Genomic DNA, 105,793 nt, shown 5'->3' with positions numbered 1-105,793 from the left:
GTGGAGTTGACTGGTACTAATACGCCGATCACTCACACAACCTTTTATCGGGTTGGTGTGTGCGGAAGTAACATTAACGGGTTTTTGATGAGACCACGCTGTGTGGTGTTCGCGTTCGCTGTGCGGTTCTTGGACCATTACCACACACGGGTAAGTGTGTGGGTGGTTTGTTGGTTTTGCGGTGGTGATAGTGGTGGGGAAACGCCCGGTTAACCGTTCCGATCCCGGTAGCTAAGCCCATGTCATGCTGATGGTACTGCAACTTGGTGGTTGTGGGAGAGTAAGTGACTGCCGCAATTCTTTTTGGTGGGGGCACTCCTTATGGGGGGTGCCCCCACTTTTTGCATTCACGACTGTCTCTGCCCCTATCGTCATGTCGTCAGCGACAGTGTCATGAAGACACTGTGCGAATCCGCACGGTAGCTCCCGAAGGGCTCGGTCTCGACGAATCCGGCCTTGCGGTACAGGGCCCGGGCCGGCGCGAAGAACTCCATGCTCCCCGTCTCGAGGGACACCCGTTCGACCCCGCGTGAGCGCGCGTCACCGAGCGCATGCTCGAGCAGACGGGACGCGACCCCTTTCCCGCGATGCACCGGAGAGGTCCGCATGCTCTTGATCTCCTCATGCCCGGGCTCAAGCTCGGCGAGGGCGATCGTGCCGACGAGGAAGGGCTCATCGTGTGCCGCCCACAGTCGCACACCGGGGCTCTGCAGTCCACTCGCGTCGAGGGCATGCCGTGATTCCTCCGGCGCCGTCGGGGACATATCGGCGAGGTGCTGCTGGAGGAAATCGAGGAGGGCCGGATCGGAGAAGTCGGCCGGAGCGATCGTGATCATGGCTTCATTCAACGGTGCCGCTGTCCCGCGGTCAATCCGCGCAGAACTCCATCCAGGCCGCACCCTTCCTCTGTGCCCGGGTCAGGGTGGGGTTTTCCCGCCCTCGGTCGGTGTGGATTCCGGATGGAGCGGACCGCCTCGGCGCGCATAGCCTGAAGCCATGCGCAACGACACAGCACCCACTCAGGTCCAGCCGGATGCCGACGATGCGGCGGCACGGCCGTCACGGGCACGGTCGATCCTCCGCAGCGCACTCTGGGCAGCCCACTGGGTGCTGCGCATCTGGCTCGCCGGGTACCTGCTCATCTACGGATGGTCGAAGGTTTACCTCGTCCAGATGGGCTATGCGGACTTCTCCGATGCTCTCGTCCAATACGGTGAGATGAGCCCGATGGGCGTGCTCTGGCGATTCATGGCGTTCTCTCCCACGGTCCAGGTGCTCGCCGGCCTTGCCGAGGTGCTCGCGGCGGTCCTCCTCCTCTTCCGGCGCACCGTGTGGCTCGGCGCGCTCCTCGCCGCTGTCGACATGTCCGTCGTCTTCCTGCTCAACCTCACCTTCGACGTCCCGGTCAAGCAGCTGTCGGGCCTCATGGCCGTGGCCGGGATCGTGCTGCTGGCTCCGAACCTCATCCGCCTCGGCCGCTTCCTGCTCGGGCTGCCCACCGGCCGGCCCGTCCACGGTCGCATCTCGTCCCACCGGATCGTCGTCGCCGTCACGAAATGGACGTCACCCGCTCTCGCGCTGCTCCTCATCATCGGGTCGGGAGTGGCCTTCGGGCTCCGCGCGAACTGGGGTCAGCCCGACCCCGTGCCCGCAGTCGCCGGGGTCTACCGGGCGACGGACAGCGGCAGCCGCACCCTTGAGGGTGCCGAAATCAGCCAGGTCGCTTTCGGGCAGAATGCGTTCGACGGCCGAGCGCGTCTGAGCATCCGCTACGCCGACGGGAGCTTCCAGGACGGCAGGTACACGGTGAGCGCCGCCGACCCCGGGGCCGACGACAGCGGGCGGCTCGACGTCACCCTCTTCCCGAAGCTCGACGGTGATCAGGGACTCGTCCGCGATCCGGTGCTCGAGACCTCACTCGACTACGCGATCGACTCCTCGGGGCAGGTGCGGCTGACCGGCGACGGACTCGACGTCACCCTCGTCAGCGACCCCGAACGGCGCTACCTCTTCGACCGCGAGTTCAGCTGGGAGCCGAGCGAGCCGATCAACCGGTGATTGACCGGCTCCGCGATGCTGTGCGCGCACGACAGGAGCGACTGAGGCGCCGCACCACCCGGTGCGGCGCCTCAGTGTCGGCAGTGGACGATGCTCAGCGGCCGAAGAGCCGCGAGAACAGTCCCTTCTTCTTCCCCTTGGGCTCGTCCGTCGTGGACTCGTCAGCGGCCCGCTCAGCGGCGTGCTCGTCCCGCTGAGCGGCGGGAGTCTCGGTCGGTGCCTCTGCCTCGGTGCGATCAGCCGGCGGCGCGGTCTCGGCTGCGGGAGCTGCCGTCTCGGTGGAGGTCTCGCCGGCGGACGGCTGCCGCGGCTCCGCGGGCTCGGTGCGACGGCCGGCGGCATCCTCGCCGTCGCCCTGCGTCGTGGACTCCGACGGAGCGCCGGCCCCCGTCGTCTCCGAGGTTCGCTCGTCCGCCGCGGTCCCTGCCGACGCCGCTGCCGCGGTCCCTGCCGAAGCGGCTGCCGCAGGGGAGCGGTCCGCGCCCGCGGCAGCTGCACGGTCCGGGGACTCAGCTGCAGGGGACCCAGCCGCAGGGGTGCCGGCGGCGGTCGACGGTTCCTGCGGCGCCGCCTCGGTGACGGTGATGCCGGTGATCCGGGAGAACTGGTCGGCCGCCTCGCCCTCGAGCGGGGCATGGACTTCGCAGTTGGAGATGCGGCTCTGCTCATCGAAGCTGAGATCGGCGCTGCCGTCGGCGAAGAGCATGCGGACACCGCCGTCGGGCAGCTCGGCGGTCGGAATCCCGCGCCGGTCGGCGTACGCCGCGAGCGCGGCCCGATGATCGTCGACCGTCGTCTGCGTCAGCCCCTGCATGAGCGCCCTCACGGACGCCTTGACGGTGGGTGCGGGCAGGGCGAGGGCGGGGGAGTCGACGAGCACCCACACGGTCGTGCCGGCACCGGCGGCGGCCGGATAGTGCGCCCACTTGCCCGTCGCCTCCTTCGCCGCGAGCGTGAGCCGCAGGGCGAGCTCGTCGTCGAGGTCGATCTCCGGCGTGACGAGATCGCTGATGCCCTCCGCGGCACCGAACTTCCGCACCTCGTGGGCGAGGCCGACGACCGCCTCGGGGAACCCGTTGATGTTCTCCCAGCCCCACAGCCACGTGCCCTGCGAACTCGATTCGGAGCCGACGAGGTGGGGGCGGGTGCGCAGCGGCTCCCCGCCCTCGACGTCGAAGGTCAGAGTGGGGTCTGCGGAGAAGTCCACCTCCCAGGCGGCGCCGGCGATGACGCTGCCGAAGTGCGTCTGCATCTCCGTGGAGAGGAAGACGGCGCGATTGACGAGATCCTGCAGTGTTGTGCTCATGATTTCCAGCCTACGGGGACGTGTCGAAGATGCGAGGAGGCACGCGGAACCGGCGTCCGTGTCAGTGCCGCGTGGTCCACTGGATTCGAGAACAGTACCATGGCACGCTCTTGCGAAGGAGGACGATCGATGTAGGATGGTTCGTTGCGCTCTTCCAACTCATGACGCCGTCATGTCGGCTTCTCACATCCAGGACGGACACTGTGGCACTTCTGCGCCTCACCCTGAAATACGCGAAATCCTATTGGCTCTTCATCGTCTTCGTCGTCATCCTCCAGCTGGCCTCGACGATCGCCGCTCTCTACCTGCCCAGCCTCAACGCCCGGATCATCGACGAAGGCGTCGCCGCCGGCAACACCGACTTCATCTGGTCGACGGGCATGACGATGCTCATCGTCTGCTTCGTCCAGGTCATCACCGCGGTCACCGCGATCTTCTTCGGTGCCCGCACCGCGATGGGCGTGGGCCGCGACATCCGCCGCGCGATCTACAGCCATGTCGACAGCCTCTCGACCCTCGAGGTGGGGAAGTTCGGCAGCGCGACCCTCATCACCCGCAACACCAATGACGTGCAGCAGGTGCAGATGCTCGTGCTCATGACGCTCAACTTCATGGTCTCGACACCGATCATGTGCATCGGCGGCATCATCATGGCCCTGCGCGAGGATGCGGGACTGTCCTGGCTCGTCTGGGTCTCCGTGCCGACGCTCTTCATCGTCGTCGGCATCCTCGTCGTCCTCCTCATGCCGCTCTTCCGCCGCATGCAGGATCAGGTCGACGACATCAACGGCGTCCTCCGTGAGCAGATCACCGGCATCCGCGTCATCCGCGCCTTCGTCCGCGAGCCCTTCGAAGCCGACCGGTACGCCGACGCGAACCGCGCCCTGACCGAGACCTCCGTCAAGGTCGGCAACCTCTTCGTCCTCATGTTCCCCGCGATCATGATGATCCTCCACATCGCCACCGCCGCCGTGCTCTGGTTCGGCGGCCACCGCGTCGATGCGGGTCAGATGGAGGTCGGCTCGCTCACCGCGTTCCTCCAGTACCTCCTCCAGATCCTCGTCGCCGTGATGATGGGCGTGTTCATGATGATGATGATCCCGCGCGCCGTCGTCTGCGCCGAGCGCATCTGCGAAGTCCTCGAGACCACCTCGTCGATGGTCGTCCCCGACGGCGTCGACGAACTCCCGCGCCGAGGCGAGCTGGAGTTCCGGAATGTCACCTTCGGCTATCCCGGAGCCGAGGTCCCCGTCCTCGAGGACCTCTCGTTCACGGCACGACCGGGCACGACGACGGCGATCATCGGATCGACGGGTTCCGGCAAGTCGACGATCGTGGGACTCATCCCGCGCCTCATCGACCCGCAGTCGGGTCAGGTGCTCATCGACGGAACACCGGTCAGCGCCTTCAACCGTCACCAGCTCGCCGAGGTCGTCGGCCTCGTGCCGCAGAAGCCCTACCTGTTCTCCGGCACGATCGCCTCGAACCTGCGCTTCGGCAGCGAGCACGCCGACGACGCGCAGCTGTGGGAGGCGCTGGAGACCGCGCAGGCCGCGGACTTCGTCGCCGAGAAGCCGGGCGGGCTCGACGAGAGCGTCTCCCAGGGCGGCACGAACTTCTCCGGCGGCCAGCGGCAGCGCCTCTGCATCGCCCGCGCGCTTGCCGCGAAACCGCTCGTCTACGTCTTCGACGATTCGTTCTCCGCGCTCGACGTCGCCACCGACGCCCGACTGCGCGAGGCCCTGGCCGAGACGACGGGGGAGGCGACGGTCATCGTCGTCGCCCAGCGCGTGTCGACGATCCGCGAGGCCGATCAGATCCTCGTCCTCGACGACGGGAAGATCGTCGGCCGCGGCACCCACGACGAACTGCTCGAGACGAACCCGACCTATCAGGAGATCGTCGAATCCCAGCTGACCGCGGAAGGAGTGAACTGACATGGCGAAGAAGGATCCCGTCGACACGACGACCGCAGAGACGTCCGGCACGACCGCTGCCACCGCCGAGGCCGAACTCGCCGAGGACTTCATCCCCTCCGAAGCCGACGGAGACATGTTCGGCGGCACCCCGCCGCGGAAGGCCAAGCACTTCTGGCCCTCGGTCAAGCGCCTCTTCGGACTCATGGCCGACGAGAAGGCGGGACTCGTCAAGGTCGTCCTCCTCGTCATCGGCTCGGTCGTCCTCACCGTCATCGCCCCGAAGGTGCTCGGCAAGGCGATGGACGTCGTCTACTCCGGAGTCATCGGCTCCCAGCTGCCGGCGGGCGCGAACATCGAGGACATCATCGCCGGCGCCCGTGCCGAAGGCCGCGACGACTACGCCGACATGCTCGCGACTGCCGGAGTCGTCCCCGGTCAGGGCATCGACTTCACGGCACTCGGGCAGATCATCATCGTCGTCCTCCTCATGTACCTCGTCGCCTCGATGCTCATGTGGGCGCAGGGCTACATCCTCAACGCCCTCGTCATGCGCGTCGTCTACCGCCTCCGTGAGGACATCGAGCGCAAGATCAACCGGCTCCCGCTGCGGTACTTCGACACGCGGCAGCGCGGGGATGTCATGTCGCGGGTGACGAACGACGTCGACAACATCCAGCAGGCCCTCCAGCAGGCGTTCTCCCAACTCGTCCAATCGGCGCTGACGATCGTCGGCATCGGCGTGATGATGTTCATCGTCTCGTGGCAGCTCGCGCTGCTCGCCCTCATCGCCCTGCCGCTGTCGGCGATAATCGCCGGCGTCATCGGCTCCCAGGCGCAGAAGAAGTTCAAGGCGCAGTGGAAGTACACCGGTGAGGTCAACGGCCACGTCGAGGAGTCGTTCTCGGGGCTCGACGTCGTGCGGGCCTTCGGCCGCGACAAGGTCATGCTCGACGAGTTCGACCGCCGCAACGAAGAGCTCTACGCCGCATCGTCGGGGGCCCAGTTCGTCTCCGGGATGATCATGCCCTCGATGCAGTTCGTGTCGTACCTCAGCTACGTCCTCATCGCCGTCGCCGGCGGCCTGCGGGTCGCCTCGGGGCAGATGACGCTCGGCGATGCGACCGCGTTCATCCAGTACTCGCGGGAGTTCTCGCAGCCGATCTCGGAGATGGCCGGAGTGGCGAACATGCTCCAGTCCGGTGTCGCCTCGGCCGAGCGCACGTTCGAGCTCCTCGACGCCGACGAGGAGGAGCCCGACGAGGCGACGGCCGCGCTGCCTCCGCGGACTCCCGGGCGGGTCGACTTCTCGCATGTCAGCTTCCGCTACACCGAGGACACCCCGCTCATCGAGGACGTCTCCTTCACGGCTGATCCCGGCCACACGGTCGCGATCGTCGGTCCCACGGGCGCCGGCAAGACGACGCTGGTCAACCTCGTCATGCGCTTCTACGAGCTCACCGGCGGGACGATCTACCTCGACGGGGTCGACATCCGCGATCTCACCCGTGCCGACCTCCGGTCGCACGTGGGCATGGTGCTCCAGGATGCGTGGCTGTTCGAGGGCTCGATCCGCGACAACATCCGGTACGGACGACTCGACGCCACCGACGAGGAGGTCATCGACGCCGCGAAGGCGACGATGGTCGACCGCTTCGTCCGGCAGCTGCCCGACGGCTACGACACCGTCATCGACGCCGACGGTGGCAGCGTCTCTGCCGGTGAGCGCCAGCTCATCACGATCGCCCGGGCGTTCCTCGCCGATCCCTCGCTGCTCATCCTCGACGAGGCGACCTCGTCGGTGGACACCCGCACCGAGCTGCTCGTGCAGCAGGCGATGGCGGCCCTGCGCACCGACCGGACGTCGTTCGTCATCGCGCACCGACTCTCGACGATCCGCGATGCCGACACCATCCTCGTCATGGAGAACGGTGCGATCGTCGAGCACGGCAACCACGAGGAGCTCCTCGCCGCCGAGGGCGCGTACTACCGCCTCTACATGTCGCAGTTCCGAGGTGAGGACGCCGAGGAGCACTTCACCGCTGAGGTCCTCGCCGAGGCGGAGACCGAACCCGGGCTCGCCGCCGATGCCGCGGCGCTGGCCGAGGACGCCGGCGACGCCGCAGTGGCCGAGGAGGCTTCCACGGGGTCGACGGAGCCTGCCGCTGGGGCGACGGAGCCTGCCGCTGGTCCGCGGGAATCAGGCGAGGTCAGGGACGAGTCCGGCGTGCGGAACGACGCGTCGACCGACCCGGGCGGGCGCTCGGAGGCTCAGCCGCCGCTCGGCGGGAGGGGAACGGACTGACCGAACCGAGGCAGGACAGGCCGTCCTCCGCAGAAGGCCCCCGAGGGACACTCGGGGGCCTTCGCCGTCCCCGACCAGCGGAGCGGCCGGCCTCGTCCCGTGGGTGCGCACACCCACTCTGCGGCGCGCATGTCAACAGGTTCCGGTGGTAACGATTTTCAGGCTCCGACGGCAGGGTCTGCCGAATCGTGATGTCGGCATGGCGGCCTGTGCGAAGTCCTCGGATCGGTCGACACCGCCTGCCTGACGGCCTGCGGATCGAGCGGAGAATCCGGTGCCACCTGGGCCACCGGGTTGCCGGCGTGAGAGCAGCGTCCGGCCCCGCGACAGACCCCGCCGTGCGCGCCGATCATCCGAACAGTGACGGAACGATAACAGGACGCCGTGACCTGCATCACAGAATCGTCATGAACTCAATGTTCATAAGTCCCCGGACGGGGCGCACAGACGTAGTGTCCTCGACAAGCAGCCACGAGCACCGTGGCAGCTCCAGGCCCCGCTGGAAGGACGATCATGAAACGCCTCATCCTCGCGACGACGGTGGCACTCGCCGTCGCCACCATGGGCTCCCTGCCGGCCGCCGCCTCCGTGGCAGCGGACGGAGCAGCGGGGCAGACAACCCTCATGGCCATGCCGGATCCCGACGGCACCGCCGACGGCGGAACCCCGCCCGGCGACACCACGGACACGGGCACCGACACCGGCACGGACACCGGCACGGACACCGGCGCCGATGACTCCACGTCGCAGGGAACCGACGACAGCTCCGGCGGTGACATGAGCACTGCCGACACCTCGGGCAGCGACGACTCCACCGGCAGCGATGACTCGTCCGGCGCGACGGACGAAGCCGCGACCGATGGCTCCACCGATCCCTCGACTCCCGCCGAAGCGGACGTCGAAGGCACCCCCACCGAGACCCCGACCGAATCCCCCACAGATGAGCCGATCGACGCCACCATGTACCTCGAGTCCGATGAGGTCACGGTGTCGGACCTCAGCGACCCCGACAAAGGCATTCGATTCTTCGTCGACGGTGTCCTCGCAGGAGATGACATCGGATGGGGCGACGGCGACGGCACCCATGCAACCGTGGACTCCGACGGTTCATTCACCGGTGTGTACTACACCGAGGGCGCCTACGAGCCCGGCGACACCGTCACGGTGACCGTCAGCGTTCAGCGGGGCGACCAGAACGAGACGTATTCGGCCAGCGCCACCGTCGTCGGTGACGAGACCGAGCCGCCGCCATCGGGCACGACTCTCGACATCACCCCGGGTTCGCAGCAGGTCTCCGACTTCCTCACCAGCGGTGTGACCGTGATGATGTCCGGCTGCCGGATGGATTCCGACGTCAACATCATGATCACCACCGCCTATGACCCGGATACCGTGGTCTTCGAAGCGAGCCAGGAAGCCGGTGAGGACACCGCCGCCGTGGTGACCTGGGTGCCCGAGGTCGGCGATACCGACCCGGTCGCATTCATCGGGCGATACCTCGTCACGGCCGATTGCGGTGACATGTTCCAGGAGGGCACGTTCACCGTCACCGCGGACGGCGATGAGACTCTTGAGCCCACCCTCTCGGTCTGGCCTGAGACGATCTCCGGCGCCGACTTCGTCAACCGCGACAAGGGCGTGACGATGGCGGTCGTCGATTGCCTGGTCGCCGATGAGGTCCGCTTCCAGGTCTGGAACAGCAGCGACGTCCTCCTCTACGACCGGACGGCCCCGGCCGACGGCGGAGATGTCGCCGCGGTGCAGACCTACGGTCTGGAGAACGATCCCGCGGCGTACGTCGGCAAGTACACCGTCCAAGCCACCTGCGGCGACTACGTCATGAACAGCGGGTTCACGGTCACCGGCTCCGGTGGCGGTGGCGGCGGCGGCAACGGCGGGGGCGGTTCCGGCGGCGGCAACAACGGGTCGATGCCCCGCACCGGTGCAGAACTCACCGGCCTCGGCGCCGGCGCCATCCTCATCCTCGCAGGAGCGGGAGCGGTCCTCTTCGCCCGCCGCCGCGGACAGATGAAAGGATGACAGAACTCCCGTCAGGTCGGTGATTCGTCCCGGCCGGACGGCGAAACGAGATCGGTCCCGGTCCCCGAGGTTGAGTCGGGGAACCGGGACCGATTCGCGTGTTTGGTCTCAGCGGGACGCGAGCAGAGTGCGCACGGCGGACGAGAAGAACCCCTGCCCGTCGACGCCGGTGCCCGCGGGGCCGTAGCCGGCCTCGACGGCATGCTCGGGGTGGGGCATGAGTCCGACGACGTTGCCCGCCTCGTTCGTGATGCCGGCGATGTCACGCAGCGAGCCGTTGGGGTTGAGGCCCTGGTAGCGGAAGACGACGCGACCGGTCGCCTCGAGCTCGTCGAGCACCTCGTCGGTGGCGACGTAGCCGCCCTCGCCGTTCTTCAGCGGGATCGTGATCGTCTGTCCCTGCTCGTAGTCGCCGGTCCACGCGGTGTCCGCGTTCTCGACGAGGAGATCCTGGTCGCGGCAGACGAAGTGCTGCTCCTCGTTGCGGATGAGCGCCCCGGGCAGAAGATGGGACTCGCAGAGGACCTGGAAGCCGTTGCAGATGCCGAGCACCGGCATGCCGGCGTTCGCGGCCGCGACGACGGCGTCCATGATCGGGGCGAAGCGGGCGATCGCTCCGGCCCGCAGGTAGTCCCCGTAGGAGAACCCGCCGGGCAGGATGACCGCATCGACGCCGGAGAGCGTCGAGTCGGCGTGCCAGAGATTGACCGCCGAGGCGCCCGCGAGGGTGACCGCGCGCGCCGCGTCCCGGTCGTCGAGGGTGCCGGGGAACGTGACGACGCCGATCCTCGGACCGGACGCCGAGGCGGTTGCCGAGTCGGTCGCGGCGGTGGCCGTCATCAGGCGTCCTCGGCGACGCGGACGGCGACGACGTTCTCGATGACGGGGTTCGACAGGAGAGTCTCGGCGGCTTCGCGCGCCTGGGCGAGCACCTCGTCGGTGGCTTCTCCCTCGACCTCGAGTTCGAAGCGCTTGCCCTGCCTGACCTCACCGAAACCGGGGAACCCCAGTCGAGCGAGACCACCGGAGATCGCCTTGCCCTGCGGGTCGAGGATCTCGGGCTTGGGCATCACTTCAACGACGACACGTGCCATGCGTGTTTGACTCCTTCACAACGGGGCGCGGGAGCTCCTCCCGCGCTCGGGAAGAGTCTATCAAGCGCGCAGAGGAGCCCGGCCCGGCGGCTCAGGAGTCGAAGCCCATGCCGACGGCGTCGAGGACCTTGAGCAGCGGGCCGCGCCTGCCCTGGTTCTCATCGGCCTTGATGAGAGCGTTCGTCGTCATCCTGATGCCGAGCCACGCCACCGGTTCGGGCGGGAACGGCAGCGGCCGCCTGCGCACCATCTCCAGCTGCGTCAGCTCGGTCTCCTCACCGGAGAGCAGGTCGAGCATGACGGTGCCGGCGAACCGGGAGGCGCCGACGCCGAGGCCGGTGAACCCGGCCGCCATCGCGACCTTCCGGTCGTAGGCGGTGACGAAGAACGCGAAGAACCGGGAGCACGTGTCGATGGCCCCACCCCACTTGTGGGTGAACCTCACGTCCGCGAGCTGCGGGAACGTCTCGAAGAAGTGCTGGGCGAGGGTTTCGAAGGTCTCCCGGTTCTGGTCGTACTTCCACGACACCTGCCGCCCGTAGTGGTAGACGGCGTCCCAGCCGCCGAAGAGGATGCGGTTGTCGGCCGTGAGCCGGTAGTAGTGGAAGCGGTTCGCGCAGTCGCCGATGCCCTGCCGGCCCTCCCAGCCGATCGCCGCCATCTGGTCGTCGCTGAGCGGTTCCGTCATCAGCGCATAGTCGTAGACGGGCACGGTGTGGAGGCTCGCCCGCTTGAGGAGGGAGGGGAAGACGTTCGTCGCCAGTGCCACTCGCTGCGCCGTGATCGTCGCCGTTCCGGCCGCCGTGGCGGCACCGGAGACCGGTTCGGTGGTCACCGCGACCGTCTGCTTCCGGTCGCTGACGTCGGTGACCTTCGTGCCCTCGTAGACCTCGACACCGAGGTCCCGGATGACGCGCAGCAGCTCCCAGCACAGCTTCGCCGGGTTGAGCATCGCGACCTCCCGCGAGTCCCACAGCGCGCCCTTGTACGTCGGGGACTTCACGATCGTCGCGAGCTCCTCCTGGGTGAGGAAGACGAACCCGGCATCGGGGTCGTGGGCCTCCCGCAGACCGGGGACCTGGTAGTCCTCGGTCGCGACGTCGAGTTCGCCGGTGCGTTCGAACTCGCAGTCCATGCCGTAGCGGACGACGGCGGCCTCGATCGCGTCGAGGTTCTCCCGGCCGAGGGCTGCCAGGCGCTCGTTCTCCGCCGGCAGGTGCGACTCGCCGTTGTCGTAGCCGTGGGTGAGGCTGGCTGCGCAGAACCCGCCGTTGCGGCCCGAGGCCGCCCAGCCGACGGTGTTCGCCTCGAGGAGGACGACGTGCCGGTCGGGGTCGCGCTCCTTCGCCTGGAGGGCCGTCCACAGCCCGGTGAACCCGCCGCCGACGACGACGAGATCGGCCTCGAGGTCGGCCGCCAGCGGCGGCAGCGGCTGCGGCCGGGCGTCGGTGTCGAGCCAGAACGGTACGGTGGAGGCGTCGGCCAATGCGGCTTTGACGTCCATGTCACTTCGCTTTCTGCCTTGCGGCATCGCTTCTGCCTGCCGGCGGTCGGTCCGCCGAACGGCACTGGTGGTGCTGGTACTGGTGGTGCTGGAACTCATGGTCGCTGGTGGGGATTCGCACCGCCTCGGCGCTCATCCTGCCATGGTCTTGATGATCTCCGTCGAACTGCCGCCGGACCGGCGCAGCGCGAGCGCGCAGATCGCCAGGGCGATGAGCGTGAGGACGAACATCAGCGTCGAGATCGCCGCCACCTCGGGGCGCAGGGCCACCTTGACGGCGGAGAAGATGTAGACCGGCCACGGCGTCGAGCCCGGCAGCTGCACGAAGCTCGAGAGGATCGTGTTGTCGAGGCTGAGCGTGAACGCCATGAGGGCGCCGGCGAAGATGCCGGGGGCCGCGATCGGCAGGGTGACCGAGCGGAACGTCGCCCACGAGGTCGCCCCGAGATCCGCCGAGGCCTCCTCGAGCTGCCGGTTCATCCCCGCCAACCGCGCCCGCACGATGAACGTGACGACGGCCATCGAGAACATCGCATGGGAGATGATGAGGCGGACCATGCCGGAGTTGAACGGGGTGAGGCCCCAGTCGACGCCGAGGGTGACGAACCACGGCAGGAATGCGATGCCGTCGACGATCTCCGGGGTGAAGAGCGTGATGCCGAGGACGACGGTGAGGCCGACGGCCCACCACACGCCGCTCTTCGCCCGGGCCAGGGCGACCCCGCCGAGGGTGCCGAAGAACGTCGCGACGAGCGACGAGCCGACGGCCGCCTGGAGGCTCGTGATCACCGAGTTGACGATCGTGTCGTTGCTCAGGCCCGAGGTGTAGGCGCGGAAGCCGAACTCGTCGAAGTTCGCGAGCACCGTGCCGTTGTTGAACGAGTACGCGACGATGACGATGATCGGCAGGAAGAGGTAGATGAAGACGAGGACGCCCCAGATCGTGAGCAGCCGGTCGGTGAGCGGTCGATGTGCTGTGAACGCCATGGTCATGCCTTCCCGTTGGTCAGCGGAACGCTGTTCGTGCGCGCCGCGATGAGCTGCCCGACCTTGAGGATCGCGAAGCCGACGCCGACGACGATGAGCGTGGAGATGATGAGGATGACCGCCATGGCCGCCCCGAGCGCCCAGTCCTGAGCGGCGTTGAACTGCTCGGCGATGAGCTGCCCGACCATCGATCCGCTCGCCCCGCCGAGGACCGTCGCAGTGACGTAGTCGCCGTTGAGCGGGATGAAGACGAGCAGGCAGCCGGAGATCACGCCCGGCATCGCCATCGGCAGGGTGACCCGGAGGAACGTCTTCACCTTGCCCGCGCCGAGGTCGTAGCTGGCTTCCCGCAGCTTCTGGCCCGACCGGTCGATCGCGACGAAGAGGGGCAGGATCATCAGCGGCAGGTAGTTGTAGACGACGCCGATCTGCACCGCGGCATGGGTGTAGAGGATGTCGAGCCGATCCTCGGTGAGGCCGAGGCTCATCAGTCCCTCGGAGACGAACCCGTTGGGGGAGAGGATGATCTGCCAGCCCAGGGTGCGCACGAGGAAGTTCGTCCAGAACGGGACCATGACGAGGGCGAGAGCGAGCCCGCGGTGGGCCGGGGCGATCTTCACCGCGATCCAGTAGGCGAAGGGCAGGGCGATGATGAGGCAGAGGAACGTCCCGAGCAGGGAGATCCGCAGGGTGGCGAGGAACGTCGAGATGAACGCCGGGGTGAGCGCCTCGGGGAAGCGATCGAAGCTGAGCTCATCGAGCGCGACCGCGGTGTAGATGTCGGGTTTGTACCCGAAGCTGAAGAAGATCACCATCGCCACCGGGATGACGAAGAAGAAGACGACGTAGGCCCAGGTCGGGAACGACAGGGCCGCCGCCCCGAAGATTCTGTTGCGCAGCGGGATCATGCTCCCGACCTCCTCTTGGCCTCGGTGAGTGTGTCGACGAGCAGCTGGATCTTGTCGTTGAAGACCCCGGCCTCGAGCCGGTCGAGGACCTCCTGCGGCGGGAAGATCATGTCGAGGCCTTCGACACCGGCTTCCTTCGCCTTCTCCTCGGAGCCCTGCACGCCGATCGGGTAGCCGATGTACTCGATCTGCTCGAGCGAATTGGCGGGATCGATCATGAAGTTGATGAACGCATGTGCGGCGTCGGGATGCGGTGCCCCCGTCGCGATCGCCCACGTGTCCATCCAGAGGTTCGCCGAGGGAGTCGGGAAGACGAACTTCCAGTTCTCGGGATCCTCGACCTCGCCGAAGCCCTGCCGGGCGTCGCCGTTGTAGGAGTGCATGAGCGTGAAGCTGCCCTGGATGATGCCCGTCGAGGCGCTGCCGAAGTACGCCCGCACATGCGGGGCGACCTGGTCGACGATGATCGCGCGCGCCTCGGCGATCTCCTGTTCGTTCGTCGTGTTGATGCTGTAGCCCAGGCTCGTCAGACCGATCGAGGAGACCTCGAGCGCATCGTCGAGGAGCGAGGTCTTGCCCGAGGCCTCGTTCTGAGCGGCGTCGATGAAGTCCTGCCACGACGTCATCTCCCGGGTGATGACGTCGGTGCGGTACGCGTACCCGGTCGTGCCCCACGCCTTGCAGATCGTGAACTCGTTGTTCGGGTCGACGTCCTGGTGGATGAAGTTCGGGTCCATCGTCTGGAAGTTCGGGATGAGGGAGAGGTCGAGCGGTTGGAGGAGGTCGTGGCTGGTGAACCGGGAGAGCTGCGAACCGGTGGGGACGACGACGTCGTAGCCGGAGGTCCCGCGGCTTGAGGAGAGCTTCGCGATGAGCTCCTCGTTCGACCCGTACGAGTCGACCTGGAGGAGGACGTCGAAGTCGTCGCGGAATCTCGAGAGCAGGTCGGGGGAGTCGTAGTCGCCCCACGTGTAGAGGTTGAGCTTGTCCTCGAGCTCGCCGTCGGTGGCCGGGGAGGCGGCCATGCCCGTGGAGCTGCCGCAGGCGGAGAGCGCCCCGAGGCCGATGACGCCGATGCCCGCGAGCGCTGCCCGGCGGGTGATGCGTCGGGCGGCGGCCGGTGGGGCGAGGACGGAGACGGGCTGCTGCTCACTCATCGGCGAACACCGCCACGGCATCCTCGTCCCACGACAGGGCCACCTCGTCGCCGTGGTCGAAGATCGTCGCCCCCGACGCCGGCACCCGGGCGAGGAGTTCGTCGTTCGACCCGGCCTTGACCATGTACTGGACGACATCGCCGAGGTAGGACGTCGAGATGACGGTCGCGACGGCCGTGTTCGGCCGGGTCCCCGCGCTCGGGTCGACCGCGGAGACGCGCAGCCGCTCGGGCCGGATCGCCGCGCGCACGGTCATCCCCGTCGTCAGGGGAGCCGTCGTCTCAGCGGTCGCGGTGCCCGCCGTCGCGGGCCGCTGGGCCAGCGCCGAGGTGCGCAGGACCGCGTTCTCACTGCGCAGATCCGCATGACCGGGCCCCACCTCGGCGACGGTGACGGGAACGAAGTTCTGCTTGCCGATGAACCCGGCGACGAAGCCGTTGTTCGGGGCCGCGTAGATCTCCTCCCCGGAGCCCACCTGCTGGACGACGCCGTCGTACATGACGACGATCCGGTCGCTCATCGCCAGCGCTTCCTCCTGGTCGTGGGTGACGAAGACGAAGGTCGTGCCGAGTCCCGCGTGGAGGCGCTTGAGCTCGAGCTGCATCTCCTCGCGCAGCTTCCGGTCGAGGGCGGACATCGGCTCGTCGAGGAGGAGCACCTTGGGCCGGTTGACGAGCGCCCGGGCCAGGGCGATGCGCTGCTGCTGGCCGCCGGAGAGCTGTTCGGGCTTGCGCCCGGCGAACTCCTCCATGCGCACCAGCGAGAGGACCTCGCGGACCCGGTCGGCGATCTCGGCCTTCGGGGTCTTCGACTGCTTGAGCCCGTAGGCGATGTTGTCGGCGATGTTCATGTGCGGGAAGAGCAGGTACGACTGGAACACCGTGTTGACCGGCCGCTTGTGGGGCGGACGGCCGACGAGGTCGGTGCCGCCGAGGAGGATCTGGCCAGCAGTCGGGTACTCGAAGCCGGCGATCATCCGCAGCAGCGTCGTCTTCCCGCAGCCCGAGGGCCCAAGGAGGGAGAGGAACTCGCCTTCGCGGACCGTGAGATCGAGCTTCTCGATCGCGGTCACGCCGCCGAAGTCCTTCTTCACTCCGCGGATCTCGAGATCCCCGGATCGTTCTTCTGTGGTCATGGCTGCCTTTCGCAGAGGGTTTCGCAGAGGGTTTCGCAGAGGGTGCTGGGTCACGCCCGGTGGACGATCCGGCCGCCGGAGACGGTCAGCCGGTTGGTGATGGTGTGGAGGTCGGCGGGGTCGAGGGCGAACGGGTCCGCGCTCGCGAGCGCGAGATTCGCGGGCTCGCCGAGGCGGATGCGGCCGTTGTGCTCGGCGCGCAGCAGGTGCGCGGAGCCTGCGGTGTAGGCCCGCAGGGCGGTGAGCACGTCGATGGCCTGGTCGGGTCCGAGCGGTGCGGGGTCGGCCTCCTCCGGGTGGGAGCGGTTGACGGCGACGTGGACGGCCTGCCACGGATCCGGGGTGGAGACCGGCCAGTCTGATCCCATCGCGAGGTGGGTGCCCGCCTCGGCGAAGGACCGGAACGGGTACTGCCACGCCGCCCGCTCCTCACCGAGGCACGGGATGTTGAGGTCGATCATCTGCTGATCCCGGCACGCCCACAGGGCCTGGAGGTTCGCGGTGATCCCGAGCTCGGCGAAGCGCGGCACGTCGGCGGGGTCGACGACCTGGACGTGGGCGATGTGGTGCCGGGCGTCGGGTCGGAGCCCGGCGTCCGAGTCGGCGACGGCGGCGAACGCGTCGAGGGCCGCGGTCACCGCGGCGTCGCCGATCGCATGGCAGTGGATGTCGAATCCGGCGGCGTCGAGGGCGGCGAACGCCGCGTGGAGGTGGTCACGGGTGAAGTACGACGTCCCGAAGCCGCCGCACGCGCACGTGTACTCCGCGCTCATCGCCGCGGTCCGGGATTCGACGATGCCGTCGAGCATGAACTTCACCGAATGCGTCCGGAACGCCCCGGCGGTGCGCTTGCGCTCGACGAACTTCGCGACCTGGGCGTCGACGTCGGTGACGTCGCGGGGCCACCACAGGCTGCCGACGACCTCGGCGTCGAGTTCGCCGGCGTCGACGGCGCGCACGTACGTGTCGAAGGCGTCGCGGTGCCCCGAGTAGTCGCCGATGATCGCGTCCATCCAGCCGGTGATGCCGAGCGCGAGCAGCTCCGCCTGCCCGGCGAGCAGCCCCGCGCGCATCTCGGCGTCGGAGGGGACGGGCAGGTGGGCGCCGACGATGTCCATCGCCGATTCGTGGAGGCAGCCGGTGGGTGTGCCGTCTTCGTCCTTCTCGATGACCCCGCCGGCCGGGGTCGGCGTGTCCGCGTCGAGTCCGGCGAGCGCCATCGCCGCCGAGTTCACCCACGCCGAGTGGTGGTCGGCGCTGACGAGCATGATCGGACGGAAGGGGCTGAGCTCGTCGAGGAGGTCCGCGCGGGGCGCCCCGCCGGGGAAGTCGGCCATCGACCAGCCGCCGCCGGTGAGCCAGCCCTCCGTCGTCTCCAGGTGTGCGGCGATCCGCGCCCGCACCGCGTCGACGCCGACGGCGTCGCTGAGATCGCACGTCAGCGATTCGAGGCCGCCGCCGGACGTGTGGACGTGGGCGTCGACGAACCCGGGGGTGAGCAGGCCTCCGGCCCCGTCGATCGTCTCCGCCGTGGGACTGTCGGCCGGTCCGGTGCCGATCTCGCTGATCGTTCCGCTGCGGATGCTCACCCGATTCCCGGGCACGATGTCGTGCCCGTCGAAGATCGTGACATCGAGGATGTCAACGTCCATGTGTCCTCCCGACTGCTCTGTCGCTGTGATCCGCGCACGCCCATGGCGGCGCGAGGTGGTGGGGTATGAGGGGGTGCTGGTGATCCGGGCGGGCAGGATCGGCTGCCGGGGCCCGGGTGTCCATCACGTCGTGAAGATCGTGTCCTGCCACGCGTGATGCGGGTCCTCATGCTGGTCGATGAAGACGTGTTTGATCTGCGTGTACTCGTCGAACGAGTACTGGCTCATGTCCTTGCCGAACCCCGAGGCCTTGTACCCGCCGTGGGGCATGTCGGAGACGATGGGGATGTGCTCGTTGATCCACACGCAGCCGGCCTCGATGTCCGCGGCCGCCCGCAGGGTGCGGTTCGTCGACCGCGTCCACGCGCTCGCCGCGAGCCCGTACGGGGTGTCGTTGGCCAGCGCGATCGCCTCGTCGTCGGTGTCGAAGGGGACCGCGACGAGCACGGGTCCGAAGATCTCGTCACGCCACACCTCGGCGTCGGTGTCGATGCCGGTGATGAGCGTCGGAGCGTAGTACGCGGTCGTCTCCGGGGTGCCCGGCAGTTCCTCGCCGAGGTGGTTCGTCGTCGGGATCTCTCCGCCGGTGCGGATCGTCGCCCCGGTGTCTCCGGCGCGGGCGACCATGGCAGCGACCCGGTCGCGGTGGGTAAGTGAGATGAGCGAGCCCATGTCCGTGGCCGGAACGGCGGGATCGCCGAGGCGGACGCCGTCCATGAGCTCGGCGACCCGGTCGGTGAACGCCTCGAAGTGCTCGGCGGCGACGATCGCCCGGGTCGCGGCGGTGCAGTCCTGCCCGGAGTTGATGAGCGAGCCGGCGACGGCGCCGCGGGCGGCGGCTTCGATGTCGGCATCGGCGAAGACGACGAGCGGGGCCTTGCCGCCGAGCTCGAGGTGGACGCGGCTGCCCTTGGCGGCGGCGAGCTCCATGATCCGCCTGCCGACCGGTGTGGACCCGGTGAAGGAGGTCATGACGACGTCGGGGTGGGTGACGAGGGTTTCGCCGGCCTCCTTGCCGTCGCCGGCGATGACGTTGATGACCCCGGGCGGGAAGCCCGCTGCGGTGGCCGCCTCGGCGAGGATGAGCGAGGTGCCCGGCGTCATCTCCGAGGTCTTGAGCACGATCGTGTTGCCCGCCGCCACGGCGGGCAGGATCTTCCATGCCGCCATCTGCAGCGGGTAGTTCCACGGGGCGATCGAGCCGATGACGCCGAGAGGTTCGCGGCGGATCATCGACGTCGACTGCTCCCAGTACGTGCCCGCTGACAGCCCGGTCAGCGCCCGGGCGGCCCCGGCGAAGAAGCGGGCGTTGTCGATCGAGCCGGGGACGTCGAATTCGGTGGCGAGTCGGATCGACTTGCCGGTCTGCTGCGATTCGAGCGCGGCGAGCTCGTCGCTGCGCTTCTCGAGTTCGTCGGCGAGGCGCAGCAGGAGGTCGGCGCGCTCGCCGGGGGTCAGTGCCTTGAAGCCGGGATAGGCGGCCTTCGCCGCGGCGACGGCGTCGCGGACATCGGCGGCGTCGGCGAGTGCGTACTCGCCGGTCGCCTCACCGGTGGCGGGGTTGGTGAGGGTGAACGGAGCTCCGCGTCCCTCGTGGTGTTCGCCGTTCCAGTAGTGCATGCATATCGATTCCCGCCTTGTGCGTGTCGACCCGGTGCCGACGGAACGTGTGGCACGGATCACTGTTGCCGATCACTGTAACGGATTTCGATGGTGAGGTCTACTAGATCCGTTGTTCGAGACAAGGGGCCCGCTGTGAACAGTGACGGTCCGCGTGGAACACCTGCGAAACCAGTGGCATCGTGGGATGCGGCGCAGCTCCGGCGCCGCGCGGGCCGACGGGGCCGCTCTCAACAGACTTCAGGACGCAGAGTGTCGACAACGGCGTGCGCTGTCGACACTCTGCGTCCTGAAGTCGGGCTCAGGCGGGGAAGGTCTCGCCGGTGAGCGTCTCGAAGGCCTCGATGTAGCGTGCGCGGGTCTTCTCGACGACCTCGGCGGGCAGGGCCGGCGGCGGAGTGTCCGACGCCCTGTCCCAGCCGGACTCCGTCGTCAGCCAGTCGCGGACGAACTGCTTGTCGAAGCTCGCCTGCGCGGTGCCCGGGGCGTAGCTGTCGGCGCCCCAGAAGCGCGAGGAGTCGGGGGTGAGCACTTCGTCGGCGAGGACGATCGTGCCGTCGGACAGGGTTCCGAACTCGAACTTCGTGTCGGCGAGGACGATGCCCCGCTCCCGGGCGATGATCTCGGCGCGCCGGTAGATCTCCAGGGTGAGGTCGCGGATCGCGCTCGCCTGCTCCTCGCCGATGGTCTCGGCGACCTGGTCGAAGGAGACGTTCTCGTCGTGGTCGCCGAGCGCGGCCTTCGTCGCCGGGGTGAAGATCGCCGGTTCGAGCCGGTCGGCCTCGTCGAGGCCGGCGGGCAGGGCGACCCCGCACACGGCGCCGGTCGCCCGGTAGTCGGTGAGTCCGGAGCCGGTGAGGTACCCGCGGGCGACGGCCTCGACGGGGATCATCGCGAGGTTCCTCACGATGAGTCCGCGTCCGCGCACCGCGTCGGGGACGTCGGAGCTGATGACGTGGTTGCCGATGACATCGGCGAGCTGGTCGAACCACCACAGGCTCAGGCCCGTGAGCACGCGGCCCTTGTCGGGGATCTCGGAATCGAGCACCCAGTCGTAGGCCGAGATCCGGTCGGAGGCGACCATGAGGAGACGGTCGGCCGAGGCGATGTCCGCAGCGTCCTCGGGGATGTAGAGGTCGCGGACCTTGCCGGAGTACGCGTGCCTCCACCCGGGCAGCGTCGGGGCGTCCGCGTCGAGGCCCGCGGCAGGGGCGTTGCTCGCGGCAGGAGCCGCACTCCCGTAGACGGGAGCGAGCGCGATCCGCCCCCGGGCAGCCGCCTCGGCGATGTCATGGCGGTGCTGTTCGCCGTCCCACGAGATCTCCTCGACCGCGGCATACGCGCGGGCCCGCGCCTCGTCGAGGTCGGTCCCGAGCGCGACGACGGAGAGCACCCGCCCGCCGGCGGTGACGATGTCCCCGGTCTCGGCGACGTCCTCGGTGATGATCGTGTCCTCCGGCGCGTACCCGGCGCCGGGCCCCGTCGCGAGCGCCGTGCCGGCGTGGAGGACGTCGATGCCCTCGCGCGCATCGGCGGCGTCGAGACCGCGGATGATGTCGCCGGTCGTCGGCCGGTCGGGGTAGTTCTCTGCGGCCATGACGACGGTCACGGAGGTGCGCGGATCCCAGTCGAGCTCCCCGACCTCGTCGAGGCGGCCCTCGGCGGCAGCGAGCAGCGTCTGCCCGAGCGGGGTCCTCAGGCGGGCGAGGACGGACTGCGTCTCGGGGTCGCCGAAGCGGACGTTGAATTCGACGACGCGCAGGCCCTTCGAGGTCAGCGCGAGACCGCAGTAGAGGAGGCCGGAGAACGGGGTGCCGCGGCGGGCCATCTCGTCGACGACGGGCTGGGCGACGGTGGTGACGATGTCGTCGACCATGCCCGCGGGCGCCCACGGCAGCGGCGAGTACGCCCCCATCCCGCCGGTGTTCGGTCCGGTGTCACCGTCGCCGATGCGCTTGAAGTCCTGCGCCGGGGCCAGGGGCACCGTCCGAGTGCCGTCGCAGAGGACGAAGAGGGAGACCTCGGGACCGTCGAGGTAGTCCTCGATGACGACGCGGTCGGAGACCTCGAGGCACGAGCGGGCATGGGCGAGTGCGGCCTCCCGGTCGTCGGTGACAACGACGCCCTTGCCCGCGGCGAGCCCGTCGGCCTTGACGACGTAGGGGGCGCCGAAGTCGTCGAGGGCCGCGGCCGCCTCGTCGAGGGTGTAGGCGACGACGGTCCGGGCCGTCGGCACGCCCGCGGCCTCCATGATCTCCTTCGCGAACGCCTTCGATCCCTCGAGGTGCGCGGCGGCCGCGCTCGGACCGAACACTGGGAACGAGGCCTCCCGCAGGGCATCGGCGACACCGGCGACGAGCGGGGCCTCGGGTCCGACGACGACGAGATCGACGTCGAGGCGCTCGGCCAGCGCGGTCACCTCGGCGGCATCGGAGGCGTCGACGTCCGCGGTGTGCGCGATGGCCGCGATCCCCGGATTTCCGGGGGCGGCGATGACGGCGTCGACCTGGGGGTCGCGGCTGAGAGCAAGGACGAGGGCGTGTTCGCGGGAGCCCGACCCGATGACGAGAACCTTCACACGACCAGCCTATAAGGTCGTACGCTTGAGTGCGTGAGTCTCTCCACCTTCACGCCCGCCGAGGCGGCCTGCCTCGCCGTCGTCGAACGCAGCGGATTCGTCGAGTCGCGCCACAGCGGATCCGCCGTCGTCGTCGGCCCCGACGGCACCGAACTCCTCCGCCTGGGCGCCCCGGGAGCCCCCGTGTTCACGCGCTCGAGCCTCAAGCCTCTCCAGGCGCGCGCCGCGCTCTCCCTCGGCGCGCAGCTGGCCGGTCCGGCTGCCGCGCTCGCGACCGCCTCCCACCGCTCCGAGGCCGGACACGTCGCCGTCGTCGAAGCGATGCTCGCCTCCGCGGACCTCGGTGCCGCCGACCTCCGGTGCCCGTCCGTCCATCCCGCCGACGGGGCCTACCGCCGCAGCCTCGCCGCGGCCGGCGACCCCCGCTCACCGGTCCACTTCAACTGCTCGGGCAAGCATGCCGCGTTCCTGCTCGCCGCCCGCGCCCAGAACGCCGACACCGCGACCTACCTCGACCCCTCCCATCCCGTGCAGCAGCGCGTCGCCGAGGTGGTCGCCGACTTCGCCGGTGAGACCCCGGCCGCGGTCGGCGTCGACGGGTGCGGGGCGCCCGTGTTCGCGCTCAGCCTGACCGGCCTCGCCCGCGCCGTCGGCCGGGTCGTCGGCCCCGGCGCCGACGCGGACTCCCGGACGATCACCGACGCGGTCTTCGCCGACCCGTGGGCGATCGAGGGGCACGGGCGACCGAACACGACGGTCATCGACCGCCTCGGCGTCTTCGCCAAGGGCGGCGCCGAAGGGGTCATCGTCATGGCCACCCGCGACGGCCACGCCGTGGCGCTCAAATGCCTCGACGGGTCCTCCCGGGCCACGGGCCTCGTCGCCCTCACCCTGCTCGATCGGGTCGGGGCGCTGTCCGACATCCCCGCGGCCGATCTCGCCGAGGTGGCGGCGGCGATCACCGACCCCGTCACCGGCGGCACGGATTCCGAGGGGCGGACAGCCGTGGTCGGCACCGTGCGGGTGAGCGAAGATGCAGCTGAAGGAGCGAGGTTCTGACGATGGCGATTCGACGACGAATAGACCCTGAGCAGGGACGACGCGCACTCGAGATGTGGGTGGCCCACAGCGATGCCGACGGCGCGCCGGCGGACCGGACGACGGTGGCGACCGCGGTGCGCTTCACCCTCGAGGAGCTCGCCTCCCGCGCCGAGGGCAATAGCGTCGAAGTTCGCGTGCCCCCCTTCGGGGTCACCCAGTGCATTCCCGGCCCCCGGCACACCCGCGGCACCCCGCCCAATGTCGTCGAGACCTCCGCCGAGGTGTGGCTCGGCCTCGTCACCGGACGGGTCGGCTTCGCCGAGGCGCTCGCCGCCGGCACGGTCGATGCCTCGGGCACGCGCGCGGACCTCAGCGACCACGTGCCGCTGTTCACGACCGCGGACCTGGAGGGACCCCGATGAGTGCGCAGATCACCCAGACGACCTCGTTCATCGGCGGCCGGCATGTGCCCTCGCTGACGACGTACGCGAACATCGATCCGGCAACCGGCGACCACCTCGGCGATGTCTCCCGGGGTGGGGCCGAGGAGATCGATCGGGCGGTGACGGCTGCGGCGAAGGCCCAGCGGGAGTGGCGGCGCTCGAGTCCCGAGCAGCGTTCCCGCCTCCTCGTCGCCACCGCTGCGGCGATCGGCGCCCACCGCGACGAGCTCGCCCGGATCGAATCCGAGGACACGGGCAAACCGCTCTCCCAGGCCTACGCGGACGTCGACGTCTGCGCCCGCTACTTCGAGTTCTACGGGCACACGATCGAGGCCTACCACGGGCAGGCGATCCCGCTCAGCGACGACATGCACGCGTACACCCGCCGTGAGCCCTACGGGGTGACCGGGCACATCGTCGCGTGGAACTACCCGCTCCAGCTCATCGGCCGGGCCGCGGCGACGAGCCTCGCCACCGGCAACTGCGCGGTGGCGAAACCCGCCGATGAGACACCGCGGTCGACCGTGCGGCTGGCCGAGCTCATCCACTCCGTCGGCTTCCCCGCCGGGGCCTTCAACGTCGTCACCGGCCTCGGCGCCGAGGCGGGTGCTGCGCTTGCGCAGCATCCCGGCATCGCCCACCTCGGGTTCGTCGGGTCGACGCAGGTCGGCTCGCAGATCGCCCATGCCGCCGCGGACCGGGTCGTGCCCACCGTCCTCGAGCTCGGCGGCAAGTCCGCGAACCTCGTCTTCGCCGACGCCGACGTCGACCAGGCGATCCCCTCCCTCGTGCGCTCGATCATCCAGAACGCCGGACAGACGTGCTCGGCCGGATCCCGCCTCCTCGTCCACCAGGACATCCACGCCGAGGTCATCGAGAAGACGGCGGCGGCGATGGCCGAGGTGACGATCGGCCACGGCCTCGACGACCCGATGCTCGGCCCGCTCATCTCGACCCGGCAGCAGGAGCGCGTCGAGGGCTTCCTCTCCGACATCGGGGCCGCTCGCATCGTCACCGGCGGCTCCCGCCCGACCGGGCTCGCCGCCGACCTCGAGGGCGGCGCGTTCATCGCCCCGACGATCGTCGACAACGTCGCCCCGGGGTCGACGATCGCCCAGCAGGAGGTGTTCGGCCCCGTCGTCGTCGCGATGACCTTCGCCGACGACGATGAGGCCGTGGCGCTGGCCAACGGGACCGACTACGGGCTCGTCTCCGCGCTGTGGACGCAGAGCCTGTCCCGGGCGCATCGGCTCGCCGCCGAGGTGGAGGCCGGGCAGGTCTTCGTCAACACGTACGGGGCCGGTGGGGGAGTCGAACTGCCCTTCGGCGGGTTCAAGAAGTCCGGATACGGTCGCGAGAAGTCGATGGAGGCCCTCGACGAGTACACGCAGACGAAGACCGTCGTCATCAAGCTCTGAATGGCTCTGTTCCCTCAAGCTCTGCCCATCCAGGCCGTGCGCATCCAGGCCGTGCGCTCCACTCAGCGACGCGGTCGCAGATGACGCCGGGAGTCCTCGCGCTCGTCCTCGGCGCCGCAGTCGCGCACGCGCTGTGGAACCTCGCGGCGAAGACGGTGGCCGGCCGCGGCTACGCGTTCGTCCTCGCCTACCACGGTCTCAGTGCGCTTCTCCTCGCCCCGGTCGCGATCTGGCTCGTCGCCTCCGGGCAGCAGACGATCGACGGGAGTCTGCTCGCCGCGGCCCTGCTCAGCGCACTCCTCCACATCGGGTACTCGGTATCCCTGCAGGCAGGCTACGATCATGCGCCGCTCGGCGTCGTCTACCCGAGCGCCCGCGGCATCGGGCCGGTGCTGACGATCATCGTCGCCGTCACCGTCCTCGGGGAGCGGCTGAGCGCCGTCGAGATCATCGGGGCGCTCATCGTGCTCGCCGGCATCGCCGTCGTCACCGTGCGCCCGCGGGGCCGGAACCACTCGTCCGGCCCTGCTCATCTGCCGGGTCGGGATCACGCGTCCGGCGGGGTGGCGCGCGGCCTCGCGTGGGGCGGCCTCATCGGGACGTTCATCGCCGGGTACACGCTGTGGGACGACTTCGCCGTCAACCATGTGACGACCTCGCCGCTGCTCTACTTCGCCGTCTCCGAGGCCGTCGTCGCTTGTCTCATGGGCGCCGGTCTCGTCACGCTGCCCGGCGGCCGGGCCCGGCGCGCCGACCTCCGCGCCGTCGTCGGTGAGCACCGGTGGGCGCTCGTCACCGTCGCGGTGCTCTCACCCCTGGCCTATCTCCTCGTCCTCTACGCGATGCAGTCCGCGCCCGTCGCGCTCGTCGCGCCCGTGCGGGAGACCTCGATCATCATCGGCACGCTGCTCGCCTGGTGGCTCTTCGGGGAGCGGAACATCGCCGCGAAGCTCACCGGCGCCGTCATCGTCGTCGGCGGCATCGGACTCATCGCCCTCGGCTGAGCACAGCATCGCCCTCGGCTGAGCACAGGCGAGGGCGCAGGCCCGAACCCGGGCCTCAGCCCTGGGCGGCCTTCGCGTGCTTGTCCGCCTTCGCCCGCCGTCCCACCCGGACGACCCGGGTCGGGCAGAGCGAATGGGCGAGCACGCCCTGCGAGGTCGACCCGAGGAGGGTCGCGACGAAGCCGCCGCGCCCCCGGGAGCCGATGATCATCTGGTCGGCGGTCTGCGACGCGGACACGAGCACCTCGGTGGCCGGGGCGTCGAAGACCGACCAGCGGATGTCGAGGTCGGGGAACTCGTCGCGCAGGGTCGCCACGGCGAGTTCGTCGGCCGCGGCCGCCTCGTCGTAGAGCTTCGTCAGGTGCTCTTCGCTCGGCAGCCATTCGGGGGAGAGGATGTGCGCGGCGGTGACGCCGACGATGTGGAGCGGCTTGCCGTAGAGCTGCGCCTGCACCGCGGCCTCCCGCAGCACCGGGCTGTCGGTGTCGAACGGGTCGACGCCGGCGACGATCTGACCGGTGAAGTCGGGGCGCTCCTTGGAGTCCTGCGAGGCATCGACCCGGGGACCGTCCTGCGAGGTGCGCACGGGCTGGTCGATCGGCTGGTGCTCATCGGCGGCGGGACGGTCGGGCCACGTGCTCGGGATGACGACGGTGGGGCTGTGGGCGTGGGCGGGCATCGCGAGCGCGACCGAGCCGAGCAGCCGACCGGAGAACCCGCCGTGTCCGCGGGCGCCGACGACGGCGAGATCGGCCGTCGACGAGCTGTCGATGAGGACTCCCGAGGCGTCACCGACGGCGACGATCGTCGTCACGGGCACACCCGCCTGCCGGGCCACCTCGGCAGCGGACTCGCAGAGCTGCCTGGTCGAGTCCTTGACGGAGTTGTCGAAGTCGGCCGGGTAGACGATGTCAGCGCGGCTCATGTTCATGCCGGGCACGGTGTAGGCGGCGACGAGGCGCAGCTGCGCGCCGGTGAGCTTGGCATGGTCGATCGCCCAGTCGAGGGCGCAGCGGCTGTTGGCGGAACCGTCGATTCCGACGATGATCGTGTGTGACATGTCCACCCCTGTGTGTGAGAGCCCATCCGTGTCCTCCTGCCAGTCTATGGGAAGAGGCGGTCGCTGTGGGATTGTCTGGGAGCGGGCCGGCGGGGCCTCGTCTAGACTGGAGTCGATCGAAACCGCCGGTTCCCCCGGCGCCACTGACCTTGCCCCAAGGAGATCATGAAGGACCAGATCGACGTCTCGGTGCGTCGCAGCCCCAAGTTCGCGGCATTCATGGCCGTCGGTGCGATCGCCGGCGTCCTCCTCGCGGGACTGCTCACCCTGGTCATCGACCCCAGCGAGGTCCCCGCCGAGTACACAGTGGCCAAGGGCGCGGGTCTGCTCCTCGTCGTCCTCGGCGTCGGCGGTCTCTTCGTCGGCGGCCTCGTCGCCCTCATCCTCGACTGGAGAGGGCGCAAGCGGGCCCGCGAGTACCGGGTCGAGGCGCAGATCGACCTCGTCGACGACCCCAAGGTCATCGCCCAGCGGCGGATCGCTGAGATGCGGGGTGAGGAGATCCCCGCCGAAACGGCCGCTGAGACCCCCGCCGAACCGTCATCCGCGACCTCCACCGAACCTCCTGCCGACGACCGGCGCACCACCGGTGACCAGGGCGGCTCCACTCGCCCGACGACCGGGGCCTGAGGCGGCGGTCAGCCCCTCCGCGCGCGTGTGAGACAATTCTTTCCGTGGCAAGAGGAGACGGGCAGCTGACCCACGAAATCGACCCCCTGGACCGCGGACCGCAGGATGCCTGTGGGGTATTCGGAGTCTGGGCTCCGGGCGAGGAGATCGCCAAACTCACCTACTTCGGGCTCTACGCCCTCCAGCACCGCGGGCAGGAGTCCGCGGGCATCGCCGCGAGCAACGGCAGCCAGATCCTCGTCTACCGGGACATGGGGCTCGTCTCGCAGGTGTTCCACGAACGCGACCTCGAACTCCTCCAGGGCCACATCGCCGTCGGCCACACCCGCTACTCGACGACGGGATCGCCGTCGTTCGAGAACGCGCAGCCGACGCTCGGCCCCACCCCGTTCGGCACCGTCGCGCTCGCCCACAACGGCAACCTGACGAACTTCGACGAACTCGAGCAGCTCGCCGACTCCCGCCGCGACCACGCGAACAAGGTCGTCGCCGAAGCGACGAAGAAGCGCAGCCGCACCCGCGCCTTCCGCGACTCCTCGAACGACACCTCACTCGTCACAGAGCTCTTCGCGACCGAGCAGGGCGAGGACCTCACCGACGCCGCGCTCAAGCTGCTCTGCGAAGTCGACGGGGCGTTCTCGCTCGTCTTCATGGATGAGAATACGCTCTACGCCGCCCGCGACCCGCAGGGTGTCCGCCCCCTGTCGCTGGGCCGACTGTCCAACGGCTGGGTCGTCGCCTCGGAGACCGCGGCCCTCGACATCGTCGGCGCCTCGCATGTGCGCGACGTCGAGCCCGGCGAGCTCATCGCCATCGACGAGGACGGGCTGCGCTCGTTCCGCTTCGCCGAGGCGAAGCCGGCCCGCTGCGTCTTCGAATACGTCTACCTCGCCCGGCCCGACAGCGTCCTCGACGGGCAGATCGTCCACGGCGCCCGGACGGAGATGGGGCGCAAGCTCGCCCAGGAGTTCCCCGTCGACGCCGACCTCGTCATCGCCACCCCGGAATCGGGCACGCCCGCGGCCGTCGGCTACGCCGAGGAATCGGGCATCCCGTTCGGCCAGGGCCTGATGAAGAACGCGTACGTCGGTCGGACGTTCATCCAGCCCTCGCAGACGCTGCGGGAGCTCGGCATCCGCCTCAAACTCAACCCGATCCGCGAGAACATCGAGGGCAAGCGCCTCGTCGTCGTCGACGACTCGATCGTGCGCGGCAACACGCAGCGCGCGCTCGTGCGGATGCTCCGGGAGGCCGGTGCCAAGGAGATCCACATCCGCATCTCCTCCCCGCCCGTGAAATGGCCGTGCTACTACGGCATCGACTTCGCCACCCGGGCCGAACTCATCGCCAACGGCCTGAGCACCGAGGAGATCTGCACCTCGCTCGGCGCGGACTCGCTCGGCTACATCTCGCTCGACGGGATGATCGAGGCGACGAAGCAGGAGCGCAGCCAGCTGTGCACCGCGTGCTTCTCCGGCGAGTACCCGATTCCCGTCAACACCACCCCCGCCGACAAAGGATGCTGAGTTGAGCCCAGACGAGACCGACACCGCGAAGACGACGACCTATGCCGCCGCCGGCGTCGATGTCGAGGCCGGCGACAGGGCCGTCGAGCTCATGAAGTCAGCGGTCGCCGCGACCCACAACGCCAACGTCATCGGCGGGGTCGGCGGCTTCGCGGGACTCTTCGACGTCTCCGTGCTCAAGGACTACGAGCGTCCGCTGCTCGCCTCGTCGACCGACGGCGTGGGCACGAAGGTCGCGATCGCCCAGGCGCTCGACAAGCACGACACGATCGGCTTCGACCTCGTCGGCATGGTCGTCGACGACATCATCGTGTGCGGGGCGAAGCCGCTCTTCATGACCGACTACATCGCATGCGGCAAGGTCGTGGCCGAGCGCATCGCCGACATCGTCCGCGGCATCGCCGAGGCGTGCGCGCAGGCCGATGTCGCCCTCGTCGGCGGTGAGACCGCCGAGCACCCGGGCCTCCTCGGCGTCGACGAATACGATGTCGCTGGTGCCGCCACGGGCGTCGTCGACGCCGACAAGCTGCTCGGACCCGACAAGGTCGAGGCCGGTGACGTCCTCATCGCACTGCCGTCCTCCGGCATCCACTCCAACGGGTACTCCCTCGTCAGGCACATCATCGCCGAGGCGGGCTGGGACCTGGACCGGGAGGTCCCGGAGTTCTCGCGCAGCCTCGGCGAGGAGCTCCTCGTTCCCACGCACGTCTACACGGGCGAACTCAACGCCCTCTTCACGGCGCTGCCGGGTGCCGTCCACGCCGTCTCCCACGTCACCGGCGGAGGCCTGTCGGCGAACATCGCCCGGGTGCTGCCGCCCGGTCTCGTCGCGACGATGTCGCGGGACTCGTGGGAGATCCCTGCGGTCTTCACCGTCCTCGGCGACCTCGGCGGGGTGCCGCGCGCGGACCGCGAGCGGACGTGGAACCTCGGCGTCGGCATGGTGCTCGTCACCGCTGCTGATCGCGTCGACGAGGTGCTCGCGGCGAGCCCGGGATCGTGGATCCTCGGTGAGGTGCGCTCCGACGACGGTTCGCTGTCCGGGGAGCTCGACTACGTCCAGGGCGCCAAGGGCGTCGACGGCGGAGCCGCGATCCTCCGCTGAGACAGCAGAGTCCAGACAGATGAGGAGGGGCGGAGACTTCACGTCTCCGCCCCTCCTCATGCGTCGTGGGTCAGCTCAGGAGCGGCGCTCCGTGTACTCGTCGTCGCCGTCTTCGTCGTCGACGTTGTACTTGTCCGCGTACTCCGAGTAATCGGGTTCGTCGTCATAGGCGTCGGTTGAGGAGGACTCATGGGAGTCCGTGCCAAGTTCCTGTTGGAGACGATTGAGATCAGTGTCGGGGCTGTAGTACTTGAGCTTCCGAGCTACCTTGATCTGCTTTGCCTTTGCGCGGCCGCGACCCACTGGCGTGACCCCCTCCGTCGTCATGTGGGGCAGCTCGCCCCAGACTAGATCTCTGCTATGCGCTTAAATCCTACCTGTTCGCGGTGGGAAGTTCCATTTCGGGAAGCGACCTTGGATAGGCTGAACCCATGTCCTACAGTCGCGAATATCTCGTCTCCCTGCGGATCTTCGAACCCACGGTGGTTCATTCCGAATTGCAAGACAGGCAGGTCGAGGACAACCGTGCGCGCATCGAAGCGCAGGTAGCGGCGGACGCGGATCAGCGCCTGATCTCGCTTCCCCCGAACCCGGTGGCCGAGTCGTTCCGCAACACCCCGATCTTCCTCCCGGCGTCTCAGACCCCGGACGGCGTGGACCGCTTCAGCCCCACTCAGGAGGACATCCGCGGCTGGGAGGCGCTCGAGTCGCTGACCGAGCACACGTCGAAGGCGACGCTCGACATCATCGCGCCGAAGTCCGCCCGGCGGCGGGCGGCCGGGCACCGCGCCGAGTGGCTCCAGGACACGAAGGACACCCGCATCTTCACCCGGGTCTCGGCCTGGGATGTGCCCCCGGCATGGTGGCTCTTCTTCTCCCTCGGGGAGGACCAGGTCATCACCGAGGACACCGAGGCCGGAATGCGGGTGCTCATCCGCACCGACATCCTCGCCGCCTCGGCGCGCATGGAGTGGGCCGCGGAGACCATCGCGGAGAAGTCGAAGGTCGTCGACATGGTCGAGCAGACCGGGGTGCTCGCGCAGTGGATCGACAGCTTCGACATGAACTCGATCCTCGAACTCGACCTCGGCGGGATGAGCGAGGTGCTGTGGCCGAACGAGGGTCCGGAGCTCGTCGACTCGTGGGTGACGGCGCTGAGCAACGACGACATCGAGTCCGCGACCGCCGCGTTCCAGAAGTACGCCGCGGCGTGGGAGCAGCTCAACCTCTACGCGCGCGGTTCGTGAGCGGTGGCCCGCAGCGCCCGGAGGGGTGCTGAGAATGCGGGACTCCGGCCACAGGTGCACCGCTTGCTGAGCGTCGGTGCTGGTGCGAAACGCTACGATTGTCTCCGAGATCGCCGAGGTGTCCGCCCCGGCATCGTCTGAGCAGACCGTCCGCGCACCCAGAGTGCCGGACCGGGCGACCGACCGCGGCACGAGAGGATGAGCCCCGCAGCACATGGACGAGAAGAAGCGCCGACTCCTCACGAACACCCCGCCAGGCAACGCGAATGAACCGGGCAGCGCACCCGAGCCCGCTGACGCATCAGAGCCCGCTGACGCACCTGGGCCCGCGACCGCCTCGGCGAGGGCACCGCTGTCGCGGATCGGGACGGGCTGGCGGATCGCGGTGACCGCGGTCGCCCTCGTCATCCTCACGGCGGGGCAGTTCCTCAACACGAACGACTTCTTCCCGCTCGGCTCCCTCACCCAGTACGCGACGGCGAAGGACCTCAACGGCGAGGTCAACTCGACGTGCATCGCGGCGCGGTTCCCCGGCGAGGACGAACCGACGCGGCTCGCGTTCAACACGGCCACCGTCGGCATCGAGCGCGGTGACGTCGAATCCCAGCTGCAGCGGGTCATCGACAACCCCGAGCTGCTCCAGACGCTCGCCGACTCCTACATCCGGCTCCATCCCGGTCAGCCCGAGCCCGAGGAGATGATCCTCTGCCGTGACACGACGCAGCTCGACAACGGCCGCAGCGTCGGCGACCCTGTGACCCGGACCCTCGCGACGTGGGAGGTGCAGTGACCATGGCCTCCTCGACCACGACTCCGCCGACCGCCGGGACTCTGTCGCCGACCCTGCCCGACCACCGCAATCCCTTCCTCCGCTGGTTCATGCCGCAGGTGCCGCTGGCGCGGGTCGCGGTGTTCCGCTTCATCATCTACGTCTTCATCATCATCGACGTCCTCACGATCTCCGGTGACGTCATCCCGCACGGGTGGACGCCCGAGCTCTACCAGCCGCTGTGGCTGGCTCGGGTGCTCGGCATCCCACCGGTGAGCGTCCTCGGCGCGCAGATCCTGCTCGCCCTCATCATCACCTTCTGCGTGCTCGCCGCGATCGGGATCCTCCAGCGCACGAGCGGGATCATCGTCGCGATCACCTTCGGGGCGTGGATGTTCTACACGCAGGGCTACGGGTACGTCGCCCACGACCACATGGCGCTCGTCATCGCCGCCGTCGTCCTCCCCACGGTCGGCGTCGCCCGCTTCCGGGAGGTGGGGACCACCTCGGCGAAGGCGGGCTGGGCGCTGCGCGTCGTCCAGATCTCCGTCGTCCTCACGTACTTCTACTCGGTGCTGATGAAGTGGATCGCCTCCGGCGACATCACGGACTGGGCCAACGGCGCGGTGATCATCTGGGCGCTGATGCGCCGCGGGGCGGAATGGTCGAAGCCGTTCCTCGAGATGCCCGGCCTCCTCATCGCCGCCCAGTGGGCAACGCTCGTCTTCGAGTTCCTCTCGCCGATCGCGCTGTTCGTCAAGGGCAAGGCGATCTACTTCATCGTCGCCTTCTTCTGCCTCTTCCACCTCATGACGTACTTCGCGCTCGGGATCCACTTCCTCCCGACCGTCATCTGCTGGGCGGCGTTCCTGCCGTTGGAGAAGCTCGTCCCTCGTCGCTTCGCGTCAGCGCCTCGAGCACGCGCCTGACCGCGACGCGTTCGGCCGTGTCCGGGCGCATGACGGCGACGACCCAGCGCATCGTCGTCACTCCCGACAGCGGGACGAGGGTGAGCCCGGCGTCCCGCGGTGTCGTGAATCGGGGGAGGAGGGCGAGCTGATCGCTCGAGGCGACGATCGCCTCGATGAGCCGGTTGTCGCGGATGCGCTGGACGACGTCGAGGTCGCGACCGGTGACGTGGGCGAGGGAGAGCAGCACCGAGTTGAACGGGTATCCGTGCGGCACCCCGACCCACGGACAGTCGACGACATCGTCGGGGGTGAGCTCGGCTCTCGCGGCGAGCGGGTGGGCCGTGGCCATCGCGACGTCGATCGGTTCCCGCGCCAGCGGCACGACGGTGAGTCCGTCCGTGCCTGCCGGTCGGTCGGAGACGAGGCTGTGGGCGATGACGATGTCGACATCGCTGGTCAGGGCCGCGAACTCGTGTTCGGCGAGGTCGACGTCGGAGGTTCGCAGCCGCAGTCCCGGATGCGTCCGGTGCAGTTCGCGCAGGGCGTCGGGCAGGAGGTAGGTGAGTGCGCTCGGGAGCCCGGCGAGGGTGATCTTCCCGATGGGCTCGCCGAGGTGGCCCTCCCAGTCCGCCTGCACGCGCGCGAGCGTGCGGGCGAGGTCCCGGCCGCCCGCGGCGAGCAGCCGCCCCGCCGGGGTGAGGGCGAGTCCGCGTCCGGCAGGTTCGACGAGGGCGCGCCCGAGTTCCCGGGTCGCCTGCCGCAGCTGCTGGGAGACCGCCGAGGGGGTGCGGTGCGTGACGCGCGCGACCTCGGTGACGCTGCCGCGCTCATCGAGGAGGCGGAGGAGCTCGAGGTGCCGCGGATCGATGACCATGAAGCAATGCTACAAGGACACTTCAGATCTTTGCGATTGTGCTAATGAGTGGGCCGCTCAAGAATGGAGTCATGACTGCCAGACACTGCCTCCTCGCCGCCTCGGTGGCCGTGATGTGGGGACTCAACTTCCTCGCGATCGACCTCTCCCTCGACCAGTTCCCGCCGTTCTTCCTCGTCGCGCTGCGCTTCTCCCTCCTCGCGATCCCCGCACTCCTCTTCGTCCCCATGCCGCGGGTGCGGTTCCGGTGGATCCTCGGCTACGGGCTCGGCTTCGGCATCCTCCAGTTCGCGTTTCTCTACTGGGCGATGGCCGCCGGCATGCCCGCCGGACTCGCCTCCCTCGTCCTTCAGGCCTCGGGGCCGTTCACCGTCCTCCTCGGGATGACGGTGCTGCGGGAGCGGGTGCGCGCCTCGCAGATGGCGTTCCTCCTGCTCGCCATGGCCGGGCTCGGTGTCGTCGGGTGGCAGCGGCTCGACTCGAGCGCGAGCTTCCTGCCGTTCCTCCTCACGCTCGCCGGCGCCTTCGGCTGGGCGATCGGCAACATCTGCAACCGGCAGGCGCATTCGGTCGAACCCGTGAAGTTCACGATGTGGATGTCGGTCGTCCCGCCCGTGCCCATGCTCCTCCTCGCCCTGCTCGTCGAAGGCCCCGACCGGATCGGGACATCCCTGACGACGCTGGCGACGCCGACCGGTCTGCTCGGCATCGCCGGGCTCGTCTACACCGTCGTCATCGCCACGGTCATCGGGTCGGGCGTGTGGTCGTGGCTGCTCTCGCGCAACCCCGCCGGCGTCGTCGCCCCGTTCTCGATGCTCGTGCCCATCGTCGGCATGAGCGCGGCATGGTTCGCCTTCGGGGAGACCGTGACCATCGGCGAGCTCTGCGGGGCAGCACTCGTCATCATCGGCGTCCTCGGTGCCGGTCTGCGGGCAGGTGCCGGACTGCGCGCAGGCGTCGGGCCGCGCGCGGCTGCAGGGGCGATCGCCGAGGCGGTGCCCGATCCCGTGCCCATCGTGCCGGAGGCTGCCGATGCCGAGGCTGGGGTCGGGTCGGAGAGCGAGTCGGACGAGGACGTCCCCGCAGGGACGTCTGGCACCCGGTGAGCCTGCCGAGGCGCGATTCGATCACGGTTCTTCTCGCTCCGGTCGTGCGCAGGTCCAGGCCGTCTAGGGTGAGACCATGCCTGACGACCACCACGCTCCGGGTGCCCAATCGCCCGCCTCGTTCCACCTCGGTGGGCCGCTGACGGTCGATGACCTGCTCGCGTCCCCGCGGGGACGGTCACTCGTGCTCAATCTCGTCACCAGTGGCGAGAGCCCGGACTCGGACCAGACGGTTCCGTTCGCTGTTGTCAGCGAAGCGATGCACCGTGCCGTCTGCGTGCTCGACAGGCAGCGAGGGATCGACTCGGCCGTCTACGGCGGCGATGACGGTGAGACCCATCTTCGCAACGTGCAGCCGACCGAGGTCGCGCAAGCACTGCGAAGCCTCGATCCGGTCCCACCGACTCAGACCGACCTCGAACACGCAATGGTCGCGGTCATCGCTGGAGCGATGTACTGGCAGCCGCCGCATTCCGATGCGGTCCTTGCCGAGGATCCGGAGATGGTCGATGCTCTGGGTCCGTGGGCCGAAGCCGTTGTCGACAGCGGACTCCTCGAGACATGGTCGCGTGGTCCCCATGTCGACGACCAGTGGGAGCTGACGTGGGACGACCCGCCCAACCGTGACGCGACGAGGCGGGTGCTCGGTGCGGATCCGACCGATCTCCTCAGTCCTCTCGGCGGTGTGGAGCCGTCGCTGCCGACCGATGAGGCGGCGACGAGTCTGGCTCAGTGGCGTGCAGAAGTGATGGCCGAAGAGGAGTCGTCTCGCCGCGCCTACCGTCTCAGCCCCTTCGACGTCGGCGCGGGGGAGTGGTGGTCGACCCCTGCGGTTGAGCTCTGGTCGACGACCGGGACGTGGCCGAGCGGAGAGCCCATCGGTCTTGGCCTGGTCGAGGACGATTTCGGACTCGAACGAGCGAGAGCGCGACGGGTGCGTCTGCGGGACACCTCCCGCGTGTTCACCGTCAGCGGTCCGGAGCAGTGGGCTGCGCTCTGCCGGAGGTTTCCGCTCGATCTCACCGCGCAGCGGCGAGAGGTGTGGTTCGAAGCCACCGGACGCAAGGGTCGCTGGGTCATCCCCGACTGGTCACGTGTGGCTGAGCAGTTCGACGGCGTCCATGTCAGCCTGGCCGGGTACGTGCGCACCGCCGGTGTCGTCATCGATGTGAGCGACGACAGCATCGTGGATGGACGAGGTGATGCGCCCTTCCGCGGCAACACCGACTGCAACACGGCGAGTCTCATGGCCGGATGGAACCCCGACACGACGTACTGGCTCACCGACGCGATCAGCGGCATCACCGAGGTCGTCGATTGGTCGTTCGACGACGATGCGTACGCGTGGGTGGCTCACCCCGGCCTCACCGTCCGTAGGTGAGCCGGCGGAGCACCACCTCGGCGGGGCCTTTGGCGTTCTTCCTCTCCAACCACGTCGCGAGGCCGAGCGAGACGAGCCAGACGCCGATGGCGAGGAGGAACGCCGGGGTCGTGTTCCACGTTCCGCCGAGGCCGAAGCCCCATGCGGTGAGCAGTGGGGCGAAGATCACCGACTGGAGGAGGTAGAAGCTCAGCGAGCGTTTGCCGAGGTAGGCCACAGGCAGCAGAAGCCTCGGCGGACGGTTCTGGACGCGCAGCCCGATGAGGCCGAACAGAGCCGCGTACCCGATGCCGGCGCAGGCGCCGGTGAGGGAGCTGAGCCCGCTGAAGAGCTGGACGAACGCCGCGTCCTCCGGCACCCAGCCGAGGTATGCAAGAGCCCGGGGCAGCGCCCCGAGGACACCGACGGGAACGCCGATCGCGGCGACGAGGCCGAGACGGGGACGGCGGGCCGCCTCGGCGTTGGGTGCCGTTCCCGACTCCGCCGGTCGCGGTTCGATCCACCAGTGCCGGGCGGCGAGTCCGCCGAGGATGATGGTGATCGGCACGGTGAGCGCGAGCATGCTGAGCACGGTCGCCATCACCCAGACGAGGAGGCGGATGCCGGCGGCCAGCAGGTAGTTCGGTTCGTCCGCACCCTGGGTGAGCAGGCTGCCGAGGATCGTGTTCGCGGCGACGACGTCCTCCCCGTCGGACCCGGCGGCCACCTCGGTGTCGGTCCCGCCGCCCAAGGCCAGCGCCAGTGCGACGAACCCGATCTGGACGAGGACGAAGAGGACGAGGACGCCGGTGAGCACCCACGCGGTGATGGTGAGGATGCGGTCGCGCGCGTTGACGATGAGGTAGCCGAGGGCGAGCCCGCACAGGCCGTACGCGCCGAGGATGTCGCCGCCGAAGAGGAGCGCGGCGTGGACGAAGCCGAAGATGACGAGCCAGAGGTGGCGGCGCAGGAGCATCCGCGTGATCGACTGGGGGCTGTCGCCGGCGGCGGTGCGGTTGCGGGCGAACTGGACGATGCCGTAGCCGAAGAGGAACGCGAACATCGGGTAGATGCTGCCGTCGACGAAGAGGATCGTGAGCACGGACAGCACGACGTCGAGGGCGGAGTCGCTCGGCGGATGGCCGGTCAGGGAGTCGGCGCTCGACGTGCCCCACAGGTAGGCCGAGACGTTGGCGATCCCGATGAGGCAGAGCATGAAGCCGCGGGCGAGGTCGGGAGCGAACGCGCGCCGAGGCGGTCCCGCGGTGGGTGGGGGAGCGGATTGGGGGTGCGGCTGAGGGTGTGGCTGGGGGTGAGGCTGGGGCGGATGGCTCATGCGGTGCCTAACGTGCGGGGAGGGGCAGAGTCAGAGTCGCTGGAGCGGTTACCGGCTCACGGTCTCCGGGGCGAGGCTCGGGGTCTCGTCGATGCCGAAGCGGTGCTTGAGCGCGCGCTGGGCGGCGAACCAGCCGTTCATGCCGTGGACGCCGGGGGCCGGTGGGGTCGCCGCGGAGCAGAGGTAGGCGCCGGGCACCCCGAGGCTGTAGTTGTCCCAGTTCGTCCGCGGGCGGGCGAGCATGCGGTAGAAGGTGATGATGCCGGTGGCGATGTCCCCGCCCTGGTAGTTCTGGTTGTGTCCGGCCATCTCCGAGGCGGGCACCGACCGGTAGTCGACGATCGTGTCGCGGAATCCGGGGGCGAAGCGCTCGAGCTGCCTGATGATGTAGTCGGCGGGGTCGATCGGGCAGTCGAAGGGGACGTGGCAGTACGTCCACAGCGGCCGCAGACCGTTCACCTCGCGGGAGGGGTCGAAGACCGTCGGGTCGGAGACGAGGCAGACGGGGTGGTCGGGCATGCGCCCGGCGACGACGTCGCCCTCGGCCTCGGCCATCTGCGCCCGTGTGCCGCCGAGGTGGACGGTGCCGGCGCGGGCGACGTTCGGGTCGGCCCAGGGGACGGGACCATTGAGCACGAAGTCGACCTTCGCCGCGGCGTTGCCGTGTTTGAAGGCCCGCAGGGCGCGGTCGACGTGGGCGGGCAGGAGGCCGGAGAAGATCTGGGCGGCATTCAGCGCCGAGGTGTCGAGGATGTAGGCGCGGGCCGCGGGCATATCGGAGACGTGGCTGATCCGGGCGTCGGCGGTGACCCTGCCGCCGTGGGCTTCGAGGTCGGCGACGAGTTCATCGGTGATCGCCTGCGACCCGCCGATCGGGGACGGCCAGCCGCCGGCGTGGGCGATCGTCGCGAGCATCGTCGCCGTGGCCGCGGTGCCCATGCCCGGCAGGGGGCCGATCGCGTGGGAGCCGACACCGGTGAAGAGCGCCTGCGTGGTCTCGTGGGAGAGCGGGATGTTCCACGCGGGGCTCGCCTGCGAGAGCAGACGCATCCCGAACTTCACGATGTTCGCGATCCCGTCGACGTCGCGCAGGGTCGGGGGGATCGAGCGCTTGTCGCCGAGGGAGAGCCAGATCGTGTCGTCGACGCGGTCGAGGAGGGGACGGAAGAACCGATCCCATTCCGGGCCGGCCTCGCCGAGGTGGTCGACCGTCGTCGCAAGATCGTGGAAGGCCAGCGCGGCGGGCTGACCGTCGAGCGGTTGGGCGTAGGAGATCTCCGGGGTGGTGAACTCCAGGCCGCGGGCGCGCAGGTCGAAGTCGACGAAGAAGGGGCTGGCGATCGCGAGCGGGTGGACGGCCGAGCAGATGTCGTTCGTGATGCCCGGGGCGAGCCCGAGGTCGAGGGTGCGCGCTCCGCCGCCGATCGTCGGCTGGGCTTCGAAGACCTCGACGGACAGCCCTGCCCTGGCCATCGTCACGGCGGCGGCCAAACCGTTGGGACCCGATCCGACGACAGCGACATCCAGCTCAGTGCTCATGGGTTCAGTCTCTCATGCGCCAGAACGTCGCTTGTGCCTCAGAACTCGCCGAGGCCGTTCTGGAGGAGGTCGCGCAATGCGGAGCGGGCGAGGCCGAGCTCTTCGAAGCCGTCGTACTCGACATCACCGATGGCGACCGCATCCGGTGTCGTCACCCAGTCGCAGAGGACGGTGCTCGACCCGAGTCGATCGGTGCCGAAGAGGAGGAGACTCGCGACGATCGGGGTCTCACCGGCGGGCAGGGCCCGCGTCGCGAGCGTGGCGATCCGCGGATCGAGCGGACGCGTCGGTGAGTCGTCGGGGACGAGGGAGCTCAGTTCGGGCAGCGTCTCCCGCGTCAGCCGCGCGGGGTCGTCGTCATCGTCGAAACTGTCGAGGAGGCCCGCCTCGACTTCGAACACCATCCGCGCCAGGGCACCCGCGAGCACGTTCTCATCGAGCAGCGGCGTGCGCCGGGTGTATCGCTGGATTCCGCCATCCGAGCCGGTGGTGAGGATGAGCGACCAGACGGCGCTGACGTCGACGTCATCCGGCAGAGGCAGGAACACCCAGCCGGCGAAGAGCTCACCGAACGTCGTCACGCCCGGGAGGGAGTCGTCGGGGGCATCCGGGGTCGTCACAGACGGGCCGGCGCTGCCCTCGTCTTCGTCCGATTCCTCGTCATCGTCGTCGAAGGGACTGAACGAGAGCGTCTCGGCGAACCGCGCCTGAGCCACACGGAGCAGCCCCTCGACGAGCTCGCTGCTGACATCCTCGGTGAGGAGTTCGACGTTGCCGGATTCGAACGGGTCGTCATCGCAGATGAGGGCGACGTAGCGGCCGGTGGCCTCATGCCCGGGCGGCAGCGGGAAGACCGTGAGCTGGGACAGTGCCGCCGAGGCCTCTTCGACGAGGACATCGCCGCTGAGCTGGGACAACGTCCTGTCCTGCGCTTCTCCATCCTCCGCGCTGTCATCATCGATCGGCACCTCGTCATCGACCCACGCGTTCGCGGCTTCGGTTTCGACGAGGAAGCCCGAGATCTGCGAGAGGATCGTCGCGTACGACGCCCCGTCGGAGGTGCGCTCGATCCACCCGGTCTCCCCGTCCGCGTTCTCCGTTTCGAAGTACCCCCACACGGTGGTGGGGAAGAACCGCGGCGGGACGGTCTCGATGATCTCGGGGCAGAACAGCCCGAACGGAATGCGTCCGGACTCGGCAGGGGAATCGTTCATCGGTCAATAGTGCCACGTGGTGCCCGGCATCACCGGACGTTAGGCTGGCCGTCATGAACGCGTTCTTCGTCTCGTCCACCCCGATCCCCTCAGCGCTGCGCGGGTTCGCCCGGGCCCACAGCGATCTCGTCGCGCTCACCGAGGATCCCCTGTTCGTGAGTTCGACAGCGCAGTCCCCGACGCGGACCGTCGGCCTCGTCTCCGGCGGCGGCTCCGGTCACGAACCGATGCACGTCGGCTTCGTCGGCCCGGGCATGCTCGACGCCGCCGTCCCCGGTGAGGTCTTCGCCTCACCGCACAACGCGCAGATCTTCGCGGCGTCGCAGGCGGTGGCCGGCCCCGACGGCGTCCTCCACATCGTCAAGAACTACACGGGCGACGTCATCAACTTCGGCATCGCCGCCGAACGTCTCCGCGCCGCCGGCATCCCCGTGGCGACCGTGCTCGTCGACGACGACATCGCCACCGACAGCGACGACACCGAGACCGGCCGCCGCGGCACCGGGGCGACCGTCATCGTCGAGAAGATCCTCGGCGCTGCCGCCGACGCCGGGTGGGGTCTCGACGAGCTTGCCGACCTCGGCGCCGAGGTGGTCGCCCGGTCCCGGAGCCTCGCCGTGGCCGCTCGCGCCCAGACCGATGCCCACACCGGTCGGCCCGCGTTCGACCTTCCCGAGGGCACCCTCGAATACGGCGTCGGCATCCACGGTGAGCGCGCAGCGACCTCGATTCCGCACGACGGCTTCGAGGCTCTCATCGACCGGATGTGCCGTGAGCTCCTCGCCGCGGTTCCCGGCACCCCGGCCGACGACGAGCTCCTCGTCCTCGTCAACGGACTCGGCGCGACGACCCAGATCGAACTCTTCAATGTCCACGACGCCCTCGGTGCCGCCCTCGAGACCGCAGGCGAGTCGATCGCCGCGTCCCTTGTCGGCAGCTATGTCACCGCGCTCGACATGACCGGGTTCTCCCTCACCGTCACCCGCCTGCAGCCGTCCTGGCTCGACTGGTGGAACGCCGCCTCCCGCACCGCGGCGTTCCCCACCCGCGGCGGTGAGTCCGCGCACGCCGAGGCGGTGCCGACGGCAGCGGCGACGCGGAGTGCGCAGGAGCCGACGTCGACCGCCGACTCTCTGCGGCAGCGGACGGCAGCCGGTGGGGACACGGATCTCGAGACCGCGGTGCTCCGCCGGTTCGCCGAACTCGTCGAGGAGCAGCACGCCCATCTGACGGAACTCGATCAGGTGGGCGGTGACGGGGACTTCGGGGACAACCTCCGCGGTGGACTGCGCCACGCCACTCGACTCGTCGACTCCTCCGAGGCCGCGGGATTCGCCGCAGCCGAAGCGGCGTTCCTCGGCGGCGTCGGCGGCACGAGCGGACCGCTCCTCGGCCTGCTCTTCCACGAGCTCAGCGCCGGTTACGCCGAACTCGACGCCGACACCCACCGCGAGACCGCGTCTGACCTCTGGAAGCGGGCGACGGCGGCCGGATGCGCGGCGATCCAGCGCGTCGGCGGCGCTGAGACCGGGGATCGGACCGTCGTCGACGTCCTCCATCCCACCGCCTCGGCGTTCGGGAAGGGATTCGCCTCAGCGGCGCAGACCGCCGCCGAGGCGGCACAGGCGACGGCCGACATGCAGGCGAGGCGGGGTCGGGCGAGCTACGTCGACGGCCGCGGAGCCGGCACACCCGACGCCGGAGCCGTGGGCATCTCGCTCCTCTTCTCCGCTGCCGCCGAAGTCTACGAGAAGTAGCCCTAGCCGGTACGAGAAGCAGCCTGGCCCGGCAGCGCGGTCACCGGTACGCCTCGTCGAAGAACGCGCGTTCGAGCCCGACGGCCCGCTGCCACAGATCGGCCAGGCGCTGCCGGGCGGCAGCCGATGCCGCATCGTCCCCGCGCGGGTACACCCGTTCGAGTTCGTCGACGAGGAACTGCACCCAGCCGGTGAAGGCCTCCCCGCGGTGGAGGTCGATCCACCCGGTGTGGAGGTCGCGGCTCGGCATGGCCCGATCCTGCTCGCCCCACTCGAGGTAGAGCCATTCGGCGATGACGAGGACGACGAGGACGTCGGGGTACGACGCCGCGGCGACCGCCTCGCGCATGACGTCGCGGAACCCCGCGGTCACCTCGGTGAGCTGGGGATCGGTGTAGTCCGCGGGCTCCACCCCCACCTCGGCGAAGGCGCGGAGGAAGTACGAATCCTCATCGGCGGCGAGGAACCCGAGCTGCTGGGCGAACCGGAGCTTCGCGGTGATGGTGTCGGCGTGGGCGACGCTGGCGCCGAGCATCGAGAGGAAGTCATCGAAGAACTGGTAGTCCTGGACGAGGTACTTCGCCATCACCGCGTCGTCGACGGTGCCCGCGAAGAGCTCGGAGACGAACCGGTGATGGGTCGCCGCGGTCCACTCCGCCTCGGCGCTCGCCCGCAGCTCGGGCACGGCTCCGCCGGTCGCGACTGTGATCATGATGAGCCTCCATCTTCCTCCGCCGGTGTCACCCGGATCAGGTTCTAAGGGTCTGCGTGCGCACTCTCAGCGCCGGTCGCGGCGCTCCCCTGTGGTGGTTCGAGACTATCAGCCGACCGGTGCCGCCACAGCTGCGTCATGATGGGCGGCCTCGAGCTTCGCGCCGAGCACCTCGGCCAGCCGGACGGCGGCAGGCTGACGGCCGGCCGCACGCTCGCCGGCCTCGACCTCGGCGTTGTAGTTCGTGTTCGTGTTGATGTCGTAGACGACCTGGCGACCGTCGGCGGTGTCGATGAATTCGACCCCGGCGAAGTCGATGCCGAGTTCGGTGAGCAGCGCTTCGAGCCGACCGATGAGCGGGGTGTCCGCGGTGATCTCGTCGCGCCGGGTGAACTGACTGTCGCCGAGGCTGCCGGCCGTCCCGGGAACGGCGCAGGCATCGGCGGGGCAGAGTTCGAAGGAGCCGGCGGAGACGTCGACGGCGACGGCGTAGTGGAAGCGGCCGCCGATGAACTCGGCGCGCGTGATGAACGGCGCGGCCGGCTGCAGGTACTCCTGGACGAGGGTGATGCCGTCGATCGGCTCGGTGGACCCGTCGGGGGCGAAGTCGGCCACGGCGGCCTCGAGCTCGGCGTGCGAGTCGAAGCGGCGCACGCCCAGTCCCTTGCCGCCCTGGTTGTGCTTCGTGATGAACGGGGGCGCGAACCCGGCAGCCACCTCGGCGATCGCCGCTGATCCGATGTTCGCCGAGGTGGCCGGCACCTCGATCCCGTGCGCGGCGAGCACGCGGTGCTGGCGGATCTTGCTGACCTCGAGCTCGAGGACCTGCGAGCCGTTGACGACGGTGCGGCCTGCGGCCTCGAGCCACGCGAGGACCGCGCGTCCGTACTCCTTGACGTGGGGGTCCGTGCGGGTGTGCGACGATGCCGAGAGTCGGGACCAGAAGACGCCCTCGGGCGGGGCGGCGGCGAGGTCGATCGCGGCACCGGGCAGCAGCCACTCGACGAGCTCGACGCCGAGGTCGGCGAAGGCGTCAGCGAACGGCGGGATCCACTCGGGATTGTCGTGGATGACGTAGACCGCGGGACCGTCCGCGACCGGCAGGGTGTGCGTGCTCATCGAAGTCCTCTCATGCGCCGTGGCTCTGGCAGGTGCGCTGTTATTGCTCAACAATTCTATCGAGTCGGTGATTCCCTGGGTCGTGTCCGCCCTGCGGCGTAGACTCAGGACCATGGCTATCGCAAAGCAGCCCGTGGTCGTTCTCGATGCTCCGGATGCTGGTGAGCTCGCCCAGTTCTACGGCGAACTCCTCGACTGGCAGGTCCGCGTCGACGACGACGGCACATGGGCCGAGATCACGTCCGATTCCTGGCCGCCCATCTGCTTCCAGCAGGTCGAGGACTACCACGCCCCGAGCTGGCCGAGCCAGGAGCACCCGCAGCAGATGCACATCGACGTCATGGTCGATGACCTCGATGCCGCCGAGGCGGAGGTCATCGGGCTCGGCGCCGGGAAGGCCGCCGTCCAGCCGGGGGAGACATTCCGCGTCTTCCTCGACCCGGCCGGTCACCCGTTCTGTCTCTGCGTCAACTGAGACTCAGCGCGACAGCACGTCGTCGACGGCGTCGATGACGGCATCGGGACGCTCATGGGTGACGAGATGCCCGGCGTCCTCGAGGACGACGAGCCTGCCCTGCGGCATCGTGTCGACGTTCGTCGCCGCCGCCGCGTTCTGGCGCGAGCGCATCCGCCGCTCGAGCAGTCCCCGCTGCCGACCGCCCTGGAGGACGACGCCGGGCACGTCCGGTCCGCCGTCGCGTTCGAGCATCCGCATGAGCGCGATCGACGAGGTGACATGCCGTTCCTCGCGCAGCGCCATGCGCATCGCCCGCTGGGTGAGCGAGTCGCGCCAGAACAGGGCGAGATCCGCCTCGGTGATCAGCGGTGATGCCCCGTCGGGCAGGAGCGTTCGGGTGAAGCGATCGCCCTGGCCGGCCCGGATGAGCAGCGACCCGAGCCGCATCGAACCGGCGTTGAGGGCCGCGACCGCAGGGGAGAGGATCGCCGAGGCGGTCGCATCGACGAGCACCATCCCGGCGACCCGCTCGGGGTTGAGGTGCGCGAAGAGTCTGACGATCGGTCCGCCCCAGCTGTGGCCGACGAGGACGACCGGCGTGTTCCCGGCGACCTGGTCGACCACCTCGGCGAGGTCGTCGACGATCCGCTCGAGACTGCGCGGACTCCGGTCGTCAGCGCTGCCGCCGATGTTCGCGCGGTCGTAGGACACGGTCCGGGTGCGGGTGGCGACCTCCCGTTGGATGTGCGTCCAGGCAGCCGCCGAGGCACCCATGCCCGCTTCGAAGACGATGCACGGACCAGGCGCCTCACCTGCGGTGACGGTGCGGATGCGGCGGCCGTCGGCGAGCGTGACGATCTCCTCGGTGAGGCCGTCACCGGGATCGAGGTGCGGCGGGCGAGACGAGCCTGAAGTGTCAGATGAATCTGACTTGTCAGACGAGTCAGGGCGGGGCGGAACGGTCATCGCTGCTTCCTTGCCGGAGGTCCGTGTGCTCCCAGGCTAGCCCCTCACCCGCGCTGACGACGGCGGGCGCACCTACGATGGATGCCATGGAGATCATCGCGTCGTTCGCCGACATCGTCCCTGTTCCCTGGGCCAACGGCGCGGGCGAGACGACCGAGCTCGTCTCCCTCGACGCCTCCACGGCGCTCACCCCCGACCGGCGTTCGTGGCGGCTGAGCATCGCCCGCCTCGAGCGGACCGGTCCGTTCTCCTCCCTGCCCGGACTCGACCGGACGTTCCTTCCCACCGACGCCGAGGTGGTCCTCGACATCGCCGGCACCGCGCACCGGGCCGGCCCCGGATCACCGCTGCGCTTCTCCGGGTCCGATGCCGTCGCGCTCACCGACCTCGCGGCCCCGACCTTCGCCGTCAACCTCATGGTCGTCACCGACGAGGCGACGCTGCCGCCGCTGACGATGATGCTCGAGCCCACGACGATCCTCGACCCCACCGGGACGGCAGAGCCCGGCGAGTCCGCTCGGCCGCGGTTCGCACTCGCCCTCACCGACGGCCCGCACTGGCGCCGCTTCGATCTCCTCCGCCTCGGCGACGACGATGCCATGGGGCCGGGGGACCGCCTCGGCGGGATCGGATTCGCCTGACGGGTGACAAGGTTCCTGGACAAACCATGTCAGTCGCCTGTTCCGCCCGTCACACGACCGCGCATCGGTCCAGGTCATGGGGGACGGGCCAGGCGTCGGCGTCCAGACGGCTCTCAGTTTCGGGGGACCCCGGTCAGCGTCTCCGGACCTCGGCGGAGAATACTGGGGAGAGTCACACAGTCTTGGAGGTACGTTGGCGCCGCAGAACAGAGATCCGCATGACCCGAACGATCCCGCAACGGGATCGACTCCGCAGGAGAGCCGGCCGTCCCAGGCCCTGCCGATGGTCACGGAGGAGATGACGGCTGCCCATCAGCCTGTCCTGCCGCCCAACCCGATTCGTCGCGACGGTCCCGTCACCGAGAGCCGGCCGGCGCACACCGAGCCTGTTCACGCCCAGCAGACGGCCGCGCAGCCGACATCAGTCGCGCCCGCGGTCGCCGCGGAGACGACGACGCTCGACACCACCGACGGTGACGAGAGCACGGACGAGAAGAAGGAGAAGGGCGGCAACGGGATCTCCGCGACCCAGCTGCTCGCCGGCGCCGGTGCGGCCGCGACGTCGTCGATCGTCGGCGGCCAGCTCGGTGTGGCCGGAACCGTCATCGGGGCGGGCATCGCGAGCATCGTCACCGCGCTCGCTGTGAGCATCTACAGCAAGAGCATCGAGAAGGGCAAGGAAGCCGTCAAGGAGGTCGGGTCGAAGCTCGCCCCTGCCGTAAAGAAGGGCGCGACCCTCCCGCTCGTCGGCCCCGGTGCCGGCGCCCCCGGCAGCACGAACCCTGACGCCCCCGGCAGCGACCAGACTGCCGTGTACGGCACGGTTCCCGGCAGCACATCCTCAGGCAGCACAGCACCCGGCAGTGCAGATCCGGACGCCACGGCGGTCTACGGTGCCGTCGACGGCGATCCGTCGCGCACCGATTCGGCGTTCGGCAACCTCGACGAGACGGAGGCGAACGCCGAGGCGGCCGCGGGCACAGATGCCGACGACGAGCCGAAGTCGTGGCTGCAGAAGCTCAAGCGCAAGCGCGTCCTCTACCCGGTGGCCATCGGCGTCGCCGCGTTCGGCATCGGCCTCGGCGGCGTCGTCATCGCCGAGAACCTCACGCAGGCCGACATCTCGCCGGGCACCTCGCAGATCTCGCGATCGGTGACCGGCGACTCCGGCAGCGGCGACGAGTCCGGATCGTCATCGAGCGACGGCGGCAGCGACGGCGGTTCGAACTCCGGGAGCTCGAGCGGGGAGAGCGGCAGAAACACCAGCAGCGACAGCAGCTCCTCGACGTCGGGGGAGAGCGATCAGAGCTCGACGTCCTCGTCGAACAGCGATCAGACCGGCACGGATCAGGGCACGAACTCGAGCAGCGACACGAGCGGCACGTCCTCGGACACCTCCGGGTCGAGCAGCTCGAGCTCGGACTCCTCGTCGACCTCGGACGGCTCGGGCAGCAGCACGAGCAGCGACTCGGGAACCTCCGGTTCGGGCAGCAGCGGCAGCGGCTCGGATTCCGGTGGCAGCGGCTCGAGCAGCGGATCCGGCTCGGGCGGCAACGGCTCGAGCGGATCGGGTGGTTCCGGCAGCGGCGGCTCCGGATCCGGCTCAGGCAGCAGCGGCTCCGGCGGCAGTGCCGCCGGCTCCCAGGGCTGACCCGCACCACACCCGGGACCCGCCTCGGGGCGTGATCCGCCCCGGGGCGTTGCTGTTCCCCCACGCCCCCATTAGCCTTGGACGCGTGAGCACACCAGAAGCATCCAGGACCGGGCTGTCGGCACGCCGATAGTCCGGAGATCCTCATCCCGGCACCGGCAGTGCCAGACGGTTCATCCCTGACGCTGCTGTGTCCGAAAGGCTGCTTCATGCCTGTGCTGCTCTATCTCCTTGCCCTCGCCGTGTTCGCGCAGGGCACCTCCGAATTCGTCCTCGTCGGTCTGCTCACCGACATCTCCCGTGATCTCGACGTCTCCCTCGCCGAGGCGGGGCTGCTGACCACCGCATTCGCCGTGGGCATGGTCGTCGGCGCCCCGGTGATGGCGGCGGCGAGCCGTCGGTTCTCGCCGCGGTTCGCGCTGACGGGTTTCCTCGTCGTCTTCGTCCTCGCTCATGTCGGCGGTGCGCTCACCGACTCGTTCCCCGTCCTCGTCGCCACCCGCAGTCTCGCCGCTGTCGCCAATGCGGGGTTCGTGGCGGTCACGCTCGCTCTCATCCCCCGACTCGTCGCCCCCGGGCGACAGGGTCGGGCGATCGGGGTCGTCCTCGCCGGGACGACGCTCGCGCTCATCGCCGGGGTGCCGGCGGGGGCGTTCCTCGCCGCCGGCTTCGGCTGGCGGTCGGCGCTGTGGGTGATCGCCGCCCTCTGCGTGCCCGCGCTCCTCGGCGTTCTCGCGGCCGCCCCGGGAGGGACCGCGCACGCGGCCGACCGGATTCCGCTGCGCGCCGAGCTCTTGTCGCTGCGCTCCCCGGACCTCCTCGTCGTCATCGCTGTCGCGGTGCTCGTCAACGCCGCGACGTTCGGGGCGTTCACGTATCTCGCGGCGGTCACCGAGGTCGCGCACGGTCTCACCGGTGCCGCCGTGCCCGTGCTCCTCGCGGTGTTCGGCACCGGCGCCTTTTGCGGGGTCAGCGTCGCCGGTCGGTTCGCCGATGCACGGTGGAGGCGGCTCCTCGGGGTGCTCGGGCCCGTCCTCGTGCTCACCTGGATCGGGCTCGCCCTCACGGTCACGGGGGCGGGGACGGACGGCCGCCTCGGCGCGGTCATGCTCTGGGTGCTCACCCCGCTGATCGGATTCCTCTCGTTCGCGATCGGCAGCACTCTCATTGCGCGCATCGTCGCCACTGCCGCCGGTGCCCCGACACTCGGCGGGTCGTTCGCGACGGTCGCGCTCAACCTCGGTGCGGCGGTCGGACCGGTCCTCGCCGGGCTCGCCCTGCAGCGGTTCGGTCTCATCGGGCCGTTCGGTGTCAGCGCCGTCTGCGCAGGTCTCGGCATGGTCGTCATCCTCCGGCGGCTGTCCCTTGTGCGGGAGTGAGGCGGGCGCATACTGGACACATGCCGGAACTGCCCGAGGTCTCAGCGCTCGTCGACTTCCTCACCCCGCGTCTCGTCGGTGAGTTCATCGCGCAGGTCGACATCGCCGAGCTCTCGCTGCTGCACACCGCCGACCCGCCGCTCGACGCCGTCATCGGGCTCGAGATCACCGGGGTGAGGCGCGTCGGCAAAGCGCTCGTCATCGACTTCGACGGGCTGTCCCTGGTGTGCCGATTCGCCCGCGCCGGCTGGCTGGTCTGGCACGATGCCGCGCCGTCGACGCCGGTGCGGATGGGGAAGGGGCCGCTGGGGATGCGGGTCACGTTCGCTTCTGGTTCAGGGTTCGACCTCACCGAGGCGGGGACGAAGAAGAATGCGTCCGTGTCCCTCGTCCGCGACCTCGGCGATGTCGCTGCGCTCGCCGATGCGGGTCCCGACGCCCTGGAGATCACCGCGGAGCAGTTCGCCGCCGCGCTCGCCGGGACGACCTCACGGGTCAAGACTGTGCTCGACGATCAGAGCGTCGTCGCGGGCATCGGCAACGCCTTCTCCGACGAGATCCTCCACACCGCGAAGATCTCCCCGTTCGCGACGGCGAACAAGGCCGATGCCGATGCCGTGTTCGCAGCGATGACCTCGGTGCTCACTGCGGCACGGGAGGCGCTTTCGGGGCTGCCCCCGGCGAAGATCAAGGCCGCGAAGAAGAAGCTGCTGCGCGTGCACGGGAGGACCGGTCAGACGTGCCCGGTGTGCGGGACGACGATCGCCGAGGTCTCCTTCACCGACCGGTCGCTCCAGTACTGCCCCGGGTGCCAGACCGGTGGGAAGCGACTGAGCGACCGACGCATGGACCGCCTCCTCAAATAGCGGCGGCTGAGGCCGAGGGGTCGATGATGACGAAGCAGCCCCACAGCCGAACACCACCGACCGTGACCCGCAGCGACGTGGGCGCCAGGATTCCGAGGTCGAGCTGGCGGTGAGCACCGTGGAGTGCGCGCCGGTACGAGCCTCGGGCCCAGCCACTCTGAGAGTCCCGCTGCGGCACCTTTCGGACCGAACCGCAGAGCGGTGTTGAAGCACTGGCTGAAGCGGTGCTCGTCCGGTGGAGCCAGCGTGTCTCCTCAGCGACCGGGCGGGATTGCCGACGCAATCGATCCTGGGGAAGCAGTGGTCTTCTCGCGTTGTCAGGCGTTGTCGCGCAGGTGCGCGGAGGCAGCTCTGGTCAGGTTGGCAAACGCCGACTGGAGCGGCGTGATGGCGTGGCTTCCGTGGTCGCCGTGAGCGCGTCGGGCAACGGCGAGGCCGATGGTGAGCTGCTCAGCCAGCGGTCGGACAGCGATCGATGTCCGCAATGGCAGTCCTGAGGGATCCGGGATCAGTGCGACCCCCAAGCCGGCGCTGACCATTGCAATGAGAGTGGAGGTCTCCGTTGCGGTCTGGACGATGCGAGGGCGGAACCCCAGTTGTCGGTAGAGCTCCCAGACTGCAGACGCCACCGTGGAAGAGCGGGGATAGCTGACAAGGCCGGTGTCGGCCAACTCTGCCACGCTCACCGGATGCCCTTGAGGAGAACGGCAGATCGCGGGATGGTTCATCGGGAGAATCGCCACGATCGGAGTCTGTTCGAACTCGTCGAGTATGAGTTCGCCCGATTGCACTGGCGGCCGCAGTACAGCGATATCGATGCGGTTCTCAAGCAGGGCGTTCTCCATCTGGGGTGTGAGCATCTCACCGGAGATCTGAAGACGCACATTGGGGAGCTCGGTCTGCGCGCGTCTGACGACCTCAGGCATGAGCCTGTATGTTGCCGTTCCCGAGAACCCGACCCGGAGAACACCGGCGGCACCGCGGCCCACTTCCGCAACGTCGAACTCTGCGGCTTCGACGTCGGAGAGCAGCTGCCGGGCTCGATCCATGAGGAGCAGCCCCGCCTCGGTGACCTCGACTCTGCGCGTCGTTCGCTCGAACAGTGTGGTGCCGAGTTCGGCTTCGAGCTGTTTGATTTGGTTGGAGAGCGGAGGCTGGGCCATGTGCAGTCGATCTGCAGCGCGCCCGAAATGCTTCTCCTCTGCCACTGCAAGGAAATAGCGCAGGTGTCTCAGTTCCATAGGGGTTCCAATCACGGTTGACGCACGCGAGAAATCAAGCCCGGCGTGATCATTGCCGAACGGCCTCTCGGACCTCGATTCATATCGTCATCATATGAAAAGAGGAAAAACCTGTACTTCTGTATCTTGATCGTCAACTCTACAGTGATTGAGATCACTGGGAATCCTCGCTGTGATTCTGCGCGGGGACCGAGCTGGGAGATGACATGACTGACGCAACGACGCATCGGACGGGAAGCCACGAGACGAACCCCGAAGACACGCTGGACGGCGGACGGAGGCGCAACTGGTGGCTCGTCACACTTGGACCGCTGGCTGGTCTCGTCCTCGCCGCAATCCTGCCTGACTCCCTCTCGTTCGAGGGCCGGGCTGTGGCCGGGTGCGGGCTGTGGATGGCGCTGTGGTGGATGACCGAGGCTGCGCCCATCCCAGTGACTTCGCTTCTCCCGCTGGTGCTGTTTCCCCTGTTCGGAATGGGAGAGATGAAAGCCGTGGCGGCCCCTTACGCCGATCCGGTGATCTTCCTGGTCCTGGGTGGCGTCATACTCGGTCTGGCTGCTGAGAAGTCTCGGTTGCACCTGCGTGTCGCGCTCGTGACCATTCGCCTGGTGGGCACCAAGCCATCGCAGATAGTCCTCGGACTCATGATTGCTTCTGCGTTCGTTTCTGCGTGGGTCTCGAACACCGCCACCGCAGTCATCATGGTTCCCATCGCCGTCTCGATCATCGATCTCGTGCGGAGAGTGAACAGGCAGGCAGTCGGTCCGAAGTTCGCCGCGTCGATGCTTCTCGGTGTTGCCTACGGAGTGACGATCGGATCGACGGCAACGCTGATCGGCCAGCCCCCGATGGCGCTCATGAAGGGCTATCTCAGTGAGGCCTATGACTTCGACATGGGGTTCGGCACCTGGATGCTCATCGGGATCCCGTGGGCGATCGTCATGCTGTTCATTGCATGGGCGGTTCTCACCAAATTGGTGTTCCGTCCAGAGGTCGACAAGCTCCCAGGAGGTGAGGGTGTGATCCGCGAGGAACTCGCGAAACTCGGGCGAATGACCACCGCGGAGCGCCGAGTGTCGGTGATCTTCTTGGTGGCGATCTTCTTCTGGGTCGCTGTTCCGTTTCTCGCGCAGATTCCGTGGCTGGCCGCCAACGCCGCCTTTCTCGGGTCAATCGATGACGCGCAGGTTGCAATGGCTGCGGCGATCGCCTGTTTCATCGTGCCCGCTGGGGGCGGCACGAACGGCAGCGACGGGCGGGCGCTGTTGCGATGGTCGGACGCGAAGGAGGTCCCCTGGGGCCTGCTGCTGCTCTTCGGCGGAGGCCTGTCCCTGTCGGCGATGTTCACTGCCACGGGTTTCTCAGGATGGGTGGGAGAGCAGGTTGCCGGTCTGACGGGCCTGCCCCCATGGCTGATCATCGTCGCAGTCATTGTCGTAGGTCTCGGCTTGACCGAGCTGACATCGAACACCGCTACCGCAGCGGCGTTCCTGCCGATCTTCGGTGCCGTCGCGGTGGGGGTCGGCCTCGATCCGCTATTCATGACGATTGCGGTGACCCTCGCTGTCTGCTCCGCCTACATGCTTCCAGTCGCGACGCCCTCCAACGCCGTGGCGTTCGGCACGGGTGAAGTCTCCATCAAGCAGATGATGCGTGCGGGACTGTGGTTGAACGTCATCTCACTCGGGTTGATCATGATCGTCATGTATACGCTGGTTCCAGTCGTCTTCGGGGTCTCTCTCTGATCGTGTGACCCGCCCGCCCCTCACTCCGCGCAGCAGTGGCCGCCGGAGTCGGGGGCCGGCACGTCGAGGACGGGGGAGCGGTCGAAGAAGCCCTCGGGGCGCAGCTTGAAGCCGACGGTATCGACGGGCATGATCGGCCAGTCCTCGACGCGTGGAAAGTGCGTGAGCCCGAACGTGTGCCACACGACGATGTCCTCACCGTCGACGCTGCGGTCGGCCTGCGTCCATGTCGGCAGGCCGGCATGACCGGCGTGCTGGTTGGGGAAATCGCCGGTCGGGTACCGCTCGTCGACGTCGTACTGGCTCACCCACAGCGCCTTCGACGCGAACGTCGCCCGCTTGTGGACCGAGGACTCCTCGGCGGCGAGCAGCGTCGGCAGACCGGCCGGATGGAGTTTGTAGGCGACGGGCTCGCCGAGGCGGTTGATCGACTCCGGGTTCGACACCACCCACGTCCGGGCCACCGACTGGTCGGCGTCGCGCTGGGCCGCGAGCTCCGTGGCGAGCAGGGTGCGCTTGCGGGTGAAGGCGTTGCCGCGCGGGTTCTCATCCGAGACCGGCAGCCGGACGACGTCCTCCTCCTCGACCCGGCAGCCGCCGCCGTCGAGGGCGAAGTCGAGGCGGGCGCCGAAGAGATGCTGGTGGAACGGGGCGCCGAGCCCCGGTGCGATCTCCGAGGCGAAGTCCGTCGAGCCGTTCGGCAGCGCCGAGGTGAAGACCACGCCCGTCGCCTTCGCCTCGAACTCGATCGTCCCGTCGAGGTAGAGGTACCAGTAGAACCCGTAGTCGTAGTTGCCGACGGTGGTGAAGAACGAGACGACGAAGCGCCGGTTGCGCCGCGTGTAGGCGACCCCCGACCACAGGTCCGAATGCTTCGCGAGCACCCCGGCATCCTCCTCGTGCATGCAGATGCCGTTGCGGATCTGCCGCGGCTCGCCGAGGTTGTTGACGACCCACGGGGAGAGGTAGGTGATGTCGCCGAGGCAGTCGCACCCGAGTTCGAGCGAGTTCGCCCACTGGCCGACGAGGTATTCGCCGGTGTCGAAGTAGTTCTGCCACGACCGCACCGGGGAGGGATCGCCGTAGGGGACGACCATCTCCGCGATCGCGGCCCGGTCGAGGATCCGCCGGGTCTCATCCCCGTCGGTGAACGCGATGTTGTGGAGGACGAGACCCTCGCGCATGTCGAAGCCGACGTCGAAGGACCACTTCTCCCAGTCGATGTGGTTGCCGTCGGTGACGGTGAAGCTCGGTCCCTCGGGCTGGGTGATCGAGATCGGCTTCTGTGTCGTGCGCAGCGGACCGGTGAGCTCGGGGTCGGTGTAGTTGCCGTGCTCGGCCGGGATCGGCACGTCCTCGAGGTCGAGGACCTGGTCGACGCTGCGGTTCGTCACATCGACGTAGGCGACGAGGCCGTCGATGGGGTGCGCCCACGCGCTGTCGGAGGCGTGCTGCTGGTGGAACGCGAGCCCGCGGAGGATCCGCCGTCCCGCCTCGTCGGGGTATTCGAAGACACCGGCCGACAGGGGAGCGACCCGGACCTCGTCGAGGGCGAGACCGCGCCGGGCGATCGCCTCCTGCCACGCGGGATCCTCGCTGAGCACCTGTTCGACGATCTCGAACTCCTCTTCCATGACGGGGAACTCGCCGGCGACGGCGGAGTCGACCTCGGTGACGGATTCGACGCTGCGGTGGGTCGCGGACACGACGATGTCACGGGCGGTGCCGGCTTCCTTGTCGCTGACGAGGACGCGGAACCGGCGATCGACGGTGCTGGCGTCGCGCGCGGTGCCGCGGACGGGATCGAGGAGCCCGAGGTAGGCGATCCGCGCCGCGGCGGGGAAGAGATCGGCGTCGCGGAGCGTGTCGACGACCGTCGTCATCTCGTCATCCGTGGCCAGGGAGTAGGGGGTCTGGGGAGTCATCGTCCACCTCTGCGGTCTGAGGGTTCCAGGAATCTGGGGGTTGGCGATCAGGGGTTGGCGTGAGCCGGATCACGTTATAATCTACACTCGTAGGAAATAAAGTCAATGGGGATGGAGCACCGGTGCCGAAGATCGTCGACTACGCCCAGCGTCGCCGCGACATCGTCGACGCGACGATGCGGATCATCGCGCGCCAGGGCCTGCCGGGGGCGACGATGCGCGACATCGCCGCCGAGGCGGGGTTCGCCAACGGCGTCGTCAAGTCCTACTTCGGGTCGAAGGCCGACCTCCTCGCCGCGACCTATGTCGACGTCTACGAGGCGACGAATCGCCGCGTCGTCATCGCCACGGCGGGCCGGAGCGGGCTGACCGCGCTGCACGCGTTCGCCGCCGAGGTCGTTCCCCTCACCCCCGAGCTCCGCGACGAGGCCCGCGTCGTCCTCTCCTTCCTCGCCGAGGTGGCCCAGGATCCGGTCCGGGCCCGCGAGGTGCGGGCGACGATGGCCCGCTGGCGGGAGTGGATCCGCGGGTGGCTCGCCGAGGCGGCCGCTGCGGGGGAGATCTCCGCTGAAGTCAGCATCGACGTCGAGACCGACATCCTCCTCACCTACCTCTACGGGGCGCAGACGACGTCGATCCTCGGCGGGGAGAGCTTCGACTTCGAGGGATTCCGGACCCAGCTGAGCTACCTCATCGCGCGGCTCGACACCAGGCATGTCGGAACCCGGCATCTCGCAACCGGAACGCGCGAATCCAAGGAAACGGCACAGGCAGGCAGGTGAGAGCGATGACGCTGATGGAGAGCACGGCCGCGGACTTCGACGATTGGCGCAGCCTCGTCTCCGACTCGTTCGTGCCGCTCGAGACCGACCCGCAGCGCCGCGGAGCCTTCGCCGGCTCGATCAGCGCCCGAGACTACGACGCCGTCGTCATGTCCCACATCTGCGCCAACCCCCACGCGGTGCTGCGCACCCCGCGGCTCATCGCCGGCGGGGGAGAGGACTACTACAAGGTCTCCCTCCAGGTCAGCGGGCACGGTCTCCTCGTCCAGGACGGCCGCGAAGTGCCTTTGGCGCCGGGCACTCTCGCCCTCTACGACACGTCCCGGCCGTACACGCTCAGCTTCGACACCGACTCGACGTCGTACGTCATGATGTTCCCGCAGTCGCGGGTCACCCTGCCGCAGGACAGCGTCGCCCAGCTCACGGCGACGGCGATCGGCGCCGGCCACGACCTCGGCGCCGTCGTCTCCGATGTCATCGTCCGCGCCGGCACGATGCTGCCGACCCTGACCCGCTCGGTGGGGATCAGGTTCGCCGGCAATATCGTCGACCTGCTCACGACGGTCATGGCCGATGAGCTCAGCGACGGCGCCGAGGTGCCCGATGAGCGACAGCGGCTGTGGACTCAGGTCATCGCCCACATCGACGACCACCTCGGCGATCCGACGCTGTCACCGGCGACGATCGCAGCCGCGCACTTTATGTCCGTGCGCGCCCTCCACCAGCTGTTCGCCGGTGGGGAGAGTGTGGCCGGGGAGATCCGCCGACGGCGCATCGACCGCTGCCGGGTCGACCTCGCCGATCCCCTGCAGAGGCACGTGCCGGTCGCCGCGATCGGCGCGCGGTGGGGGCTGCCTGATCCGGCGCACTTCTCCCGCCTCTTCCGCAAGGTCGTCGGTCAGCCGCCCGCCGTCTTCCGCCGCACCCACCTCGAATGACCACTGTCGTTGCGTGACCCAGGTTGCCGGGTGACCCTGGCCGCCGGGTGAGGCTGTGCACGGGAGGTCAAGGGGACTGCTCGGAAAGCCAAGACGCGCCGGCTGGTGGCGCGGCAGGGTGGGGAGAACAATGACGTCTGTGAGGTGAACGACATGAGCGCTGCCACCGGGAATTCCCACGGCCCCGGCCAGTCCAGCAGTTCCGGCCATGCCGGCGGCGCTGGTGGTCCGGGCGGCCCTGGTGATCGCAGCGGCATCGGTCACTCAAACGGTCCCGTGCGTTCGCACGGTCACGGTCCGGCGGCTGCGAGCCTCGATGCGCGGAGGATCGGCACCCCGGCACTCGTCTTCATGATCATCGCCGCCTCGGCGCCGCTGACGGTCGCCGCCGGCGGACTGCCGAGCAACTTCGCGGTCACCGGACTCCTCGGGATCCCGCTGTCGTTCATCATCCTCGGCGTCATCCTCATCCTCTTCGCGATCGGCTACGGGGCGATGAGCCAGCACGTCCACAATGCGGGCGCGTTCTTCGCCTACATCGCCAAGGGGCTGGGCAAGCGGATCGGCGTCGGAGCCGCGCTGACGGCGCTCATGTCGTACAACGCGATGCAGATCGGCATCGTCGGGATGTTCGGCTTCGTCTTCTCCTCACTCCTGAACTCGTTCTTCGGGCTCACCGTCTCGTGGGTCGTGTGCGCGCTCATCGGCTGGGTCGTCGTCGGTCTCATGGGCATCGCCCGGGTCGATTTCTCCGCGAAGATCCTCGGCATCATCGTCACCACGGAGTTCCTCGTCGTCGTCATCTACGACGTCATCGGACTCTCGAACAGCCCCGAGGGGCTGTCGACGGCCGGCTTCGCCCCCGGTGACCTCTTCGTCCCGGGGATCGGCGCGGTGCTCGCATTCTCGATCGCGGCGTTCATGGGCTTCGAGTCCGGGGCGATCTACAACGAGGAGGTCAAGGATCCCAAGCGCACGGCCGGACGGGCGACGATCATCGCGGTGTGCCTCATCGCCGTCTTCTACGCCTTCTCCGGCTGGGCGATGGTCATGGCCGAAGGTCCCTCGCAGCTCGTGCCCCGCGCCCAGGAGCTCGGTCCCGATCTCATGTTCGCCTACCTCGGCGAGCACGCCCCGGTGTGGTTCGTCGACCTCGCGAACCTCCTCTTCCTCACCTCGCTGCTCGCCGCTCTCGTCGCGTTCCACAACATCGTCGCCCGGTACTTCTTCGCCCTCGGCCGCGACAGTGTGCTCCCGTCGTTCCTCGCCCGCACTTCACGACGGTCAGGCGCGCCCGTCGCGGGATCGCTCACGCAGTCGGCGCTCGCCCTCATCGTCATCCTCGTCTTCGCGGCCGCGGGCGCCAGCAGCACGGATCCGCTCTTCCCCGTCGTCACCCTCTTCACGTGGCTGACGAACATGGGGGCGTTCGGCCTCGTCCTGCTCATGGCGCTCACCGCGCTCGCCGTCATCGGGTTCCTCCGAACCCAGCGCGCGGAGTACTCGACGTGGGTTCGGCTCATCGCGCCCGGCATCGCGGCCATCGGACTCTTCGTCCTCTTCTTCGCGATCGTCGCGAACTTCGACGTCCTCATCGGCACGACGGAGCCGACCGTGCTCTCGTGGCTGCTGCCGCTCCTCGTCCTCGTGCCCGGGCTCATCGGCACCCTCTGGGCCTTCTGGCTGCGCGGCAGCCGGCCCGAGCTCTATGCAGGAATCGGATCCGGTGGAAGTCTGGGATGAGGACCTGCATGAGACGAGGATCTGCATGAGACCCCGCGACCCTGACAGTCGGCGTCGACCCGACCGTTGGCTTCCACCCGACCGCACCCGTCCCACTCACCGAATCCGAACCGAAGGAGCATCATGAGCACCGACCTCACGACCTACGATGGACTGCTCGCCGCGATCAACGACCCGGCGGGTCGCGAGATCACCGACCCGGCGACCGGTGATGTCATCGGCTGCACCCACGAGGGCACCGTCGCCGACATCGACGCGGCCGTCAGCGCCGCGGTCGCAGCGCAGCCGGCGTGGGCCTCGCGCCCCGTCGCCGAACGCAACGACCTGCTCAACAAGGCCGCCGACGCCATCGAGGCCTCCGCCGAGGCGCTCGCACAGCTGCTCTCCCGCGAGGCGGGCAAGCCGCTCAACGGGCCCAACGCGCGCTTCGAGGTCGGCGCCTGCGCGGCGTGGCTGCGGGCGAACGCGGCCTTCGTGCTCGAACCCGAGGTCCTCGTCGACGAGGACGGCACGCACGCCGAACTCGTCTACGACCCGGTCGGCGTCGTCGGCGCCGTCGGTCCGTGGAACTGGCCGATGATGATCACCGTGTGGCAGCTCGCCCCGGCCCTGAAGATGGGCAACGCCGTCGTCGTCAAGCCCTCGGAGTACACACCGCTGTCGGTCCAGGGCCTCATCGCCGTCATCAATCAGGTGCTGCCCGCCGACGTGCTCTCCGTCGTCGCCGGTGACGGGGCCGTCGGTGCGGCGCTGACCGACCACGACGACGTCGACAAGATCATGTTCACCGGCTCGACGAAGACCGGGCAGGCGATCATGCGCTCGGCCGCTGACAACCTCGCCCGGCTCACCCTCGAGCTCGGCGGCAATGACGCGGGCATCGTCCTCGAGGACGCGGACCCCAAGGCAATCGCCACCGACCTCTTCTGGGGCGCGTTCATCAACACCGGTCAGACCTGTGCGGCGATGAAGCGACTCTACGTCCCCGAGTCCCTCTACCAGGAGGTCTGCGACGCCCTCGTCGAGGTCGCCGCGCAGATGCCGATGGGTGTCGGCCTTGACGAGAACAACGTGCTCGGTCCTCTGCAGAACAAGCAGCAGTACGACATCGTCGCCCGTCTCGTGCAGGCGGCAAAGGACGGGGGAGCGACGGTGCTCGTCGGCGGAGACCCGCAGGAGGGCCAGTCGGGATACTTCTACCCGACGACGATCGTCGCCGACATCGACAACGACAACCCGCTCGTGGCCGAGGAGCAGTTCGGTCCCGCCCTGCCGATCATCAAGTACACCGACCTCGACCAGGCGATCACCTGGGCCAACGAGCTCGAAGTGGGGCTCGGCTCCTCGGTGTGGGGGTCCGACCTCGACGAGGCCAAGCGGGTCGCGGCGCGACTCGAAGCCGGCTCGACGTGGATCAACAAGCACGGCGCCATCGATCCTCGCGTGCCCTTCGGCGGTGTCAAGAAGTCCGGTTACGGCCTCGAGTTCGGTCTCGAGGGCCTCAAGCAGGTGAGCGTCCCGCACGTCATCTCCTGGTGACCAGTCGTCTCCTGGGGTGTGCTAGCTCCTAGGTGATGGCGACATTCGGCCGTCCGGCCGGGTCCGGTTGATCTGATCCCGGGCCCGGTCGGGCCATATCTGGGGTTGGGTTGCCTCTCGGAGTGGCAGACTCTTCCGGCAACACGGCGACGCCGTACAACAGAGCGCCTCGATCCTTCGGCCACGCGGCAGTGCCCGCAACTCAGAACGGTGGCGGCTCGCCGTTGTCCCAGACCCATTCCTGCTGAGGGGACGCCGGCCGCCGGACGATTCCCATGCGCTTGACCCAGCCGGGTCTCCCGATTTCGCCCTGCGGACCGGGACAGTCGTCGGAGATGCGCGTGTCTCCCGATTCCGGCAGCGATTGCTCGGGCGGCGGTGGTTCCGGCGGCGGTGGTAGCTCGGGAGGTGGCGCAGGTGGCGACTCGGGCGGTGGCTCGGGTGGTGGTTCGACCGTGGCGAACTGCCTGGCGTGCTCGACGTTGACAGGGTTGTCCCCTGCAACGAGAATCGCGCTCACTCCGTGGGCGAAGCGGTACCGGAGGAGGCCGGCGGACTCCATCCACACGGCGTACTTCCTGTCCGTCTTCGCCTGGTGGTGCGATTTGCAGAGGGGATGGAGGTTGCCGAACACGGTGAGTCCGCCGTGTTCGGGGTCATCGTGGTCGAACGGAATGATGTGGTCGACTTCTGAGGATTCTGCTCGCCGTCGGCATCCGGGGACGGTGCACGACTGCCATTGGGCGATGAGCGTCTGTCTCACCGTCTGTGGAATGTAATAGCTCTTGGCCTGGGCATCGACCGGAGTGCCGGTGGCGGGGTCGGTGAGGATCCGCGACCACGTCGAGCAATGGCCGGCGACGCGTCGCGCCATGTCCGCCGGAACCGGTGAGCCGTCGGAGAACGTCCCCGGCAGCTCGGACTGGTCGAGCAGTGACATGAGCGGCACCGTCATGATCATCCGGGCCTGATTGGCGAACCAGAACCCTGTGGTCGGCAGGGAGAGATTGAGACCGAGGAGAGGACGACCCTCCTCGTCGCGGTCGACGTCGACCGCCTCCTCGAACCGATCGGCCGCCGCGGTGAGGGCATCGGCGATGTCGGCGACGCTGCGCACGTGCTCGGTGTCGAAGGGGATCTCCCGTGTGGTGACCTCGCCGGTGTCGGTGTCGTGGGCCCGCACCTCGATGCCGACCTGGGGCCTCGTCTGGGTGAAGATGTCGAACATCAGAGCCATGATCGTGCGGTCGTCTTCGATGACGGCACCGGACGGGAGCATGTCGGCGAACGGTGCGGTGCTGTTGTTCCGGATCGCTTTGGCGAAGGCTTCGATGCGGAGGAAACAGGCTTGGAGTTCCGCTGAGGGGCCGGTGATCGTCAGGCACGACGTGCCGTCCGGATGGGTGGTGAGGTCGACGCGGCGGTGGTCGAAGGCACGCTCGCTGCGCTCCTCGACGGGTTCGACCACGCTGATCTTCATGGCCAGGGACTTGCGGAAGGTCTCGATCGTGACATCGGCGCGACGCCGCGCGAGGTAGCAGTCGATCTCCGGCAGGTGGGCGAACCCGATGTCCTTGCACAGACGCGCGGCGGCGACGACGTGGGCGTAGGTGAAGTCGCCGGCGAGGCAGCGCTCGTGGAACTTCGGCAGTCCGTGGATGAGGAGCATCGCCGTGGTGATGTGGGTGTAGGTCGTGGTGATCGAGTTGCCGAGGATGGTCGCGAGCTCCGCGATGTCCTCGGCGTGGGAGTGCGCATGGACCCAGCCGTCGATCGACTGGGTCTCGCGGAAGCGCGGGAAGCCGGGCAGGACTGCCGTGTCGGAGGCTTCGCCGTCATCGCGTTCCGAAGGCACTTTTGGACTGTCCGACGCCGTATCAGCCTGGTCGTCGCGGGTGCGCGCCCGCGCGAAGCGTCGAGCGGTCTCGGTCAGGCTCGCGTGCCGGTACGGTTCGTCCGCATCGGGATTCATGAGGTTGAGGTGGTCGATGACCTCGTCGTGGAAGAGCGCGGCAGTCGTCTCGAGCGCGGTGAGCTGGGCCCGGTCACACGCGGAGTAGACGTCGACGGCAGCGGCGAAACGGGAGTCCGGATCGACATTGATGCGCCGGCTGTTTCGGCCAGGCTGAGCTCCGGAAGGGACTGATTCGGTTGTGTCGGTCACGGGGATTCACCTGTCTTCCCACGTCAACGTGGTTAATGACATCAGTGTAGTTCACGATCCAGATGAAGTCAATGGGTTTCTCGAAACTGATTCGAACGCAAAAATCGATAGATTCTCTGTGCTCAGCGATTTTCGGAGCCCGCGATGACATGCGAACGCCCTCCCACCTCGGCGAGCGAGGAGAGAGGGCGCGCGGAAGGGAGGGGAGGGTCAGTCCTCCCAGTAGGCGTTGTCGATCGTCTCCGGCATGCCGTCGATGACGTCGACCTCTTCGACGTGATCGTCGGCGAGGGCGTCGACGTCGAGATCGTCGCCGCTGAGCTCGGCGACCTCGGAGTCGTCGTCGCCGTAGGAGACCATGTCGTCCCCGTCGCGGTTGCCCTGTTCGGCGGCGGTCGTCGGGTCGGTGTCGAGGTCGCCGTCGAGCGCGGGGGCGTCCTGTTCGTCGTCCCAGCCGGCGTCGGCGATGAGGGCGTCGTCGGCGCCTTCGATGCCGGTGCCCTCGGGTCCTTCGGCGCCCGGTTCGACGTAGGGCTCGCTGTCCTCGTCGTCGATCTCGTCGAAGTCGTCCGATTCGGCGTCGTCCTCGGCTTCGTCGGCGGTTTCCTCGAGACCGGTGAGGTCGACCCCGGTGGGCTCGGCGTCGTCCTCTTCGAGCTCTTCCTCGTCGAACTCGTCGTCCTGCGTGAGGAAGTCGTTGTCAGCGGGATCGGTGTCGTCTGCCCAGGTGTCGCCGGTGCTCATGGTCGCTCCTTGGTTCGGGTCGGTACATCCTTATTCTTGCACCGTTGCGCGACGGTGGGGACAGGCAGCGGAAAGTGCTGAGGAATCGGTCGCGCAGGATGGATCCCCTGCAGAGATCTCCGGGATCTCCCCAGCTCGCCGAGGCGGTCCTGCGGTTCCCGCGCCCGCCCGGTCCCGCGCCCGCCCGGTCCCGTGCCCGCCCGGTCCGGAGCCGGCGCGGTTGAGGAAGCTCCGCGCCGGGCCCTCTCCACGTCTCGAGCGTCCTCAGACAGTCACGCCGTTGACTCCTGCCGCCGCGACCCCGTTCGACTCGGATGTGCCGAGGCGCGACCCTGACCCCGCACCCTGAGACCCCGCACCCTGAGACCCCGGCGTCACCGCGAGCAGCGAGTCGAAGACCCGGCGGAGCTCGCTGTCGGCGTCGGGCACGCCGGCGACCGAGCGGTAGGCGACGTAGCGGTCGGGGCGGACGATGACGACGCCTGAGGAGCTGATGCCGCGGTTCTTCATCCACGCCATCCGCACGTCGACGAAGTCGCAGCCCTCGAGGCCGACGGTGTGCGCTCTCAGCGGCAGGCCGCGCTCGGCGGCCAGCCGGTTCGCCGCATCGACCCAGCCCTGGCCGTCCTCGCCGGCGAGGACGAGGAAGTGCCCACCGGCGACGAGGTCGCCGAGCGCGATGCGCTCGTTCGACTTCTCGACGAAGGCGTGGGGGAGCGGATGGCCCGGCTTGGTCGAGGGCTCGTAGAGCCGCACGGGGTCGATGGGGGAGTAGTCGGGCGATCCGTCGGAGACGATGGCCGCGGAGTCGTACCGATACCCGAACTCGACGTTGTGATGGCGGAACTCCATCGTCTGCGTCCCGATCGCCTTGTTGAGCGCGTGGCGCTTCTCCGCAGCGTTGGGCAGCGAGTCGTCCCAGATCGGCTCGAGTTCGGCCCAGTTGTCCGTAGCGGAGGCTTCGGGCGAGAGGTTGAGCGCCTTGTCGATCGTGAAGTGATTCATCGCCGAGGCGACCGCGGCGTCGACATTGTCCTGATCGACCGGCTGGCGCTCGGCTTCGTAGGTGTCGAGCAGTGCGTCGTCGGCCTTGCCGGCGAGGACGAGGGAGAGCTTCCACGCGAGGTTGTACCCGTCGTGGATCGCGGAGTTGAGCCCGAGTCCGCCGGTCGGCGGGTGGCGGTGGGCGGCGTCGCCGATGAAGAAGACGTCGCCGGTCCTGAACCTCTCGGCCACGACTCCCTCCATGATCCACGGCGAGACCTTGTGGACCGTGAGCGCCGAGCGGTCGACGCCGAGGACGGTGCACAGGCGCTCGATGACGAGATCGTCTCTCAGCGCGTCCTTGTCGTGCGTCGCGTAGTCGAGATGCACGACCCACTCCTCCGAGGTCGTGCCCCAGTGCTCCGGTCCCATCGCCACGAGGACGCCGGAGGACCACGATCCGCCGAACTCCGGATTGACGAGCCAGCGGATGAGCACATCGTCGTCGCGGGCCGACTGGGAGAGGTCGGCGGAGAAGTGGACGGAGACCATCATCATGAGGTCCGTCGGACCGGTCATGCCGACGCCGAGGGCCGGGCCGATCGTGCGCCCGCGGTCGGCGGCGATCGCATAGCGGGCACGCACGGTGTACTCGGTGTCGGTGTCCTTGTCGAGCACCGTCGCGCGCACGCCCTCGTCGAGCTGCTCGATCGCGGTGACCTCGTGATTGAAGCGCACGCCTCGCGGGTCGGGATGGAGCGTCCGGGCGTGGTCGAGGAGGAGCGGTTCGAGGCGGATCTGGGGCAGATTGCACGTGCGCTTCGCGCTCGCCGCGATGTAGTCGGGGTCGGTGTAGCCGCCGCCCCACACCTCGAGATGGCCGAGTCGGCGCCCGGAGTACCGGTGGTCGCCGACGAGGCCGGCGTACCACCCGGTGGCCTTCATGTTCTCGGCGGGCGTGCTGCGCTTCTCGACCTCCGGGGCCACGCCGACCTCCTCGAAGATCTCCATCGTGCGCTGATTGAGCACGTGGGCCTTCGGCAGCTTCGAGGTGTAGGGCAGCGAGCTGACGAGCAGGTGATCGACGCCGAGCTTCGACAGGTTCATCGAGGCCGACAGTCCGGCTCCGCCGCCGCCGATGATGAGAACGGGTACTTCGATATCAGCCATGGTGCCTCCTTGCATCCCGGCATCGGCGTTGCGATGCCACAGGCTCTGATCCGACTTCTGCGCCACGATCGGTCGTCGCGTGGTGTCCACCGTATGAGCTGAATCACGACATTGCAAGAGAAAAAAGATATTTTCAGCAAACGTCGACAGATGGCTGTTCCATCTATACTGGCGCTATGCCTGCACCTCGAGCCGGAAGCACGCTCTCCGCGGAAGCCTATGATCGCCTGCGCGCCGAGCTGCTGCGCGGAAGCTTCACCCCGGGCTCGAAGCTGCGCATCGGCGAGATCGCCCGCGGATTCTCCGTCAGCGCCTCGGTGCTGCGGGAGGCGATGACCCGGCTGGCCCAGGACGGACTGCTCAGTGCGAGTCCGCAGCGCGGCTTCTCGGTTCCCGAGCTCACCGTCGGAGCGCTCGAGGATCTCACTCGGGCCCGCCGGATCATCGAAGCCGCCGCCCTGCGCGAGTCGATCGCCGATGGGAGCCTGTCGTGGGAGTCGGATGTGCTCGCGGCTCACCACATGCTCGAGCGCACGCCCTTCACCGACGGGGGCGGGCACATCACCGAGGAGTGGGGGCATGTGCACCGGGCGTTCCACGAGGTGATCCTCGCCGGCGGCCGCAGCGAGACGCTGGCGAAGGTGGCGACCGACCTGCGGGCGCGCTCGGCGCTCTTCGTCCACTGGTCGCGCGAGCTCGTCGTCGACGAGTCCCGTGACGTTCCCGCTGAGCACCGGGAGATCGCCGAGGCGACGGTGGCCCGTGATGTCGAGCGCGCGGTCGATGCCCTCGAGTGCCATATCCAGCGGTCGGCCGATGTGCTCATCGCCAGCGTCACCGCGAAGGCGAGTGCCTGAGCCTCGCGCCCGTGGCAGCTGCTCGTCCCTGGCAACTGCCGGTCCCTGAGACACAGAAGAACCCCGCGGAATCCGCGGGGTTCTTCGTGGTGGTGGCTCCGACCGGCGTCGATCCGGTGACCTTTCGATTTTCAGTCGAACGCTCTACCAACTGAGCTACAGAGCCTGGCCGCCGACATACGCATGTATGCCGAGAGAAACAAAGGCTCTTCCGAAGAAGAGCCTTATGCTCCGCGACCCTGACGGGACTCGAACCCGCGACCTCCGCCGTGACAGGGCGGCGCGCTAACCAACTGCGCCACAGGGCCTTGCTGTTGTGGTGACAGACCTTTCGATCCTACACCGTACCCCCAACGGGATTCGAACCCGTGTCGCCGCCGTGAAAGGGCGGTGTCCTAGGCCTCTAGACGATGGGGGCCTAGTTTGCTCTCGGATTCCCCGTGGGCAACGACGTTAAGCTTATCCCAACCTTTTCGGAGAATGCAAAACAGATCGCGGTGTCCTCCGTCACAGAATCCCGGCCCCGTTCGCGGGCCTCGCGCACCCGGATTCCCGTGTCAGATCCGCCCGTTAGGATCGGGGCCATGGAGCAGCTGAGCGACGAGGAATTCGATGCCATCCTCGAGGAGGCGGTCGAATCGCTGCCTGCCGGAGTCACCGACGAACTCGACAACGTCGCCCTCTTCGTCGAGGACCGTCCCGAGGACGGCAGCCGCACCCTGCTCGGCCTCTATCACGGGATCCCGATCGGCGAGCGCGGTCAGAGCGGACTCGAGATGCCGGACACGATCTTCCTCTACCGCGACAACCTCATCGCCTTCGCCCGGGACCGCGACGACCTCCGCGAGCAGCTCGTCATCACGATCGTCCACGAGATCGCCCACTTCTACGGCATCGACGACGACCGGCTCCACGAAATCGGTTGGGGGTGAGGCCGACTGACAAGGTGCCCGAACGCGATGATCCCGTGTGAGCTGGACGAAGGCTCGCTACCGGCAAGTTCGGTTTGCCTTCATTGATTGGCGCTGGGCTTGACGGTTCGCCTATTGTGGGCGGGTACCCAATCAGTAACCGATACAACATTCCGTCCGTATCGAGCTGGGAAGAGCGCGAGGCTCCGGCAGTCGCGCTCTGCGTCTCCCTCTCGACCCGCGGGCAGGAGGCACGACCCCCTTATGACAGTTGCATCTGCATCCAAATCGGCCAGCGCGGCTACCCCGGCCGTTCGCGTTCTCAATCTCGCGGGCATCGACTACAGCCTGCACAGCTTCGAGCACGACCCCGCCACCCGGCGCTACGGCTCGGAAGCCGCTGACAAGCTCGGCGTCGGGTCCGACCAGGTCTTCAAGACCCTGATGATCCAGGTCGACGGCGCGCCCGTCACCGCTCTCGTCCCCGTCTCGGGACAGCTCGACCTCAAGGCCCTCGCCTCGGCGCGCAGCGCGAAGAAGGCGCAGCTGGCCGGGGTCGCGGAGACCGAGCGCCGCACCGGCTACCCGGTCGGCGGCGTCTCCCCGTTCGGGCAGCGCCACGCCGTGCCCGTCGTCATCGACCGCACCGTGCTCGAGCACGCCTCGGTCTTCGTCTCAGCCGGCCGCCGCGGCCTCGAGATCGAGATCCGACCCGAGGACCTCGTCATGCTCACGAACGCGCAGGTCGCGAAGATCGCCGCGCTCGACTGAGCAGAAACACTGGGGCGACAGCCTCACACCCACTCCACGTCGCCGACCTCCGGCTGGGCCCGCCCCGCTGTGAGGTCGGCGAACATCGTCAGGGCCGGGTCCACCTCGGCGACGGGGACGAGGACGTCGAGCGTCACCTCGGCGCCGTACTCCGCCCGCACCGACCAGCCGCGGACGCCCGCCGCGCGCTCGAGGGCGTTCGCCTGCGCGTAGTCGACGGTCGCCCGCACCGGCACGAGCTCCTGCTTCGTGATGATCGATGCCTCATCGACCGCCGCCGAGGCGGCCTGGCCGTAGGCGCGCACGAGCCCGCCCGCACCGAGCAGGGTTCCCCCGAAGTACCGGGTGACGACGGCGAGGACGTACGTGAGGTCGCGGCCGGCGAGGACGTCGAGGATCGGGGCGCCCGCCGTGCCCGCCGGTTCCCCGTCGTCGCTGAAGCGCTGCGTGCGCGCATCGGGATCGAGGATGAACGCCGTGCAGTGGTGGCGGGCCTTCGGATGCTCCGCGCGGCGGGCAGCGATGATCTCCCGGGCCTGCGCCTCGGTCTCCACCGGGGCGATGAGGCCGAGGAACCGGGACTTCCTGATCTCGATCTCGGCTGCGGCGGGGCGCGCGATCGTCCGGTAGGGCATGAGGTTCACTGTAGTCCGCGGACCTGGCCTCCCAGTGCTCTACCCTTGAGCGTAGGCGGCGCCGAGGCTGCGCCGCGCGCCCCGGTCAGGGGCCCGGACGAGCGCGAGAGGTGACGATCATGGAGCAGTTCAGCGACGCGGAGCTCGCGGAGATCAGGGACGAATCCGCCCGCGCCTACGACCTCGACCGGGCCCACGTTTTCCATTCGTGGTCGGCGCAGAGGACGCTCGACCCGATGACCGTCTCCCGCGCGGCGGGCTCGTACATCTACGACGGTGAGGGCCGCCCGCTGCTCGACTTCTCCTCCCAGCTCGTCAACACGAACATCGGCCACCAGCATCCCAAGGTCGTCCAGGCAATCAAGGACCAGGCCGATCTGCTCTGCACGATCAGCCCCGCCTACGCCAACGCCGCCCGGTCGGAGGCCGCGCGCCTCATCACCGAGCGCACCCCGGCCGGCCTCGACCACGTCTTCTTCACCAACGGCGGGGCCGACGCCAACGAGCACGCGATCCGCATGGCCCGCCTCCACACCGGCAGGCACAAGGTCCTCTCCCGCTACCGCTCGTACCACGGGGGCACGCAGACGGCGATCAACGTCACCGGCGATCCGCGCCGGTGGAGGAACGACCTCGGCGATTCCGGTGTCGTCCACTTCTTCGGCCCCTTCCTCTACCGCTCCGAGTTCGCCGCGACCACCGAGGCGGAGGAGACCGAGCGCGCCCTGCGCCACCTCGAGCGCACGATCGAACTCGAGGGCCCGTCGACGATCGCCGCGATCGTCCTCGAACCGATCCCCGGCACCGCGGGCATCATGATCCCGAGCCCGGAGTACATGCAGGGCGTGCGGGCGCTCGCCGACGCCCACGACATCGTCCTCATCGCCGACGAGGTGATGGCCGGCTTCGGCCGCACCGGCCGGTGGTTCGCCTTCGAGCACTTCGACATCGTCCCCGACATCATCACCTTCGCCAAGGGCGTGAACTCCGGGTACGTCCCGCTCGGGGGCGTCATCATGGACGATGCCATCTACGACTCCTTCGCCGAGGTGGCCTATCCCGGAGGTCTGACGTACTCCGGTCACCCGCTCGCGTGCGCGGCCGCGGTCGCGACGATCGACGCGATGGAGAACGAGGGCATGGTCGCCCACGCCGCCCGGATCGGCGAGGAGATCATCGGACCCCGTCTGCGGCAGATCGCGGAGGCCTCGAAGCATGTCGGCGAGGTCCGCGGGACCGGGGCGTTCTGGGCGATCGAACTCGTCTGGGACAAGGAGACGAAGGAGCCGCTGGCCCCCTACGGCGGCGGCTCACCCGAGGTCGCCTCGGTGCTCGCCGCCCTCAAGGAGCACGGCCTCGTCGCGTTCAGCAACTACCACCGCATCCACGTCGTCCCGCCGATCAACATCGGCGAGGACGACCTCGAGAAGGGCCTCGGCATCCTCGAGACGGTCCTCACCGACCTCGACTTCCCGCGCCGCTGAGCGCCCTCCCGCGCCGCTGAGCTACCGGGCGTCGTGGGTGAACGCGCCGCCGAGGACGGTCGCGCGGACGGGGATGCCGGCGATCTCGTCGGGGGCCACCTCGGCGGGATGGGCGTCGAGGGCGACGAAGTCGGCGAACTTCCCCCGGGTCAGCGTGCCCTTGTCCGCACCCTGCCCCGAGGCGACGGCGGCGACCGAGGTGTAGGCGGCGACCGCCTCGGCGGGGGTGAGCCGCTCGGCCGCCGCACCCATGACGTCGCCGTCCCGGGTCGCGCGGGTGACGAAGGCCTCGATGCCGCGCAGCGCCGTGCCGTCGGCGCACGGGCGATCCGAGCTGCCGGGCAGCAGGACCCCGGCGTCGACGAACGACTTCGCCCGGTAGAGCAGGCGGCGGCGCTCGGGTCCGAGCGACCGGTTCATCCCGTCGCCGATCGCCTCGGCGAACGCGGCCTGCGGGGTCACCGCGATGCCGTGTTCGGCGAGCGTCGCCAGGTGCTCGTCGTGGACGAGCCCCGCGTGTTCGATGCGGTTGGGCACCGCCCGCCTGCCGTGGAGTCTCTGCGCTTCGACGATGTTCGCGATCGCCGCATCGACGGCGGCGTCGCCGATCGCGTGGACGGCCAGCGACCACCCGGAGGCGTACGTGTCGAGGATCTGGCGGCGCAGCACCTCGGCGTCGGCCTGGAGATACCCGCGATGATCGCGGCCCGCGTAGTTCTCCCGCAGCGCGGCGGTCTCCCCGCTCATCGCCCCGTCCATGAAGAACTTCACCGGGCCGATGCTGATGAGGTCGTCGCCGAGGCCGGTGCGCAGTCCCGCGTCGAGGCCGATGCCGAAGCCGTCGGCCGGGTTCGCGGCGATCGCGTGGAGGCCGTCGGCCTGCGGCATCAGCTGCGCCCGGGCCCGCAGCCTCCCCTCCTCGCGGGCCCGCAGGTACGCGGAGATCTCGATGGGGGAGTGGCCGATCCAGCCGTAGGCGATGCCGCATTCGCCGAACGAGGTGATGCCCTCCTTCGCGTACTGCGTCGTCGCGAGATCGAGGGCCTCGACGATCGTGTCGAGCGAGTACGGGCGGATGAGGTCCTGGACGAGGCCCTGCGCGGTCTCCTCGACGAGTCCCGTCGGGTGGCCGGCCGGGTCGCGGACGACCTTCCCGCCGACCGGGTCGGTGAAGCCTCGGTCGAGGATGCCGGCCCGGCGCATCGCCTCGGTGTTGACGATCGCCGCATGTCCCGAGGTCTGGCGCATGAAGAGGGGCCGGCTGCCGGTGATCGCATCGAGGCGGGCGAGCTCCGGGTACTGCCCGTCGTAGTCGCGGTGGGCGAAACCGGTCGCCTCGATCCACTCGCCCTCGGGTGTCGTCGCCGCCGCCTGCTCGAGGGCCGCGTAGACGTCGGGCAGCCCCCCGGGCATCGCCGTGACGTCGACGGAGGCGAGTGTGAGGCCGAACCACGTCGTGTGGCAGTGGACGTCGTTGAAGCCCGGCAGCACGGTCGCCCCGCCGAGCGATTCGACGCGGTCGGCGGTGACGCCGTCGAGTTCCTCGTCGACGCCGACGATCCGACCGGCGAACACCCCGATCCGCTGGGCCCGGGGACGGGCGGGGTCGAGGGTGTGGGCGTCGAGATCCGTGAAGATCGCGTCGATTCTCATGGGGCTGCCTTCGTCGTGGACGTCGCTGTCACCGGTGACCCGGTCTTCTCGAGTCTGCCATCACAGCCGGGCGCCGCGGATCGCGGGGTCGGTGATGCAGTGGACGAGCGCCGGGCCCCGGTGGTCCAGCGCGGCGGCGAAGGCCTCACGGAAGTCCGCGGTCCGCTCGACCCGGATGCCGAGTCCGCCGAACGCCGTGGCCATCGCCGCGAAGTCGGGGTTGTCCAGGGCGGTGCCCGTCGCGCGGCCCGGGTAGTCGCGGTCCTGGTGGCCGCGGATCGTGCCGTAGACGGAGTTGTCGTTGACGACGATCGTGAGGTCGATCCCGTACTGCGCGGCCGTCGCGAGCTCCTGGCCGTTCATGAGGAAGTCCCCGTCCCCGGCGATGCAGAAGATCGTCCGGTCGGGGGCGACGAGTCCCGCGGCGACGGCGGCCGGCACCCCGAAGCCCATCGACCCGTTGCGCGGCCCGAGTGCCGAGGGGAAGGCGTGCGTGGGCAGGAACCGCGTCGCCCATCCGGAGAAGTTCCCCGCCCCGTAGGTGACGATCGCATCCTCCGGCAGCAGCTCCCTGACGTGGGTGAACGCCTCGTCCATGTCGACGAAGCCGGGGCCTGCCTCCGCTTCGGCCGGCGCCGGCTTCGGCACCCGCCATGCCTCGAGCTCGGCGCGGGCCGCGGTGATCCACGCAGGCAGCTCGGGCGCGGCCGCGCCGCCGGACTCCCCTTCGCCGACCTCGTTGACCGCGCCGTCTGCGGTCACCGCGTAGTCCGGGGTCCCGTCCGCGGCGACGAGTCGGGCGGCGAACCGGCTCACCGAGGTGACGATGTGCTCATCGAGGCGCCCGAAGTGACCGTGCGCATCGGGGTCGGGGCCGATGACGATCGTCTTCTGCTCCGTGCCGAGCGTGAACCCGTCGGTGGCGACGTCCGTGCGGACGCAGCCGAGGAAGATGTGGAGGTCGGCCTCGGCGAACACCCGCTCGGCCACCGGGGCCGCCCCGTACCCGAGGATGCCGAGGAAGTTCGGGCTGTCGTGGTCGATCCCGTCGTAGGCGCGGAATGTGCCGAGCACCCCGAGACCCCGGTCGGCCGACCAGCGGGCGATGCGCTCGGCCGTGGCCTGCGGCCAGTCCTCCCCGCCGATGATGAGGACGGGACGCTCGGCCTGATCGATGCGGGCCCGCACCTCGGTGAGGTCGCCGTCGTCGGGGGCGGGCACCCCGACGGTCAGGGGCGGCAGCGCCGAGGCGGTCGTGCGCTGGGTCAGCACCTCCTCGGGCAGGCCGACGACGACGGGACCCGGCCGGCCGGTGACCGCGGTGTGCAGGGCGTCGGCGACCACCTCGGCGGCCTTGTCCGGATCATCGAGGACGAGGACCTTCTTCGTCGTCGAGCCGAACCACCCGGTGAGGTCGAACTCCTGGAACGACTCCCGACCGCGGTGGGAGGTGGGGATGAGGCCGACGAAGACGACGAGCGGGGTCGCGTCCTGGTGGGCGGTGTGGACGGCGGCCATGACGTTCGCAGCGCCGGGACCGCGGGTGACCATGGCGACCCCCGGGACCCCGGTCATCCGCCCCTCGGCCACGGCCATGTACCCGGCCCCGCCCTCCTGGCGGCAGACGATCGGGGTGATCGGCGAATCGTGGAGTCCGTCGAGGACGTCGAGGTAGGACTCGCCCGGGACGAGGTAGGCACGGCGGACGCCGTGGGCCTCGAGCTCGCGGACGATGAGGTGGCCGGCGGACAGCGACTCTGATGCATCCATTCCTCATGCTTATCACTCTTTCGTCTCAAGTGGGCACCGCGGTGGCGAAACGGATGAGGGCAGGCCGTATGATCGTCAGCACAACGGATTTCGCACCACGCCAGGAGGCTCCAGCATGACCGGCATCGACTCCGACGATCTTCCGGGACGGGCGATCTTCACGCCCGAACCGTCGGCTTCCGGAGGAGGTGCGCGAACGCCGCTGCGACCGGGGTTCCTGACGAGACCGGAGAAGGCGAAGCTCGAACGCGACCCGGGAATGCCGGCGAGCACGTGGCGGCTGCGCTCGGACGCGTGGGAGTACCTCAAGTACGCGATCAAGCGCCTCGTGATGAGCGGCGGGGACTTCTCGATGATCGCCGCCGACGGCGAGGTGTGGCGGTCCCTGCGGTCGCTGAAGACCATCGAGCTCTACTGGGGCGGGTTCGGGCAGCGCTACGTCGAGGAGATCGCCGAGCTCCTCTCCGACGGCGAGTTCGACCGAGCCCACGACATGATCACCCGCGCGGTCAACCGGCTGCGCGGGACGACGGTGCCCGACCTCCTCGAGGACGAGCTCACCGAGGAGGAGCGCAACGAGCTGCGTGACCGGCAGGACCAGCGTCCCCGGTTCGAGGTCCTCATCGTCGACGAGACGACCGAGGGCGGGCGCGACGAACTCCACTCCGACCTGCTCAAGCTTCGCAGCCCCTCCGACCAGTTCATCTACGACTACGTCATCGTCCCCACCGCCGATGACGCCGTCGTCGCGGCGCTGACGAACCCCAACCTGCTCGCGTGCGTCATCCGGCCCGGATTCACCGACCGCACCCGCGAGGTGCTCAGCCGTGACCTCCGCACCGCCGTGGCCTACGCCCACGAGGGGACGACGTCGTCGCCGACCGGCCCGATGAGCCCGCTCAACTCGGTGCGCCGGGTGCTGCGGCTGGCCGACACGCTCGCCGGCATCCGCCCCGAACTCGACCTCTACCTCATGGCCGGGGCGCACATCGAGAGCCTCGCCGGGGCGCTCACCCACCGCTTCCGCCGCGTCTTCCGCCGGGAGGACCAGTTCGAGCTCCACCTCTCCCTCCTCCGCCGCGTCCAGCACCTCTACGACACCCCGTTCTTCGCCGCGATCCAGGAGCACGCCCGGCGCCCCGCCGGGGTCTTCCACGCCCTGCCGGTCTCCCGCGGCGGATCGGTCGTCGGGTCGAAGTGGATCAGCGACTTCGTCGACTTCTACGGCCTCAACCTGCTGCTCGCCGAGACGAGCGCGACCTCGGGCGAACTCGACTCCCTGCTCGCCCCGGTGCGCACCCTGAAGAAGGCGCAGTCCCTGGCCGCCCGCGCGTTCGGTGCGAAGCGCACGTACTTCGTGACGAACGGGACGTCGACGGCGAACAAGATCGTCCACCAGGCCGTCGTCGCCCCCGGCGAGGTCGTCATGGTCGACCGCAACTGCCACAAGTCCCACCATCACGCGCTCATGCTCACCGGGGCCCGGGCCGCCTACCTCGAGGCGTACCCGCTCAACGACTTCGCGTTCTACGGCGCGGTGCCGCTGTCGCGGATCAAGCAGCTCCTCCTCGACTACCGGGCCGCCGGTCGCCTCGACGAGGTGCGGATGATCACGCTGACGAACTGCACGTTCGACGGCATCGTCTACGACCCCGAGCGGGTGATGGCCGAATGCCTCGCGATCAAACCCGACCTCGTCTTCCTCTGGGACGAGGCGTGGTTCGCCTTCGCCCGCTTCCATCCCGTCACCCGCAAGCGCACCGCGATGGTCGCGGCCGAGCGGCTCGATGAGAACCTGCGGACGAACGCCCACGACGCCGCGTACCGGGAGCAGCGGAAGCGGCTGTTCGATCCGGTCACCGGGGAGCCGGCGCCGGACGAGGTGTGGCTGAACGAGACCCTGCTCGCCCCGCCGGATGCGACGATCCGGGTGTATGCGACGCAGTCGACGCACAAGACCCTGACCGCGCTGCGGCAGGGGTCGATGATCCACGTCTACGATCAGGAGTTCGGAGCCGGCGCCGAGGAGGCCTTCCACGAGGCGTACATGACGCACACCTCGACGTCGCCGAACTATCAGATCCTCGCCTCCCTCGACCTCGGTCGCCGGCAGGTCGAGATGGAGGGCTTCGCGCTCGTCCAGAAGCAGCTCGACCTCGCCGTCAGCCTTGCCTCGGCGGTGGCCCGGCACCCGCTTTTGAAGAAGACGTTCCGCGTGCTCACCGCCAAGGACCTCATCCCCGCCGAATACCGGGAGACGACGCGGTCGATGCCGCTGCGCGACGGCCTCGGGACGTTCTGGAGCGCGTGGACGACGGACGAGTTCGTCGTCGACCCGAGCCGGATCACCATCGAGATCACCGGCACCGGCGTCGACGGGGACACGTTCAAACACGAATACCTCATGGACCGCTACGGGATCCAGGTCAACAAGACGAGCCGGAACACCGTGCTCTTCATGACGAACATCGGCACCTCCCGGTCGGCCGTCGCCTACCTCATCGAGGTGCTCGTCAAGATCGCCGAGAAGTTCTCCGACCCGCACGCGCTCACCCGGGCGAACGCAGCGACGGAACTCGCCGCCGTGATGCCGCCGCTGCCCGACTTCAGCGCCTTCGCCCCGGAATACGCCGCCGAGGTGCCCGCCGAGGACCCCGAGGCGCAGCTGCCCGACGGGGATCTGCGGTCCGCGTACTACGCGGGTCTGCGGCAGAAGTCGGTCGAGTACGTCCTCCCGCACGAGCTGCGCCGCCGCGTCGACGCCGGGGAGACCCCCGTCTCGGCCGGGTTCGTCACCCCGTACCCGCCCGGCTTCCCGGTGCTCGTGCCCGGTCAGGTCATCACCGCCGAGGTGCTCGACTTCATGTCCGCGCTCGACACCCGGGAGATCCACGGCTACGACGCGCGCCTGGGCTATCGGGTCATCCTCGCGGAGGTCGCCGGAGAGGCGGAGACGACCGGCTGAAACCAGTGTGACTTGTGCCATACTCGGTGCATGGACATTCAACTCGAACCCGGAGACATCGACACCGCGGTTCCGCCCTCGGGACCCGGATGCGTCGAATGCGAAGCCACGGGCGGCTGGTGGGTGCACCTGCGCCGATGCGCGGCCTGCGGTCACATCGGGTGCTGCGACACCTCCCCGTCGCAGCATGCGAGCAAGCACGCCGCGGAGACCTCGCACCCGGTCATCCGCAGCTACGAGCCGGGCGAGACGTGGTTCTACGACTTCCGCACCGAGCAGGTCTTCGACGGACCCGAGCTCGCGCCGCCGGAGTCTCACCCCGCATCCCAGCCGGTGCCCGGGCCCGCAGGCCGCGTTCCCGCGGACTGGATGGACAAGGTCCACCGCTGAGCGCCCCCACCCACGAAAGGTTCCGTCATGGCCAGTGACAAGTCGATCCATCAGCAGATCAACGACGCCGTCGAGGAGGAGCGCGAACTGCGCCGCCGCCTCGGTGCCGGTGAGATCACCGAGGAGCAGGAGCACCAGCGCATCGCCCAGCTCGAGGGCGAGCTCGATCAGCTCTGGGATCTCCTCCGCCAGCGGCAGGGGGAGCGCGATGCCGGACGCGATCCCAACCTCGCGAAGGAGCGTCCCGTCAGCGAAGTCGAGAACTACCTCCAGTGACGGACACCGCAGCCCCTGAGACAACCGCCGATTTCGTCGTCGTCGGGTCGGGGGCGGGCGGCGGACCGCTCGCCGCGAACCTCGCCGCGGCGGGGTTCAGCGTCGTCGTCCTCGAGGCCGGCCGCGATCACCGGTGCCGGTACTACGACATCCCCGTCATGCAGGCCTATGCCAGCGAGGACGTCGACATGGTGTGGAACTTCTTCGTCTCCCACTACGACGATCCCGACCGCGGAGCGCGGGATTCGAAGTGGGTCGACGAGGAGGGCGGGATCCTCTATCCGCGGGGCAGCACGCTCGGCGGCAGTACCGCGGTCAGCGCCCTCGTCCACATCGCTCCGCATCCGCGGGACTGGGATGCCCTGGCGTCGCTGACCGGGGACGAGACCTGGGGCAGTGCGCACATGCGGACGATCTTCGAGCGCATCGAGGACTGGCAGGGCGTCGACGCCCGTCCCCTGCCCGGCGACACCGAGGCCGAGCGCGACCAGAAGGCGCACCACGGGCACGGCGGATGGCTGCCGACGACCCGGGCGGATCCGGCGATCGCCGGTCGCGAACCGCGGTTCCTCGACATCATCAACGCCACCGAGGCGACGAGCCGGGAGAGGTTCGACATCCCCGCCGAGGTGTCCCTGCCGCGTGACATCAACGCCGCCGACACCCCGCCGGAGTACCAGGGCATGTCGTTCGTGCCCGTCGCCGCCGGCGGTGGGCACCGCAACGGCGCCCGGGAACGGCTGCTCGCTGCGCGGGATGCTCACCCGGAGAACCTGACGATCATCGAGGATGCGCTGGCCACGCGGGTGGTCCTCGAGGGCACCCGGGCCGTCGGGATCGAATACCTGCCCGGTGCCGGGCTCTACCGGGCGACCCCGGAGGCGCGCCGGTCCGCGGAGGCGTCGCCGGCGGCCCGCATCGTGCGCGCCCGCCGCGAGGTGATCATCGCCGGCGGGGCGTTCAACACCCCGCAGCTGCTCAAGCTCTCCGGGATCGGTCCGGCCGCCGAGCTGCAGGAGCTCGGCATCCCCGTCGTCGTCGATCTGCCGGGGGTGGGGGAGAACCTCCACGACCGCTACGAGGTCTCGGTCGTCAACGAGCTCGACGCCGACTTCCCGATCTTCGACGGGTCGACGCTCGACCTGCCCGCACCGGGCGAACCCGATGACCACCTCATGAAGGAGTGGAAGGACGACCGCGGCGGCCCGTATTCGACGAACGGGTCGCTCGCGGCCCTCGTCGCCCGCACGAGTGCCGCCTCCGATGACGGCACCGATGTCATCGTCTTCTCCCTCGCCGCGGACTTCCACGGGTACTACCCGAACTACTCGTACGACGCGAAGCCCCACCACAACCGGATGAGCCTCCTCGTGCTCAAGGGCTGGACACGGGACCGTGCCGGGTCCGTGCGGCTGCGCTCGGCCGATCCGCGGGATGTCCCCGACATCCGGATGCGGTATTTCGACGAGGGGTCCGAGGGCTGGGAGACCGACCTCGACGGCGTCGTCGACGGGATCGAGCTCGCGCGGGAGATCGCCTCGAACATCGAGAACACCCGCATCGTCCGCGAGCTCGTCCCCGGCGCCGAGGCGGACACCCGGGAGAAGCTGCGCGATCACGTCATGGCCGAGGCCTGGGGCCACCATGCGTGCGGCACCGCGAAGATCGGCACCGCTGACGATCCGCTGGCGGTGCTCGACGGGGACCTGCGGGTGCGGGGTGTCGAGGGCCTGCGCGTCGTCGACGCGAGTGTCTTCCCCGACATCCCCGGCTACTTCATCGCCAGCGCCGTCTACATGGTCAGCGAGAAGGCGTCGGACCAGATCATCGCGGAGCACAGCGGCCGCTGAGGCGGCACCTGACGCCTCCGCCGCCGAGACGACCACTCCGCGCCGAGATCGCCGCTTATAACCGGTGGTCTCGGCGTTAAGTGGTGGTCTCGATGAGGAAGGAGACCCATGAGCACCATGGAGTACACGCGGATTGACGCGTCGCACGCTGCGGCAGCGCGCACGACGATCACTCGTGCCTTCGCCGCGGACCCCCTCCTCGAGTGGCTCTTTCCTGCCGAGCAGTGGGAGGCCAGTGAACGCCTTGACGCGATTGCGACCTTCTACTGGCCGAGTGTCGAATCCTATGCCGCTCGGAGCGCCGGGCATGTCGCTGTCGATGAGGGCGCGGTCGTCGGTGTCGCCGTGTGGCGCATCCCCGACAAGGGCTCTCCAGGACTGACTCTGCCCAGTGCGTCCGGTATCGCGCGGCTGCTCTTGGGAGACAAGCTGAGAGCGCTCGCGGAAGGGATGCGTGAGGCTCGCGGAGACTCGGCGCTGCCGAGCGGCCCGTATCTCCACGATCTGGCAGTGACTGCCGATCGTCGAGGGGAGGGAATCGGGACGGCACTCATCGAGGCCGGCCTTCGCGAGTTCGGTGCCGAGGGCGCATGGCTGGAGACGACGAACCCGAACAACCACGGACTCTACGAGCGTGCTGGCTTCGAGGAAGTCCACGCGGGCGCGGTCGGCGACTCAGGGGTGACGATGACGCGGATGGCTGTGAATCACTGATTTGCCGAGACCACCGCTTGGCATCGAGACCGCCACTTCTGCCCGGCGGTCTCGATGCGAAGTGGTCGTCTCGATGGTGGCTTAGAAAATTTATGTGGTGCTTGCATTCATTTGAAGCTGTTTGATAGCTATTGTGAGTTCATGGTCACTGTGTTCAGCTCGAGTGAGTTGCGCGACCTCGGCGTCGGGGCCGACACGTTCGACGAGTGCATCGGCAGGATCCGCCGCGGCTGGTTCGTGCTCAAGAAGCCATGCGAGAACACGGCCCATGAGGTCCTCCACGAGATCCATGAAGCGTCGGGACATCCGTACCCGCAGACCTTCGGGGACATCCGTGACAGCACGGAGCAGCTCAAGACGCTCATCCGCTCCTACGCGCGGGAACTGCTTCCGGGGAGCTTCTTCTCCCACGTCTCGGCAGCCATCATCCACGGACTCGATCCGCCGTTTCCCACGACGACAGCGGCCGAGCTCATCCGGTCCGGGTATGGGAAGAGGAAGCAGACGGTCCACTACCGGAATCGTGAAGTCGGGCCTGACGATCGCGCCCGCGTCGGCGACCTTCCCGTGACGTCGATGAGGCGGACGCTCCTCGACCTTGCCCACGACTATCCGAGCGATGTCTCGGTCCCCTTCATCTCCCAGGCTCTGCGCGAGGGGAAGGTGTCAAAGACGTCACTCGAGAGCGGTATCCGCCTCGGCGGCAGGGGGTGCAGGAACGCACAGCTGGCGCTTGAGCTGGCGAGCCCGCTGCACGAATCAGCGGGCGAGGCGCTGTGCGCGGTCAGGTTCCACCGCTTCGGAATCACCGGCATGATTACGCAGGTCGACTCGTTTGATGCCAGCGGCTCCTGGATCGCCCGCAACGACTTCCGGCACGAGACTCTGCCGCTCGTCGTCGAGTTCCACGGGCTGGGGAAGTACTTCCTCAACGAGGGCGGGCCCGACCGGGCGAGTGCGAAGAACCACGAACGTCACATGAAGCTGCTCAACTCCGGACTGCGAGTGTTCAACCTCGTATGGGGAGACCTCTTCCGCGCCCAGCCGTTCATGGAGATCAAGGCCGAGCTCAAAGCGCTTGCCTCATCGAGATCACCACTTGGAATCGAGACCGCCACTTCTGCCCGGAGGTCTCGGCGTTAAGTGGTGGCCTCGGCGTCAGTCGGTGCCATTGAGGTCGAATCGCTCGACGAAGCGGCGCTGCCACGGGGTCTCGACGGCGCGGACATCGTAGTGGGTGCGGACGAAGGCGACCGCCTCGGTGGGAGTCACTCCGTCGAGGACTGCCAGGCAGGCCAGTGCGGTCCCGGTGCGCCCGCGCCCACCGCTGCAGGCGACGCCGACGCGTTCGAACTCCGCTCGCCTCCAGCACTCGACGAACGCATCCGCGGCATCGTCCCGGTCCTTCGGCAGGGCGAAATCGGGCCACGCCACCCACCGCAGATCCATCGCTGGCGCGGGACCATGCGTCTCCGACTCGAACTCGCGCTGCCGGCCGAGGAGGATGAGCTCGAAGTCCGCGGCGTCCGGTCGGTCATCTGCAGCAACGCGTCTCGACCGCGCCAGGGAGCGCCCCCGAACCAATCGACCCGACGACAACGCGAGGACGCCCTGACTCGTCGGATCCCAGCTGCTCACGACTGCTACTCCAGCTGTCCCGGGTGGAGGACGCGAGAGAGGAAGTCCTTCGTCCGCTGCTCCTGCGGATTGCCGATGACGTCCCTGGCCGGGCCCTCCTCGACGACGACCCCGCCGTCCATGAAGACGACACGATCGGCGACCTGGCGGGCGAACTCCATCTCGTGGGTGACGACGACCATCGTCATCCCCGCCTCGGCGAGGCGACGCATGACCTGAAGGACATCGCCCACGGTCTCCGGGTCGAGCGCCGAGGTCGGTTCGTCGAAGAGCATGAGGTTGGGGTCCATCGCGAGCGCGCGGGCGATCGCGACGCGCTGCTGCTGGCCGCCGGAGAGCTGATCGGGGTAGCGCTCGGCGAAGCCCTCCAACCCCACCTGTGCGAGGCGGTCGAGGGCGATCCGCTCCGCTTCCGCCCTGCCCCTCTTGAGCACCCGGCGCTGCGAGATCGTGCAGTTGTCCATGACCGTCAGGTGCGGGAAGAGGTTGAATGCCTGGAACACCATGCCGACATGCCGGCGCAGACTGTTGATCTCCACATCGGGGTCCGTCGCGTCGTAGCCCGCGACGGTGATCGTCCCGGCGTTGGGCTGCTCGAGCAGATTGACGCAGCGCAGCAGGGTCGACTTCCCGGATCCTGAGGGTCCGATGAGGCAGACCACCTGACCCGGCTTGACGTCGAGATCGATGCCCTTGAGCACCTCGACATCGTCGTAGGACTTGTGCAGGCCGGTGATCGTGCACCCTTCGGCGTGGATGTCCTCGGTCGGTTTCGATGCAATCGACATATCGTCCTACTTCTTGATCTTGGCGGTGCGCGACTCGAAGCGCCGGGCGAGGATCCCCAACGGGACCGTGATGACGAGATAGCAGACACCGGCGACGACGAGCGGTGTCAGCCCCGCCTCCGGATTGGAGATCGCCTCTCTGCCGAACTTCGTCAGCTCGTACTGGGAGGCGGTGAGTCCGAGGATGTAGATGAGCGAGGAATCCTTCGTCATGAGGATGATCTCGTTCGTCAGCGGCGGCAGGATGATGCGGAACGCCTGCGGGATGACGATCGTGACCATCGCCCGCGTGTGGGACATGCCCAGCGACCGCGCCGCCTCGTACTGGCCCTTCGGCACGGCCTGGAGCCCGGCGCGGATCGTCTCGGCGATGTAGGCGGACTCGACGATGCCGAGCGCGAGCATCACTGTGACATAGGTGTCCATCCGGATGCCGAACGCGTAGGGCACCGCATAGCCGAACGCGAGGAAGACGAGAAGGGCGGGCACGCCGCGGAAGAGCTCGATGTAGGCCGTCGCGATCCACCGGTAGGGAGCGACCGACGAGATCTTCATCAGCGCGAGGAGGATCCCGAGCGACAGCGCGAGCACGAACCCGAGCGCCGTGTAGATGATCGTGTTGACGAGCGCAGTCGTGATGATCTCGGGGAACTGCGCCGCGATCACGTCGGGATTGAAGAACTTGAGGTAGATCGTCTGCCAGTCGGCGAGGAAGACGGCGAGAAGGACGGCGACGATGAGGATGCCGTATTGGATGCCGCGGGATGTTCGCTCGCGCTGGCGCACGCTGAGAGCCAAAGTGCCTCCAGAATTCTGGGCCCGATGTGAGGAGCCCTCATGCATCCGGCGGGGTGGGCCGCATGCGGTGTCGGTGAACGGGAACCTGCCGAGGCCCGGCCGGCATCACGCCGACCGGGCCTCGTGGACGGACGTCAGGGAGTCGTCGCCGCCCGATCCGCTTCGGGGATCCGCGCGGCATCGGCGACGTCGCCGAACCACTTGTCGACGGCGGCGTCGTAGGCGCCGTCGGAGTAGAGGCGCTGCATCGTCGTGCCGAAGGCGTCGAGCATCGGCTGATTGCCCTTCTTCACCGCGGCGCCGAGGACCTCGCCGGTGTCGTACTCCTCGACGAAGACGAGGTTGTCGTCAGCGGCGACGGCGGTGGAGATGATGGAGATGTTGCCGATCACCGAATCGACCTGACCGGTCTGGATCGCCTGGGTCATCAGCCCCGAATCCTCGAACTGGACGGGTGTGGCGCCGTTGTCCTGGGCATAGGTCTCACCGGTCGTCGCCTGCTGCACGCCGACCTCCTTGCCCTTGACGTCGGCGATTCCCTTGATGCCGGACTCCTTCGTCGCCATGAGCCCGAGGTTGTCCTTGAGGTACGGCGCGGAGAAGTCCATCTTCGTCTTCCGGTCCTCCGTGATCGACATGCCCGACAGGGCGATGTCGCACTGAGCGGTGTCGAGCGCCGACCCGGACTGGATGGCCTCGAAGGCGGTCGTGATGACGTTGAGCTCGACGCCGAGGTCGTCGGCCAGGCCCTGGGCGAGGTCGATGTCGAAGCCGACGTTCTCGCCGTTCTCGACGAACTCGAACGGCTCGTAGGGAATGTCGGAGCAGACGGTGAGCTGTCCTTCGCTGACGAGGGGAACCCCGCCCTCGGCCGTCGGTTCCGAACCCGATCCTCCACCTCCGCATGCGGACAGGGCGAAGAGAGCGCCAGCGGCCACGGCGGCCATGGTCAAGCGTCGTTTCATGGATCCTCCCAGATCGTCGGTGACGGCGATGTCACACGCATGTGCGCCGCTCAGCAACCGAATTCTGAGCGGCATCTGTGAGGAATCGTACCGTGTCCTGTGTCACATCGATGTTTCGTCGGCCCTCGCCGAGGTGGTCGTTGCCAAACCGTTGCACGAAGCGCCGAGGCGGACCTGCGGGTCCACCTCGGCGTTGGCTGTTGCTCTGCTGAGTTCAGCTCTGCGTTCGGCTGGGTCGGGACTCAGCTCAGTTCGGCCTCGATGTCGAGGTCCGCGGTCTCCTTCGCGAAGTAGAGCGCGACGAACGTGAGGAACGCGGCGGCGACGATGTAGAGGCCGCACCAGAAGATCGTGCCTCCCTCGGCCTGCCACAGCGCGACCATCGCGAACGGTGCGGGACCGGCGCCGATGACGCTGGCCATGTTGTACGACACCGCCGAACCCGTGTAGCGGACGTTGGCGGGGAAGAGCTCGGGCAGGTACGCGGCCATCGGCCCGAACGTCAGACCCATGAGGGTGAAGCCGATGATGAGGGCGGCGACGACGCCGACGGTGCCCGCGTTGAAGAGCACGTTGACGGCGAGCCCGTAGACGGCGATGAGCACCGTGACGCCCATGAGCATCTTCCGGCGTCCGAGCTTCTCCGCGAGCGGTCCGGAGACGACGGTGAAGATGCCGAAGAACACGACGCCGATGATGAGGTAGGTGAGGAACTCGTTCTTCTCATAACCGAGCCCCGCGACGAAGCCCGCGGGATCGAAGGGCTTGCCGGCCGCCTCGGCGGCGGTCTCCGCCTGCTCCACCGTCGCCGGGGACGTGCCGTACGTGAGCGTGAACGCGGTCATGAAGTAGAAGATGACGTAGGTCGCGAGCATGATGAACGTGCCGAGCAGCAACGGCAGCCAGCTGCCGGTGAAGACGCGGCCGATCGGGGCCCGGGAGATCTGCTGGCGCTGCTCGACGAGTTGGAACGCCGGGGTCTCCATGAGCGAGAGCCGGACGTAGAGGCCGACGGCGACGAGGAGGGCCGAGAGGAGGAACGGGATCCGCCAGCCCCACGCGAGGAACGCCTCGGGCGAGAGCCACGAGTTGAGGCCGACGAAGAGGAGGTTGGCGAGGATGAACCCGACGGGCGCGCCGAGCTGCGGGAATGTTCCCCAGATCGCGCGCTTGCCCTTGGGCGCGTTCTCCGTCGCCAGCAGCGCCGCGCCCGACCATTCGCCGCCGAGGCCCACGCCCTGGGAGAAGCGGAGGAGGACGAGGAGGAGCGGGGCGAGGACGACCCAGCCGGGGGTCTCGGCGGTGGGGAGGAGGCCGATGAGGAACGTGCCGATGCCCATGATGAGCAGGGACGCGATGAGCGTCTTCTTCCGGCCGATGCGGTCGCCGAAGTGACCGAAGATGATCGACCCGACGGGGCGGGCGACGAAGGCGACGCCGAAGATCGCGAACGAGCTCAGCAGCTGCGTCGTCGAGGTCTGGTTGGGGAAGAAGAGGGCGGGGAAGACGAGTGAGGACGCCGTCGCGTAGGCGTAGAAGTCGAAGAACTCGATGGTCGTGCCGACCATCGAGGCGCTCAGCACCTTGCCGCGCGTGTTGTTCTTCCTCGTCGCCGCGATCGCCTCGGACTCGGCTGCGGACTGCGCGGGCGCGCCGTCCGGCTGTGTTTCGGTGGACATGTTCTCTGTGCTCCGCTGTGGTGGTGAAGACGGGCAGTCGTGCTCGTGTGGACGGACCGACACTACGCTCGTCTCAGCAGGCGCACAGCCTGTGTCTCAGAAATTGAGATCGCCGGCCGGGGCGCGGAGGATCACAGGTCGAGCGTCGTCCGGCTCGACGACGCGGCCGGGCCCTTCCGGCGCAGGACGATCGCGATCGTCAGCACGATGAGACCGGCGATGCACAGGCCCACCCCCACCCACGCGGGTGCCCGATAGCCGAGACCGGCGGTGATGACGATGCCGCCGAGCCACGCGCCGAGGGCGTTGGCGAGATTGAACGCCGCGTGGTTCATCGCCGCCGAGAGACTCGGGGCGTCGGTCGAATCGCGCAGCAGCCGCATCTGCAGAGAGGTCGTGATCATGGACCCTGCGATGCCGATGAAGAAGAGCGCGACGATCGCGACCGCGGCGTTCTCCGTGAACGCCCCGAACGCGGCGAGGACGAGAGCGGAGAGGATCATGCCGCCGGTGCCCGACCGTTCGATCGACTTGTCGACGAGCGGACCGGCGATGAGCGAACCCGCCGTCATGCCGAGACCGTAGACGGCGAGCACCCACGGGATCGCGGTCTCCGGGACATGGGCGACCTCGGTCATCGTCGGGGTGATGTAGGTGTAGACGGCGAACATGCCGCCGAAGCCGATCGAACCGGCGAGCAGCGTGAGGATGATCTGCGGCCGCGCCAGGGCTTTCATCTCCCCGCGGGCCGAGGGTGCTTGGGAGAGTCTCACCGTGGGCACTGCGATGGCGACCATGATGACGGTGAGGATGCCGAGCGCGGCGACGAGCGCATAGGCGCTGCGCCAGCCGAAGGCGTTGCCGAGGGCCGCGGCGACGGGCACGCCGACGATGTTCGCGATCGTCAGACCGAGCATGACCCTCGCCATCGCCCGGCCGCGGCGGCCCACCGGCACGAGCGAGGCCGCGACGATCGCGCCGATGCCGAGGTAGGCGCCGTGGGGGAGGCCGCTGACGAAGCGGGCGATGTTGAACAGCGCCGCATTCGGCGCGAGCATCGAGGCGACATTGCCGAGGGCGAAGAGTCCCATGAGGCACAGGAGCAGGAGCTTGCGGTCCATGTGCGCGGCGATCGTCGTGATGAGCGGGGCGCCGACGACGACGCCGAGGGCGTAGAGGGACACCGCATGCCCGGCCTGCGGGACGGTGATGCGCAGCTCGGCGGCGATCTGCGGGAGGAGACCCATCGTGGCGAACTCTGTGACGCCGATCCCGAACGCGCCGATCGCGAGGGCGAAGACGGCGAATTTGTAGGTCCGGCGGGGCACGGGCGCATCGCTCATGGCTGTCCTCTGGGATGGGGTGCGGATTCTCACCGACGGCAGGGCGGCCGCGGCAACCGCACCAGCCTAGTGCCCGCGACCGGGCACCGGTAGTCCGCGCCGTCACAATGTGATCGGTCCCATGTCAGTGCGCCGGGCTACTGTGAGAGACATGACGGTGATGAGCGACGATCCCCATGCGGCTGACCCCGAACCGCCGCCGGGCGGACAGCGGACGTTCCTCCATGTCCTCGTCAACACTGCCATCGCCAACGTCACGACGAGCTTCCTCTGGTTCGCCCTGACCTTCTGGGTCTACCTCGAGACCCGATCGGTGCTCGCCACCGGGGTCATCGGCGGGGCGTACATGCTCCTCGTCGCTCTCTTCTCGATGTTCTTCGGCACCGTCGTCGACCGGTTCCGCAAGCTTCGGGTCATGGTCGTCGCCACGGCCGGCACGCTCGTCCTCTTCGCCGTCACCGGGCTCATCTACCTGGCGGTGCCGAATGCGATCCTCCTCGACATCGGCGGACCGTGGTTCTGGATCTTCAGCATCGTCATGCTCGCCGGGGCCGTCGTCGAGCAGCTGCGCGGCATCGCCCTGTCGACGACCGTGTCCCTGCTCGTGCCCGGGCCCAAGCGCGCCAACGCGAACGGCCTCGTCGGCACCGTCCAGGGGCTCGGCTTCCTCGTCACGAGCGTCTTCAGCGGACTCGCCGTCGGGTTCCTCGGGATGGGCTGGTCGATCGCCATCGCCGTCGTCCTCATCGGCCTCTCCCTCCTCCACCTCCTCACCCTGCGGATCCCCGAGCCGGTCATCGTCGCCTCCGCGGGGCAGCCGGGCTGGGTCGACATCCGCGGCGGCCTCGCCGCGGTCCTCGCCGCCCCCGGGCTCTTCGCGCTCGTGCTCTTCACGACGCTCAACAACCTCGTCGGCGGCGTCTACATGGCGCTCACCGACCCCTACGGGATCGAGGTCTTCGGGTCCGCTCAGGCCTGGGGCATCGCCCTGGCCGTGGTCTCGACCGGGTTCATGATCGGCGGCGGACTCGTCGCGAAGTTCGGTCTCGGGCGCAACCCGATCCGCACGATGCTCCTCTTCTGCTGCCTCATCGGACTGCTCGGCGCGGTCTTCGCACTGCGCGAGTCCTGGCTCCTCTACGGCCTCGGACTGTGGGGCTTCTTCCTCATGCTGCCGGTCATCGAGGCCGCCGAGCAGACGGTCATCCAGCGGGTCGTGCCGTTCCGTCAGCAGGGCCGCGTGTTCGGCTTCGCCATGACGTTCGAGGCGGCCTCGGCGCCGATCACCGCGTTCCTCATCGCCCCGATCGCGGAGTTCTGGGTCATCCCGTACATGCGCACCGATGCGGGCGCCGACCGCTGGGGCTGGCTGCTCGGCGAGGGGGACGTGCGCGGCATCGCGCTCGTCTTCCTGTGGACGGGCATCGTCTCGATCGTCCTCGCTCTCGCCGCCTTCGGCACCCGCGCCTACCGGATGCTCTCAGCCCAGTACCTCGAGGTCGCGGCCAAGGACGGTGCGGCCAAGGACGGTGCGGCCAAGGACGGCGCGGCCAAGGATGGCGCCGCCGCGGACGGCGCCTGAGCGCGCCGGGTCAGTCGAGACCGTCGGCGTCGACCTCGGCGAGAGCCTCTGCGGCGACGGCGAAGGCGGTGTTGGCCGAGGGCACCGAGCAGTAGATCGCGGACTGGAGGAGGATCTCCTTGACCTCGTCGCGGCTGAGCCCGTTGCGCAGCGCGGCCTTGACGTGCATCTTCAGTTCCGCCTCGTGTCCACCGGCGATCATCGCCGTGAGCGTGATCGCCGAGCGCATCCGCCGGTCGAGGCCCGGCCGCGTCCAGATCTCACCCCACGCGAAGCGGGTGATGAGGTCTTGGAAGTCGGCGGTGAAGTCCGTGATCGCGGCGTTCGCCCGGTCGACGTGGGCATCGGAGAGGACCTCGCGGCGCACTCCCATCCCCGCCTCCCACACGGCGTCGCGGTCGGCGTCACGCGGTCCCGAGGCTGTCGGCCGGGGCACATCGGCAGCCGCCCCGGTCTCTGTCCCGCTCGTGCCGCGGCCGGCGAGGAAGTCGGAGAGGAGTCCCGCGGTGACGACGGGCGCCTCGATCGGGACGAGGTGGGCGGCTCCCTCGATGATCTCGAGGAGCGCACCGGGGACGGCATTGGCGATCTCGGCGAGCTTCGTCGGCGGGGTCGGAGTGTCGTGCTCACCGGCGACGGCGAGCAGCGGCAGGCCGATCTCGGACAGGCGCCCCCGGATGTCGAAGTCGGCGAGCGTGTAGCAGAGCGCGGCGTAGGAGAAGCGGTCGGCATCCTGGAGGGAATGGAGGAGTGCCGCCGAGGCCTCGGGTTCGCGTTCCATGAATCCGGGGCCGAACCACCGTTCGGCCGATCCGATGACCTGCGTCGGGGTTCCGGAGATCGCGACGGTCTCCGCGCGCTCCTCCCAGCCCGGGGCTTCGCCGATCTTCGCCCCGGTGCAGAACACCGCCGCCCGTTCGAACCGCTCCGGATGATCGAGGGCGAGCTGGAGGGCGATGGCACCGCCGATCGAGTCCCCGGCCAGCGACACGGCCACCTCCGAGTCGCCGACGACATCGGGAAGGACACGGTCGACTGTCGTGAGCACCGCCTCGGCGAGATCGGCCATCGAGACCCGGGGAACCTCCGAGCGCGACGCTCCGGCCCCCACGTCGAGGGCGGGGGAGCGACCGTGACCGGGCAGGTCGATGCCGATGACCGCGGTGTCGGGGGCGATGTCGGCCAGGGCGCTCGCCGCCTGCTGCCACAGCGCGCCCACCGAGGTGCCGAGCGAGGGCAGGGCGATGACGACCCGGGCAACGGGGGCGGTCGGGGTCGTGAGGACTGAGGCGGTGAGTTCCACGGTGGTCGCTTTCGTCAGGGGGTGGTCGGGTCGGTCGTGCGGATGATCGTCTCCCGGATGCCCTCGGCCTCGCCGAGGTAGGACGACGGTGCGAAGAATCCCTCCAGCTCCGCGGGGTCGGGGACCGGCCCGGGGGTCGCGGAGAGGGCGGCGCCGAGGCGCTCGGCGGGGTCGCCGGAACCGGAGAGGATCTCCGTGATCGCGTCCTTCGACAGGCGGTCGCCGAAGACGATCGTGAGCTTCTCGCCGTAGATGCCGGGACCGGCGGCGTCGAGGTTGCGGCGCATCGCCTCGGGGCGGGCGCTCAGTCCGGTGGCCATCTCCTCGAGGAGGGCCAGGGAGGACAGGGCGAGGACCATGAGCGCGGACAGGGCCGGCCATTCGGCATGCCAGGCGCCGTCGGAGCGCTCCTCGACGGCCGCGGCGCCGGTCGTCGCGACCGTGGCGAGCAGGCCCGGGGCGCGCATGCCGTTGCGGTGGAGGAGGACGGCGACGGTCGGGTTGGTCTTCTGCGGCATCGCCGAGGAGCCGCCGGTCGCGGCGAGGGCGAGTTCCCCGACCTCGGGGCGGGTGCCGATGAGGACGTTGCGCGCGATCGAGGAGCCCACACCCACGCACTGGGTGAAATGGGTCGCCCAGGTCAGGACGCGGACCCGGTCGGTGTGCCAGGGAACGGGGGTGGGGGAGAGGGCGGCGTCGGGTCCGCGCAGCTGGACCTCGAACTCCCGCAGCAGCGCCTCGGTGCGGTCCCCGGCGAACTCCCGGATCGCCGCGCGCGTGCCGGCGGCCCCGCCGACCTGGACGGCGTCGCTGCGGGGCGTGAGAGCGGCGACCTCGGCGACCTCCGCCGCCCACGTCGCAACCCGCAGACCGAACGTCGTCGGCAGCGCCGGCTGGGTGAGGGTGCGGGCCAGGCACAGGGTGTCGGCATGGGCCTCGGAGAGGGAGCGGAGCGCCTCGGTGATGACGTCGAGACGCGCCCGGGTCTCGGCGATCGTGCGGGTGACGAGGAGGCCGAGCGCGGAGTCCATGACATCCTGGCTCGTCAGCCCCCGGTGGAGGGCACGGCCCGCCTCGGGAGTGAGGCGGGCGCGCACCCGGGTGAGGAACGGGATGACGGGATTGCCGCCGGATTCGGCGTCGGCGGCCAGGCCTGCCAGCGCCTCCGCATCGGCCTGGAGGTCCCACGTCACGGCATCGACGGCCCCGGTGACCGCGGTCCGCGTCTCCGCGGAGACGAGACCGGCCGCCGCCTGCGCGGTCACCCACGCGCTCTCAACCTCGCCGATCGCCCCGACGAGCGCCGCATCGTCGACGCTGTCGGCGCCGCGAAGATCGCCGGGGGCGAAGAGCAGCCGGGTGCGGCTCATGCAGTCTCCTCTGTCGTCTCAGTCGGTGTCGTCTCAGTCTCGGTCGACGGCCATCTCAGTCGGTGTGGCCGGGGAACCGGAGGAACGGGGTCTCGTCCTCTCCCTGCAACCGTATGTCGAAACGCAGCGTCCCGTCAGCCTCCCGGGTCGCGATGAGACGCTCCCGCTCGGCCGGGTCGAGGGAGGACAGCAGCGGATCGGCGGCCAGCGCCTCGGCGTCACCGGGGATGTAGACCCGGGTGAAGAGCCGGTTGAGCAGGCCGCGGGCGAAGACGACGACGCTGATGAAGGCGGCCTTGCCCGCCTCGGTGGGGCCGGGGACGACGGTCGAGAAGCTGAACCGGCCCTCGGGGTCGCAGGCGGCGCGCCCGAACCCGGTGAACGTGAAGCCGTCACGGCGCAGCGACCCCGTCGCCCGGGAGACCGTGCCGGTCTCGTCCGGCTGCCAGATCTCGAGGATCGCATCGGGCACGGGCACCCCCGCGCCGTCGTAGACGACTCCGGCCAGCTGCACGGCGTTGGCCGCTGCCGGCGGGACGAGCGCGCTGTCGCCCGGGTAGGGCAGGGCGTAGCCGTAGAAGGGTCCCACGGTCTGGCCGGGGGTGGCGGTGTACTCGGTCTCAGGCATCGTCGTCCTCTTCCATCCAGGTCCGCTCGGCTCCCGTGAGGACGATGTCCCACGAGTAGCCCATGAGGAATTCGTGTTCGGTGATGTCGTGGTCGTAGGTGGCCACGAGGCGCTCGCGCGCCTTCTCGTCGGTGATCGACTGGAAGATCGGGTCGAGGGCGAAGAGCGGGTCACCGGGGAAGTACATCTGCGTGACCATCCGCTGCGTGAACTCGGTGCCGAAGAGCGAGAAGTGGATGTGGGCCGGCCGCCACGCATTGTGGTGGTTCTTCCACGGGTAGGGACCGGGTTTGATCGTCGTGAACGAGTACGATCCGTCCGGTCCCGTCAGGGTGCGCCCGACCCCGGTGAAGTTCGGGTCGATGGGGGCCGGGTGCTGGTCGCGTTTGTGGATGTAGCGGCCGGCGGAGTTCGCCTGCCAGATCTCGACGAGCTGACCGGCGACCGGCCGGCCGTTGCCGTCGAGGACCCGGCCGGTGACGCGGATGCGCTCGCCGATCGGCTCCCCGCCGGCCTGGATCGTCAGATCCGATTCGAGGGTGCCGATGTCCCGGTGGCCGAACGCCGGGGAGTACAGCTCGATCGTCTCCGGGTCGGTGTGGCGGGGATCCTTCGTCGGGTGCCGCAGCAGCGAGGACCGGTAGGGCGGGTAGTCGAGTCGCGGCTGCGTCTCGACCGGGGCGCCGGCTGCCACGGCGTCTTCGTACTCGCGGCCGATCTCGTTGATCTCCGCGCTCAGCGTCGCCTGCGATTCGGCGGCGTCGTCGGGACCGGAGAGCTTCTGTGCGCTCATGGTCTGACCTCTCTTCTTCAGGGGATGGTGGTGGTGTGCGGCCAGCCGGTGTAGCACTCGGCCAGGTACCGGCGGCCGTGGTCGGAGGTGAGGATCGAATCGAGCTCGCCGAGGCTGCGGCGGGCTTCGAAGGGATCCGCGGTGGGGTCGGTGTGGAGCATCCTCGTCATCTGGTACGAGAAGTTCTGGGCCTTCCAGACGCGCTTCGTCGCGGTCGCCGAGTACCGGGCGAGCGCCTCGGCGTCGGAGTCCTGCAGGGCGCGCACGAGGGCGGGGGCGAGCACCGCGACGTCGGCGAAGGCGAGGTTGAGGCCCTTCGCCCCGGTCGGGGGGACGGTGTGGGCGCTGTCGCCGGCGAGGAAGAGGGAGCCGTGCTGCATCGGCTCGGTCACGGCCGAGCGGAACGGCAGAACCGTCTTGTCGATGATCGGACCGGTCCGGAGCGCGAAGCCGTCGGGGCCCTCGACGCGGGCCTGGAGTTCGGTCCAGATGCGGTCGTCGGACCAGTCGGCGACCTCGGTGTCGGGTGGGGCCTGGAAGTACATCCGCTGGACGGTGTCGCTGCGCTGGGAGATCAGGGCGAAGCCGCGTGCGGAGCGGGAGTAGATGAGGACCTCGTGGCTCGGCGGCGCCTCACAGAGGATCCCGAACCATGCGAACGGGTACTCGTGGAAGAACCGCCTGCGCGTGGTCTCGGGGATCGATGCCCGGGAGGGGCCGCGGGAGCCGTCGGCGCCGACGACGTACCGGGCGGTGACGGTGAGCGGCTCACCGTCGTCGGTGACGGCGCGCACCTGCGGGGACTGCGATTCGACGGCGTCGAGGCGGGTGTCGGTCACCGCGTGGAACGTCGGTCGTCCGGTGCGGGCGCGGGCGGCGGCGAGGTCGACGTAGATCTCGTTCTGCGGGTAGAGCCACACGGATTCGCCGACGAGGTCCGGGAAGTCGAGAGGGTGGCTGACCCCGTCGACGCGGATGTCGATGCCGTCGTGGCGATGGCCTGCGGTGTGGACGCGGGAGTCGATGCCCGGGGTCTCGAGCATCCGCACCGAGGCTGCCTCGAGGATGCCGGCGCGATGGGTCGTCGCGATGTCGTCATGGCTGCGATTGTCGACGACGACGGAATCGATGCCGGCGACGTGCAGGAGATGGGCGAGCATGAGGCCCGCGGGTCCTGCGCCGACGATCGCGACATCGGTGTGGAGATCTGGCACTGAGGCCTCCTTGCCTGTCAGGGTTCACCTCAGTGTGCTCCGCACCACGAAACCGGCGCGACAACTTTCTCATTCAACGGCGTCCGTGGGTGACGACACATGACGCGGCATTGACGCGGCGAGAGTGATTGCTCAACAATAGTGGGCGGTGCGGGCTAGTGTTTGCCGAACTCGCTCGGGTTGGGATCGCCTGTTCTGCACTGCAATGCTCAACACCTGGGCCCCGTCATCGCAGGACGGTCCCCGGTGCACATCGGCAGGAAGGCCATCCATGATCATCACCGGTCTCGTCGTCGGGCTGCTGCTCGGATTCGTCCTGCAGCGCGGACGCTTCTGCGTCACCGGCGCCTTCCGCGATCTCACGCTCACCGGCAACACCCGGTGGTTCTCCGCGCTCATCGTCGTCATCGCCGTCCATGCGATCGGCCTCGCCTCCTTCAGCTCGCTCGGGATCATCACCCTCGAGCAGTCGGCGTTCCCATGGCTGGCCTCCATCCTCGGCGGACTGATCTTCGGGGCCTCGATGATCCTTGCCGGGGGCTGCGCCACGGGCACGTACTACCGGGTCGGCGAAGGACTCGTCGGCAGTTGGATGGCGCTGATCTTCTTCGCCCTGACCGCCGCGATCATGAAGACCGGGCCGGCCGCGGGACTCACCGAAGGGCTGCGGTCGATCACCGTCCCCGACGGCACCCTGAGTGCGACGACCGGGCTGAGCCCGTGGGTCTTCGCGATCGCACTCTCCGGCGTCGCCGTGTGGCTGACGATCCGCCACAACCGCAAGCTCACCACCCCGGTGGCCACGCTTCCCCCGCGGCGGACCGGACTGGCCCACCTCCTCTTCGAGAAGCGGTGGAACCCGTTCGCCACGGCCGCGATCATCGGCGTCATCGCCACCCTCGCCTGGCCGCTGTCGGCGGCGACGGGACGCAACTCCGGGCTCGGCATCACGACCCCCTCGGCGAACCTCGTCACCTACTTCGCGACCGGGGACGTCACCCTCGTCGACTGGGGAGTCATGCTCGTCATCGGCATCCTCGTCGGCTCGTTCATCGCCGCGAAGGCCTCCGGGGAGTTCCGGATCCGCGTGCCCGACCGTGAGACGCTGCTCAAGGCGATCGCCGGCGGCGTCGGGATGGGCATCGGCGCGGCGATCGCCGGCGGCTGCACCGTCGGCAACGCCATGGTCTCGACCGCACAGTTCGAATACCAGGGCTGGGTCGCGACGTTCTTCATGATCGTCGGCGCCGTCATCGCCGCGAAGGCCACCATCAGACCACGCAGCGCAGCGAGCACCCCGGTGCCCGCAGGAAGCGGGACAGCATGAAACAGATCCTCGAGACCAACGGGCTCGTCTGCCCCTTCCCCCTCGTCGAGGCCAAGGACGCGATCAGCGGCTTGAGCGTCGGTGACGAACTCGTCATCAACTTCGACTGCACCCAGGCCACCGAGGCGATTCCCCAGTGGGCGGCGGAGAACGGCTACCCGGTCACGCACTTCGATCGGACCGGCGACGCCTCGTGGACGATCACCGTCCAGAAGGCGTAGGTCACAGCCGCACGATCGTCTCCGCGCCGTCGGCGACGGTCAGGCGCATCGCGGTGTTCTGCTCGATCCGGCTCCACCCGGTGTGGCTGAGTCCCGAGCTCGTGACGATCGTCGCCCCGTCCGCGAAGCGCTGCCAGCTCATCCGGTAGTAGTGGCTGCGGTGGTCGAGCGGGAGCCGACCGCCGGTCTGACTGGTGTCGAAGCTCGCATAGGGCACCTCGGTGCCGAGCGTGGCATGGACGACGATGAGCCCGGTCCGGGTGAGGACGAGCAGGTTGATGCCCGGGTGGTCGAACTCCGCGCGGATCTCGCGCACCGTCTCGACGACGGCCTCGAGGAGCGGGGCGCCGGTATCGACCCGCCGGAGGATGAGGGCGAAGAGGAGGGCCGAATCCGTCGTGCCGCCGATGCGCGCGATCTCGGCTTCGGTGACCTGCGCCCGCAGCTGCTCGACCGGGTGGATCGACCCGTTGTGTGCGAGCGCGACGCCGTCGGCGAGGAACGGGTGCGTGTTCTCGACGAGGTCGGCCATCCCCGTCGTCGCCATCCGCAGGTGGACGATCCGCCCGCGCGCCGCCGCATCGTCGAGCGCCGCGGTGAGACGGGGGTCGTTCGTGCCTTCGTGGGGCGTGCGGAACCGGTCGAGCGCCTCGGTGGCCGGATCGATCCACGCCGTGCCCCACCCGTCGTCGTGGAGTCGGCCGAGGTCCTGCCACTGCCGGCACTGGGCGCGGCCGATCAGTCCGGCCGCGCTCACCGGGGTCGGCGAGATGAATCCGAGAAGCCTGCACATTCGCCACCGTCCTGACTAGACTCGCTCCATGAAGATCACGGTACTCGAAGGCGATATCACCGAGGTGCGCGTCGACGCGATCGTCAACGCCGCGAACTCGAGTCTCCTCGGCGGAGGCGGCGTCGACGGGGCGATCCACCGCGCGGCGGGACCCGCTCTCCTCGAGGCGACGAGGGAGCTGCGGCGGACGAGTCTGCCGCGCGGTCTTCCCCCAGGCCAGGCCGTGGCCACCGAGGCGGGGGAGCTGCCGGCGCGGTGGGTCATCCACACCGTCGGCCCGAACCGGAACGCCGGGGAGGCCGACCCGGAGGTCCTCGAGTCGGCGTTCGAATCGAGCCTCAACGTCGCCGAGGAGGTCGGGGCCGCCTCGGTGGCGTTCCCGGCGATCGGCGGCGGGGTCTACGGCTGGTCGCCGCGGGATGTCGCCGAGGCGGCGCATGCCGTCATCGTCGACGGGCGGGCCCGCGGGCGCTGGGAGACGATCACCGAGGTCCAGTTCGTCCTCTTCAGCGACGCGATGACGAGCGTCTTCTGCCAGGTCTTCGACCACGATCAGTGGTGAAAGGGGAGCCATGAGAGTCCACAGCATCATCGCCGATCTGCCGGTCGCCGACATCGCCGCCGCGCGCGACTTCTACACGTCCTACCTCGGGCTGGCGACCGAGGAGTTCAACCTCGGCTGGGTCGCCCGGTTCACCTCGCCCGAGACGGGCGCGCACCTCCAGGTCGTCACCGCGGACGCGACCGCACCGGTCGACGCGGCCGTCTCGATCAAGGTCGACGACGTCGACGCCGCCTACGCCGAGGCGGTCGATCGCGGGTTCGACATCGTCCACCCGCTCACCGACGAGGAGTGGGGCGTGCGGCGCTTCTTCGTCCGGGCACCCGACGGCAACGTCTTCAACATCGTCGCCCACCGGGAGTAGGCACTACCCTCGAACCATGCCCCTTGCGCTCATCACCGGTGCCGCCCGACCCGACAGCATCGCCGCCGGCATCGTGCCGCGACTCGAAGCCGACGGCTGGGACGTCGTCACCAGCGACCTCGACGGCACCGACCAGCCCTGCGACCTGTCGACGCCGACGGGTCCCGAGGCGCTCATCGCGGCGGTGACCGCCGAGCACGGCACCCTCGACGCCCTCGTCCTCAGCCATGCCCACGGCGTCGAATCGGGCATCCTCGACACGACGGCGGAGAGCTTCGACCGACATGTCGCCGTCAACGCCCGGGCGAGCCTCCTCCTCATCGCCGCCTTCGCCCGGCAGATCGGCCCTGACGGCGGAGCGGTCGTCGCGTTCACGAGCGACCACGTCACCGGCAACCTGCCCTACGGGGCGTCGAAGGGGGCGCTCGACCGCATCGTCATCTCCGCAGCGAGAGAACTGGGACCGCGGGGAATCTCGGCGAACGTCGTCAACCCCGGCCCCATCGACACCGGGTGGATGGACGAGGACTTGCGGGCCGCTCTGCTCCCGGCCCAGCCGCTCGGTCGCCTCGGCACGCCGGCCGACATCGCCGGCATCGTCGCGTTCCTGCTCTCACCTGCCGGTCGCTGGGTCTCCGGGCAGCTCATCAGCACCGACGGCGGATTCTCCGCCCGGTTCTGACCTCACTCCTCGTCGCGGCTGAGGTTCCACAGCAGGCGGAGGAGCTCGGCGTCGAGGTCGTTGCCGTGGTCGGTGGCATCGGCGTCGCGGACCTCGTTGTGGAGCTGCTCCATCTTGAGGTCGAGCTCACCGGCGACGGCGGCGGCGCGGGTGAGTTCGGCGACGAGGCGGTCGGGTACGTCGCCTGCGTACTTGTAGTGGATCTTGTGCTCGAGGCTCGCCCAGAAGTCCATCGCGATCGTCCTCACCTGGACCTCGCAGATGATCGGCACCGGACCGTCGGAGAGGAAGATCGGGATCTCCAGGATCGCGTGGAGGCTCTTGTAGCCGTTGGGCTTCGGATGGGCGATGTAGTCCTTGATCTCGATGACCCGGATGTCGTTCTGCGAGGTCAGGGTCTCGAGCACCCGGTAGGTGTCGGCGATGAAGCTGCACGTGATGCGGATGCCGGCGATGTCGGTGATCGCCGTGCGGATGACGTCGATGTCGAGCGGCAGACCGCGCCGGGTGATCTTCTCGAGCAGGCTGCGCGGGGTCTTCACCCGCGAGCTGATGTGCTCGATCGGGTTGTAGCGATGCAGGGTGAGGAACTCCTCGCGGAGGATCGAGACCTTCGTGAGCACCTCGTCGATCGCGAACCGGTGATGCATGAGCAGGCGCGAGAAGTCCGTGCGCAGCCGCTGGACCTTCTCCGCCTGGGCGGGGGTGAGCGGCTCGGCGGGCTCGCCGGGGACGACCATCGATTCTCCTGGGGTTCGGAACCACCTCGGCGGTGGTCAGGCTCAGTCTACGTCGGGGGTTCTCCCGGCGCCGGATGTGTGGTTGACTGAGCACACCAAGCAATTGCATTCTGCAAGCACTCAAGGGGGGAGTGATGGGAACAGTGGCATGCTCGCTCGACGGGTTCATCGCCGGTCCCGGACACGACATGTCGTGGCTCTCGACGGCCGAGTTCGCCGAGGGCACCACCGAGAGCATGGCCTCCGAGGTCGCCGTCATCATCTCCGGCAGGCGGGGCTACGATGCGGCAAAGGCGCAGGCCGACAGCCGCGACGAGTTGACGGCCGAACCGTACGGCGGAGCATGGTCGGGCACCGAGATCATCCTCACCCACCGCCCCGCGGAGCTGGCCGGCGACGATTCCGTCATCGCGCTCGACTGCTCGATCACCGAGGCGATCGACCGCGCCCAGGCCCTCGCCGGGGACGGCGACATCCAGATCATCAGCGCCGACATCGCCCGGCAGGCGCTCGAGGCCGATCTCATCGATGAGCTTCAGGTCTTCGTCGCCCCGGTCTTCCTCGGCGACGGCACGCGGATCTTCGACGTCCCCGGCGGCCGTCGCATCGACTGGGAGCTCGTCGCGATCGATGCGGCGAACGCCCGCAGCTGCGGCCGGACCTATCGTCCGCGGCGGTCGGCGGCGTACCGTTGAGCCATGTGCCGGAACATCCGAACCCTCCACAATTTCGAGCCCGCGGCCACGAGCGACGAGGTTCACGCCGCAGCCCTCCAGTATGTGCGCAAGATCGCGGGGACGACGAAGCCCTCGAAGGCCAATGCCGAGGCCTTCGACGCCGCCGTCGAGGAGATCGCCCACATCACGCAACACCTCCTCGACTCCCTCGTGACGACCGCACCGCCGAAGGATCGCGAGGTCGAGGCCGAGAAGCGCCGCGCCCGCTACGCCGCGCGAGCATGAGCTAGTCCGTGACCGACCGGCCCTGGCTGATGAGGTCCTGAGTGATCCCCGCCGAGGCGGCCCGCAGCGCCTGCATGATCGCCGGCATCCCGACGTTGCGCTCGGAGTCGACGACGACGCCGAGGCCCGCGATCGTCAGCCCGCTGCCGTCGAAGACGGGCACGGCCACACCCGTCGTGCCGTCGTCGATGTGACCGACGAGTTCGGCGCAGTGATAGGTCCGGATCGTCTGGAGCATCCGCCGCAGCACCGTCGGATCCGTCGTCGTGCGCTCCGTGAACGCCGTGAGCGCACCCCGCAGATACGCCTCGCGCACGTGCCGGGGCGCATGCGCGAGGAGGACGAGTCCGCACGAGGAGGCGTGCGCGGGCAGTCGACCGGCTGTGCGCGAGCGGTTGATGACGGCCATGGGCTTCGACATCCGCTCGATGAAGAGGACCTCCCGCTCCCGGAGGATGCCCAGCTGCGTGTTCTCCCCGACGAAGTCGTGGACGGCGATCATGTGCGGCCGCGCCAGGGACGCGAGCTCGACGGCGTCGGAGGCGCGGTTCGACAGCTCCCACATCCCCACCCCGATCCGCACCCGCCCGCTCGGATCCCGCTGCAGGAGGTCGTGGGACATCATGTCGTTGATGAGGCGGTACGCCGTCGACTTCGGCAGCTGGGCGCGGCCGGCGAGCTCTTCGGTGGTCAGGCTCGGGTGGTCGGGGTCGAAGGCCCCGAGGACGCGAACGAGCCGATCGATCATCGAGTCGCCCGAAGGTGAGTTCGCCATACCAGCATCGTAGCCGCGCGAACCTGTGCGTCCCAATGAATGGAATAACCGTAGCCAGACGTGTCGCCGCTCACTAGCGTGGCGATTATCGGCGGGGCGTCCCCACCGTCCGTCTCGAAGGAGAGCATCGTCCATGGCAGCATTCACGGTCCGGCAGGCAGTCCACGACCTCATGGCATTCCACGGTATGACCGTCCTCTTCGGCAATCCCGGATCGAATGAGCTGCCGTTCCTCAAAGACCTCAGCGCCCGCTACATCCTCGGGCTCCAGGAGGCCGCCGTCGTCGCCATGGCCGACGGCTACTCCCAGGTCACCGACCGTCCCACGCTCGTCAACCTCCACGCCGCCTCGGGGTCGGGCAACGGCCTCGGCGCCCTGACGAACGCCGCGATCTCCCGCTCCAAGCTCGTCGTCACCGCAGGCCAGCAGGTGCGCAGCATGGTCGGCCCCGAGGTCATGCTCGCCAACGTCGACGCCACGATGCTCGCCAGACCCCTCGTCCACCGCTCCCTCGAACCGCTCGCGGCCGCCGATGTGCCCCGCGCGTTCTCCGAATCCGTGCTCGCCTCCCAGCGCGGTCCCGTCTACCTCTCCGTGCCCTACGACGACTGGGACGCCGAGGTCGAAGAGAGCGTCGTCGGCCAGCTCTCGCGCACCGTGACCCCCGGTTCGGCCCCCGACCCGGCCGTCATCGCCGACCTCCGCGACCGGCTGGGCGCAGCCGAGGCCGCGGTCCTCGTCCTCGGCCCCGACGTCGACACCCCGGAGGCGTGGGCGGCCGCGATCGCCCTCGCCGAGGCGCACGACCTTCCCGTATGGGCCGCCCCGTCCCTGCCGCGCATGCCCTTCCCCAACCAGCATCCGCTCTTCCGCGGAGTGCTGCCGGCGGCGATCGGCCCGATCGGGGAGATCCTCGGCGCCCACGACCTCGCCCTCGTCATCGGCGCCCCCGTCTTCCGCTACCACCAATGGCAGCCGGGAGAGTACCTGCCGGAGACGACGCATCTCGTCCAGATCGGCGACGACCCGGACGCCGCCGAGCGCGCCCCCTTCGGCGATGCGCTCGTCACCGACCCCGTCGCCGCTCTCGTCGCGCTCGCCGAGGCCGCCCCCGCCCCCGGCACCCCGCGGACGTGGGAGCCGGAGATCGAGCCCGCGACCGCCTCGGCGACACCGGGCACCCTCCACCCCGAGGAGGTCTTCGCGACCCTGCGGGAGACGATGCCGGTCGACTCCCGCTACGTCGTCGAATCGACGTCGACGAACTCCGCGTTCTGGGCGCAGATGGACCTCCGCGAGTCCGGGTCGTACTTCTTCCCCGCCTCCGGCGGTCTCGGGTGGGGTCTGCCCGCTTCGATGGGCGTCGCGCTCGCCGATGCTCGCCGACCCGTCGTCGCGATCATCGGCGACGGCTCCGCCCACTACTCGATCGCCGCCCTGCGCACCGCCGTCGAGGAGGGCATCCCCGTGACCATCGTCGTCCTCCGCAACTCCACGTACGGGGCGCTCGTGTGGTTCGCGGACATGCTCGACGCGGGCACGGTGCCCGGGCTCGACCTCGGCGACGTCGACTTCGTCTCGATCGCCCGGGGCTACGGCATGACCGCCGTCCACGCGGACTCGACCGCCCATCTCGCCGAGCTCCTCACCGAAGCCCACGGTGCCGGCCGGCCCACCCTCATCGAGATCGACACCGAGAAGACCACCCCTTGACACCCCCACCACAACCCCAAGGAGACACCGCAATGAGCACTGAGACCTTCCTCGGCACCGACTGGAACGGCCGGATCTTCACCGGCGACTGGGTCGACGGGTCGGCCGACCCGATCCCCGTCGTCGAACCCGCCACCGGTGAGACCCTCGCCCGGATCGGCATGGCCTCGTCCGACGATGCCGTTGAGGCGGCACGACGGGCGGCCGCCGCGCAGCGCGACTGGGCGAAGACGAAACCGACGGAACGGGCGGCGGTGATGCGCCGCGCCGGTGAGCTGTGGACCCAGCACGCCGCGGAGATCAACACGTGGATCATGCGCGAATCCGGTGCGATCGCGGCGAAGGCCACCTTCGAGACCGACTATGCGGCGGCCACCTGCTACGACTCCGCCGCGCTGCCGACCCACCCGAAGGGGCAGGTCCTGCCCTCGGACGAACCCCACTGGTCGTTCTCCCGCCGCGTGCCCGCGGGCGTGGTCACCGTCATCGCCCCGTTCAACTTCCCGCTCATCCTCTCCATCCGCTCCGTCGCCCCCGCGCTCGCCCTCGGCAACGCCGTGATCCTCAAGCCGGATCCGCGCACCGCGGTGTCCGGAGGCGTCACTCTGGCGAAGATCTTCGCCGAGGCGGGGCTGCCCGAGGGCGTCCTCCAGGTCCTGCCCGGCGGCGGCGACGTCGGCGAAGCCCTCATCGCGGCCCCCGAGGTCTCGGTCATCTCGTTCACCGGGTCGACCGCGGCGGGACGGATCGTCGGCGAGAACGCCGGCCGCCTCCTCAAGCGCTGCCACCTCGAGCTCGGCGGCAACAACGCCCTCATCGTCCTCCCCGGCGCCGATCTCGAGGCAGCCGCCTCGGCGGGCGCCTTCGGATCGTGGTTCCACCAGGGTCAGATCTGCATGACCACCGGTCGTCACCTCGTCCACGACAGCATCTACGACGACTACGTCGCAGCACTGGCCGAGCACGCCGCGAAGCTGCCCGTCGGCGACCCGAGCACCGAGGAGGTCGCCCTGGGGCCGATCATCGACGAGAAGCAGCAGACGCACGTGCGCGACATCATCGAGAAGGCTCAGGCCGACGGCGCCCGCCTCGTCACCGGCGGCGTCGGCGAAGGCCCGTTCGTCCCGGCGACGGTGCTCGCCGACCTCTCGCCGACCAACCCCGCGTGGACGCAGGAGATCTTCGGTCCCGTCGCCCCCGTGGGACGGTTCTCCACGCTCGAGGAGGCCGCGGACATCGTCAACGACAGCGAGTACGGGCTGTCGGTGAGCATCCTCGGCGACCTCGGCACCGCGATCGATCTCGCCGATCACATCGACTCGGGCAAGATCCACATCAACGAGCAGACCATCGCCGATGAAGGGGACGTCCCCTTCGGCGGCACGAAGGACTCGGGCAACGGCTCCCGCATCGGCGGCGCCGAGGCCAACATCGAGTCCTTCACCGAGGTCCAGTGGATCACGATGCGCTCGCAGATCGCACCGTACCCCTTCTGACCACCGACACCTTCACAAGACCGGAGACAGCGTTGTCCGCATCGCCCACCGCACCATCCCGCCCCACTCCCGCGGACACCCGCTGGCCGGCCGTCCTCTGCTGGCTCGCCGTCGCCCTCGAGGGCTTCGACCTCGTCGTCCTCGGGGCGGTCATCCCGCAGCTGCTCGCCACCCGGGCGCTCGGCTTCACCCCCGAGGCGGCGACGCTCGTGGCGACGATGAGCCTCGTCGGCGTCGGCCTCGGGGCGGCCGTCGTCGGGCCGATCGTCGACCGAGTGGGCCGGCGGGTGACGATCATCGCGTGCGTGATCATCTTCTCCGTCTTCACCCTGCTCGTCGCCTTCGCTCCCAACGTCGCGCTGTTCACGGTGTTCCGGTTCATCGCCGGTCTCGCGCTCGGTGCGGTCATGCCCAGCTGCCTCGCCTACATCAGCGAGCACAACCGCTCGGGCAAGACCGGCAAGGCGACGACGCTGACGATGACCGGCTACCACGCCGGCGCCGTGGCGATCTCGCTGCTCGCGGTCTTCTACTCGCACAACTGGCATCTGCTCTTCATCGCCGGTGGCGTCGCGGGGCTCGTCATGGTGCCGCTGCTGTGGTGGAAGCTGCCGGAATCGACGGCGTTCCTCGCCGCCCGCTCGGAGCAGAGCACGGAGACGGCGGCGCCGAAGACGGGGATGCGCGGTCTCTTCACCGGCAGGTTCGCGCTCGTGACGATCGGCGTGTGGGCCGCGAGCTTCATGGGACTCCTCCTCGTCTACGGTCTCAACACGTGGCTGCCGCAGCTCATGGCCGACGCCGGATACGAGGTCTCCGACTCCCTCGTCATGCTCTTCGTCCTCAACCTCGGCGCCGTCGTCGGCCTCGTCGTCGCCGGGTGGCTCGCCGACCGGCACGGGACGAAACCCGTCGTGCTCCTCTGGTTCGTCCTCGCCGCGGTCTTCCTCGCGATCCTCAGCATCCCGATGACGAGCCAGCTGCTGCTCAACCTCGCCGTCTTCATCACCGGCGTCTTCGTCTTCTCCGCCCAGGTCCTCATCTACGCGTTCGTCTCGGCGATCTACCCGGCGACCGCGCGCGGCACGGCGCTCGGCATGGCCTCGGCGGTCGGCCGGATCGGCGCGATCGTCGGACCGTTCATCACCGGCACCCTCGTCGCCGCCGGCATCGCCTACCCCTGGGGCTTCTACCTCTTCGCCTTCGTCGCCGTCCTCGGCTTCCTCGCGATGGCGATCGTGCCCTCGGTGGTCAACACGAGGAACGCTACCCTGAGGGCATGACACGCTGGATCGACGCCGCCTTCGTCCGCGGAGGCACGAGCAAGGGCCTCTTCTTCCGCGCCGCGGACCTGCCACCGGTCGGCGACGGCGAGGAGCGGACGGCCTGGGACCGGATCTTCACCTCGGCGATGGGCTCGCCCGATGCCTTCGGTCGGCAGCTCGACGGGATGGGCGGGGGCATCTCCTCCCTGTCGAAGGTCATGGTCGTCTCCGCCTCCGACCGCGACGGCGTCGACCTCGACTACACGTTCGCGCAGGTGGAGATCGCCGAGGCGGCCGTCGACTACTCGGGCAACTGCGGCAATCTCTCCTCCGGGGTCGTCCCGTTCGCTCTGCTCACCGGGCTCATCAGCGCCGGAGACGGGTGGCATGTCTTCCGCCTGTTCAACGTCAACACGGGCCAGCTCGTCGACGTCGGCCTCACCGTCGAGGACGGACAGGCCGCCGTTGACGGGGACTTCGTCCTCACCGGGTGAGCGGGAAGTCCGCCCCCATCGAACTCATCTACCCCGATCCGGCCGGCAGCCGGACGGGTGCGCTCCTGCCGACGGGAAACACCTCGGATTCGCTGACCGCCGGCGGGTTCCTCATCGACGCCACCCTCATCGATGCGACGCTGCCGCTCGTCATCGTTCCCTGCACGGCGGTGGGGCTCACGGGCACCGAGCTACCCGAGCAGATCGACGCCGACTCCCGGGCGCTGGGGCTCATCGAGGAGCTGCGCCGGGCCGCCGCGGTGCGGATGGGACTGTGCCCGACCCCGGAGACCGCACCGCAGGTCGTGCCCAAGGTCGCCGTCGTCAACGCGCAGGCCGACACGCGCCTCCTCGACGGCACGCGGCTCCCCGCCGCCGACGCCGACCTTCCCGTGCGCGTCATCTCCATGGGGCAGGCCCACAGGGCGGTGCCGGGCACCGCGGCGATGTGCCTGGCTGCGGCCGCGCTCGTCCCCGACACGATTCCCCACCGGATACTCACCCGCAGCGCGCACCCGCGCTCCGGGCCGGAGGTGCGGCTCGGCACTCCCTCCGGGGTCGTCACCGCCTCGGCGGTGCGCGATACGACCACCGGGGAGGTCACCGCCACCTCGCTCTACCGCACCGCGCGCGTGCTCATGCGCGGTCAGGTGGG

The 105,793-nt window shown here is 69.0% G+C and carries 91 protein-coding genes, 3 tRNA genes, 1 rRNA gene, 1 pseudogene and 1 riboswitch; of the genes and pseudogenes, 50 read left to right on the top strand and 46 right to left on the bottom strand.

Going from position 1 to position 105,793, the window contains the following annotated elements; all coding sequences use genetic code 11:
• Positions 1-177 precede the first annotated feature (177 nt).
• A 5S ribosomal RNA gene (gene rrf / locus ABD154_RS13905) occupies positions 178-297 on the top strand.
• A 74-nt stretch (positions 298-371) separates the two neighbouring features.
• On the opposite strand, the gene ABD154_RS13900 is transcribed toward rrf, so the two are convergent.
• Positions 372-836: a GNAT family N-acetyltransferase gene (locus ABD154_RS13900; protein WP_198500504.1), complete on the bottom strand. Its 465-nt coding sequence runs from the start codon at positions 834-836 to the stop codon at positions 372-374.
• Between the two features lie 160 nt (positions 837-996).
• Between ABD154_RS13900 and ABD154_RS13895 the strand changes: the two genes are divergently transcribed.
• Complete coding sequence (locus ABD154_RS13895) at positions 997-2,058, top strand: DoxX family protein (protein ID WP_232623830.1); 1,062 nt, start codon at positions 997-999, stop codon at positions 2,056-2,058.
• Between the two features lie 94 nt (positions 2,059-2,152).
• On the opposite strand, the gene ABD154_RS13890 is transcribed toward ABD154_RS13895, so the two are convergent.
• Positions 2,153-3,364, bottom strand: a complete 1,212-nt coding sequence (locus tag ABD154_RS13890; protein WP_198500505.1) for a DUF6882 domain-containing protein — start codon at positions 3,362-3,364, stop codon at positions 2,153-2,155.
• A gap of 203 nt (positions 3,365-3,567) precedes the next feature.
• Here ABD154_RS13890 and ABD154_RS13885 point away from each other — a divergent pair, with 203 nt between their 5' ends.
• From ABD154_RS13885 to ABD154_RS13875, 3 genes are all read left to right on the top strand, one after another.
• Positions 3,568-5,301, top strand: a complete 1,734-nt coding sequence (locus ABD154_RS13885; protein WP_198500506.1) for an ABC transporter ATP-binding protein — start codon at positions 3,568-3,570, stop codon at positions 5,299-5,301.
• A gap of 1 nt (position 5,302) precedes the next feature.
• Positions 5,303-7,585, top strand: a complete 2,283-nt coding sequence (locus ABD154_RS13880) for an ABC transporter ATP-binding protein (RefSeq protein ID WP_232623831.1) — start codon at positions 5,303-5,305, stop codon at positions 7,583-7,585.
• A gap of 513 nt (positions 7,586-8,098) precedes the next feature.
• Positions 8,099-9,625, top strand: coding sequence for a hypothetical protein (locus ABD154_RS13875; protein ID WP_198500507.1), 1,527 nt, complete (start codon positions 8,099-8,101; stop codon positions 9,623-9,625).
• Positions 9,626-9,733: 108 nt separating this feature from the next.
• On the opposite strand, the gene purQ is transcribed toward ABD154_RS13875, so the two are convergent.
• The 10 genes from purQ to purD form a co-directional block, all read right to left on the bottom strand.
• Positions 9,734-10,465 (bottom strand): phosphoribosylformylglycinamidine synthase subunit PurQ, encoded by a 732-nt coding sequence (gene purQ / locus ABD154_RS13870; RefSeq protein WP_198500508.1) that lies wholly within the window; start codon positions 10,463-10,465, stop codon positions 9,734-9,736.
• Entirely contained in the window at positions 10,465-10,719 is a 255-nt protein-coding gene (gene purS / locus ABD154_RS13865; protein ID WP_137826828.1) for a phosphoribosylformylglycinamidine synthase subunit PurS, read from the bottom strand. Before purS ends, purQ begins: the two co-directional genes overlap by 1 nt.
• A gap of 91 nt (positions 10,720-10,810) precedes the next feature.
• Complete coding sequence (locus ABD154_RS13860; protein WP_198500509.1) at positions 10,811-12,223, bottom strand: NAD(P)/FAD-dependent oxidoreductase; 1,413 nt, start codon at positions 12,221-12,223, stop codon at positions 10,811-10,813.
• A gap of 132 nt (positions 12,224-12,355) precedes the next feature.
• On the bottom strand, positions 12,356-13,210 hold the full coding sequence (locus ABD154_RS13855; RefSeq protein WP_232623832.1) for an ABC transporter permease: 855 nt from the start codon (positions 13,208-13,210) through the stop codon (positions 12,356-12,358).
• Positions 13,211-13,212: 2 nt separating this feature from the next.
• On the bottom strand, positions 13,213-14,118 hold the full coding sequence (locus ABD154_RS13850) for an ABC transporter permease (RefSeq protein ID WP_198500511.1): 906 nt from the start codon (positions 14,116-14,118) through the stop codon (positions 13,213-13,215).
• On the bottom strand, positions 14,115-15,275 hold the full coding sequence (locus tag ABD154_RS13845) for a polyamine ABC transporter substrate-binding protein (protein ID WP_198500512.1): 1,161 nt from the start codon (positions 15,273-15,275) through the stop codon (positions 14,115-14,117). Before ABD154_RS13845 ends, ABD154_RS13850 begins: the two co-directional genes overlap by 4 nt.
• The gene (locus ABD154_RS13840) at positions 15,268-16,410 is read right to left on the bottom strand and encodes an ABC transporter ATP-binding protein (RefSeq protein ID WP_198500513.1); all 1,143 of its coding nucleotides are present in this window, start codon (positions 16,408-16,410) and stop codon (positions 15,268-15,270) included. The genes ABD154_RS13845 and ABD154_RS13840 overlap by 8 nt, the downstream gene beginning before the upstream one ends.
• Before the next feature lie 50 nt (positions 16,411-16,460).
• Positions 16,461-18,062 carry an amidohydrolase gene (locus ABD154_RS13835; protein ID WP_198500514.1) on the bottom strand — a complete coding sequence of 534 codons (1,602 nt, stop codon included), beginning with the start codon at positions 18,060-18,062 and terminating at the stop codon, positions 16,461-16,463.
• Positions 18,063-18,185: 123 nt separating this feature from the next.
• Positions 18,186-19,682, bottom strand: coding sequence for an aminobutyraldehyde dehydrogenase (locus tag ABD154_RS13830; RefSeq protein ID WP_198500515.1), 1,497 nt, complete (start codon positions 19,680-19,682; stop codon positions 18,186-18,188).
• 301 nt (positions 19,683-19,983) lie between these two features.
• Positions 19,984-22,260: a phosphoribosylamine--glycine ligase gene (gene purD, locus ABD154_RS13825; protein WP_198500516.1), complete on the bottom strand. Its 2,277-nt coding sequence runs from the start codon at positions 22,258-22,260 to the stop codon at positions 19,984-19,986.
• A gap of 33 nt (positions 22,261-22,293) precedes the next feature.
• Here purD and ABD154_RS13820 point away from each other — a divergent pair, with 33 nt between their 5' ends.
• The 4 genes from ABD154_RS13820 to ABD154_RS13805 all read left to right on the top strand — a co-directional run bounded on the left by ABD154_RS13820 (position 22,294) and on the right by ABD154_RS13805 (position 26,166).
• Positions 22,294-23,319, top strand: coding sequence for an asparaginase (locus tag ABD154_RS13820; protein WP_198500517.1), 1,026 nt, complete (start codon positions 22,294-22,296; stop codon positions 23,317-23,319).
• A gap of 2 nt (positions 23,320-23,321) precedes the next feature.
• Positions 23,322-23,723 carry a sterol carrier family protein gene (locus ABD154_RS13815; protein ID WP_198500518.1) on the top strand — a complete coding sequence of 134 codons (402 nt, stop codon included), beginning with the start codon at positions 23,322-23,324 and terminating at the stop codon, positions 23,721-23,723.
• A complete protein-coding gene (locus tag ABD154_RS13810) occupies positions 23,720-25,162 on the top strand; it encodes an aldehyde dehydrogenase family protein (protein WP_198500519.1) in 1,443 nt (480 codons plus the stop codon). Before ABD154_RS13815 ends, ABD154_RS13810 begins: the two co-directional genes overlap by 4 nt.
• An 80-nt stretch (positions 25,163-25,242) precedes the next feature.
• Positions 25,243-26,166: an EamA family transporter gene (locus tag ABD154_RS13805; protein ID WP_198500520.1), complete on the top strand. Its 924-nt coding sequence runs from the start codon at positions 25,243-25,245 to the stop codon at positions 26,164-26,166.
• A gap of 55 nt (positions 26,167-26,221) precedes the next feature.
• Here ABD154_RS13805 and ABD154_RS13800 read toward each other — a convergent pair whose 3' ends face one another.
• A complete protein-coding gene (locus tag ABD154_RS13800) occupies positions 26,222-27,226 on the bottom strand; it encodes a universal stress protein (RefSeq protein ID WP_198500521.1) in 1,005 nt (334 codons plus the stop codon).
• Positions 27,227-27,391: 165 nt separating this feature from the next.
• Between ABD154_RS13800 and ABD154_RS13795 the strand changes: the two genes are divergently transcribed.
• The 3 genes from ABD154_RS13795 to purM are packed head-to-tail and all read left to right on the top strand — an operon-like array spanning position 27,392 to position 30,487.
• Positions 27,392-27,856 carry a hypothetical protein gene (locus ABD154_RS13795; protein ID WP_198500522.1) on the top strand — a complete coding sequence of 155 codons (465 nt, stop codon included), beginning with the start codon at positions 27,392-27,394 and terminating at the stop codon, positions 27,854-27,856.
• A 44-nt stretch (positions 27,857-27,900) separates the two neighbouring features.
• The gene (gene purF, locus ABD154_RS13790; RefSeq protein ID WP_198500523.1) at positions 27,901-29,382 is read left to right on the top strand and encodes an amidophosphoribosyltransferase; all 1,482 of its coding nucleotides are present in this window, start codon (positions 27,901-27,903) and stop codon (positions 29,380-29,382) included.
• 1 nt (position 29,383) lies between these two features.
• Positions 29,384-30,487: a phosphoribosylformylglycinamidine cyclo-ligase gene (purM, locus tag ABD154_RS13785; protein ID WP_198500524.1), complete on the top strand. Its 1,104-nt coding sequence runs from the start codon at positions 29,384-29,386 to the stop codon at positions 30,485-30,487.
• A 75-nt stretch (positions 30,488-30,562) separates the two neighbouring features.
• Here the strand turns inward: purM and ABD154_RS13780 are convergent, their stop codons facing one another.
• Positions 30,563-30,790 carry a DUF3073 domain-containing protein gene (locus ABD154_RS13780; protein ID WP_137825870.1) on the bottom strand — a complete coding sequence of 76 codons (228 nt, stop codon included), beginning with the start codon at positions 30,788-30,790 and terminating at the stop codon, positions 30,563-30,565.
• 128 nt (positions 30,791-30,918) lie between these two features.
• On the opposite strand from ABD154_RS13780, the gene ABD154_RS13775 reads away from it, so the two are divergent.
• The 3 genes from ABD154_RS13775 (at position 30,919) to ABD154_RS13765 (ending at position 33,432) form a co-directional block, all read left to right on the top strand.
• Entirely contained in the window at positions 30,919-31,734 is an 816-nt protein-coding gene (locus ABD154_RS13775; protein WP_198500525.1) for a DUF8083 family protein, read from the top strand.
• A gap of 214 nt (positions 31,735-31,948) precedes the next feature.
• Positions 31,949-32,524, top strand: coding sequence for a hypothetical protein (locus ABD154_RS13770; RefSeq protein ID WP_344251451.1), 576 nt, complete (start codon positions 31,949-31,951; stop codon positions 32,522-32,524).
• A 2-nt stretch (positions 32,525-32,526) separates the two neighbouring features.
• Positions 32,527-33,432 carry a hypothetical protein gene (locus ABD154_RS13765; RefSeq protein ID WP_198500527.1) on the top strand — a complete coding sequence of 302 codons (906 nt, stop codon included), beginning with the start codon at positions 32,527-32,529 and terminating at the stop codon, positions 33,430-33,432.
• On the opposite strand, the gene ABD154_RS13760 is transcribed toward ABD154_RS13765, so the two are convergent.
• Positions 33,353-34,288, bottom strand: a complete 936-nt coding sequence (locus tag ABD154_RS13760; protein ID WP_232623833.1) for a LysR family transcriptional regulator — start codon at positions 34,286-34,288, stop codon at positions 33,353-33,355. The genes ABD154_RS13765 and ABD154_RS13760 overlap by 80 nt on opposite strands.
• A 71-nt stretch (positions 34,289-34,359) precedes the next feature.
• On the opposite strand from ABD154_RS13760, the gene ABD154_RS13755 reads away from it, so the two are divergent.
• Positions 34,360-35,394 (top strand): EamA family transporter, encoded by a 1,035-nt coding sequence (locus tag ABD154_RS13755; protein ID WP_198500528.1) that lies wholly within the window; start codon positions 34,360-34,362, stop codon positions 35,392-35,394.
• A gap of 76 nt (positions 35,395-35,470) precedes the next feature.
• Complete coding sequence (locus ABD154_RS13750) at positions 35,471-36,775, top strand: hypothetical protein (protein ID WP_198500529.1); 1,305 nt, start codon at positions 35,471-35,473, stop codon at positions 36,773-36,775.
• Here ABD154_RS13750 and ABD154_RS13745 read toward each other — a convergent pair.
• Genes ABD154_RS13745 through ABD154_RS13735 form a run of 3 tightly spaced genes read right to left on the bottom strand, consistent with a single transcriptional unit; the run spans position 36,759 to position 40,843 of the window.
• On the bottom strand, positions 36,759-38,090 hold the full coding sequence (locus tag ABD154_RS13745; RefSeq protein WP_232623834.1) for a DUF418 domain-containing protein: 1,332 nt from the start codon (positions 38,088-38,090) through the stop codon (positions 36,759-36,761). The two genes, ABD154_RS13750 and ABD154_RS13745, sit on opposite strands and share 17 nt — an antisense overlap.
• Before the next feature lie 48 nt (positions 38,091-38,138).
• On the bottom strand, positions 38,139-39,629 hold the full coding sequence (locus ABD154_RS13740) for a phytoene desaturase family protein (protein ID WP_198500530.1): 1,491 nt from the start codon (positions 39,627-39,629) through the stop codon (positions 38,139-38,141).
• A 38-nt stretch (positions 39,630-39,667) separates the two neighbouring features.
• Positions 39,668-40,843: a PH domain-containing protein gene (locus ABD154_RS13735; RefSeq protein ID WP_198500531.1), complete on the bottom strand. Its 1,176-nt coding sequence runs from the start codon at positions 40,841-40,843 to the stop codon at positions 39,668-39,670.
• Positions 40,844-40,896: 53 nt separating this feature from the next.
• On the opposite strand from ABD154_RS13735, the gene ABD154_RS13730 reads away from it, so the two are divergent.
• Positions 40,897-42,600, top strand: coding sequence for a dihydroxyacetone kinase subunit DhaK (locus ABD154_RS13730; protein ID WP_198500532.1), 1,704 nt, complete (start codon positions 40,897-40,899; stop codon positions 42,598-42,600).
• A 40-nt stretch (positions 42,601-42,640) separates the two neighbouring features.
• On the opposite strand, the gene ABD154_RS13725 is transcribed toward ABD154_RS13730, so the two are convergent.
• Together ABD154_RS13725 and ABD154_RS13720 are read right to left on the bottom strand one after the other, a co-directional pair.
• Positions 42,641-43,312, bottom strand: coding sequence for a TenA family protein (locus ABD154_RS13725; RefSeq protein ID WP_198500533.1), 672 nt, complete (start codon positions 43,310-43,312; stop codon positions 42,641-42,643).
• A riboswitch (TPP riboswitch) is annotated at positions 43,309-43,413 on the bottom strand. Its footprint overlaps the gene before it by 4 nt.
• Before the next feature lie 7 nt (positions 43,414-43,420).
• Positions 43,421-44,431 carry an ATP-grasp domain-containing protein gene (locus ABD154_RS13720; RefSeq protein ID WP_344251450.1) on the bottom strand — a complete coding sequence of 337 codons (1,011 nt, stop codon included), beginning with the start codon at positions 44,429-44,431 and terminating at the stop codon, positions 43,421-43,423.
• 112 nt (positions 44,432-44,543) lie between these two features.
• On the opposite strand from ABD154_RS13720, the gene ABD154_RS13715 reads away from it, so the two are divergent.
• Entirely contained in the window at positions 44,544-44,906 is a 363-nt protein-coding gene (locus tag ABD154_RS13715) for a VOC family protein (protein ID WP_198500535.1), read from the top strand.
• Positions 44,907-44,909: 3 nt separating this feature from the next.
• Here ABD154_RS13715 and ABD154_RS13710 read toward each other — a convergent pair whose 3' ends face one another.
• Positions 44,910-45,854 carry an alpha/beta fold hydrolase gene (locus ABD154_RS13710; RefSeq protein ID WP_344251449.1) on the bottom strand — a complete coding sequence of 315 codons (945 nt, stop codon included), beginning with the start codon at positions 45,852-45,854 and terminating at the stop codon, positions 44,910-44,912.
• An 86-nt stretch (positions 45,855-45,940) separates the two neighbouring features.
• Here ABD154_RS13710 and ABD154_RS13705 point away from each other — a divergent pair, with 86 nt between their 5' ends.
• From ABD154_RS13705 to ABD154_RS13690, 4 genes are all read left to right on the top strand, one after another.
• Positions 45,941-46,495, top strand: coding sequence for a HutD family protein (locus ABD154_RS13705; RefSeq protein ID WP_198500537.1), 555 nt, complete (start codon positions 45,941-45,943; stop codon positions 46,493-46,495).
• A 298-nt stretch (positions 46,496-46,793) separates the two neighbouring features.
• Complete coding sequence (locus ABD154_RS13700) at positions 46,794-48,146, top strand: hypothetical protein (protein ID WP_198500538.1); 1,353 nt, start codon at positions 46,794-46,796, stop codon at positions 48,144-48,146.
• Positions 48,147-48,355: 209 nt separating this feature from the next.
• Positions 48,356-49,525 (top strand): Cmx/CmrA family chloramphenicol efflux MFS transporter, encoded by a 1,170-nt coding sequence (locus ABD154_RS13695; RefSeq protein WP_198500539.1) that lies wholly within the window; start codon positions 48,356-48,358, stop codon positions 49,523-49,525.
• A 20-nt stretch (positions 49,526-49,545) separates the two neighbouring features.
• Positions 49,546-50,391, top strand: coding sequence for a DNA-formamidopyrimidine glycosylase family protein (locus ABD154_RS13690; RefSeq protein ID WP_198500540.1), 846 nt, complete (start codon positions 49,546-49,548; stop codon positions 50,389-50,391).
• 317 nt (positions 50,392-50,708) lie between these two features.
• Here the strand turns inward: ABD154_RS13690 and ABD154_RS13685 are convergent, their stop codons facing one another.
• On the bottom strand, positions 50,709-51,632 hold the full coding sequence (locus ABD154_RS13685) for a LysR substrate-binding domain-containing protein (protein WP_198500541.1): 924 nt from the start codon (positions 51,630-51,632) through the stop codon (positions 50,709-50,711).
• Between the two features lie 206 nt (positions 51,633-51,838).
• Between ABD154_RS13685 and ABD154_RS13680 the strand changes: the two genes are divergently transcribed.
• On the top strand, positions 51,839-53,377 hold the full coding sequence (locus ABD154_RS13680; protein ID WP_198500542.1) for an SLC13 family permease: 1,539 nt from the start codon (positions 51,839-51,841) through the stop codon (positions 53,375-53,377).
• A 20-nt stretch (positions 53,378-53,397) separates the two neighbouring features.
• On the opposite strand, the gene ABD154_RS13675 is transcribed toward ABD154_RS13680, so the two are convergent.
• On the bottom strand, positions 53,398-55,302 hold the full coding sequence (locus tag ABD154_RS13675) for a primary-amine oxidase (RefSeq protein ID WP_198500543.1): 1,905 nt from the start codon (positions 55,300-55,302) through the stop codon (positions 53,398-53,400).
• A gap of 122 nt (positions 55,303-55,424) precedes the next feature.
• On the opposite strand from ABD154_RS13675, the gene ABD154_RS13670 reads away from it, so the two are divergent.
• The 4 genes from ABD154_RS13670 (at position 55,425) to ABD154_RS13655 (ending at position 60,304) form a co-directional block, all read left to right on the top strand.
• A complete protein-coding gene (locus ABD154_RS13670) occupies positions 55,425-56,084 on the top strand; it encodes a TetR/AcrR family transcriptional regulator (RefSeq protein ID WP_198500544.1) in 660 nt (219 codons plus the stop codon).
• 5 nt (positions 56,085-56,089) lie between these two features.
• Complete coding sequence (locus ABD154_RS13665) at positions 56,090-57,022, top strand: AraC-like ligand-binding domain-containing protein (protein WP_198500545.1); 933 nt, start codon at positions 56,090-56,092, stop codon at positions 57,020-57,022.
• A 276-nt stretch (positions 57,023-57,298) separates the two neighbouring features.
• Positions 57,299-58,765 carry an APC family permease gene (locus ABD154_RS13660; RefSeq protein ID WP_282959858.1) on the top strand — a complete coding sequence of 489 codons (1,467 nt, stop codon included), beginning with the start codon at positions 57,299-57,301 and terminating at the stop codon, positions 58,763-58,765.
• A gap of 123 nt (positions 58,766-58,888) precedes the next feature.
• Positions 58,889-60,304, top strand: coding sequence for an aldehyde dehydrogenase family protein (locus tag ABD154_RS13655; protein WP_198500547.1), 1,416 nt, complete (start codon positions 58,889-58,891; stop codon positions 60,302-60,304).
• Positions 60,305-60,506: 202 nt separating this feature from the next.
• On the opposite strand, the gene ABD154_RS13650 is transcribed toward ABD154_RS13655, so the two are convergent.
• The 3 genes from ABD154_RS13650 to ABD154_RS13640 all read right to left on the bottom strand — a co-directional run bounded on the left by ABD154_RS13650 (position 60,507) and on the right by ABD154_RS13640 (position 65,366).
• Entirely contained in the window at positions 60,507-62,468 is a 1,962-nt protein-coding gene (locus ABD154_RS13650) for an HNH endonuclease signature motif containing protein (RefSeq protein WP_232623835.1), read from the bottom strand.
• A 210-nt stretch (positions 62,469-62,678) separates the two neighbouring features.
• Positions 62,679-63,212 carry a hypothetical protein gene (locus tag ABD154_RS13645; protein ID WP_344251448.1) on the bottom strand — a complete coding sequence of 178 codons (534 nt, stop codon included), beginning with the start codon at positions 63,210-63,212 and terminating at the stop codon, positions 62,679-62,681.
• 264 nt (positions 63,213-63,476) lie between these two features.
• A complete protein-coding gene (locus ABD154_RS13640) occupies positions 63,477-65,366 on the bottom strand; it encodes an FAD-dependent monooxygenase (protein ID WP_344251447.1) in 1,890 nt (629 codons plus the stop codon).
• Positions 65,367-65,542: 176 nt separating this feature from the next.
• On the opposite strand from ABD154_RS13640, the gene ABD154_RS13635 reads away from it, so the two are divergent.
• On the top strand, positions 65,543-66,223 hold the full coding sequence (locus tag ABD154_RS13635; protein ID WP_137825869.1) for a GntR family transcriptional regulator: 681 nt from the start codon (positions 65,543-65,545) through the stop codon (positions 66,221-66,223).
• A gap of 90 nt (positions 66,224-66,313) precedes the next feature.
• Here the strand turns inward: ABD154_RS13635 and ABD154_RS13630 are convergent.
• The 3 genes from ABD154_RS13630 to ABD154_RS13620 all read right to left on the bottom strand — a co-directional run bounded on the left by ABD154_RS13630 (position 66,314) and on the right by ABD154_RS13620 (position 66,641).
• Positions 66,314-66,389: transfer RNA gene (locus tag ABD154_RS13630), tRNA-Phe, on the bottom strand.
• 68 nt (positions 66,390-66,457) lie between these two features.
• Positions 66,458-66,531, bottom strand: a tRNA-Asp gene (locus ABD154_RS13625).
• Between the two features lie 37 nt (positions 66,532-66,568).
• Positions 66,569-66,641: transfer RNA gene (locus ABD154_RS13620), tRNA-Glu, on the bottom strand.
• 166 nt (positions 66,642-66,807) lie between these two features.
• Between ABD154_RS13620 and ABD154_RS13615 the strand changes: the two genes are divergently transcribed.
• Together ABD154_RS13615 and ybaK are read left to right on the top strand one after the other, a co-directional pair.
• Positions 66,808-67,155, top strand: a complete 348-nt coding sequence (locus tag ABD154_RS13615; protein WP_137825195.1) for a metallopeptidase family protein — start codon at positions 66,808-66,810, stop codon at positions 67,153-67,155.
• A 243-nt stretch (positions 67,156-67,398) separates the two neighbouring features.
• Positions 67,399-67,905, top strand: coding sequence for a Cys-tRNA(Pro) deacylase (ybaK, locus tag ABD154_RS13610; RefSeq protein WP_137825194.1), 507 nt, complete (start codon positions 67,399-67,401; stop codon positions 67,903-67,905).
• 23 nt (positions 67,906-67,928) lie between these two features.
• Here the strand turns inward: ybaK and ABD154_RS13605 are convergent, their stop codons facing one another.
• Positions 67,929-68,540 (bottom strand): YigZ family protein, encoded by a 612-nt coding sequence (locus tag ABD154_RS13605; RefSeq protein WP_198500556.1) that lies wholly within the window; start codon positions 68,538-68,540, stop codon positions 67,929-67,931.
• A 119-nt stretch (positions 68,541-68,659) separates the two neighbouring features.
• Here ABD154_RS13605 and ABD154_RS13600 point away from each other — a divergent pair, with 119 nt between their 5' ends.
• The gene (locus ABD154_RS13600) at positions 68,660-70,024 is read left to right on the top strand and encodes an aspartate aminotransferase family protein (protein ID WP_198500557.1); all 1,365 of its coding nucleotides are present in this window, start codon (positions 68,660-68,662) and stop codon (positions 70,022-70,024) included.
• A 21-nt stretch (positions 70,025-70,045) separates the two neighbouring features.
• Here the strand turns inward: ABD154_RS13600 and ABD154_RS13595 are convergent, their stop codons facing one another.
• The gene (locus ABD154_RS13595) at positions 70,046-71,677 is read right to left on the bottom strand and encodes an amidohydrolase (RefSeq protein WP_198500558.1); all 1,632 of its coding nucleotides are present in this window, start codon (positions 71,675-71,677) and stop codon (positions 70,046-70,048) included.
• A gap of 60 nt (positions 71,678-71,737) precedes the next feature.
• Positions 71,738-73,447, bottom strand: a complete 1,710-nt coding sequence (locus ABD154_RS13590) for a thiamine pyrophosphate-dependent enzyme (protein WP_344251446.1) — start codon at positions 73,445-73,447, stop codon at positions 71,738-71,740.
• Between the two features lie 115 nt (positions 73,448-73,562).
• Here ABD154_RS13590 and ABD154_RS13585 point away from each other — a divergent pair, with 115 nt between their 5' ends.
• From ABD154_RS13585 to ABD154_RS13560, 6 genes are all read left to right on the top strand, one after another.
• On the top strand, positions 73,563-76,412 hold the full coding sequence (locus tag ABD154_RS13585; RefSeq protein ID WP_344251445.1) for an aminotransferase class I/II-fold pyridoxal phosphate-dependent enzyme: 2,850 nt from the start codon (positions 73,563-73,565) through the stop codon (positions 76,410-76,412).
• A 30-nt stretch (positions 76,413-76,442) separates the two neighbouring features.
• Positions 76,443-76,802: a UBP-type zinc finger domain-containing protein gene (locus ABD154_RS13580; protein WP_344251444.1), complete on the top strand. Its 360-nt coding sequence runs from the start codon at positions 76,443-76,445 to the stop codon at positions 76,800-76,802.
• Between the two features lie 27 nt (positions 76,803-76,829).
• The gene (locus tag ABD154_RS13575) at positions 76,830-77,078 is read left to right on the top strand and encodes a DUF2630 family protein (RefSeq protein WP_137825187.1); all 249 of its coding nucleotides are present in this window, start codon (positions 76,830-76,832) and stop codon (positions 77,076-77,078) included.
• Entirely contained in the window at positions 77,075-78,928 is a 1,854-nt protein-coding gene (locus ABD154_RS13570; protein ID WP_344251443.1) for a GMC family oxidoreductase, read from the top strand. Before ABD154_RS13575 ends, ABD154_RS13570 begins: the two co-directional genes overlap by 4 nt.
• A gap of 117 nt (positions 78,929-79,045) precedes the next feature.
• Positions 79,046-79,642, top strand: coding sequence for a GNAT family N-acetyltransferase (locus ABD154_RS13565; RefSeq protein WP_344251442.1), 597 nt, complete (start codon positions 79,046-79,048; stop codon positions 79,640-79,642).
• A 141-nt stretch (positions 79,643-79,783) separates the two neighbouring features.
• Positions 79,784-80,785, top strand: a complete 1,002-nt coding sequence (locus tag ABD154_RS13560; protein WP_344251441.1) for a hypothetical protein — start codon at positions 79,784-79,786, stop codon at positions 80,783-80,785.
• A gap of 15 nt (positions 80,786-80,800) precedes the next feature.
• Here the strand turns inward: ABD154_RS13560 and ABD154_RS13555 are convergent, their stop codons facing one another.
• The 6 genes from ABD154_RS13555 to ABD154_RS13530 all read right to left on the bottom strand — a co-directional run bounded on the left by ABD154_RS13555 (position 80,801) and on the right by ABD154_RS13530 (position 86,853).
• Positions 80,801-81,280 carry a protein-tyrosine phosphatase family protein gene (locus ABD154_RS13555; RefSeq protein ID WP_344251440.1) on the bottom strand — a complete coding sequence of 160 codons (480 nt, stop codon included), beginning with the start codon at positions 81,278-81,280 and terminating at the stop codon, positions 80,801-80,803.
• A gap of 5 nt (positions 81,281-81,285) precedes the next feature.
• Complete coding sequence (locus ABD154_RS13550) at positions 81,286-82,068, bottom strand: amino acid ABC transporter ATP-binding protein (protein ID WP_137825183.1); 783 nt, start codon at positions 82,066-82,068, stop codon at positions 81,286-81,288.
• Between the two features lie 6 nt (positions 82,069-82,074).
• Complete coding sequence (locus ABD154_RS13545; protein WP_198500565.1) at positions 82,075-82,866, bottom strand: amino acid ABC transporter permease; 792 nt, start codon at positions 82,864-82,866, stop codon at positions 82,075-82,077.
• 134 nt (positions 82,867-83,000) lie between these two features.
• Complete coding sequence (locus ABD154_RS13540; RefSeq protein ID WP_137825181.1) at positions 83,001-83,831, bottom strand: ABC transporter substrate-binding protein; 831 nt, start codon at positions 83,829-83,831, stop codon at positions 83,001-83,003.
• Between the two features lie 242 nt (positions 83,832-84,073).
• Entirely contained in the window at positions 84,074-85,510 is a 1,437-nt protein-coding gene (locus ABD154_RS13535) for an MFS transporter (RefSeq protein WP_137825180.1), read from the bottom strand.
• Positions 85,511-85,641: 131 nt separating this feature from the next.
• Positions 85,642-86,853, bottom strand: a complete 1,212-nt coding sequence (locus ABD154_RS13530; RefSeq protein ID WP_344251439.1) for an MFS transporter — start codon at positions 86,851-86,853, stop codon at positions 85,642-85,644.
• A gap of 151 nt (positions 86,854-87,004) precedes the next feature.
• Between ABD154_RS13530 and ABD154_RS13525 the strand changes: the two genes are divergently transcribed.
• The gene (locus ABD154_RS13525; RefSeq protein ID WP_376904147.1) at positions 87,005-88,435 is read left to right on the top strand and encodes an MFS transporter; all 1,431 of its coding nucleotides are present in this window, start codon (positions 87,005-87,007) and stop codon (positions 88,433-88,435) included.
• A gap of 10 nt (positions 88,436-88,445) precedes the next feature.
• On the opposite strand, the gene pcaDC is transcribed toward ABD154_RS13525, so the two are convergent.
• Genes pcaDC through ABD154_RS13495 form a run of 5 tightly spaced genes read right to left on the bottom strand, consistent with a single transcriptional unit; the run spans position 88,446 to position 93,743 of the window.
• Positions 88,446-89,738, bottom strand: a complete 1,293-nt coding sequence (pcaDC, locus tag ABD154_RS18045) for a bifunctional 3-oxoadipate enol-lactonase/4-carboxymuconolactone decarboxylase PcaDC (RefSeq protein ID WP_486303277.1) — start codon at positions 89,736-89,738, stop codon at positions 88,446-88,448.
• Between the two features lie 14 nt (positions 89,739-89,752).
• Complete coding sequence (locus ABD154_RS13510; RefSeq protein ID WP_344251438.1) at positions 89,753-91,108, bottom strand: lyase family protein; 1,356 nt, start codon at positions 91,106-91,108, stop codon at positions 89,753-89,755.
• Between the two features lie 55 nt (positions 91,109-91,163).
• Positions 91,164-91,736 (bottom strand): protocatechuate 3,4-dioxygenase subunit alpha, encoded by a 573-nt coding sequence (pcaG, locus tag ABD154_RS13505; protein ID WP_344251437.1) that lies wholly within the window; start codon positions 91,734-91,736, stop codon positions 91,164-91,166.
• Positions 91,729-92,529 carry a protocatechuate 3,4-dioxygenase subunit beta gene (pcaH, locus tag ABD154_RS13500; protein WP_344251436.1) on the bottom strand — a complete coding sequence of 267 codons (801 nt, stop codon included), beginning with the start codon at positions 92,527-92,529 and terminating at the stop codon, positions 91,729-91,731. Before pcaH ends, pcaG begins: the two co-directional genes overlap by 8 nt.
• Positions 92,530-92,546: 17 nt before the next feature.
• Positions 92,547-93,743 carry a 4-hydroxybenzoate 3-monooxygenase gene (locus tag ABD154_RS13495; RefSeq protein WP_344251435.1) on the bottom strand — a complete coding sequence of 399 codons (1,197 nt, stop codon included), beginning with the start codon at positions 93,741-93,743 and terminating at the stop codon, positions 92,547-92,549.
• 271 nt (positions 93,744-94,014) lie between these two features.
• Between ABD154_RS13495 and ABD154_RS13490 the strand changes: the two genes are divergently transcribed.
• Both ABD154_RS13490 and ABD154_RS13485 read left to right on the top strand, forming a co-directional pair.
• Positions 94,015-95,070 (top strand): YeeE/YedE family protein, encoded by a 1,056-nt coding sequence (locus tag ABD154_RS13490; protein WP_344251434.1) that lies wholly within the window; start codon positions 94,015-94,017, stop codon positions 95,068-95,070.
• Positions 95,067-95,291 (top strand): sulfurtransferase TusA family protein, encoded by a 225-nt coding sequence (locus ABD154_RS13485; RefSeq protein WP_211978126.1) that lies wholly within the window; start codon positions 95,067-95,069, stop codon positions 95,289-95,291. The genes ABD154_RS13490 and ABD154_RS13485 overlap by 4 nt, the downstream gene beginning before the upstream one ends.
• Before the next feature lies 1 nt (position 95,292).
• On the opposite strand, the gene ABD154_RS13480 is transcribed toward ABD154_RS13485, so the two are convergent.
• A complete protein-coding gene (locus ABD154_RS13480; RefSeq protein ID WP_344251433.1) occupies positions 95,293-96,084 on the bottom strand; it encodes a class II glutamine amidotransferase in 792 nt (263 codons plus the stop codon).
• 28 nt (positions 96,085-96,112) lie between these two features.
• On the opposite strand from ABD154_RS13480, the gene ABD154_RS13475 reads away from it, so the two are divergent.
• From ABD154_RS13475 to ABD154_RS13465, 3 genes are read left to right on the top strand one after another with little or no spacing between them, the layout of a single operon-like run.
• Positions 96,113-96,646, top strand: a complete 534-nt coding sequence (locus tag ABD154_RS13475; RefSeq protein ID WP_344251432.1) for an O-acetyl-ADP-ribose deacetylase — start codon at positions 96,113-96,115, stop codon at positions 96,644-96,646.
• A gap of 10 nt (positions 96,647-96,656) precedes the next feature.
• On the top strand, positions 96,657-97,010 hold the full coding sequence (locus tag ABD154_RS13470) for a VOC family protein (protein WP_344251431.1): 354 nt from the start codon (positions 96,657-96,659) through the stop codon (positions 97,008-97,010).
• Positions 97,011-97,026: 16 nt separating this feature from the next.
• Positions 97,027-97,692 carry an SDR family oxidoreductase gene (locus ABD154_RS13465; protein WP_344251430.1) on the top strand — a complete coding sequence of 222 codons (666 nt, stop codon included), beginning with the start codon at positions 97,027-97,029 and terminating at the stop codon, positions 97,690-97,692.
• A gap of 2 nt (positions 97,693-97,694) precedes the next feature.
• Here the strand turns inward: ABD154_RS13465 and ABD154_RS13460 are convergent, their stop codons facing one another.
• The gene (locus ABD154_RS13460) at positions 97,695-98,432 is read right to left on the bottom strand and encodes a GTP pyrophosphokinase (RefSeq protein ID WP_137825167.1); all 738 of its coding nucleotides are present in this window, start codon (positions 98,430-98,432) and stop codon (positions 97,695-97,697) included.
• Positions 98,433-98,566: 134 nt separating this feature from the next.
• Between ABD154_RS13460 and ABD154_RS13455 the strand changes: the two genes are divergently transcribed.
• Both ABD154_RS13455 and ABD154_RS13450 read left to right on the top strand, forming a co-directional pair.
• Positions 98,567-99,127: a dihydrofolate reductase family protein gene (locus ABD154_RS13455; RefSeq protein ID WP_344251429.1), complete on the top strand. Its 561-nt coding sequence runs from the start codon at positions 98,567-98,569 to the stop codon at positions 99,125-99,127.
• A gap of 3 nt (positions 99,128-99,130) precedes the next feature.
• Positions 99,131-99,394: a DUF2277 domain-containing protein gene (locus ABD154_RS13450; protein WP_344251428.1), complete on the top strand. Its 264-nt coding sequence runs from the start codon at positions 99,131-99,133 to the stop codon at positions 99,392-99,394.
• 1 nt (position 99,395) lies between these two features.
• Here ABD154_RS13450 and ABD154_RS13445 read toward each other — a convergent pair whose 3' ends face one another.
• A complete protein-coding gene (locus ABD154_RS13445; protein ID WP_137825165.1) occupies positions 99,396-100,169 on the bottom strand; it encodes an IclR family transcriptional regulator in 774 nt (257 codons plus the stop codon).
• Between the two features lie 133 nt (positions 100,170-100,302).
• Between ABD154_RS13445 and mdlC the strand changes: the two genes are divergently transcribed.
• The 4 genes and pseudogenes from mdlC to ABD154_RS13425 all read left to right on the top strand — a co-directional run.
• The gene (gene mdlC, locus ABD154_RS13440) at positions 100,303-101,883 is read left to right on the top strand and encodes a benzoylformate decarboxylase (protein ID WP_344251427.1); all 1,581 of its coding nucleotides are present in this window, start codon (positions 100,303-100,305) and stop codon (positions 101,881-101,883) included.
• Between the two features lie 32 nt (positions 101,884-101,915).
• Positions 101,916-103,379 carry a benzaldehyde dehydrogenase gene (locus ABD154_RS13435; protein ID WP_344251426.1) on the top strand — a complete coding sequence of 488 codons (1,464 nt, stop codon included), beginning with the start codon at positions 101,916-101,918 and terminating at the stop codon, positions 103,377-103,379.
• 32 nt (positions 103,380-103,411) lie between these two features.
• The gene (locus ABD154_RS13430) at positions 103,412-104,662 is read left to right on the top strand and encodes an MFS transporter (RefSeq protein WP_211978117.1); all 1,251 of its coding nucleotides are present in this window, start codon (positions 103,412-103,414) and stop codon (positions 104,660-104,662) included.
• Positions 104,659-105,793 (top strand): annotated as a pseudogene (locus ABD154_RS13425) (PrpF domain-containing protein); the annotation flags it as partial. The gene ABD154_RS13430 and the pseudogene ABD154_RS13425, both read left to right, overlap by 4 nt.

The organism is Brevibacterium sanguinis, assembly GCF_039528855.1.
GTDB classification, from domain to species: Bacteria; Actinomycetota; Actinomycetes; order Actinomycetales; family Brevibacteriaceae; genus Brevibacterium; species Brevibacterium sanguinis.
The sequence above is the reverse complement of the archived record's forward strand: the minus strand, read 5'-3'. Positions and strand labels throughout refer to the sequence as shown.

Excerpts from the sequence above, each read along its gene's own strand:
- ABD154_RS13895 (WP_232623830.1), top strand. The coding sequence starts at position 997 with ATGCGCAACGACACAGCACCCACTCAGGTCCAGCCGGATGCCGACGAT.
- ABD154_RS13845 (WP_198500512.1), bottom strand. The coding sequence starts at position 15,275 with ATGAGTGAGCAGCAGCCCGTCTCCGTCCTCGCCCCACCGGCCGCCGCC.
- ABD154_RS13645 (WP_344251448.1), bottom strand. The coding sequence starts at position 63,212 with ATGAGCACCGGCGACACCTGGGCAGACGACACCGATCCCGCTGACAAC.
- ABD154_RS13850 (WP_198500511.1), bottom strand. The coding sequence starts at position 14,118 with ATGATCCCGCTGCGCAACAGAATCTTCGGGGCGGCGGCCCTGTCGTTC.
- ABD154_RS13435 (WP_344251426.1), top strand. The coding sequence starts at position 101,916 with ATGAGCACTGAGACCTTCCTCGGCACCGACTGGAACGGCCGGATCTTC.
- ABD154_RS13800 (WP_198500521.1), bottom strand. The coding sequence starts at position 27,226 with ATGTCACACACGATCATCGTCGGAATCGACGGTTCCGCCAACAGCCGC.
- ABD154_RS13590 (WP_344251446.1), bottom strand. The coding sequence starts at position 73,447 with ATGGATGCATCAGAGTCGCTGTCCGCCGGCCACCTCATCGTCCGCGAG.
- ABD154_RS13530 (WP_344251439.1), bottom strand. The coding sequence starts at position 86,853 with ATGAGCGATGCGCCCGTGCCCCGCCGGACCTACAAATTCGCCGTCTTC.
- ABD154_RS13635 (WP_137825869.1), top strand. The coding sequence starts at position 65,543 with ATGCCTGCACCTCGAGCCGGAAGCACGCTCTCCGCGGAAGCCTATGAT.
- ABD154_RS13880 (WP_232623831.1), top strand. The coding sequence starts at position 5,303 with ATGGCGAAGAAGGATCCCGTCGACACGACGACCGCAGAGACGTCCGGC.
- pcaG (WP_344251437.1), bottom strand. The coding sequence starts at position 91,736 with ATGCCTGAGACCGAGTACACCGCCACCCCCGGCCAGACCGTGGGACCC.
- ABD154_RS13475 (WP_344251432.1), top strand. The coding sequence starts at position 96,113 with ATGAAGATCACGGTACTCGAAGGCGATATCACCGAGGTGCGCGTCGAC.
- ABD154_RS13510 (WP_344251438.1), bottom strand. The coding sequence starts at position 91,108 with ATGAGCCGCACCCGGCTGCTCTTCGCCCCCGGCGATCTTCGCGGCGCC.
- ABD154_RS13815 (WP_198500518.1), top strand. The coding sequence starts at position 23,322 with ATGGCGATTCGACGACGAATAGACCCTGAGCAGGGACGACGCGCACTC.
- ABD154_RS13595 (WP_198500558.1), bottom strand. The coding sequence starts at position 71,677 with ATGAGAATCGACGCGATCTTCACGGATCTCGACGCCCACACCCTCGAC.
- ABD154_RS13795 (WP_198500522.1), top strand. The coding sequence starts at position 27,392 with ATGAAGGACCAGATCGACGTCTCGGTGCGTCGCAGCCCCAAGTTCGCG.
- ABD154_RS13600 (WP_198500557.1), top strand. The coding sequence starts at position 68,660 with ATGGAGCAGTTCAGCGACGCGGAGCTCGCGGAGATCAGGGACGAATCC.
- ABD154_RS13900 (WP_198500504.1), bottom strand. The coding sequence starts at position 836 with ATGATCACGATCGCTCCGGCCGACTTCTCCGATCCGGCCCTCCTCGAT.
- ABD154_RS13455 (WP_344251429.1), top strand. The coding sequence starts at position 98,567 with ATGGGAACAGTGGCATGCTCGCTCGACGGGTTCATCGCCGGTCCCGGA.
- ABD154_RS13445 (WP_137825165.1), bottom strand. The coding sequence starts at position 100,169 with ATGGCGAACTCACCTTCGGGCGACTCGATGATCGATCGGCTCGTTCGC.
- ABD154_RS13685 (WP_198500541.1), bottom strand. The coding sequence starts at position 51,632 with ATGGAACTGAGACACCTGCGCTATTTCCTTGCAGTGGCAGAGGAGAAG.
- ABD154_RS13580 (WP_344251444.1), top strand. The coding sequence starts at position 76,443 with ATGGACATTCAACTCGAACCCGGAGACATCGACACCGCGGTTCCGCCC.
- ABD154_RS13585 (WP_344251445.1), top strand. The coding sequence starts at position 73,563 with ATGACCGGCATCGACTCCGACGATCTTCCGGGACGGGCGATCTTCACG.
- ABD154_RS13540 (WP_137825181.1), bottom strand. The coding sequence starts at position 83,831 with ATGAAACGACGCTTGACCATGGCCGCCGTGGCCGCTGGCGCTCTCTTC.
- ABD154_RS13605 (WP_198500556.1), bottom strand. The coding sequence starts at position 68,540 with ATGCCCTACCGGACGATCGCGCGCCCCGCCGCAGCCGAGATCGAGATC.
- ABD154_RS13675 (WP_198500543.1), bottom strand. The coding sequence starts at position 55,302 with ATGACTCCCCAGACCCCCTACTCCCTGGCCACGGATGACGAGATGACG.
- ABD154_RS13615 (WP_137825195.1), top strand. The coding sequence starts at position 66,808 with ATGGAGCAGCTGAGCGACGAGGAATTCGATGCCATCCTCGAGGAGGCG.
- ABD154_RS13760 (WP_232623833.1), bottom strand. The coding sequence starts at position 34,288 with ATGGTCATCGATCCGCGGCACCTCGAGCTCCTCCGCCTCCTCGATGAG.
- ABD154_RS13810 (WP_198500519.1), top strand. The coding sequence starts at position 23,720 with ATGAGTGCGCAGATCACCCAGACGACCTCGTTCATCGGCGGCCGGCAT.
- purS (WP_137826828.1), bottom strand. The coding sequence starts at position 10,719 with ATGGCACGTGTCGTCGTTGAAGTGATGCCCAAGCCCGAGATCCTCGAC.
- ABD154_RS13700 (WP_198500538.1), top strand. The coding sequence starts at position 46,794 with ATGACGGCTGCCCATCAGCCTGTCCTGCCGCCCAACCCGATTCGTCGC.
- ABD154_RS13715 (WP_198500535.1), top strand. The coding sequence starts at position 44,544 with ATGGCTATCGCAAAGCAGCCCGTGGTCGTTCTCGATGCTCCGGATGCT.
- ABD154_RS13830 (WP_198500515.1), bottom strand. The coding sequence starts at position 19,682 with ATGCACTACTGGAACGGCGAACACCACGAGGGACGCGGAGCTCCGTTC.
- ABD154_RS13535 (WP_137825180.1), bottom strand. The coding sequence starts at position 85,510 with ATGTCCACCGAAACACAGCCGGACGGCGCGCCCGCGCAGTCCGCAGCC.
- ABD154_RS13765 (WP_198500527.1), top strand. The coding sequence starts at position 32,527 with ATGGCCTCCTCGACCACGACTCCGCCGACCGCCGGGACTCTGTCGCCG.
- ABD154_RS13665 (WP_198500545.1), top strand. The coding sequence starts at position 56,090 with ATGACGCTGATGGAGAGCACGGCCGCGGACTTCGACGATTGGCGCAGC.
- ABD154_RS13860 (WP_198500509.1), bottom strand. The coding sequence starts at position 12,223 with ATGGACGTCAAAGCCGCATTGGCCGACGCCTCCACCGTACCGTTCTGG.
- ABD154_RS13525 (WP_376904147.1), top strand. The coding sequence starts at position 87,005 with ATGACGGTGATGAGCGACGATCCCCATGCGGCTGACCCCGAACCGCCG.
- ABD154_RS13840 (WP_198500513.1), bottom strand. The coding sequence starts at position 16,410 with ATGACCACAGAAGAACGATCCGGGGATCTCGAGATCCGCGGAGTGAAG.
- ABD154_RS13465 (WP_344251430.1), top strand. The coding sequence starts at position 97,027 with ATGCCCCTTGCGCTCATCACCGGTGCCGCCCGACCCGACAGCATCGCC.
- ybaK (WP_137825194.1), top strand. The coding sequence starts at position 67,399 with ATGACAGTTGCATCTGCATCCAAATCGGCCAGCGCGGCTACCCCGGCC.
- ABD154_RS13775 (WP_198500525.1), top strand. The coding sequence starts at position 30,919 with ATGTCCTACAGTCGCGAATATCTCGTCTCCCTGCGGATCTTCGAACCC.
- ABD154_RS13710 (WP_344251449.1), bottom strand. The coding sequence starts at position 45,854 with ATGACCGTTCCGCCCCGCCCTGACTCGTCTGACAAGTCAGATTCATCT.
- ABD154_RS13750 (WP_198500529.1), top strand. The coding sequence starts at position 35,471 with ATGCCTGACGACCACCACGCTCCGGGTGCCCAATCGCCCGCCTCGTTC.
- ABD154_RS13550 (WP_137825183.1), bottom strand. The coding sequence starts at position 82,068 with ATGTCGATTGCATCGAAACCGACCGAGGACATCCACGCCGAAGGGTGC.
- pcaH (WP_344251436.1), bottom strand. The coding sequence starts at position 92,529 with ATGAGCGCACAGAAGCTCTCCGGTCCCGACGACGCCGCCGAATCGCAG.
- ABD154_RS13730 (WP_198500532.1), top strand. The coding sequence starts at position 40,897 with ATGAACGCGTTCTTCGTCTCGTCCACCCCGATCCCCTCAGCGCTGCGC.
- ABD154_RS13575 (WP_137825187.1), top strand. The coding sequence starts at position 76,830 with ATGGCCAGTGACAAGTCGATCCATCAGCAGATCAACGACGCCGTCGAG.
- ABD154_RS13450 (WP_344251428.1), top strand. The coding sequence starts at position 99,131 with ATGTGCCGGAACATCCGAACCCTCCACAATTTCGAGCCCGCGGCCACG.
- ABD154_RS13890 (WP_198500505.1), bottom strand. The coding sequence starts at position 3,364 with ATGAGCACAACACTGCAGGATCTCGTCAATCGCGCCGTCTTCCTCTCC.
- ABD154_RS13770 (WP_344251451.1), top strand. The coding sequence starts at position 31,949 with ATGGACGAGAAGAAGCGCCGACTCCTCACGAACACCCCGCCAGGCAAC.
- ABD154_RS13720 (WP_344251450.1), bottom strand. The coding sequence starts at position 44,431 with ATGAGCACGCACACCCTGCCGGTCGCGGACGGTCCCGCGGTCTACGTC.
- ABD154_RS13470 (WP_344251431.1), top strand. The coding sequence starts at position 96,657 with ATGAGAGTCCACAGCATCATCGCCGATCTGCCGGTCGCCGACATCGCC.
- ABD154_RS13655 (WP_198500547.1), top strand. The coding sequence starts at position 58,889 with ATGAGCACCGACCTCACGACCTACGATGGACTGCTCGCCGCGATCAAC.
- ABD154_RS13725 (WP_198500533.1), bottom strand. The coding sequence starts at position 43,312 with ATGATCACAGTCGCGACCGGCGGAGCCGTGCCCGAGCTGCGGGCGAGC.
- ABD154_RS13460 (WP_137825167.1), bottom strand. The coding sequence starts at position 98,432 with ATGGTCGTCCCCGGCGAGCCCGCCGAGCCGCTCACCCCCGCCCAGGCG.
- ABD154_RS13705 (WP_198500537.1), top strand. The coding sequence starts at position 45,941 with ATGGAGATCATCGCGTCGTTCGCCGACATCGTCCCTGTTCCCTGGGCC.
- ABD154_RS13755 (WP_198500528.1), top strand. The coding sequence starts at position 34,360 with ATGACTGCCAGACACTGCCTCCTCGCCGCCTCGGTGGCCGTGATGTGG.
- ABD154_RS13805 (WP_198500520.1), top strand. The coding sequence starts at position 25,243 with ATGACGCCGGGAGTCCTCGCGCTCGTCCTCGGCGCCGCAGTCGCGCAC.
- ABD154_RS13735 (WP_198500531.1), bottom strand. The coding sequence starts at position 40,843 with ATGAACGATTCCCCTGCCGAGTCCGGACGCATTCCGTTCGGGCTGTTC.
- ABD154_RS13640 (WP_344251447.1), bottom strand. The coding sequence starts at position 65,366 with ATGGCTGATATCGAAGTACCCGTTCTCATCATCGGCGGCGGCGGAGCC.
- ABD154_RS13480 (WP_344251433.1), bottom strand. The coding sequence starts at position 96,084 with ATGTGCAGGCTTCTCGGATTCATCTCGCCGACCCCGGTGAGCGCGGCC.
- ABD154_RS13680 (WP_198500542.1), top strand. The coding sequence starts at position 51,839 with ATGACTGACGCAACGACGCATCGGACGGGAAGCCACGAGACGAACCCC.
- ABD154_RS13835 (WP_198500514.1), bottom strand. The coding sequence starts at position 18,062 with ATGGACGTTGACATCCTCGATGTCACGATCTTCGACGGGCACGACATC.
- ABD154_RS13695 (WP_198500539.1), top strand. The coding sequence starts at position 48,356 with ATGCCTGTGCTGCTCTATCTCCTTGCCCTCGCCGTGTTCGCGCAGGGC.
- ABD154_RS13485 (WP_211978126.1), top strand. The coding sequence starts at position 95,067 with ATGAAACAGATCCTCGAGACCAACGGGCTCGTCTGCCCCTTCCCCCTC.
- ABD154_RS13560 (WP_344251441.1), top strand. The coding sequence starts at position 79,784 with ATGGTCACTGTGTTCAGCTCGAGTGAGTTGCGCGACCTCGGCGTCGGG.
- ABD154_RS13745 (WP_232623834.1), bottom strand. The coding sequence starts at position 38,090 with ATGAGCCATCCGCCCCAGCCTCACCCCCAGCCACACCCTCAGCCGCAC.
- ABD154_RS13740 (WP_198500530.1), bottom strand. The coding sequence starts at position 39,629 with ATGAGCACTGAGCTGGATGTCGCTGTCGTCGGATCGGGTCCCAACGGT.
- ABD154_RS13690 (WP_198500540.1), top strand. The coding sequence starts at position 49,546 with ATGCCGGAACTGCCCGAGGTCTCAGCGCTCGTCGACTTCCTCACCCCG.
- ABD154_RS13565 (WP_344251442.1), top strand. The coding sequence starts at position 79,046 with ATGGAGTACACGCGGATTGACGCGTCGCACGCTGCGGCAGCGCGCACG.
- ABD154_RS13855 (WP_232623832.1), bottom strand. The coding sequence starts at position 13,210 with ATGGCGTTCACAGCACATCGACCGCTCACCGACCGGCTGCTCACGATC.
- ABD154_RS13875 (WP_198500507.1), top strand. The coding sequence starts at position 8,099 with ATGAAACGCCTCATCCTCGCGACGACGGTGGCACTCGCCGTCGCCACC.
- purQ (WP_198500508.1), bottom strand. The coding sequence starts at position 10,465 with ATGACGGCCACCGCCGCGACCGACTCGGCAACCGCCTCGGCGTCCGGT.
- mdlC (WP_344251427.1), top strand. The coding sequence starts at position 100,303 with ATGGCAGCATTCACGGTCCGGCAGGCAGTCCACGACCTCATGGCATTC.
- ABD154_RS13490 (WP_344251434.1), top strand. The coding sequence starts at position 94,015 with ATGATCATCACCGGTCTCGTCGTCGGGCTGCTGCTCGGATTCGTCCTG.